This window comes from Pseudomonas sp. NPDC087615, assembly GCF_044743445.1.
Classification (GTDB): domain Bacteria; phylum Pseudomonadota; class Gammaproteobacteria; order Pseudomonadales; family Pseudomonadaceae; genus Aquipseudomonas; species Aquipseudomonas baetica_A.
This window is the reverse complement of sequence record NZ_JBIUWM010000007.1, coordinates 57672-149764: the sequence shown is the minus strand read 5'-3', so window position 1 is coordinate 149764 and position 92093 is coordinate 57672. Positions and strand designations below refer to the sequence as shown.

At 58.9% G+C, this 92093-nt stretch carries 64 protein-coding genes, 2 pseudogenes and 2 riboswitches (1 of these 68 only partly in view); of the genes and pseudogenes, 38 read left to right on the top strand and 28 right to left on the bottom strand.

Features of this window, described 5'->3' with window-relative positions; translation table 11 throughout:
• Positions 1–243: 243 nt before the first annotated feature.
• The gene (locus ACIOU6_RS06180; protein ID WP_401134684.1) at positions 244–1902 is read right to left on the bottom strand and encodes a phosphoethanolamine transferase; all 1659 of its coding nucleotides are present in this window, start codon (positions 1900–1902) and stop codon (positions 244–246) included.
• A gap of 166 nt (positions 1903–2068) precedes the next feature.
• Here ACIOU6_RS06180 and lexA point away from each other — a divergent pair, with 166 nt between their 5' ends.
• The 4 genes from lexA to ACIOU6_RS06160 are packed head-to-tail and all read left to right on the top strand — an operon-like array spanning position 2069 to position 7800.
• Complete coding sequence (gene lexA, locus ACIOU6_RS06175; protein WP_401134681.1) at positions 2069–2686, top strand: transcriptional repressor LexA; 618 nt, start codon at positions 2069–2071, stop codon at positions 2684–2686.
• Positions 2686–3303 (top strand): translesion DNA synthesis-associated protein ImuA, encoded by a 618-nt coding sequence (imuA, locus tag ACIOU6_RS06170; RefSeq protein ID WP_221732761.1) that lies wholly within the window; start codon positions 2686–2688, stop codon positions 3301–3303. Before lexA ends, imuA begins: the two co-directional genes overlap by 1 nt.
• Positions 3304–3310: 7 nt before the next feature.
• Positions 3311–4726 carry a Y-family DNA polymerase gene (locus ACIOU6_RS06165; RefSeq protein WP_401134677.1) on the top strand — a complete coding sequence of 472 codons (1416 nt, stop codon included), beginning with the start codon at positions 3311–3313 and terminating at the stop codon, positions 4724–4726.
• Positions 4723–7800, top strand: coding sequence for an error-prone DNA polymerase (locus ACIOU6_RS06160; RefSeq protein WP_401134674.1), 3078 nt, complete (start codon positions 4723–4725; stop codon positions 7798–7800). The genes ACIOU6_RS06165 and ACIOU6_RS06160 overlap by 4 nt, the downstream gene beginning before the upstream one ends.
• A gap of 125 nt (positions 7801–7925) precedes the next feature.
• On the opposite strand, the gene ACIOU6_RS06155 is transcribed toward ACIOU6_RS06160, so the two are convergent.
• Positions 7926–8405 (bottom strand): hypothetical protein, encoded by a 480-nt coding sequence (locus tag ACIOU6_RS06155; RefSeq protein ID WP_401134671.1) that lies wholly within the window; start codon positions 8403–8405, stop codon positions 7926–7928.
• A gap of 272 nt (positions 8406–8677) precedes the next feature.
• Between ACIOU6_RS06155 and ACIOU6_RS06150 the strand changes: the two genes are divergently transcribed.
• The 6 genes from ACIOU6_RS06150 to ACIOU6_RS06125 all read left to right on the top strand — a co-directional run bounded on the left by ACIOU6_RS06150 (position 8678) and on the right by ACIOU6_RS06125 (position 16231).
• Entirely contained in the window at positions 8678–9364 is a 687-nt protein-coding gene (locus ACIOU6_RS06150; RefSeq protein ID WP_221732772.1) for a CsgG/HfaB family protein, read from the top strand.
• 29 nt (positions 9365–9393) lie between these two features.
• The gene (locus tag ACIOU6_RS06145; RefSeq protein WP_221732758.1) at positions 9394–9762 is read left to right on the top strand and encodes a DUF4810 domain-containing protein; all 369 of its coding nucleotides are present in this window, start codon (positions 9394–9396) and stop codon (positions 9760–9762) included.
• On the top strand, positions 9759–10418 hold the full coding sequence (locus tag ACIOU6_RS06140) for a DUF799 domain-containing protein (RefSeq protein WP_221732757.1): 660 nt from the start codon (positions 9759–9761) through the stop codon (positions 10416–10418). The genes ACIOU6_RS06145 and ACIOU6_RS06140 overlap by 4 nt, the downstream gene beginning before the upstream one ends.
• Positions 10419–10631: 213 nt before the next feature.
• Positions 10632–11321: a GntR family transcriptional regulator gene (locus ACIOU6_RS06135; RefSeq protein ID WP_221732756.1), complete on the top strand. Its 690-nt coding sequence runs from the start codon at positions 10632–10634 to the stop codon at positions 11319–11321.
• 134 nt (positions 11322–11455) lie between these two features.
• Positions 11456–13567 carry a PAS domain-containing sensor histidine kinase gene (locus ACIOU6_RS06130; protein ID WP_221732755.1) on the top strand — a complete coding sequence of 704 codons (2112 nt, stop codon included), beginning with the start codon at positions 11456–11458 and terminating at the stop codon, positions 13565–13567.
• A gap of 30 nt (positions 13568–13597) precedes the next feature.
• On the top strand, positions 13598–16231 hold the full coding sequence (locus tag ACIOU6_RS06125; RefSeq protein WP_401134666.1) for an excinuclease ABC subunit A: 2634 nt from the start codon (positions 13598–13600) through the stop codon (positions 16229–16231).
• Between the two features lie 181 nt (positions 16232–16412).
• Here the strand turns inward: ACIOU6_RS06125 and ACIOU6_RS06120 are convergent, their stop codons facing one another.
• Positions 16413–16934: a DUF4142 domain-containing protein gene (locus ACIOU6_RS06120; protein WP_401134663.1), complete on the bottom strand. Its 522-nt coding sequence runs from the start codon at positions 16932–16934 to the stop codon at positions 16413–16415.
• A gap of 206 nt (positions 16935–17140) precedes the next feature.
• Here ACIOU6_RS06120 and ACIOU6_RS06115 point away from each other — a divergent pair, with 206 nt between their 5' ends.
• A complete protein-coding gene (locus tag ACIOU6_RS06115; protein ID WP_221732752.1) occupies positions 17141–17383 on the top strand; it encodes a DUF465 domain-containing protein in 243 nt (80 codons plus the stop codon).
• 98 nt (positions 17384–17481) lie between these two features.
• Entirely contained in the window at positions 17482–17652 is a 171-nt protein-coding gene (locus ACIOU6_RS06110; RefSeq protein WP_221732751.1) for a hypothetical protein, read from the top strand.
• Positions 17653–17783: 131 nt separating this feature from the next.
• On the opposite strand, the gene ACIOU6_RS06105 is transcribed toward ACIOU6_RS06110, so the two are convergent.
• From ACIOU6_RS06105 to ACIOU6_RS06090, 4 genes are all read right to left on the bottom strand, one after another.
• On the bottom strand, positions 17784–18860 hold the full coding sequence (locus tag ACIOU6_RS06105) for an SMP-30/gluconolactonase/LRE family protein (RefSeq protein ID WP_401134661.1): 1077 nt from the start codon (positions 18858–18860) through the stop codon (positions 17784–17786).
• On the bottom strand, positions 18857–20002 hold the full coding sequence (locus ACIOU6_RS06100) for a sterol desaturase family protein (RefSeq protein WP_401134658.1): 1146 nt from the start codon (positions 20000–20002) through the stop codon (positions 18857–18859). Before ACIOU6_RS06100 ends, ACIOU6_RS06105 begins: the two co-directional genes overlap by 4 nt.
• Positions 20003–20113: 111 nt before the next feature.
• A complete protein-coding gene (locus tag ACIOU6_RS06095; RefSeq protein WP_221732748.1) occupies positions 20114–20977 on the bottom strand; it encodes a LysR family transcriptional regulator in 864 nt (287 codons plus the stop codon).
• 176 nt (positions 20978–21153) lie between these two features.
• Positions 21154–22872, bottom strand: coding sequence for a hydrogenase maturation protein (locus ACIOU6_RS06090; RefSeq protein WP_401134655.1), 1719 nt, complete (start codon positions 22870–22872; stop codon positions 21154–21156).
• A 259-nt stretch (positions 22873–23131) separates the two neighbouring features.
• Between ACIOU6_RS06090 and ACIOU6_RS06085 the strand changes: the two genes are divergently transcribed.
• The 5 genes from ACIOU6_RS06085 (at position 23132) to ACIOU6_RS06065 (ending at position 26236) form a co-directional block, all read left to right on the top strand.
• Positions 23132–23434 carry a hypothetical protein gene (locus ACIOU6_RS06085; protein WP_401134653.1) on the top strand — a complete coding sequence of 101 codons (303 nt, stop codon included), beginning with the start codon at positions 23132–23134 and terminating at the stop codon, positions 23432–23434.
• A gap of 352 nt (positions 23435–23786) precedes the next feature.
• Positions 23787–24086 carry a hypothetical protein gene (locus ACIOU6_RS06080; protein WP_401134650.1) on the top strand — a complete coding sequence of 100 codons (300 nt, stop codon included), beginning with the start codon at positions 23787–23789 and terminating at the stop codon, positions 24084–24086.
• Positions 24087–24154: 68 nt separating this feature from the next.
• Positions 24155–25012: a hypothetical protein gene (locus ACIOU6_RS06075; protein ID WP_401134647.1), complete on the top strand. Its 858-nt coding sequence runs from the start codon at positions 24155–24157 to the stop codon at positions 25010–25012.
• Positions 25013–25167: 155 nt separating this feature from the next.
• Positions 25168–25674 (top strand): hypothetical protein, encoded by a 507-nt coding sequence (locus tag ACIOU6_RS06070; protein WP_401134644.1) that lies wholly within the window; start codon positions 25168–25170, stop codon positions 25672–25674.
• 10 nt (positions 25675–25684) lie between these two features.
• Positions 25685–26236: a hypothetical protein gene (locus tag ACIOU6_RS06065; protein ID WP_401134641.1), complete on the top strand. Its 552-nt coding sequence runs from the start codon at positions 25685–25687 to the stop codon at positions 26234–26236.
• Positions 26237–26293: 57 nt separating this feature from the next.
• Here ACIOU6_RS06065 and ACIOU6_RS06060 read toward each other — a convergent pair whose 3' ends face one another.
• On the bottom strand, positions 26294–26608 hold the full coding sequence (locus tag ACIOU6_RS06060) for an SCP2 sterol-binding domain-containing protein (RefSeq protein WP_103302367.1): 315 nt from the start codon (positions 26606–26608) through the stop codon (positions 26294–26296).
• A gap of 64 nt (positions 26609–26672) precedes the next feature.
• Positions 26673–27383, bottom strand: a complete 711-nt coding sequence (locus ACIOU6_RS06055) for a histidine phosphatase family protein (protein WP_221732743.1) — start codon at positions 27381–27383, stop codon at positions 26673–26675.
• A 204-nt stretch (positions 27384–27587) separates the two neighbouring features.
• Between ACIOU6_RS06055 and sohB the strand changes: the two genes are divergently transcribed.
• On the top strand, positions 27588–28619 hold the full coding sequence (gene sohB, locus ACIOU6_RS06050) for a protease SohB (RefSeq protein ID WP_401134637.1): 1032 nt from the start codon (positions 27588–27590) through the stop codon (positions 28617–28619).
• A gap of 67 nt (positions 28620–28686) precedes the next feature.
• Here the strand turns inward: sohB and ACIOU6_RS06045 are convergent, their stop codons facing one another.
• Complete coding sequence (locus ACIOU6_RS06045; RefSeq protein ID WP_221732741.1) at positions 28687–29181, bottom strand: DUF934 domain-containing protein; 495 nt, start codon at positions 29179–29181, stop codon at positions 28687–28689.
• Positions 29165–30823, bottom strand: a complete 1659-nt coding sequence (locus tag ACIOU6_RS06040) for a nitrite/sulfite reductase (protein ID WP_401134634.1) — start codon at positions 30821–30823, stop codon at positions 29165–29167. Before ACIOU6_RS06040 ends, ACIOU6_RS06045 begins: the two co-directional genes overlap by 17 nt.
• Positions 30824–31344: 521 nt before the next feature.
• Here ACIOU6_RS06040 and ACIOU6_RS06035 point away from each other — a divergent pair.
• On the top strand, positions 31345–32418 hold the full coding sequence (locus ACIOU6_RS06035; RefSeq protein WP_401134631.1) for an ABC transporter substrate-binding protein: 1074 nt from the start codon (positions 31345–31347) through the stop codon (positions 32416–32418).
• A gap of 6 nt (positions 32419–32424) precedes the next feature.
• Here the strand turns inward: ACIOU6_RS06035 and ACIOU6_RS06030 are convergent, their stop codons facing one another.
• Both ACIOU6_RS06030 and metH read right to left on the bottom strand, forming a co-directional pair.
• On the bottom strand, positions 32425–32643 hold the full coding sequence (locus ACIOU6_RS06030) for a DUF2970 domain-containing protein (RefSeq protein ID WP_221732738.1): 219 nt from the start codon (positions 32641–32643) through the stop codon (positions 32425–32427).
• Positions 32644–32821: 178 nt separating this feature from the next.
• Positions 32822–36532, bottom strand: a complete 3711-nt coding sequence (metH, locus tag ACIOU6_RS06025; RefSeq protein WP_401134628.1) for a methionine synthase — start codon at positions 36530–36532, stop codon at positions 32822–32824.
• A 156-nt stretch (positions 36533–36688) separates the two neighbouring features.
• Here metH and ACIOU6_RS06020 point away from each other — a divergent pair.
• Both ACIOU6_RS06020 and nfuA read left to right on the top strand, forming a co-directional pair.
• Positions 36689–38972 (top strand): annotated as a pseudogene (locus ACIOU6_RS06020) (fatty acid cis/trans isomerase).
• Positions 38973–39224: 252 nt separating this feature from the next.
• The gene (gene nfuA / locus ACIOU6_RS06015) at positions 39225–39809 is read left to right on the top strand and encodes a Fe-S biogenesis protein NfuA (RefSeq protein ID WP_003225494.1); all 585 of its coding nucleotides are present in this window, start codon (positions 39225–39227) and stop codon (positions 39807–39809) included.
• Positions 39810–39881: 72 nt separating this feature from the next.
• On the opposite strand, the gene cobM is transcribed toward nfuA, so the two are convergent.
• From cobM to ACIOU6_RS05995, 4 genes are all read right to left on the bottom strand, one after another.
• Positions 39882–40628 carry a precorrin-4 C(11)-methyltransferase gene (cobM, locus tag ACIOU6_RS06010; RefSeq protein ID WP_401134625.1) on the bottom strand — a complete coding sequence of 249 codons (747 nt, stop codon included), beginning with the start codon at positions 40626–40628 and terminating at the stop codon, positions 39882–39884.
• Positions 40629–40709: 81 nt separating this feature from the next.
• Entirely contained in the window at positions 40710–41123 is a 414-nt protein-coding gene (locus ACIOU6_RS06005; RefSeq protein WP_221732734.1) for a cobalamin biosynthesis protein, read from the bottom strand.
• Positions 41120–41821: a CbtA family protein gene (locus ACIOU6_RS06000; protein ID WP_401134622.1), complete on the bottom strand. Its 702-nt coding sequence runs from the start codon at positions 41819–41821 to the stop codon at positions 41120–41122. The genes ACIOU6_RS06005 and ACIOU6_RS06000 overlap by 4 nt, the downstream gene beginning before the upstream one ends.
• A gap of 11 nt (positions 41822–41832) precedes the next feature.
• Positions 41833–42030, bottom strand: a complete 198-nt coding sequence (locus ACIOU6_RS05995) for a CbtB domain-containing protein (RefSeq protein WP_401134619.1) — start codon at positions 42028–42030, stop codon at positions 41833–41835.
• Between the two features lie 123 nt (positions 42031–42153).
• A riboswitch (cobalamin riboswitch) is annotated at positions 42154–42377 on the bottom strand.
• A gap of 359 nt (positions 42378–42736) precedes the next feature.
• Positions 42737–42951, top strand: a riboswitch (cobalamin riboswitch).
• 99 nt (positions 42952–43050) lie between these two features.
• Here ACIOU6_RS05995 and cobW point away from each other — a divergent pair.
• From cobW to ACIOU6_RS05965, 6 genes are all read left to right on the top strand, one after another.
• Positions 43051–44121 carry a cobalamin biosynthesis protein CobW gene (gene cobW, locus ACIOU6_RS05990; protein ID WP_221732731.1) on the top strand — a complete coding sequence of 357 codons (1071 nt, stop codon included), beginning with the start codon at positions 43051–43053 and terminating at the stop codon, positions 44119–44121.
• Between the two features lie 3 nt (positions 44122–44124).
• Positions 44125–47973 (top strand): cobaltochelatase subunit CobN, encoded by a 3849-nt coding sequence (cobN, locus tag ACIOU6_RS05985; RefSeq protein ID WP_401134616.1) that lies wholly within the window; start codon positions 44125–44127, stop codon positions 47971–47973.
• Positions 47974–48118: 145 nt separating this feature from the next.
• Positions 48119–49123 carry an ATP-binding protein gene (locus tag ACIOU6_RS05980; protein WP_401134613.1) on the top strand — a complete coding sequence of 335 codons (1005 nt, stop codon included), beginning with the start codon at positions 48119–48121 and terminating at the stop codon, positions 49121–49123.
• A complete protein-coding gene (locus ACIOU6_RS05975; RefSeq protein WP_401134611.1) occupies positions 49048–49779 on the top strand; it encodes a VWA domain-containing protein in 732 nt (243 codons plus the stop codon). The genes ACIOU6_RS05980 and ACIOU6_RS05975 overlap by 76 nt, the downstream gene beginning before the upstream one ends.
• 182 nt (positions 49780–49961) lie before the next feature.
• Positions 49962–51608: a phospholipase D-like domain-containing protein gene (locus ACIOU6_RS05970; protein WP_401134609.1), complete on the top strand. Its 1647-nt coding sequence runs from the start codon at positions 49962–49964 to the stop codon at positions 51606–51608.
• 341 nt (positions 51609–51949) lie between these two features.
• Positions 51950–53509 carry a TerC family protein gene (locus tag ACIOU6_RS05965; protein ID WP_221732726.1) on the top strand — a complete coding sequence of 520 codons (1560 nt, stop codon included), beginning with the start codon at positions 51950–51952 and terminating at the stop codon, positions 53507–53509.
• Between the two features lie 122 nt (positions 53510–53631).
• Here ACIOU6_RS05965 and ACIOU6_RS05960 read toward each other — a convergent pair whose 3' ends face one another.
• Positions 53632–55023, bottom strand: a complete 1392-nt coding sequence (locus ACIOU6_RS05960; RefSeq protein ID WP_401134606.1) for an aldehyde dehydrogenase family protein — start codon at positions 55021–55023, stop codon at positions 53632–53634.
• Positions 55024–55126: 103 nt separating this feature from the next.
• Between ACIOU6_RS05960 and ACIOU6_RS05955 the strand changes: the two genes are divergently transcribed.
• Positions 55127–56005 (top strand): LysR substrate-binding domain-containing protein, encoded by an 879-nt coding sequence (locus ACIOU6_RS05955; protein ID WP_401134702.1) that lies wholly within the window; start codon positions 55127–55129, stop codon positions 56003–56005.
• A 132-nt stretch (positions 56006–56137) separates the two neighbouring features.
• Here the strand turns inward: ACIOU6_RS05955 and ACIOU6_RS05950 are convergent, their stop codons facing one another.
• From ACIOU6_RS05950 to ACIOU6_RS05940, 3 genes are read right to left on the bottom strand one after another with little or no spacing between them, the layout of a single operon-like run.
• Entirely contained in the window at positions 56138–57472 is a 1335-nt protein-coding gene (locus ACIOU6_RS05950) for a TolC family outer membrane protein (protein ID WP_401134699.1), read from the bottom strand.
• 10 nt (positions 57473–57482) lie between these two features.
• The gene (locus tag ACIOU6_RS05945; protein ID WP_221732724.1) at positions 57483–58829 is read right to left on the bottom strand and encodes an HlyD family type I secretion periplasmic adaptor subunit; all 1347 of its coding nucleotides are present in this window, start codon (positions 58827–58829) and stop codon (positions 57483–57485) included.
• A complete protein-coding gene (locus ACIOU6_RS05940) occupies positions 58830–60566 on the bottom strand; it encodes a type I secretion system permease/ATPase (RefSeq protein ID WP_401134603.1) in 1737 nt (578 codons plus the stop codon).
• 316 nt (positions 60567–60882) lie between these two features.
• Between ACIOU6_RS05940 and ACIOU6_RS05935 the strand changes: the two genes are divergently transcribed.
• Positions 60883–61581, top strand: coding sequence for a response regulator (locus ACIOU6_RS05935; protein ID WP_401134601.1), 699 nt, complete (start codon positions 60883–60885; stop codon positions 61579–61581).
• Here the strand turns inward: ACIOU6_RS05935 and ACIOU6_RS05930 are convergent, their stop codons facing one another.
• Positions 61582–63060, bottom strand: coding sequence for a sensor histidine kinase (locus tag ACIOU6_RS05930; protein ID WP_221732721.1), 1479 nt, complete (start codon positions 63058–63060; stop codon positions 61582–61584). It abuts the gene before it with no gap.
• Positions 63061–63133: 73 nt separating this feature from the next.
• Between ACIOU6_RS05930 and ACIOU6_RS05925 the strand changes: the two genes are divergently transcribed.
• Positions 63134–69076 (top strand): peroxidase family protein, encoded by a 5943-nt coding sequence (locus ACIOU6_RS05925; RefSeq protein ID WP_401134598.1) that lies wholly within the window; start codon positions 63134–63136, stop codon positions 69074–69076.
• A 593-nt stretch (positions 69077–69669) separates the two neighbouring features.
• Positions 69670–70317 carry a hypothetical protein gene (locus tag ACIOU6_RS05920; protein WP_221732769.1) on the top strand — a complete coding sequence of 216 codons (648 nt, stop codon included), beginning with the start codon at positions 69670–69672 and terminating at the stop codon, positions 70315–70317.
• Between the two features lie 73 nt (positions 70318–70390).
• Here ACIOU6_RS05920 and ACIOU6_RS05915 read toward each other — a convergent pair whose 3' ends face one another.
• Positions 70391–71209 (bottom strand): alpha/beta fold hydrolase, encoded by an 819-nt coding sequence (locus ACIOU6_RS05915; RefSeq protein WP_221732720.1) that lies wholly within the window; start codon positions 71207–71209, stop codon positions 70391–70393.
• A gap of 216 nt (positions 71210–71425) precedes the next feature.
• Between ACIOU6_RS05915 and ACIOU6_RS05910 the strand changes: the two genes are divergently transcribed.
• From ACIOU6_RS05910 to ACIOU6_RS05900, 3 genes are read left to right on the top strand one after another with little or no spacing between them, the layout of a single operon-like run.
• A complete protein-coding gene (locus ACIOU6_RS05910; RefSeq protein ID WP_401134596.1) occupies positions 71426–73132 on the top strand; it encodes a ShlB/FhaC/HecB family hemolysin secretion/activation protein in 1707 nt (568 codons plus the stop codon).
• A gap of 25 nt (positions 73133–73157) precedes the next feature.
• Positions 73158–81827 (top strand): DUF637 domain-containing protein, encoded by an 8670-nt coding sequence (locus tag ACIOU6_RS05905; RefSeq protein WP_401134594.1) that lies wholly within the window; start codon positions 73158–73160, stop codon positions 81825–81827.
• Positions 81827–82426 (top strand): hypothetical protein, encoded by a 600-nt coding sequence (locus ACIOU6_RS05900; protein ID WP_221732718.1) that lies wholly within the window; start codon positions 81827–81829, stop codon positions 82424–82426. Before ACIOU6_RS05905 ends, ACIOU6_RS05900 begins: the two co-directional genes overlap by 1 nt.
• Before the next feature lie 314 nt (positions 82427–82740).
• On the opposite strand, the pseudogene ACIOU6_RS05895 reads toward ACIOU6_RS05900, so the two are convergent.
• A pseudogene (locus tag ACIOU6_RS05895) lies at positions 82741–83933 on the bottom strand (IS4 family transposase).
• A gap of 754 nt (positions 83934–84687) precedes the next feature.
• Between ACIOU6_RS05895 and ACIOU6_RS05890 the strand changes: the two are divergent.
• Positions 84688–84942, top strand: coding sequence for a hypothetical protein (locus ACIOU6_RS05890; RefSeq protein WP_401134593.1), 255 nt, complete (start codon positions 84688–84690; stop codon positions 84940–84942).
• A 127-nt stretch (positions 84943–85069) separates the two neighbouring features.
• Here ACIOU6_RS05890 and ACIOU6_RS05885 read toward each other — a convergent pair whose 3' ends face one another.
• Both ACIOU6_RS05885 and ACIOU6_RS05880 read right to left on the bottom strand, forming a co-directional pair.
• Positions 85070–86113: an LLM class flavin-dependent oxidoreductase gene (locus tag ACIOU6_RS05885; RefSeq protein ID WP_401134591.1), complete on the bottom strand. Its 1044-nt coding sequence runs from the start codon at positions 86111–86113 to the stop codon at positions 85070–85072.
• Positions 86114–86266: 153 nt separating this feature from the next.
• Entirely contained in the window at positions 86267–86752 is a 486-nt protein-coding gene (locus ACIOU6_RS05880; protein WP_401134589.1) for a flavin reductase family protein, read from the bottom strand.
• A 324-nt stretch (positions 86753–87076) separates the two neighbouring features.
• On the opposite strand from ACIOU6_RS05880, the gene ACIOU6_RS05875 reads away from it, so the two are divergent.
• Together ACIOU6_RS05875 and ACIOU6_RS05870 are read left to right on the top strand one after the other, a co-directional pair.
• Positions 87077–88489 carry a purine-cytosine permease family protein gene (locus tag ACIOU6_RS05875; RefSeq protein ID WP_401134587.1) on the top strand — a complete coding sequence of 471 codons (1413 nt, stop codon included), beginning with the start codon at positions 87077–87079 and terminating at the stop codon, positions 88487–88489.
• Between the two features lie 250 nt (positions 88490–88739).
• Complete coding sequence (locus ACIOU6_RS05870; RefSeq protein WP_401134584.1) at positions 88740–89840, top strand: polyamine ABC transporter substrate-binding protein; 1101 nt, start codon at positions 88740–88742, stop codon at positions 89838–89840.
• 41 nt (positions 89841–89881) lie between these two features.
• Here ACIOU6_RS05870 and ACIOU6_RS05865 read toward each other — a convergent pair whose 3' ends face one another.
• Entirely contained in the window at positions 89882–90862 is a 981-nt protein-coding gene (locus ACIOU6_RS05865; RefSeq protein ID WP_401134581.1) for a TerC family protein, read from the bottom strand.
• A gap of 172 nt (positions 90863–91034) precedes the next feature.
• A complete protein-coding gene (locus ACIOU6_RS05860) occupies positions 91035–91823 on the bottom strand; it encodes a helix-turn-helix domain-containing protein (RefSeq protein WP_221733453.1) in 789 nt (262 codons plus the stop codon).
• A gap of 84 nt (positions 91824–91907) precedes the next feature.
• Between ACIOU6_RS05860 and ACIOU6_RS05855 the strand changes: the two genes are divergently transcribed.
• Positions 91908–92093 carry the beginning of a bile acid:sodium symporter family protein gene (locus ACIOU6_RS05855; protein WP_401134578.1) on the top strand. The gene runs 813 nt beyond the window's last position, so 186 of the gene's 999 nt are visible here — the first part of the coding sequence; the start codon lies at positions 91908–91910; the stop codon falls past the right edge of the window.

The window sequence follows — 92093 nt, the reverse complement described above, 5'->3', positions numbered from 1 at the left end:
TCCCACAGTTGTTTTGCGTTGCGTCCGTTTTATCGACGCAGGCCGATCCGGCAGCCAGATGAAGCCCGTTAGAAACGAAGATCTAAAGGTGGGAGCGAGCAAGCCCGCTCCCACAGTTGTTTTGCGTTGCGTCCGTTTTATCGACGCAGGCCGATCCGGCAGCCAGATGAAGCCCGTTAGAAACGAAGATCTAAAGGTGGGAGCAGGCTTGCCCGCTCCCACAAGGGTTTTGTGGGGGCTGGGTTATTGTGCGGCTGTCATGGACGGGCGGCAGCCGTGGAAAATATCCAGCCCTGGCTGATACAGCGACGTCTTCACCCCAAACAACCCCAGCACCGAATGAAACAGGTTGTCATGGCTCAGATCCGCCTGGCCGGTCTTGCCTTGCAGGCAGCCCCGGTCGATGCCTTCACTGGCCAAGGTGTTGTCGCCAAACCACATCACCATTGGCACATGGGTCTGTGCCTCGGGTGCCAGCGCATAAGGCGCTGCATGCAGGTACAACCCGTTTTCCCCCAGCGATTCCCCGTGATCAGAGACGTAAACCACCGATGTATCCAGTGAATCCTGATTGCGCTTGAGCAACTCGATTACCTTGGCCAGGAAATGGTCGGTGTAGAGGATGGTGTTGTCATAGACGTTCACCAGCTCATCACGGCTGCAACTGCCCAATTGGTTGGTATGGCAGATCGGTTTGAAACGCTCCATGTCCTTCGGATAGCGCTCGTAGTATTCCGGGCCGTGGCTGCCATCGGCATGCAGAACAATGATCGCGTGGCCCTTGAGGCTGTCGATGTAGCTTTGCAGATCGGCCAGCAAGGCTTCGTCGAGGCAGTTGTTGCCGTCACAGAACGGTCCCGGCTGGTTCTTCGAAATATCGCGATGCGGTACGCGCAGGCAGGTGCCTTTGCAGTCGCTGTTGTTGTCCAGCCACAGCACCTGCACGCCGGCGCGCTGGAGGATGTCCAGCAGGCCTTCGTAGGTTTTGCCTTTCTTGTCGCTGTAATCCTCGCGGGGGAACATCGAGAACATGCACGGCACCGACACCGCTGTCGACGTGCCGCAGGAATGCACCTGGGTGAAGTTGAGGATGTCCAGTTTGCTCAGCTCTGGATTGGTCTCACGCTCGTAGCCGTTCAACGAAAAGTGATCGGCGCGGGCCGTTTCACCGACCACGAACACCATCAGCGATTTCTTCTCGCGGCTGGCAGCCTTGGCGCTCATCACCGCGTCTTCGCCGATAGCCTGCACCACGAAGTGCTTTTTGATGCCCAGGCGTTGCTTGGTGTATTTGCTGATCGCGTAGATGTAGTTGGTCGGGTTGATGAAGTGGGTGAGTTTGTCTTCTTCGCGAAAGATCGGCGCGTAGGTCGAATAGAACGTGCCCACCGAGGCCGCGATCACCAGCACGCAGGCGATGATCACCAGAATCTTGTTCAGCAGGCCGCGAAAGAACGGTCGATAGCTCACCGGCCAACGCCAGATCAGCGCCGCCGGCAGTACGCCGAGCACTAGCACATAGGCCATCAGCTTGCCGCTGAACAGCGCGGTGGCTTCACCGGGGTTGGTTTCGAACACGTTCTGGATCATCACCGTGTCGATGGTGATCCCGTATTCGTTCATGAAATACGCGGCGCAAGCCGAGAGCAGGGCGACCACGGTCAGCACCGGTTTCAGCGTCCAGCGGAACGACACCAGGGTCAGCAGCAGGGTGATAGCGGCCCATAAAAACAGCCCGAAAGAGGCGAAAAATGCCAGTTTGTACGCGCCTTGCAGGGTGATCAGTGTGCCCAGCGCCTTCCAGGTCGCCAGGTTGTACAACGCCACCAGCGCCAGGGAAAACAGCAACACCAGTCGCGTAGGGGTGATGGACGGTAAACGCAGTCCGTTGCCTAAAGCCATGTCAAACCTTCCTCTACATGAATAGAAAACACACGCAGTAACGTGTGTAACTGTAGAAGAACATTAGTAAAAAAATCGTAAACATCCTGTCACATGTTTCACATTTTCCTATAGCGACACCCACCTGACTGATGGTGCTTGTCAGGAAAATCCTACAGGAGTACAAATGTACTCCATGACGAATCTGACTCCCCGCCGCACCGCCATCCTGACCTTTATCCGCGAACGCATCGCCGAACACGGTCAGCCCCCAAGCCTCGCTGAAATCAGCGAGGCTTTTGGTTTTGCCTCCCGTAGCGTGGCGCGCAAGCATGTGCTGGCGCTCACCGAAGCCGGGTTTATCGAGGTCAACCCGCATCAGGCCCGGGGCATTCGCTTGCTCGGTCAACCGGCGCGCCCGGAGTGGCTCGATATCCCTGTGCTCGGCCGTGTGGCCGCCGGTGCGCCGATTGGCGCCGATGCCGACATTCATAGTCGCTTGATGCTCGACCCGGCGCTGTTCTCTCGCACACCGGATTACATGCTGCGGGTGCAGGGCGACTCAATGATCGAAGACGGCATTCTCGACGGTGATCTGGTCGGCGTGCGACGCCATCCCGAGGCGCTGAATGGCCAGATCGTCGTGGCGCGCCTCGACGGTGAAGTCACCATAAAACGCTTCGAACGTGTAGGCGATGGGGTGCGGTTGTTGCCGCGCAACCCGGCGTACCGGCCGATTGTCGTGGGCGATGATCAGGATCTGGCCATCGAAGGGGTGTTCTGTGGTCTGGTGAGGCAAGGCTGATGGGCGCCGTCATTGCGCTGGATACGCTGTTCAATGGCGGCCAGGTCTGGAAGGGCCGGCCTGCGCCACCGGCCGCCAGTCCGCAACCCACCGGGCATGCGGCACTGGATGCGGCGCTGCCCAGCGGTGGCTGGCCGGAAGCCGCGTTGAGCGAAATCCTGTTGGCCGGCCCCGGTGTCGGCGAACTGCAACTGGTCTGGCCGACATTGGCGCGGTTATCGGCGGCAGGTGAACGCATCGTGTTGGTCGCACCACCCTTCGTGCCGTACCCCCAGGCGTGGGAAAACGCCGGGGTCGATCTTCGCCAGTTGTCGGTCATTCAGGCCAGTGAGCGCGATGCCTTGTGGGCGGCGGAGCAATGCCTGCGTTCAGGCAGTTGTGGCGCGGTGCTGTGCTGGCCGCACAAGGCGGATGACCGCGCGTTGCGGCGTTTGCAGGTGGCGGCGGAAACGGGCCAGACCCTGGCATTTGCGTGGCGGCCGCTGAGTGAAGCGATCAACCCTTCGCCCGCTGCCTTACGGATTGCCATCGACGCCAAACCCGCGCAATTACGTATCCTCAAGTGTCGTGGCGGACTGGCGCGCCCGGCACCGATTGCTTTTGCCGTGGGTCACTGAGGTCGTCATGCGCTGGGTGTGTATTGTGTTTCCGCAATTGGCGTTGGACGCGGTGCTGCGTCAGCGCCCTGATCCCGCTGAGCCGTTGGTGCTGCTCAGCGGTCCGGCCCAGCGCCGGGTGCTGCAAGCGGTCAACCCGGCGGCGCGCCAACTCGGGCTGCGGCCCGGTCAGTCAATGACCGCCGCGCAAGCCTTGAGCAAGGGCTTTGCCACGGCGGATTATGATGTTGCCGACGTCGAGCACTGGCAGCAGTTTCTGGCCGCATGGGCCTACCGTTTCAGTGCGCAAGTCAGCGTGCATTACCCGCGTACTGTGGTGTTCGAGATCGAGTCGAGCCTGGGCCTGTTCGGGTCCTGGGCGCAGTTCGAGGCGCGGTTGCGCAAGGAACTGACGGATCTGGGTTTTCGTCACCGTATCGTCGCCGCGCCAAACCCGGTGGCGGCGCGGGTGTTGGCCAATGCTTATGACGGCCTGGTGGTGCCGGATGACGAAGTCTTGCGGCATCACCTCGGGCAATTGCCCGTCGATCGCGTTGGCTTGGAGCCGGCTGTGGCCACGGCGTTGTCGCGCATGGGCCTGCGCAACCTCAGTCAGGTGCAAAGCTTGCCGCGTCAGGCGCTGGCCCGACGCTTCGAGGCGCAGATGTTCAAGCACCTCGACACCTTGTCCGGCGCACGCCCACTCGCGCTGGCGTTCTACCTGCCGCCGGACCGTTTCGATGTGCGCATCGAACTCAATTTCGACGTGCAATCCCATCAGGCGCTGCTGTTCCCGTTACGACGTTTGACCGCTGACCTGTCGGCATTCCTTTGCGGACGCGACAGCGGCGTGCAGCGGTTCGATTTGCATCTTGAACACGCCGGGTTGCCGGACACAGTGATCAAAGTCGGCTTGCTCAGCGCCGAGCGCGATCCGGCGATGCTCTTCGAACTGGCCCGTGGGCGACTGGAACAAGTGCAGGTCGAAGCGCCGGTACGCGGTTTTCGTTTGCGCGCCGAAGATCTGCCGAGTTTTGTGCCGCAGTTTCAGGAGCTGTTCGATGACCGCCCGCAACAAACCTTGCCATGGGAGCAATTGCGCGAGCGTCTGCGCGCACGGCTGGGCGATGAAGCGGTGCAAGGGCTGCGCTTTCAGGCCGATCACCGACCGGAGTGCGCCTGGCAGAACGGCGTCGACAAACAACGCTGTGCAGGTTTGCCCAGCGTCTATCGGCCGGGCTGGTTGTTGGGCGAACCGCAGAGCGTGGCGCAAGGTTCGGCGCGTATTCTCATGGGCCCGGAGCGCATCGAATCAGGCTGGTGGGACGGTGACGATGTGCGCCGCGATTATTACCTGATCCAGAACCGCGCCGGTCAGCAAGGCTGGGCTTATCGAACCGTGGGCGAGGGTGGTCCGTTGTGGCTGCAAGGCTGGTTTGCATGAGCGATGGTTATGCCGAGTTGCACTGCCTGTCGAACTTCAGTTTCCAGCGTGGTGCGTCCAGTGCGCTGGAACTGTTCCAGCGGGCGAAACAACACGGCTATCAGGCACTGGCGATCACCGATGAATGCACGCTGGCCGCAATTGTGCGTGCCTGGCAAGCGGCGAAATCCGTTGAACTGCCGCTGATCATCGGCAGTGAAGTGCGCATCGAAAACGGTCCGAAACTGGTGCTGCTGGTGGAGAACCTCGAGGGTTATCAGGCGTTGTGCGGTTTGATCACCCGTGCCCGGCGGCGCACGCAGAAAGGCCAGTACCAGGTGCTGCGCGAGGATTTCAGCCAAGCGCTGCCCGGGTTGCTGGTGTTGTGGGTGCCGGACTCGGTGGACGACAGGGAAGAGGGCCGCTGGTTGAAGCAAACCTTCGGCGAACGGCTGTGGCTGGCGGTGCAGTTGCACCGTGGGCAGGACGATCAGCGGCGGCTGGCGGCGTTGTCGAGTCTGGCCGCTGAGCTGGGAATCACGCCGGTGGCCAGCGGCGATGTACACATGCACGCCCGTGGCCGCCGGGCCCTGCAGGACACCATGACGGCGATCCGTCATCACGTCCCGGTGGCCGAGGCCGGTCTGCGTCTGCACCCCAATGGCGAGCGGCATTTGCGCAGCGTCGAGGTGCTGCGCGAGGTCTATCCGCCGGCTTTGCTGCAGGCCTCGGTGAACCTGGCCCGACGCTGCACTTTCGACCTGGGGCAGTTGCGTTATCAATACCCCAAGGAGCTGGTGCCTGAGGGGCATAGCGCCAGTACCTGGTTGCGTCACCTGACCGAAGAGGGCATCGCCTGGCGCTGGCCGAAAGGTCCGCAGGCCAAAGTGCTCAAGCAGATCGACGATGAGCTGGAACTGATCGCCGAACTCGGCTACGAAAGCTACTTCCTCACCGTGCACGACGTGGTGCGCTTCGCCCGCGAGCAAAAGATTCTTTGTCAGGGCCGTGGTTCGGCGGCCAATTCGGCGGTGTGCTTTGCCCTGGGCATTACGGAAATCGACCCGGATCGCACCACGCTGCTGTTCGAACGCTTCATGTCCAGGGAACGCAACGAGCCGCCGGACATCGACGTCGACTTCGAGCACGAACGCCGCGAAGAAGTCCTGCAATACGTGTTCCGCCGCTACGGCCGACATCGTGCGGCACTGACGGCGGTGGTCAGCACCTATCACGCCGCCGGCGCGGTGCGCGATGTGGCCAAGGCCTTGGGCCTGCCGCCAGATCAGATAAACGCACTGGCCGATTGCTGCGGCCACTGGAGTGATGAAACGCCGCCGCTGGCGCGCTTGCTGGAAGGCGGGTTCGACCCTGACAGCCCGGTGTTGCGCCGGGTGCTGAGCCTGACCGGGCAACTGATCGGTTTCCCCCGGCATCTGTCGCAGCACCCCGGCGGTTTCGTGATTTCCGAACAGCCCCTGGACAGTCTGGTGCCGGTGGAGAACGCGGCGATGGCCGACCGCACGATCATTCAGTGGGACAAGGACGATCTCGACGCGGTCGGGCTGCTCAAGGTCGATATCCTCGCCCTCGGTATGCTCAGTGCGATCCGCCGCTGTTTCGATTTGCTGCGCCGTCATCGCCATCTGGATCTGAGCCTGGCGACGATTCCGCCCGAGGACAAACCCACCTACGAGATGATCAGCCGCGCCGACACCATCGGCGTGTTCCAGATCGAGTCCCGGGCGCAGATGTCGATGCTGCCACGCCTGAAGCCGGCGAAGTTCTACGATCTGGTGATTGAAGTGGCTATCGTCCGGCCGGGGCCGATTCAGGGTGGAATGGTGCATCCGTACCTGCGCCGCCGAAACAAGGAAGAGGAGGAGACCTACCCGTCGCCGGAACTGGAAGTGGTGCTCAAACGCACCCTTGGCGTACCGCTGTTTCAGGAGCAGGTGATGCAGATCGCCATTGTCGCCGCTGATTACAGCCCCGGCGAAGCCGATCAGTTGCGCCGCTCCATGGCCGCGTGGAAGCGTCATGGTGGGCTGGAGCCACACAAGGAGAGACTCGCCGCCGGCATGAAGAAAAACGGTTACACGCCGGAATTCGCCGCGCAGATTTTCGAGCAGATCAAAGGTTTCGGCAGTTACGGCTTTCCTGAGTCCCACGCTGCCAGTTTCGCCTTGTTGACGTATGCCAGTTGCTGGCTCAAGTGCCACGAACCGGCGGCGTTCGCTTGTGCGCTGATCAACAGTTGGCCGATGGGCTTCTACAGCCCGGACCAGATTCTCCAGGACGCCCGTCGGCATCAGTTGCAGATCCGTGCGGTGGATGTGCGTGCCAGTGACTGGGATTGCAGCCTGGAACCCATCACCGGCGCACAACCGGCGATCCGCATGGGCCTGCGCATGATCAAGGGGTTTCGCGAGGACGATGCCCGTCGCATCGAAGTCGCAAGAGTGCGTGGGGCGTTCGCCGATGTTGCCGATCTGGGTGAACGGGCCGGGCTCGACAGTCGAGCGCAAGCATTGCTGGCCGATTCCGGGGCGTTGCGCGGCCTGGCCGGTCATCGGCATCGGGCGCGCTGGGAAGTGGCCGGGGTGCAGAAGCAACTCGGGCTGTTCGCCGGGCTACCGAGTCAGGAAGAGCCCGACGTGGTGCTGCCCAAACCCAGCGTCGGCGAGGATCTGCACGCCGATTACACGACCGTTGGCACCACATTGGGGCCGCATCCGCTGGCGTTGTTGCGCGACGAGCTGAAGGCGCGGCGTTGCCGCAGTTCGCAGGAGTTGCTCGAAATCGAACACGGGCGCCCGGTCAGCGTCGCTGGGTTGGTGACCGGACGCCAACGGCCAGGCACCGCCAGCGGCGTGACGTTTGTGACCCTGGAAGACGAGTTCGGCAACGTCAACGTGGTGGTTTGGCGCGATCTGGCCGAGCGTCAACGCCAGGTACTGGTCGGCTCGCAATTGCTCAAGGTTGATGGCCGCTGGGAGCGCGAGGGCGAAGTGCGCCACCTGATCGCCGGCCGCCTGAGCGACCTGAGCCCGTTGCTCAACGGCATCCGCGTGCAGAGCCGCGACTTTCATTGATCAACTTTATCCCTGCCGGAACACCAAACCCTGTACAAGCAGCCGCAGGCTGCGATCTTTTGATCTAAAAAAACGATCGAAAGATCTCAGCCTTCAGCAGCTCCACACAAAGCGGCAACCCTTTTTTAGAGCGTGAAGTTATCCCGACCCTGGATCGAGAAACTGCCCGATCTGATGATTGCGCTGGCAGACCCCGGCCCTTTGGACTCAAAGGTAAAACTGCCTTCGTAGAGTTCCTGATCGTGATCAAAAGACAGAGCGACTGATCCGTCGTCCGCGTTATAGGTATGGAACAAGGTGTCGTCTCCTTCGGCCCTCATTGTCCACCACGTTGCAGAAAAATTACCGTCCTTGATGGCGTGGGTCCCACTGACGATGTCGGAATTGAAGACCATTTCTATGCCTCTGATAACCCTGTTTCCCTGATCATCCTCGATCGTCTGAACGGCGCTGAGTGTCAGGCGCAGTTTTTTATCCGTGGTGTAGTAGTCGTAGGCGAAATTGAAGCCATCGGCATTGAACGTCGGCTCACCCTGAACATCGGCAGATACGGTGCCGGAGGAAGGATTGGTTTTTGTTTGGGGCAGAAGGTGTTCCGTCAACATGTGAAGCTCCTGGGCAGCGAGTGCCATCAATATGAAGAGTGTTCAACGACAACCTCAACCTATGCCTGTAATAGCCCCTCGTAAACTGTCATTCCTGACAGTTGACAACCCCCTAAGACCCTGTGGGAGTTGAAATCGGAAAGCCAATTCACTGGCGTCAAAAAAACCTGTCATCAATGATGGCACTTTGTCATAATGCGGCCCCTTTTCCGCGCCCCATCACGTTACCGTGCCGGGACACACCGTTTTTCAAGAAGGAATATTCAGTGAGAATGATCTCTCGGATGCTGGTCTCAGGCGTTGCAATCGCCGTGCTTGGCACCATCGCCGGCACGCTTGCCGGTTGCGCCACCGAAAGCTCCCGCGCGCTGCCGGTGGCCAAGGTAGAAAGCGCCACTCAAGTCTGGACTGGCGTTCGCGTGCCGATGGCGGTGGGCAAGTTTGATAATCGCTCCAGCTACATGCGTGGGATCTTCTCCGACGGTGTCGACCGTCTCGGCGGTCAGGCCAAGACCATCCTGATCACGCATTTGCAGCAGACCAACCGTTTCTCCGTGCTCGATCGCGACAACATGGGCGAAATCCAGCAGGAAGCCGCGATCAAGGGCCAGGCTCAGCGTCTCAAAGGCGCCGATTATGTGGTCACCGGTGACGTCACCGAATTCGGTCGCAAAGAGATTGGCGACCACCAATTGTTCGGCATTCTTGGTCGTGGCAAGACCCAGATCGCTTACGCCAAGGTCAACCTGAATATCGTCAACATCAGCACCTCCGAAGTGGTGTATTCGACCCAGGGCGCCGGCGAGTACGCCTTGTCCAACCGCGAAATCATCGGCTTCGGCGGCACCGCTGCTTACGACTCCACCCTCAACGGCAAAGTCCTGGATCTGGCTATGCGCGAGGCGATCAATCGTCTGGTTGATGGCATGAACGCCGGTGCCTGGAAACCGGGCAACTGATTGACGCCCATTGCAAGGAGCAACATCCAATGAATTCGACTTTGTCGCGGTCGCTGATGGCCCTGACGCTGGCCGCCAGTGCTCTGCTGGCCGGTTGCAGCAGCCCGCAAACCCTGTATCAGTGGGAAGGCTACGAACCCCAGGTCTACGAGTACTTCAAAAGCGAAACACCGAAAGAAGCCCAGGCAGAAGCACTGGAAGCCGATTTGCAGAAGATCCGCTCCACGGGTAAGGCCGTGCCGCCGGGATACCACGCGCACCTCGGTCTGCTGTACCTGAGCATGGGAAAAGACGATCAGATGGTGCAGCAGTTCCGTACCGAAAAGACCCTGTTCCCAGAGTCCGGCACGTACATGGATTTCCTGCTTAAAAACGCCAAGACCGGAGATGCGAAATGATCCCGCGTGCGGTGAAACTGCTGGTGGGCGTGCTGGCGCTGACCATGCTTGGTGGCTGCGTAAAACCCAAGACCGTGGATTACTCGGCGTACAAACAAGCGCGCCCGAAGAGCATTCTGGTGCTCCCGCCGCTGAACACCTCGCCGGACGTCAAGGCGTCGTACAGCCTGTTGTCGCAAGTGACGTTCCCGCTGGCGGAAGCCGGTTACTACGTGCTGCCGATAGCACTGGTTGATGAGACGTTCCGTCAGAACGGCCTGACCACGCCAGACGATATCCATCAGGCACCGCCCAACAAGCTCAAGGAAATCTTCGGCGCGGATGCGGCGCTGTACATCACCGTGACCGAGTACGGTACGCGTTACATGGTGATCAGCAGCGAAACCGCAGTCACTGCGACGGCGAAACTGGTCGACCTGAAATCCGGCACTACCTTGTGGACCGGCTCCGCTCGGGCGTCGAGCGAAGAGGGCAACAATAACGGCGGCGGCGGCCTGATCGGCATGCTGATCACGGCAGCGGTGAAGCAGATCATCAACAGCTCGACCGATGCCGGTTATCCGATTGCCGGTGTGGCGAGCAATCGTCTGTTGTCAGCCGGGCACCCGGCAGGCCTGCTGTACGGACCACGCTCGCCGAAATACGGCACGGATTAACCGCGGACGTCAAAAGATCGCAGCTTGCGGCAGCGCCTTGGGATGACCTTTCCAAGCCACTGCCGCAGGCTGCGATTTTTTTTGCCCGGACATTTCTCGACCCACCCCGGTCACGACTTGCAATCAAGAGCCTGCATCTTGGGGCCGAAGGCGATATTCTGCGCCACGGTTCATGCGCCACGGCAGCGTTGCCAGCAATGAAGGAGCTTTCGAGTGACCGAAAAGAAACTGGAAACCACGGTCGACCGCGTCTACCAAGGGGTTTACGAGGCGATCTGCAAGCGCTCACTGCGTCCGGGAATGAAACTGGGCGAGGCCTCGCTCGCGCAATTATTTAATGTCAGCCGCACCTCAGTGCGGGCCGCGCTCAAGCAGTTGGAAGCCGAGGGCCTGGTGACCACCGAGCCCAACAAAGGGGCATCGGTGTCGTTGCCCAGCAACGAAGAAATTCGTTCGCTGTTCGAAACCCGCCGTCTGATCGAGATCGGTATTGTCACCGAGCTGTGTCGACGCAAGGACGCTGCGGCGATGCAGGTGCTGCGCGATCACCTGTTGCTGGAAGATCAAGCCCATGAAGCCGGCGACCACGAGCGGCTGATTCATCTGCTTGGTGAGTTCCACCTCAAACTTGCACGCAGCCTGAATAACCCGGTACTGCTCGACTGGTTTCAGAAGCTGATTTCCCGTGCCTCCCTGTACATCGCCGCATTGGACGACGACAGTCACGAAGCCTGCCGCGACAACGAACACCTGCGTCTGATCGAGTACATCGAGGCCGGCGATCAGAGCGCCGCGATCGAGTTGACGTGCGTGCACCTGAACGGCATCGAGAAAGCGATTCTCGACGTTGCCGCCAAGATGAAAACGGGCTATCACCCGCTGAAACATCTGATCGGGGTTTGAACCTGAAGCGGATATGAAACCGGCTATACCTCTTATGAAACCAATACGACCTGCGATGCTCGAAACACAAGGACGCCGCGTCGTTTTGGCGTAGTGATTGATCGGGCAACCACCACAGGACACTGAGTCAGGCGATGCAGTTTTTATCCGATAGCCACGGTTGTGAAGGTTGGAAAGGCGAAATGGCCGGACGCATTTGCGCGTTCGACTGGCGTCAAACCGAACTGGGGCCGCTGGAGACATGGCCCGCCAGCCTGTGCAGCACCGTGCAAATGATGCTGGCATCGCCGTTGCCGTTGGTCATGCTCTGGGGCCGTGCTGGCTACATGATCTACAACGACGCCTATTCGACGTTTGCCGGTGGCCGCCATCCATTTTTGTTGGGCTCACCGGTGGAGCTGGGCTGGCCGGAAGTCGCCGAGTTCAACCGCCATGTCGTCGATACCTGTCTTGCCGGTGGCACCTTGTCGTTTCGCAATAAAGACATGGTGCTGCTGCGTGATGGCATTCCCGAAGAAGTCTGCCTGGATTTGTACTACAGCCCTGTCGCCAACGATGAAGGGGTGCCGTCCGGGGTCATGGCGATAGTGGTTGATACCACGGAGTTCATGCGCTCCGAGCGTCTGCGCCAAGCCGCTGAAGATGCGTATCGCGCCGATAATGAGCGGGTGCGTCTGGCGCTGAATGCCGGCGCCTTGCTCGGCTCGTTTGTCTGGGATGTGCGCAATGATGTGTTGTCGGCGGATGAGCGTTTTGCTCGGACGTTCTCGTACCCGGCGGATCAGGATCTGACCGATCTGCCTCAGAAACTCACCGAAGCCAGGATCCACCCTGATGATCTGGCCTGGGTGCAGGAGCGGGTCAATCAGGTATTGCAGACCGGCGAGCCGTACAACGCTGAATACCGGGTTTTGCGCCCGGACGGCAATTATATGTGGGTACAGGCCAGCGGAGCCTGTGAATTCAACGAGCAGGGCGAGCCGTTTCGCTTCCCCGGTGTGTTGATCGATATTCATGAGCGCAAGATTGCCGAAGAATCCCTGCTCAAATTCACGCGCAACCTCGAACAGCGTGTCGCCGATGAAGTCGGTGCGCGACTGGCCGCCGAGGAGCAGTTGCGCCAGTCACAGAAGCTGGAAGCCATCGGCGGGCTGACCGGTGGCGTCGCTCACGACTTCAATAACCTGTTGCAGGTGATCGCCGGCAATCTGCATTTGCTGGCTCGCCATGAGCCCAATAACGCCAACGTGCAGCGTCGGGTCAGCGCTTCGTTGGCGGCGGTTGAGCGGGGGGCCAAGTTGTCTTCGCAATTGCTCGCGTTTGCCCGGCGTCAGCCGTTGTCACCGGCGGTGTGTAATCTGCAGCAGATTTTCGAAGGTGTCGGTGAATTACTGCAACGGGCGCTGGGCGAAACCATTCAGATTGATGTGCAACTGCCGCAAGCACCGTGGCACATCAACGTCGACCGCAATCAGTTGGAAAACGCCATTCTCAATCTGGCCATCAACGCACGGGATGCGATGAAGGGCGAGGGCACCATTGTGCTCAGTGCGTCCAACGTTGCTCTCGATGGCGAGTTCTGTGTCGGTAAGGGCATCACCCCCGGAGAGTTTGTCCGGGTCGCAGTCAGCGACACGGGCCCCGGCATCCCGCCACAGATGCTGGAACAAGTGTTCGAGCCGTTTTTTACCACCAAGGCTGACGGTCAAGGCACGGGGCTGGGCCTGAGCATGGTCTTCGGTTTCGTCAAACAGAGCGGCGGGCACGTCGAGATCGACAGTGCGCCAGGTGAGGGAACACGCGTGCAGTTGTACTTTGCACGCAGCCTGCGACCGATCCGCGAAGAAGCGCCGAACATCGAAAGTCAGTTGGGGGGTGGTCACGAGACAATTTTGGTGGTCGAGGATAACGACGCGGTGCGCGCTTCGGCGGTCGAGTTGCTGCGCGAGGAAGGTTATCGCGTGCTGACCGCCGGCAATGGCGACGTGGCGATGCAGATGTTGCTCGAAGGCTGCGACGTGGACCTGATTTTCACCGACGTGGTCATGCCGGGGCTGATCAAAAGCTCCGATCTGTTTGTCTGGTCCAAAGTGCAGGTACCACCGGTGGCGGTGTTGTTCACCTCCGGGCATACCCGCGACATCATCTCGCGCAATCACCAACTGAGCCCCGACACGCATTTGCTCAGCAAGCCTTACAGCCCGGAAGCGTTGTTGCAGATGATTCGTGACGTGCTCAGTGGCTGAGCTTGAACATTCCATTACCAAGGCAGGCTGATGACTTCCAAGCGTACCTCCAAAGCACTCACTGGCATGGTTCGGGTGCGCGGTGCCCGTGAACACAACCTTAAGAACGTTGACGTCGACATTCCCCGCGATGCGTTGGTGGTGTTCACCGGGGTGTCGGGTTCGGGCAAGTCATCGCTGGCCTTCTCGACGTTGTATGCCGAAGCCCAGCGGCGTTATTTCGAATCAGTGGCGCCGTATGCGCGGCGCCTGATCGATCAGGTGGGCGTGCCGGATGTCGACTCCATCGAAGGCCTGCCGCCTGCCGTGGCTCTGCAACAACAGCGCGGTACACCGAGCACGCGTTCATCGGTGGGCAGCGTCACCACGTTGTCGAGCCTGATCCGTATGCTTTATTCGCGTGCCGGCAGTTATCCGCCGGGGCAGGCGATGCTGTATGCCGAGGATTTTTCGCCCAATACCCCGCAGGGCGCGTGCCCTGAGTGTCATGGGCTTGGCCGGGTGTATGAAGTCACCGAAGCCTTGATGGTGCCTGATCCTGGCCTGACCATTCGCCAACGCGCGGTGGCTTCCTGGCCATTGGCGTGGCAAGGCCAGAACCTGCGCGACATTCTCGTGACCCTGGGCATCGACGTCGATATCCCGTGGCACAAGCTGCCGAAAAAGCAGCGTGACTGGATTCTGTTTACCGAAGAAACCCCAACCGTTCCGGTGTACGCCGGGCTGACCCCGGAAGAAACCCGCGTTGCCCTCAAGCGCAAGATGGAGCCGAGTTACCAAGGCACGTTCACCGGCGCCCGGCGCTACATTCTGCACACCTTCACCCACTCGCAAAGTGCGCTGATGAAGAAGCGTGTTTCGCAGTTCATGCTCGGCAGTCCTTGTCCTCTGTGTGAGGGCAAACGCCTCAAGCGCGAGGCGTTGTCGGTGACGTTCGCCGGGTATGACATCGGCGAGTTGTCGCAGATGCCGTTGCTGCAAGTGGCAGAGGTACTGAAACCCGTGGCGGCCACCAGCTATCTGGACCACGCCGAAGAGAGCGGCGAAACCCTGAGCCATGCGCAGACTCGCGAAGCCCGTCAGCAGCGTGTGGCCCACGGCGCCAGTGGGCACACGAGCGCGCCGGACGTGCGGCACACCCCGAACCTGTCCCTGGAAAAACGCCTGGCAGCACAGCGTATTGCCGAGGACTTGCTCGAGCGGGTCAGTACCCTGACCGATTTGGGCCTCGGTTATCTGGCGCTGGAGCGCAGCACGCCGACCTTGTCGTCCGGGGAGTTGCAGCGCTTGAGACTGGCCACGCAATTGGGCTCGCAATTGTTCGGCGTGATTTACGTGCTCGACGAACCGTCCGCCGGTTTGCACCCGGCGGACGGCGAGGCCTTGTTCGAAGCCTTGCAGCGCTTGAAAGCCGAGGGCAATACGCTGTTTGTGGTCGAGCATGATCTGGAAACCATGCGCCGTGCCGACTGGTTGATCGACGTCGGGCCGGCGGCGGGCGAGCAGGGCGGTCAAGTGTTATACAGCGGCCCACCGGCGGGGTTGGCCGACATTGAGCATTCGCAGACGCGCGCCTATCTGTTTGCCGAAGCGCAACGGCAGACGCGGACGGCGCGCAAGCCGACAGCGTGGCTGAAACTCGACGGTATCACCCGCAACAACCTGACCAATCTCAGCGCGGAGTTTCCCTTGGGTTGCTTCACTTCGGTGACGGGCGTGTCCGGTTCCGGGAAATCGAGTCTGGTCAGTCAGGCGTTGCTGGAACTGGTCGGCGCGCAACTGGGGCGGCCGGCGGTTGATAACGAGCCGGAAGAACTCACCCTCGAAGACGACGCACCGCAGGTCAGCGGCGGGCAAGTCAGCGCCGGACTGGATTCGATCAAGCGACTGGTGCAAGTCGATCAGAAACCCATCGGTCGCACGCCACGTTCCAATCTGGCGACCTACACCGGGTTATTCGACAACGTGCGCAAGCTGTTCGCCGCGACACCCGAGGCGCGGGCGGCGGGTTATGACGCCGGGCAGTTTTCCTTCAACGTCGCCAAGGGGCGTTGCGCGACGTGCGAGGGGGAAGGCTTTGTCAGTGTCGAATTGCTGTTCATGCCCAGCGTGTATGCACCGTGCCCAACCTGTCATGGCGCACGGTACAACCCGCAGACGCTGGCGATAATGTGGCAAGGCTTGAGCATCGCTCAGGTGTTGCAACTGACTGTCGATGAGGCGGTGAGCGTGTTTATCGAGCAACCGGGCATTCGGCGTTCACTGGAGGTGCTGCGCGACATCGGTCTGGGTTATTTGCGCCTGGGGCAGCCAGCCACGGAACTGTCCGGCGGTGAGGCGCAGCGGATCAAACTGGCTACCGAGTTGCAGCGCAATCAGCGCGGCGCCACCTTGTATGTGCTGGATGAGCCGACCACCGGACTGCATCCGCGCGATGTCGATCGGTTGCTGGAGCAGTTGGATGCACTGGTGACGGCGGGACATACGGTGATCGTGGTCGAGCATGAAATGCGCGTGGTCGCGCAGAGCGACTGGGTGATCGACATCGGCCCGGGGGCGGGGGATCAGGGCGGCAAGATAGTTGCGGCGGGTACGCCGCAGAAAGTCGCTACGAGCAGGAAGAGCCGGACTGCGCCATTCCTTGCCCGAGCCTTGAGTCGGTAAATGTGCTGTCTCGAATGGCTTCATCGCTAGCAGGCTGGCTGCCACAGGTTTGGTGTGTACCAATGGGTTTTGTCCCCCTCTCCCCAAAGGGGTAGGGATCAAATGGTGGGCTTTGAAGTGGGTGCTCTCGAAAGAACACCACTCAGTGATCTATATCATCTCCGGGTGCGGGCAAAGGCCTCTATTTGCTGGGATGTTTGGCCTGCAGGTCTTTGGCCGCAGCGAGATGTTTTTCCAGTGCCGGCAGCATTTTCTGTGCAAACGCTTTGAGTTCGGTCGCGCCTTTTGCCTTGTCATCCGTCACGGTGTTGGCTTCTTTCTTGAACAGCTCGATGGTTTCTTCGTGAGCCTTGACCTGGTTGTTGGCGTAGGCCGGGTCGAAGGATTCATCACGCATGTCGAGGATCTTTTCCTTGGCCAGCTTGATCAGGGTTGTGCTGTCCGGCACTTCGATGTCGTTGGCCTTGGCAATTGTGGCCAGCTCATCGTTAGCCTTGCTGTGATCGGTGATCATCATGTTGGCGAAGGCCTTGATGTCGGCCGATTGGCTTTTTTCCAGGGCGAGGCGGCTTGTCTCAATTTCGGCGATGCCGCCGGCGGTGGCGCTATCGACGAAGTTATTGTCGGTGGCGGCGAAGGCGCTGCCCATGCCGGTGCTCAAAGTAACAGCCAGTACCAGGTGACGCAGGTTGAATCCGTCCATGTGTGTCTCTCCACGCAGTTTGTTGTGAGCGTTATGGAGTGGAGGGCGCGTCGGGAGCAAAGGTTTTATCGCATTTGCGACAGGGCGACGAACGGGCGCCGCTGGTCTGACAGGTGGTCGACAGAACCGTTCAACCAAGGCCATTCTGATAACTGGCCAGCGCAATCGGTCGCGTTGGCCTCCCGATCAACTGATGGAGGTGTTCCATGCCGGTTCCCCATGACCTGTTTCAGGACTTGAGCTGCACGAAGGAAGAGATCCAGCAAAAACGCACCCAGGATCCACGACTGGATTCATTGATCAACAAGTACTCCCAGGCTGATGCCGATGTGGTCAAGGCCGAAACGGCCACCTCGGATGCCCCCAGCGACGATGAACTGAAAAAACTTAAAGAAAAGCGTCTGAAGGTCAAAGACGAGATCGTCAGTCATTTGCAGCCCCCGTCCTGATCCGCCGACCTACGGTTGTAGATTGACTGGAACGACAACCACGCCCGGCACCTCGAATGTTCAGAGTCCGAATTCATCGACTCCTTGCGAGGTGCCCCATGACCGATCCCAAATTCCCCAGTGAAGAGCAGGGCGCATTCGACCCCGTTCCGACGCATCCCGAGCCCAATAGCCCGACGCATACCACCTTTCACCCGGACGAAGATGCCGGGCTGGAGGGGTTGCCGAAGGACGAAGATCCCGACAAGTTCGACAAGTCCAGCAACTGACCAACCGCCATCGTTGGCAAGCCAGCTCCCAAAGGTTTGTGGTTATCGAATGATTTTCGATGTTTCACAAACCGCGTGGGAGCAGGCTTGCCAGCGATAGCGTCGGTCAATCCAGTGCTCATACTGCGGGCTCACTTAAGCGCATCTGCCAACGGCAAACGCGCCATATGCGAAGCCTTCAACGACCCGAAATACAACCACGCCCCATACTCACGCGCCGTCGTAATCGGTGAGTAATTACCGCTGCTGGCATCCTGCAAATTGGCAATCACCTTGCCGTCCAGATCCAGCCCCAGCACAAACCCGCGCTTTTCCATCGGTTTGGGCAACACGGTCAGCGCTCGCACGATCATCTTGCGTACGAGCGGATACCCGGCTGTGCCATCGAGCAAGGCATTGCGCGGTGCATACAGCGCCACCCAAAACCGGTCGCTGCCGTTGAAGGCGAGGTTGTCCGGCAGCCCCGGCAAATTGTCGATGAACAGGTCATGGGTGCCGGCCTTGGACCCGGTCAGCCAGTAGCGGCTGATGCGGTAAGCGCCGGTTTCGTTGACCAATACATAGGCGTCATCCGGGCCGAGGGTCACGCCGTTGGCGAACTCCAGTTTGTCCAGCAGCACACTGGTTTTGCCGGTCTGAAAGTCATAGCGCAACAGACGTCCGTCACCGCCATGCTCGATAATCGCCTCGCCGTCATGGCCGTAACCCCAACGGCTGGAGGCATCACTGAAGTAGGCGTAATGCCCGGATTGATCAATGGCCACATCATCGGTGAAACCGAACGCCAGTCCATTGGCGGCTGTAGCCAGGGGAATCAAGCGTCCTTGTGCATCGAGCGAGAGCAAACCTTTGACGCCGTCGGCGATCACCAGCAAACCATTGGGATGTCGGGCCAGACCCAAGGGACGTCCGCCGGTATCTGCGAGCACTTGGCGTTCCTGACCGTCGAGACTGCTGCGAATCAGCCGACCGTCATGCAATCCGGTGATCAGAAAGTCACCTTCCAGCAGCAGCGCCTCCGGCCCTTCGATGTCACTCGGGCCGACCTGCGCAACGCCTTTGAGTTTTTGGTTTTCGGCGTAGATTCCATTGGTCAGCGACGGCGCGGTCTGTGGTTTCCAGGCAACCGGCTCAACCCGGGTGGGCATCAGCAACAAAAACGCGAAAACGAGGATGATCAGCAGCACCAACCCATGTCGCCACTTCATGCGCTTGCCCTCGCCGATGCGATGGATTGCGTGGCCATGTCGCGTAGCGCGAGCATTGACGCCGTCGACTCGCGACCAATACGGCGTTTGAGCAGCAACTGATTGGCGATGCGCATGCCCAGACCCTCGAAGCGATACTCCAGCGTGCGCACAAACCGTGTACCGCTGCCTTCGGTCGAGCATTCGTAACGGAGCAACAATGACAACCCATGATCACCCTGAGCCCGCGCGCACCAGCGCCGACCGGGCAGATACTCAGTGACTTCCCAGCTCAAGTGACCTGGCCGGCCACCCGCATGAATATCCTCCTCGAAGTGTGAACCCGCATGCAGTGGCCCCTGCGGGCCGTTGATTTTCAGCGAAGACGGGTGCCACTCTGGCCAGCGGCTGACGCTGGTGGCGTAAGCAAGCACAGCCATCGGTTCACCGGCGATATCGATCTGGTGCTGCATGCGCGTCATGGGCATTCTCGAATAGCTCAAAGGGGTGGTTTCCGGCTCCCAGTAAAGGGTGCCGAACAGGTAGTCCATCAAGGGCAAGACAATGTTGAAGTTGCATTCCTGCATGCGCTCGCGGCGGTGATGCAATTCGTGCAGGCGACGCATCTGGCGGATCCATGGCAGCCGGGCCAGCGGATTGTTCGGCGGCAGATGCTCGCAGGCGTGAAACACCTCGTAGGTCAGATAGCCCAACACCATGCAGCCGCCGAACAGCCCGGCAACGTTGACATTGGCCTGCGCGAGCAGCCACCACACCGGCAGGGTGATGAACAGTGTGTGGATCACGATCAGCCAGGCCGGGAACAGAATCACCCGCCAGTCGCGGGGACTGTCGTAGGTCATGTGGCCGGGGGTGAAGAAACTGTGATGATCGCCCGCATGTCGGGCGTAGAACATTTTCGCGAAGGCTTTTTTATGATGGCCGAGATGGCGATGCACCCAATACACGCCGAAATTGAAGAACAGCAGGGTCAGCGGCACGGTCAGCCATTGCAGCGGTTGTACCTGCTGCACATTGCTCCAGAACATGCTGATGGCCAGTACGCCGAACAGCAGCACGAAGGCGCCATGCAACCACGGGTTGTAACGCGGATGGATCGCCGCACGGTAGCGGCTGCGAAATGCCTCGGTGGTCTGCCTCACTGCGTCACCTGCGGGGATCGTTGTTATACCCGGCAGATTAGCCGATTCGGTCGTTTATGCAGGCCAGACCTTGAGGTCACATGCGCCATGATCGCCTGTATAGCGGCCGCCTTAACTCAAGGGGTTCCAGCGTTGCGACCAGTCGTCATCGTTGCGAATCACTTCGCGCAGCAGATCGAAGGCTTGTTGCAGCGTCGCCGAGTCGCGATCGCGCGAGTACACCAGATAGGTCGGGTAACCGAATTCAGGGGCTTTGGTCACCGGTTCCAAGGCGCCGCTCTCCAGGTAGGTGCGCACGACGCGAGTGCGGAAGTAGCCGCTACCACCGTGTTCGAGGATGTATTGCAGGGCCAGAGGGCCGAGGTTGAAACTCAGCGCGGCTTTGGCTTTTTCCGGCAGAGCGGCATCGTGCTGGCGGCGAAAATCAGGGCCCCAGTCGATGTAGACGTAGGGATCCGGGCGATCAGGCGCGCGCACCAGGATCAGTTTTTCTTCCAGCACCTGCTCGACCTGCAACCCCGGCCAGTATTCCGGCTGATAGACCAGCGCCGCGTCGAGCACACCGAGTTCGAGTTGGCGCAGCAGGTTTTCGCCGTCGCGGATTTCCATGCGCAAGGCATGCCCAGGAATTTTCTCGCGCAGTTCGGCGGCCCAGCTGAGCATCAGCGGATTGCACAGGCTGACTTCACCGCCGATGTGCAGCACGTTGTGATAACCCTCGGGCAGCGGCAAATCGCGGCGCGCGGCCTCCCAGGTCTGCACCAGTTGATTGGCGTAGACCACGAAGGCCTCGCCGTTGGGCGTCAGTTTCGCCCCGGCCCGATTGCGCACGAACAGGGTGCTCCCCAACTGGCTTTCGAGTTTCTGCACCCGGGCAGTGATTGCCGTTTGTGTGACGAACAGCTTCTGCGCCGCCGCGGCGAGGCTGCCGTGGCGGACGATTTCCAGAAAGGTGCGGGCGAGGTCGATGTCCATGGGCGGGCCGGTGTTTGAGGTGGGCGCATTGTAAGGGCGCTCTGGCTACCGCGTCATCGATCATCGCTGGTAAGCCAGCCCCCAACGGTGTCGTGGTCACACACAGGCATGTGGGCGCCAGTCGATCCTGTGGGAGTCTGGCTTGCCAGCGATTGGGACACCATGAACGGTGAAGATCAGTCGGTTAGCTCAATCTCATGCACCCGTGCCCAATCCGCGATCAGCCGCGCTGGCGTGCCACACGCCTTGCGCTTGTAAACAAAATTGGCGCATTTCTCGGCGAAACCACTGCGGTTGTAGAGCATGTCTTCCTGCATCTCCTGCAGCTCGCTTTCACGGCATTGCTGGATCAGCATCTGATCAACCCGGGCCTTGCGTTCACGCACAGCGGCATAGGTCGGGTCACTCAAAACGCTGTTGGCCCGTTGCAGCAGCCACAGCGAAAACTCATCCGGGCAACGCGGGCCGATCTCCTGAACCATACCCAGTTGCAGGGCCTGGTGGGCACTGACCGGCAGGCAGGCTTGAGTCAGTTGCTCGGCCATCGCCGGGCCAACGGCGCGGGGCAGGCTGTAAGTCCAGTATTCGGAGCCGTACAACCCCATGCTTTTGTAATGCGGATTGAGCACGATATCGGCCCGGGCAAAGACGATATCGGCCGTCAACGCGAGCATCACGCCACCGGCGCCCGCACTGCCCGTTACGCCACTGACCACCAGTTGTCGCGCCGTCAGTAATTGCTCACAGACATCATCGATTGCCTGAATATTCGCCCAGGCTTCAGCCCCCGGATCCTGCGCGGCCTGAATCACGTTCAAATGCACACCGTTGGAAAAACTCCCGCGTCCGCCCTTGATCAATAACACCTGAGTGTCGCGGGACTTGGCCCAGCGCAGCGCGTGGACCAAGCGTTGGCATTGCTCGGTGCTCATGGCACCGTTGTAGAACTCGAAGGTCAGTTCGCCGACATGCCCGGATTCGCGGTAACGAATCGGTTGATAGGCCGCGTCGCTGAACGGCTGGGTAGCAATCGACCTGTCGAGCGTCGGCACATCGGCCAATTGCCCGGCCAGCACATGCCGCGCCGGTTGCTTGAAGGTTTCTTCGCCAGGCTGCGGTTTGCGCCGCAGCGATCCGATCCACAGGCTCTGATCGCCGGTCGCGACCAGCACGGCATCGTCCTGCACGGCGAGAATTACGCCGGGCAGGCCCGTGCGCGAATCCAGGTGCGCGTCGTACACGTAATACTGACCTCCCGCCAGGCTTGCCAGCACGCCGGGCTGGCCGTCCGCCGCGTCGATGCAGCGCTTGATGAAGTGCGCGCTGTCGTGCCAGTTGAAGCTGCGGTCGATCTGTTTCATGTTCGGCTGCAAGCGCCCACGCACTTTCGGGTCGGTGTAGTCCACCGACACGGGTACAAAACCTTCGACGTATTTTTCTACGACCTCGCGGATGCAACGAATCGCCGCGTCGCTGACCCGGCCGTTATATAGCTCGGATTTACGCAGGCCCGTCGGCAGGTTGAGTTCGCAGGTCGCCCAGACCGGGCCGGCGTCCATCTCTTCAACCGCTTGCAACGCGGTCACGCCCCAGCTCGACAGCTCATGGGTGATCGCCCAGTCCAGCGCACTGGCGCCACGATCGCCGACGATGCCCGGATGAATAATCAGCACCGGACGTTCAGTGTTGCGCCATAGCACTTGCGGCACGCGGTCCTTGAGGAACGGACAGATCACCAGATCCGCGCCGCTGCGTTCGATCTGTTCACACACCGACGCTTCGTCGGTAAACACCACGACACTGGGCGAATGCCCAGCCTGACGCAGTTCCAGCCAGGCGCGTTGAGTCAAACCGTTGAATGCCGACGACAGCAGAATGATGTTGAGTGGTCGCATGAGAGTTCTTCCTTGAATGGGATCAGCCGCAGGCTCCCGGTGAGCCTTCCCTGGCCTTCGATGGAGCCGGAAGATTAATCAGTCTCACCCGTGCGCCAGTGATCGAGGTCAACGTTCTGTCAGCCAATGTTTTGCGCGGCGACGAAGCGTCTTCTTTTTACGGGTCTTGGCACTACCGGCCTCCCATTCGTGAGCCTCGCGCGCTGCATTCGATGTCTTGCGTACCGCCGATCCTTAGCATCCGCATGTCATCGAACAAATGGGCGCAAGTCTGGTCCTGCTGTGCGATCCGACTTTGCGTTGGTTGCCGTGCAACCGTCTGCTGCAGAGCCACAATGCGGCGTCGAGCAGTCGTGGATTTATCAGCGGCAGTTTGAGTGTGCTCGGTATTGTGCTGCTGGCCGGGTTGCTCGGGCGGCGTTACGGCGGGTTGCCGGATGCAGGGGAGTTGGCGACCGATACTGCTGAACGACGTGATTTCACTTTGGACGATGGCAGTGCGTTGACCGGGGCGGTGATTGAGCGTAACGAAATCCTCAGCAGCGGCGGCTCGACGATCTAAGGTTCGGACGCGATTGTCGGGCCCATCCCGATACCCGTGAGTTGCTGGCGGCGTCCTTCGCTACGCCAGATTCGGCCTTTATACGCGGCGATAGACTTTTACCCCTGGTATAGATCCGGTACATTCCGCGCCCTAGCCAATACAAGGAAGTAGACGATGGCAAAACCAGCCGCTCGACTCAGCGATCTCAATGCCTGTCCGGTGACCGGTCACGGTACCAACCCAAGCACCAGCGGTTCGCCCAACGTGAATATCAACGGCGTGCGGTGATTCGGTCACCGAAGGAATCGGCAACATCCTGATCAATGGCCAACCCATTGCGTTTCTCGGCAGTGGCACCGCCCATGGCGGTATGATCATCACCGGCTCTGGCGACGTGTTCGTGGGCACTCAAGTCGGCGCCGCACCCTTCACGCCTATCGTGACTGTGCCCAAACACAGCGAACGCTTCCAACTGGTTGATGAAACCACCGGCGAGGCGATTCCCGATATGCTCTATTGCATCGAAACCGGAGACGGCCAACGCCTTGTCGGCCACACTGACAACCACGGCAACGCCGTACGCGTGTTCACTGCCGATCCGACCTCCATTGTCGTGCAATGGGGTAAGGAAGCCGCCGCCCACCTGGATGCTCTGGGTATCGCTTACTAAGGAAGGTTTTACGTGGCAACGCCAAAAAAAATCAGGGCCAGACGAACGATCAGCACGCGACGACGCAAGTGAAGGGGACTCTGGCGCAGGACTATGTGACGGTAGTGGGAGCGTCCTACCTGGGTTTTATCGCGAATATTCGTGGCCAGCGGGGCAACATGATGAACTTCATCAACCAGGGCATACGTCAGCTCAAAAGCTATCCACCGTCTACGCCGAGTTACTCTATTCAACGGGCATTTCTGATCTTCAAGGATGAGTACGACCCGAATCTGTTGGCTGAAGTCAAAAAGATCGTGACCGAGGGTTATGGTGCCGAGTATCGCGAGTACGATTCAATTTCGCAGTTGGTTGATTTTGTCGCGAGTCGAAAACGCAGAAGTCGGGAAATCAAGCAAATGGATTTCTTTTCCCACGGCGTTGTAGGCAGCATAGAACTGGGGTACGAGCTGGACAAACGTGACAGCTACCGTTTACGTGATGCCCAGGCTCGCATGTTTACGCCTGACGCGTTCGCCTATGGCGCGAAGATCTATTCCTACGCATGCCGAACCGGATTAGGGATCAACGCGAGCGTGAAGGTAGCGGAAAATGAAGACCCGCACTTTGAACTCAGTCTGGCGCAAATAATGGCTGATGCCACTGGAACAACCGTGTGGGCATTTCCTCGGCGCAGTCTGTATGACCAGACCTATGGAACCAACGAAGATCCTGCCGCGGTGGAGCAGGCACCGACCAAGCAGGAAGCGGACAAGGCCGCCAGCCGTGCCTACCGCAAGAATCTCAGTGATTACCAGCGTCGGTTGACAGCCCACCGCACCGCCAGCAAAGATCCCGCGCTGTTGAAACAAGCTCAAGGACGGGGACATTACAACGACACACTCGGATATCCCCTAGACGCTGAGGGGGCTGTCCATGGCGTATGATCTGGCAATACACCGGATGGCGTTCCCAAAAAGCTGTGCGAATACAAACCAGCCAAATGACCTCAACTATAAAAAAACCAACGGTTTTTCGTGCGATCGGGCTATTGGCCGTCGCGGTTTTGATGGGTCTATATCTCGTTGGCAAGGAAGACGAAATGTCCTCGAAAGTAATGATGTATTACGGCATCTGGAGTCCAGACGATAATCGTTTCGACGCCACTCGCTGGTTTACAAGCGGAATGTACAGCCGCCGTCTCATGGAAACCCCGGCCGAAGCAAGCGCCGAAAGCATGCTGCGCAATAAACCTCTGCCGGTTACGGCGAACATGAACGATGACCTCGTCGCCATCGCAGGGGTGGCGCTTGAGTATGACTTTCCCCAGGTCAATACCGACTCGCTTATCAACGACCCACCGGATCTGACTGGGCGTGTCAGGTACTGGATCAGCAAGTTCGACAAGCCGGACAAGCCAGTCTATCTCTATAACCTGTTCCTGAATCTGGGAAATCAACGGTTTGTCATCACCTTCAGCCGAGATGCGCAAACGGGAGAGCTGATCGATAAAAACAGTGCAAAACTGGTTTATCCGAACCAGGAATCCGATGCGCATTACGTGCGGATATTCAAGGAACTGGACGAGGCTCAGAGCCTGCGCCGTTAAGGGCTGTTAGTTGAATGTGAACACTGCGTTCATTAAATCGAAAGGCATTGGGCGCTTACGCGCAGTGTCAGCCTTTATTCAATTTGTTCTCTACGGCGATTGGAGCCAGGAAGAAAACCGCTTTGACGCCTCTAAGTGGTTTCACAACGGCATGTACCGTCGTGATGTTGTGAATGGCGAAGTCAGCTCCGTTACCTTGCAACGCGCCCTGACTTTACTTCTGGTATCGGCAAACAACGATGAATTGGTCGCTACGGCGATTGTGGCCTTGGAGTCTGCGGATCCTGACGTGAGTGGCGAGTCGTTGCGAAAGGATCCTCCGATGCCGGTGCCAAGCCCCCGCTATCGTTACAGTGCTTTCGCAGCACCGGATCAGCCGCAGGATTATTACAATATCTACTTGAAGTATCAGGGGGAGCGGTATGTCATCACCTTCGCGCGTGATGCGCAAACCGGTGAAATCCTTCCCGGAGGCGGCGTTCAGTTGATGTACCCCGACAGTGAGCCCCAGGTCGGCGATCGGCAGGTCTTCAAGGCGCTGGACGCCGCCGGCATCCATTGACCCTGAAACGACAAATCCCGCCACCAAGGCGGGATTTGTTTTTTCCGAATCGTAGTCTTACGACGGGAACAGTTCGGACAGTTTCATCGCCAGCATCATGTCGCCTTCAGCGCGCAGTTTGCCGCCCATGAATGCTTGCATGCCGTCGGTCGAACCGTCGACGATGCCTTCCAGGGTTTCGCCGTCCATCACCAGAGTGACCTGGGCGTCCGGGTTCTCGCCTTCTTGCAGTTCGCAGGTGCTGTCCTTGACGATCAGCGAGAAGTTCTTGGTCTCGTCGATGCGGAAACCGAAGACCAGATCCAGACCGGCAGCAGCGGCTGGGTTGAACTTGGCTTTCATTGCTTGTACGGCATCAGCTACGGAGGTCATGGTTCGATCCTTTCTTGGGTAATAAGAGCAGGTTGATTACAGCAAGGTTCACAGTAATCCGGACTCAGCGGAAGGTGATGAGTTCCGGGGCCTTCAACAGTTGCAGGTGTGCATGACTGTTGAAGGAAGCCAAAGCCACCTCGCGACCGCGGAATTTCAGCTGGTTGAGCGAGGTGTTGACGATTTGCCAGTTCAATTCAAAGGCCTGTTTCGCAGGCATTTGCGTAATGAGGTGGAGCAGTGCGGTGATGGTGCCGCCGGAGGTGAACACGGCGATTTTCTGATTCTTTTCAGCTTGTTCGAGGATTCGGTGCAATCCGGCCTGAACCCGTTCGACAAAGCCCAGCCAGCTCTCCAGCCCCGGCGGGTCGTAAGTGCCGGCCAGCCACCGCTCAATGATCAAAGCGAAAATGCGCTGGAACTCGCCGCGGTTTTGCGCGGCATTGCGCAGGATGTCGAGCGCTTCCGGTTCGTCCGGCAACATGGCCGGGAGCAGGGCGCGGATCACGGCGTCGGCGTCGAATTCGTTGAAGGCACAATCGGTTTCCAGCATCGGTACCGACAGGCCTTGCGCGGTGAATTGTTCCAGCGCGCTGGTGGCCGTGTGCTGTTGGCGACGCAGGTCACCCGCGAGGCAGCGGTCAAAGCGGATACCCAGTTCAGCGAGGTGCTGGCCGAGGACTTCTGCCTGGCGCACGCCGGTCGGTGACAGGACGTCATAGTCGTCTGCACCAAAGGAGGCCTGGCCATGTCGAATCAAATAGATGCTGCCCACGTCCGCGTCTTCCCGGTACGTTGAAGGTTTGGCGAGGTTATGAGGATGATGGGGAGCTGTCAATGAAAAAACATACGCTTGTTTGAAATGCCCGTTACAGGCGTGTTGCCAGAGGTTTCACGGCTGGTCGAGGAGCCGGCGCATGGGTATGCTGGCGCCATCCCGCGTGTGTGTTACATCCACGCATCGTTTTAAGGAGTCTCTGTGGAGTTTTTCACCGAATACGCCAGTTTCCTGGCCAAGACCGTCACGCTGGTGATCGCCATTCTGGTAGTGCTCGCCAGTTTTGCCGCGTTGCGCAGCAAGGGGCGGCGCAAGTCGGCAGGTCAGTTGCAGGTCAGCAAGCTCAATGATTTCTATAAAGGCCTGCGTGAGCGCCTTGAGCAAACGCTGCTCGACAAGGATCAACTCAAGGCCTTGCGCAAGGGCGAGGCCAAGTCCGAGAAAAGCGAGAAGAAGCAGAAGAAAAAGCCCGAAGCCAAATCACGGGTGTTCGTGCTGGATTTCGACGGCGATATCAAGGCTTCGGCCACCGAAAGCCTGCGTCATGAAATCACCGCGCTGCTGACACTCGCCACACCCAAGGACGAAGTCGTCCTGCGTTTGGAAAGCGGTGGCGGCATGGTCCACAGCTACGGTCTGGCCTCCTCGCAACTGGCCCGTATTCGTGAAGCCGGCGTGCCGTTGACCGTGTGTATCGACAAGGTCGCGGCCAGCGGCGGCTACATGATGGCGTGCATCGGCGACAAGATCATCAGTGCGCCGTTCGCCATCCTCGGCTCGATTGGCGTGGTCGCGCAGTTGCCCAACGTCAACCGCTTGCTGAAAAAGCATGATATCGACTTTGAAGTGCTGACCGCCGGAGAGTACAAACGCACCCTGACCGTGTTCGGCGAAAACACCGAGAAGGGCCGCGAGAAGTTTCAGGAAGACCTGGACATCACCCATCAGTTGTTCAAGAACTTTGTCGCTCGCTATCGTCCGCAACTGGCGATCGATGAAGTGGCCACAGGTGAAGTCTGGCTTGGTGTTGCAGCGCTGGACAAGCAACTGGTTGATGAACTCAAGACCAGCGACGAATACCTCGCGCAGAAGGCCAAACAGGCCGAGGTCTACCACCTGCACTACGCCGAGCGTAAAAGCCTGCAAGAGCGTATCGGCATGGCGGCTAGCGGTTCGGTGGATCGCGTGCTGTTGAGCTGGTGGAGTCGTCTGACCCAGCAACGTTTCTGGTAAAACAGTCGCGCATAAAAAAACGCCGGTCATTGACCGGCGTTTTTGTGTCTGCGGCAAACCCGCAGGTTTAGCGACGACGGAATAGCGGCAGCGGTTCGTCAGTGGCCGCCTGATAGGTCACCGAAAAATCCTTGAGGCCTTCAAGCGCTTCGTACGGGTCTTTGTCCGGGCGTATGGCAAAGGCGTCGAAACCGCAGCGATGCATGTAGAACAGTTGGTCACGCAATACATCACCGATGGCCCGCAGTTCGCCTTTGAAACCGTAACGGTCACGCAGCAGGCGTGCGTTGGAGTAGTTGCGCCCGTCGGTGAACGCCGGGAAGTTCAGCGCGATTACCTGGAACTGCGCAACGTCTTCACCGATTTCCTCGGCCTCTTCGTCGGCATCAAGCCATACACCCAGGCCGCCGTCGCGGGCCTTGAGCATACGGCTGTGTTCGCGCCACAGTTGCAGTGGCACGATCAGATCGTCGCAGTTGCTGATCTCGTCGATGTTGAAATCCTTCGGCAGCAGGTGCCAGGTTTCGTCGACGACTTCGTTGTTCTTAATTATTCGCTGCATAGACGCGTTCCTTGAAGAGGTCGATGCCAATACGCTGATAGGTGTCGATGAAGCGCTCGTCTTCGGTACGTTGTTCAACGTACACGTCGATCAGCTTCGAGATGACGTCAGGCATGGCTTCCTGAGCGAAGGACGGACCGAGGATCTTGCCCAGGCTCGCATCCCGGCTGGCGCTGCCGCCGAGGGAAACCTGATAGAACTCCTCACCTTTCTTGTCCACTCCGAGGATGCCGATGTGGCCGACGTGGTGGTGACCGCAGGCGTTCATGCAGCCGGAGATGTTCAGGTCCAGTTCACCGATGTCGAACAGGTAATCGAGGTCGTCGAAACGGCGCTGGATCGATTCGGCAATCGGGATCGACTTGGCGTTGGCCAGCGAGCAGAAATCACCGCCAGGGCAGCAAATGATGTCGGTCAGCAGGCCGATGTTCGGCGTGGCGAAACCACCCTCACGCAGCTCGCCCCACAGAGTGAACAACTGGCTCTGCTCGACATCGGCAAGAATGATGTTCTGCTCGTGGGAGGTGCGCAGTTGACCGAAGCTGTAGCGCTCGGCCAGATCGGCAACGGCGTCGAGCTGTTTGTCGGTGATGTCGCCCGGCGCAACGCCGGTCGGTTTCAGCGACAGGGTGACGGCCACATAACCCGGCTTCTTGTGCGCCAGGGTGTTGCGGGTGCGCCAGCGAGCGAACCCGGGGTGTTCTTTGTCCAGCGCGGCCAGTTCGGCAGCCTGGTTGTCCAGCGCCTTGTAGTCCGGGTCAACGAAGTGCTTGGCGACGCGATGAAGTTCGGCCTCGGTCAATGTGGTCTGGCCACCGCGCAGGTGCTCCATCTCGGCATCGACTTTCTGCGCGAATACTTCAGGGGTCAGCGCTTTGACGAGGATCTTGATCCGTGCCTTGTATTTGTTGTCGCGACGGCCGTAACGGTTGTAGACCCGCAGGATGGCGTCGAGGTAGCTCAACAGGTCCTGCCATGGCAGAAACTCATTGATGAACGCGCCGACGACCGGAGTACGACCGAGGCCGCCACCGACCAGCACGCGGAAGCCCAGTTCGCCAGCTTCGTTGTGCACTGGCTCCAGGCCAATATCGTGAACTTCAATGGCTGCGCGGTCAGCGGTCGAACCGTTGACGGCGATCTTGAATTTGCGCGGCAGGTAAGCGAATTCAGGGTGGAACGTGGTCCACTGACGCACGATCTCGCACCATGGGCGCGGGTCGATCACTTCGTCGGCAGCGACACCGGCGAACTGGTCGGTGGTGACGTTGCGCAGGCAGTTGCCGCTGGTCTGGATCGCGTGCATCTGCACCGTGGCCAGTTCCGCCAGGATGTCCGGGATGTCTTCCACCGCCGGCCAGTTGAACTGCACGTTCTGTCGCGTGCTGATGTGGGCGTAGCCCTTGTCGTAGTCGCGGGCAATCTTGGCCATCATGCGGGTCTGACGCGAAGTCAGTTGGCCGTAAGGCACTGCCACTCGCAACATCGGCGCGAAACGCTGGATGTAGAGGCCATTTTGCAGGCGCAGGGGACGGAATTCTTCCTCGCTCAGCTCACCTGCCAGATAGCGTCGGGTCTGATCACGGAACTGCTTGACGCGGTCCTCGATGATCCGCTGATCGTACTCGTCGTATACGTACATATAAGTCCTGTTCTCAGGCTTGGGCTACTCGGAAAACGCTGCGTTTTCGCTTGCTGGAGTCCGAGGTTGCCTCTGCAATTCTGCGCGCACGGCCGCGCACTCTCTAACGGAGCCGGGGCAATATACCCGTTTGCAGTTATGCGCAAAAGTGATGTTTGAGTATATGTAAAGAACCAAATCGCCTAACGAGAATGGCTGTCAACTAACCCACATTTGTCGTGCGGACAATCATCGTCTTAACTGTGGTCGAGTCTTTGTGCAATCACCGATAAAACCGACAAGAGGCGATGCAATGAGCAACCCAACCAAAGCAAGGAAAAGCGACAGCAGTGTCGATGCCTGGGCGATTCTGTTCCTGATCATTCTGGTCGTAGGGACGGCGGTATTCTGGGTCAGTCATCAGTAAGCGACCCCTCTGGGCCCGTGCCCGACGATTGTCGGACAAAAAACGGAATCAGGCGCCAGCAGCCGGTTTTCGAAGGCTATAATCGCGGCTGTTTTTCCTTGGGCCCGGCTGTTTCATGTTCAGGTTTTTTCACATCAGCTTTCTATTGTTTGGCGCGGTTTTCGCGTCCAGCGCGCGGGCGGAGTCCGTGCTTTTTCTCAATCCTGGCTCGACCGAGGAGACGTTCTGGGTCAGTTATTCGCAATTCATGCAGGCAGCCGCCCGGGATCTTGGCATTGATCTGCAAATTCTCTATTCCCTGCGTCGACCCGAACTGACGCTGGCTCAGGCGCGTCTTGCGCTACAGGGGCCGAATCGTCCTGATTACCTGATGTTCGTCAACGAGCAATACGTGGCGCCGCAGATCCTGCGTCTGGCTCAAGACAGTGGTGTGAAGTTGTTCATCGTTAACGCTGCACTGACCCCCGACCAGCAAGCTCTGGTCGGCGAACGTACGGATCGGGTCGGCAGCCTGGTGCCGAACGATGAGGAGGGCGGCTACCTGATGATGAAGGCGTTGATTCGATTGCATAGGCCCGTGAGCACGGGCGAGCAGATCGAGCTGCTGGCGTTCTCCGGTTTGAAGATCACGCCGTCAGCGCAGTTGCGTGAGCACGGCATGCAGCGCGCACTGGCCGAACATCCGCAAGTACGCTTGCGCCAACGTGTCTACAGCGGCTGGACGCAGCAGCGCGCCTATGAACAGGCCAAACAGTTGTTCGCCCGCTATCCGAAGGTGTCACTGGTGTGGTCGGCCAACGATGAAATGGCCTTCGGCGCAATGCGCGCGTTTTCCGAGACCGGCAAAATCCCCGGTCAAGACGCCTTGTTCAGTGCGGTCAATACTTCACCGGCGGCGCTGCAGGCCCTGGTCGATGGGCGCTTGAGCGTGCTGTTGGGCGGACACTTCACTTTGGGTGGCTGGGCGCTGGTGGAGCTGCATGACCATGAGCAGGGTGTGAATCTGGATCAGCATGGCGGCCGCGATCGTCAGGTGTCATTGCTGCAACTGATCGATGAAACTCATGCCCGGCGAATGCTGGCCATGGGACGCTCGCCGGACTACGGCGTGAGTTTTCGCAAGCTCTCGGCCAAGGGGCGGCCAGCCTCGTACCGTTACCCGTTCACTTTTCAGGCCTTGATGCACTGAAGCACGTCAGACACCGGCGAAATGCACGACCAGTTTGACGATGGCAAACAGCGTCAGCGCAAACACCGCGGTGAACACAATCCCCAGTATCACGAAATGACTGGGTTTGCCGTGGGTGAAGTCCCTTGCCCGGTTCTTGCCGCTCTGCACGCCGAACGCCGCTGCCATCACGCTGTGCAGCATCTGCCAGAAACTCGGCGGTTTGTTGTCGACTGGATCGTCCATAAATCCCTCGTCTGCCATGTGTGTCAGATAAGCATAGCCAACCGTTTCAAGGGCACCGCAAAAACCACTGTGGGAGCTAGCCTGCTCGCGAAGGCGTCGTGTCAGTCAACATCAATGTCGAATGATCGACCGCTTTCGCGAGCAGGCTCGCTCCCACAGAGTTTTGCGTCAGGCTGGATTAGTTGTCGTAACCCAGATTCGGCGCCAGCCAGCGCTCCGTCACGCTCAGTTCCTGACCTTTACGCGAGGTGTAGCTCTGCACCTGGTCCTTATCGACCTTGCCAACGGCGAAGTACTGCGCCTGCGGGTGGGCGAAATACCAGCCGCTGACCGCTGCAGCCGGGAACATCGCGTAGTGCTCAGTGAGGAATACTCCGCTGCGCCCGGCGCGCATTTCGGCGGCTTCAGGATCGAGCAGGGCGAACAATGCAGCTTTCTCGGTGTGATCCGGGCACGCGGGATAACCCGGCGCAGGACGAATGCCAGAGTATTGCTCTTTGATCAGCGCTTCGTTGTCGAGCACTTCATCCCGGGCATAGCCCCAGTGTTCTTTACGCACCTGCTGGTGCAGCCATTCGGCGCACGCCTCGGCCAAACGGTCGGCGAGTGCCTTGACCATGATCGAGTTGTAGTCGTCGCCGGCATCCTGATAAGCCTTGGCCACTTCTTCGGCGCCGATACCGGCGGTGGTGATGAAACCGCCGACGTAGTCAGTCACTTCGCTGTCCTTGGGCGCCACGAAGTCGGCCAGCGAGAAGTTGGGTTTGCCGTCTGTTTTGATGATCTGCTGACGCAGATGATGCAGCTTGGCCATTGGCTTGCCGTCATCGCCGTACAGCTCGATGTCGTCGTCATGCACCTGATTGGCTGGCCAGAAGCCGAACACCGCACGGGCACTGATCAGTTTCTCGTCGATCAGTTTGGCGAGCATTTCCTGAGCGTCTTTGTACAACGCTGTGGCGGCTTCACCGACCACTTCGTCTTCGAGGATGCGCGGGAACTTGCCGGCCAGATCCCAGGAGATGAAGAACGGCGTCCAGTCGATGTACTCGGCCAGTACCTTGAGGTCAATGTTCTCCAGCACTTTGCTGCCGGTGAAGGTCGGTTTGACCGGCTGGTAATTGGCCCAGTCGAACTGCGGTTTTTTCGCGATGGCGGCGGCGTAGCTCAGACGTTCGGTGCGGGCACTGCGGTTGGCGGTACGCTCGCGCACTTCGACGTATTCGGCACGGGTTCTTTCAACGAAACCGGCCTTCAATTCCTTGGACAGCAACTGCGTTGCCACGCCGACCGCGCGGGAGGCGTCGGTCACGTAAACCACGGCGTCGTTGCTGTACTTGGGCTCGATCTTGACCGCCGTGTGGGCCTTGGACGTGGTCGCGCCACCGATCATCAACGGCAAGTGGAAGTCCTGACGCTGCATTTCGCGGGCAACGTGAACCATTTCATCCAGCGAAGGCGTGATCAGACCGGACAGCCCGATGATGTCGCACTTCTGCTCTTTGGCCACTTGCAGGATCTTTTCCGCCGGGACCATGACGCCGAGGTCGACGATGTCGTAGCCGTTGCAGCCAAGCACCACGCCCACGATGTTCTTGCCGATGTCGTGTACGTCGCCTTTCACCGTGGCCATGAGGATCTTGCCCTTGGCCTCAGGTTTGTCACCTTTTTCCAGTTCGATGAACGGGATCAGGTGGGCCACGGCCTGTTTCATTACACGGGCGGATTTGACCACCTGCGGCAGGAACATTTTGCCGGCGCCGAACAGGTCGCCGACGATGTTCATGCCCGACATCAGCGGGCCTTCGATCACTTCGATCGGGCGGGCGAATGACTGGCGCGATTGTTCGGTGTCTTCAACGATGTGTGTGGTGATGCCCTTGACCAGTGCGTGCTCCAGACGCTTGTTGACGTCCCAGCTGCGCCACTCTTCGGTCTCGGCTTCCTTGACGCTGCCGTCGCCCTTGTATTTGTCAGCGATGGCGAGGAGGGCGTCGGTGCCTTCCGGTGTGCGGTTGAGCACCACGTCTTCTACCGCATCGCGCAGTTCCTGCGGGATCTGGTCGTAGATTTCCAGCTGACCGGCGTTGACGATGCCCATGGTCAGGCCGGCGCGGATCGCGTACAGCAGGAACGCCGAGTGAATCGCCTCACGCACCGGGTTGTTGCCACGGAACGAGAACGACACGTTGGACACGCCGCCGGAGGTCAGCGCATATGGCAGTTCGTCGCGGATGTAGGCGCAGGCATTAATGAAGTCCACAGCGTAGTTGTTGTGTTCTTCGATGCCGGTGGCCACGGCGAAGATGTTCGGGTCGAAGATGATGTCTTCCGGCGGGAAGCCGACTTCGTTGACCAGAATGTCATAAGAGCGCTTGCAGATTTCTTTCTTGCGCGCTTCGGTGTCGGCCTGGCCGGCTTCGTCGAACGCCATCACCACCACGGCGGCGCCGTAGCGCTTGCACAGTTTGGCGTGATGAATGAACTGCTCGACGCCTTCTTTCATGCTGATCGAGTTGACGATGCCCTTGCCCTGAATGCATTTCAGGCCAGCTTCGATCACTTCCCATTTCGAGGAGTCGATCATGATCGGTACGCGGGAGATGTCCGGTTCGCCGGCAATCAGATTGAGGAAGGTCACCATGGCCTTCTTCGAATCGAGCATCCCTTCGTCCATGTTGATGTCGATCACCTGCGCGCCGGCCTCGACCTGCTGCAGGGCGACTTCCAGGGCTTCGGTGTAGTTGTCTTCGCGGATCAGACGGGCGAACTTGGCCGAACCTGTGATGTTGGTCCGCTCGCCGACGTTGACGAACAGCGAGCTGCGATCGATGGTGAACGGTTCCAGACCCGAGAGGCGGCAGGCCTTGGGAATATCCGGGATCTGCCGCGGTGCGTAACCGGCCACGGCGTTGGCGATGGCCTCGATGTGCCCCGGCGTGGTGCCGCAGCAGCCGCCGACAATATTGAGGAAGCCGCTTTGGGCGAACTCTTCGATGACCTTGGCGGTTTGCGACGGCAGTTCGTCGTACTCACCGAACTCGTTTGGCAGGCCGGCGTTCGGGTGCGCGGAAACGTGCGTGCTGGCCTTGTTCGACAGTTCTTCCAGGTATGGACGTAGTTCACTGGCGCCGAGCGCGCAGTTGAGGCCGACCGAGATGGGCTTGGCGTGCGCCACCGAGTTCCAGAACGCTTCGGTGGTCTGGCCCGACAGGGTGCGGCCGGAGGCGTCGGTGATGGTCCCGGAAATCATGATCGGCAATTCGAGGTGCAGCTCTTCGAACACGCCTTGCACGGCGAAGATCGCCGCTTTGGCGTTGAGGGTATCGAAGATGGTTTCGATCAGAATCAGGTCGGCGCCGCCTTCGATCAGGCCTTTGGTGGCTTCGGTGTAGTTCTCCACCAGTTCATCAAAGGTGACGTTGCGGTAGCCAGGGTTGTTGACGTCGGGCGACAGGGAACAGGTGCGGCTGGTCGGGCCGAGCACGCCAGCGACGAAGCGCGGCTTGTCCGGGTTCTCCAGGGTTTTGGCGTCGGCGATCTTGCGCGCCAGGCGCGCGCCTTCTACGTTTAGTTCGTAAGCCAGTTCTTCCATGCCGTAATCGGCCATGGAAATGCGCGTGGCGTTGAAGGTGTTGGTTTCGAGAATGTCGGCGCCGGCATCCAGATAAGCCTTTTCGATGCCGCCGATCACGTCCGGACGGGTAATCACCAAGAGGTCGTTGTTGCCCTTGACGTCACTCGGCCAATCCGCAAAGCGTTTGCCGCGATAATCCTGCTCTTCGAGCTTGTAGCTCTGGATCATCGTGCCCATACCGCCGTCGAGTATCAGGATGCGCTCTTTGAGGGCGTGCTTGAGAGCTTGAAGGCGGACGCTGCGATCGGACATTTGGACTACTCGGAAAGACCATTACGAAGGAGCGGGATCATAACAAACCTGTGCGCTTTTAGAGCATGTGGCGGTTTTGCATGAATATCGCTCATGTTGGTACGACCGTCATACTGTAGAATCGCGGCGTTTTTCTTCAGGATCGGGATCAGGGACATGTCGTACCGCGTCATCAGCATCGTTTTGCTGTTCTTGAGCTGGGGCGCTGCGGCGCAAGATCCCGTGCTTTCCTATACCCGTGATATCCAACCGATTTTCACCGAGAAGTGCGTGGCCTGCCATGCGTGCTACGACTCCGCTTGTCAGCTCAACCTGGGCAGCGGCGAAGGCGCCGAGCGTGGCGCGAGCAAAATGCCGGTCTACGACGGCGAGCGCACTCAGGCGGCGCCAACTACCCGGTTGTTCTACGACGCTTTCGGCAAGCGCGCCTGGCAGCAAAAGGGTTTCTATTCGGTACTTGATGCACAGGGCAGTCAGGCGGCTTTGATGACGCGCATGTTGGAGTTGGGGCACAAAACCCCGTTGACGCCGAACGCCAAACTGCCAGAAGAAATCGCCCTGGGTCTGAACCGCGAAAACATGTGCGCAATGCCTGCCGAGTTCGAGGGTTACGCCGGTGCCCATCCGAAAGAAGGCATGCCGCTGGCGGTCACCGGTCTGACTGATCAGCAATACCAAACGCTGCAACGCTGGCTGGCGTCCGGCGCGCCGATTGACGAGCAGGGTCTGGCGCCCAGCAGCAAGGAAGCGCTGCAGATCGTTCAGTGGGAAAACCTGCTCAATACGCCCGGTGCCCGCGAGAGCCTGGTCGGGCGCTGGTTGTTCGAACACTGGTTTCTGGCGCACATCTATTTCAAGGACGGTGAGCCAGGGCATTACTTTCAGTGGGTGCGGTCGCGTACACCGACCGGGCAACCGATAGACCTGATTGCCACTCGTCGCCCGAATGACGATCCGGGCACTCAGGTGTATTACCGCTTGTGGCCGGTGCAAGGCGTGATCGTTCACAAAACGCACATCACCTACCCGCTGAGCGCGGCAAAAATGGCGCGGGTCAAAAGCCTGTTCTACAGCGGCAACTGGCAGGTCAACGCCTTGCCGGGTTACGGGCCGCAGAGCCGGGCCAATCCGTTCGCCACGTTCGAGGCCATTCCGGCGCAGGCGCGCTATCAGTTCATGCTCGATAACGCCGAGTATTTCGTCCGTACCTTTATTCGTGGCCCGGTGTGCCGTGGGCAGATCGCGACCGACGTGATTCGCGATAATTTCTGGGCGCTGTTCCAGGCTCCGGAACATGACTTGTACATCACCGACCCCCAACTATCGTGGTCAGGCCACACCGTTGCTGGCTATGCCTGGGCAAAACGACGATGTTGGCAGTGTCCTGAGCCTTTGGCGCAACTACCGCAACAAACGTAACGAATACGAAGCCCTGCGCCGTGACAGTTACGCCGACCAACCGGCGCCGAGCTGGTCGACGCTGTGGGCGGGCAACGACAACGCGTTGCTGAGCATCTTTCGCCATTTCGACAGCGCCTCGGTCACCAAAGGCCTGATCGGCGAGGTGCCGCAGACGATGTGGTTGTTCGACTATCCGTTGCTTGAGCGCACCTATTACCAGTTGGCGGTCAACTTCGATGTGTTCGGCAACGTTTCGCATCAGGCGCAAACCCGCCTGTATTTCGATCTGATCCGTAACGGCGCCGAGCAAAACTTCCTGCGCCTGATGCCCGCTGACTCCCGTGAGGATTACCTCGACGATTGGTATCAGAGCAGTGGCCAGTTCAAGATGTGGCTGGATTACGAGTCCATCGACGACGACAAGCCGACCGCGCTGAAACTCAACAAGAAAGACCCGAAACACGATTTCGCCATGCAGTTGCTGGCGCGTTATGGCGACCTCAACGCCCGACCTGACCCGATCAACCGTTGCGAGGGCGCCTATTGCTCACGCCCGAATATCGATCCGGCGCTGCAAAGCGCCGAACAGGCGCTCAGTCGCCTGACATCGCGTCCCGCCGCCGGGTTGAAGGTGATCGACCAGTTGCCGGAAGCGACGATGTTGCGTATTGAAACGTCCAGCGGCAAACGCGAGGTCTATAGCCTGTTGCGCAATCGCGCGCACAGCAACGTGGCGTTCTTGCTCGGTGAGTCGCTGCGTTATCAGCCGGGCCTCGACACGATCACTCTTTACCCGGGCGTGCTCAGCAGTTATCCGAACTTCATCTTCAATATTCCCGCCGAGCAAGTGCCTGAGTTTGTCGATGCAATGGAAAACGCCAAAGACGCCAACCGCTTCGAAAAAATCGTCGAACGCTGGGGTATTCGCCGCAGTCATCCGCAGTTCTGGTTCTATTTTCACGACTTGAGCCAGTACCTCCACGAAACCAATCCGGTTGAAGAGGGGGTGCTGGACATGAATCGATACGAGAATCTCTGATCGGCCTTTGAGAAGGGCCTGCTGTCACAATCCTCAGCGGCACCACAATGCCTATCGGATGTTTGTCGTCTGTGCTTTGGTAATCGGCGTCGGCTCTTGGTTGAGCTACGAATGGTTGGAAAACGTGGCTGGCGTTGACTCAAGGCATGGACAGAAGGTCAGTCTGTCGAGAATCTTTCCCGACAAAAATACTAGGACTTTGTCCGGCGCAACGATTGGCGTAAACTGCGCCCAAGCCTGCGAGGAGTTTCCATGACCGCTATTACCATTACTGACGCCGCCCACGATTACCTGGCTGATCTGCTCTCCAAGCAGAACACCCCGGGTATTGGCATCCGCGTCTTCATCACCCAGCCTGGCACCCAGTACGCCGAAACCTGCATTGCCTACTGCAAGCCGGGCGAAGAAAAGCCTGAAGACACGGCGCTGGGGCTCAAAAGCTTCACCGCTTATATCGATTCGTTCAGCGAAGCGTTCCTGGACGACGCGGTTGTCGACTACGCCACCGACCGCATGGGTGGTCAACTGACCATCAAGGCGCCAAACGCCAAAGTGCCGATGGTCAACGCCGACAGCCCGGTCAACGAACGTATCAATTACTACCTGCAAACCGAGATCAACCCGGGGCTGGCCAGCCATGGCGGTCAGGTCAGCCTGATCGATGTGGTTGAAGACGGCATCGCCGTGCTGCAGTTCGGTGGTGGTTGTCAGGGTTGTGGTCAAGCGGACGTCACCCTGAAGGAAGGCATTGAGCGCACCTTGCTCGAGCGCATTCCAGAGCTCAAAGGTGTTCGTGATGTGACCGACCATACGCAGAAAGAAAACGCCTATTACTAAGGTGTTCGCTGCGAGCATGAAAAACGGCGCCCCGTGAGCGCCGTTTTTTATGCGTGATATTCAGGAACGTCTTCAGGGTCGATACAAGTGCGCATGCCCGGCGCGATACAGCGATGACTCACTGAATACCTCACTGCCCAGCACCCGCCCAACCAGAATCAACGCCGTGCGCCGAAACCCTTTGGCGACGACCTTCTGGGCAATATCCCCCAGCGTTCCCACCACCCAGTCCTGATCCGGCCATGTCGCCCTGTGAATTACCGCGATCGGGCAGTCTTCGCCGTAATGCGGCAACAGTTCAGTCAGGATTTTCTCCAGATGATTGACCCCCAGATGGATCGCCATGGTCGCGCCATGTTGCGCCAGGCTTCCAAGTTCTTCGCCCGCAGGCATGGCGGTCTTGTCGGCATAACGGGTCAGTATCACGCTCTGCGACACGTCAGGCAGGGTCAGTTCTGAGCCTAACAACGCGGCGCATGCCGCGGTTGCCGTCACGCCGGGGACGATCTCGAAGGGAATATCCAGCTCGCGCAAATAACGAATCTGCTCGCCAATGGCGCCATACAGACTCGGATCTCCCGAATGCACTCGCGCGACATCCTGGCCCTTGGCGTGCGCGGTGTTGATCAGCTCGATGATCTGTTCCAGATGCAGTTCAGCGCTGTTGACCAGCGTTTGCGCCTGATGACCTTCCAGCACCGCTGCCGGTACCAGCGAACCTGCATAGATGATCACCGGGCAATTGCGGATCAGCCGTTGGCCCTTGACGGTGATCAGTTCCGGGTCGCCGGGGCCGGCACCGATGAAGTAGACGGTCATGAAGGAATCCTGTGAAAAGCGGGGCCGGGCAATGCTTCAGATGAAGATTGCTCATGATCAAAGACGGGGATTATCGGGATTTTACGCAGCGCCAGCCAATGCCAATGTTGCCTGAGCGTATTTCTGCCGGGATATCAGCAGTTTTGCCGGTGCCTGAATCAACTGTTCAGCCAGCGCCAAAGCCGCGCTTTCTGCCACGCCATAGCAACCGGTGCGTTCGTAGGCGATCTGTGAATGGTGGCTGAGCCGTTGCTGGTAATTGGCCAATTCTTCGCGGCTGAAGTAGCGCAATGGCAAGGCCAATTGTGCAGCAAGTTCCTGCAGACCGGGTTCATCGCGTTTCAAATCGATACTGGCCAAGGCTTTGACCGCTCCAAGCTCGATGCGATGCGCTTGCAAGGCTTGATCGAGTAACGCGCGCAGCGTGCTGGCAGGGCAGCCGCGCTGGCAGCCCAGGCCGACCACAAAGGTCGGCGCGGCGCTGTCACAGGTCATGCGTGGTATTGGCCATCGCTTTTGCGGCGGAACAACCACGCACTGATCAGGCCAAGGGCCAGCCAGAACGCCACGTTGGTCAGCTGCGAAGCGATTTTGAACTGAGCTTCCAATGCTTCAGGAGCCAGCATCGAATGCACTTGTGGTTGTGGCGCGCCGATCACATGTGGCACCGCGAGGATCGCCACACCGAGGATCTTCATCAGCCAGTGACGGCTGAACGCTATCAGGGCCAGGCCGACCGCAGTAGAGGCGGCTGTGCCGATCCACCACGTCTGCCGTGAGGCCAGATCCGCAGCAGCAGTGCCCGGCAGCTCAGGCGGCAGGCCAAGGATAGGTGCGAGTACGAACGTCGCGTAACCGGCCAGCCCCCAAAGCAGACCTTGCGAGGTTTTGGTCGGCGCACGCAGGGTGTAGAGCCCCGCGAGCATCAGGGCGAAACCCACGGCGACCACCAGATTGCCGCCGGTAGTCGAGATCACGCGCTGCCAGCCATCTTCCGGCTCCCAGGCTTCGGTATCGTGGGTGTGCGCAGCAGAGCCGGCGGCGTGTTCGTGGACTTGTGCTGCAGGTTCGGATTTCTCGAAGGTTTCTGCCTGCAGAATCAGCGGCGAAACCCAGAAGCTTTGCAGCAGAGTGAGAAGCAGGGCGGCCAGCAGACCGCTGAAACCTGCCGTTTGTGCAATTCGCTTGATCATGTCGGCAGGCCTCAGTGGCACGGGAACGCGGCGCTGTGGCGGGTATCGTGGGCGGCGTTGTGCACGGCTTCGATGTGCGAGAAACCGGCGAAGTAGACGAGGCCCGCACCCAGAATCGACGCGAAAAAAGCGGCGGTAAGGCGTTGGCTCAGGGTGGTGGTACTGGAGATCTTGTCCGTGTTGCTGCCGGTGCTGCTGATGATCGACATGGCGCTTCCCTCTGGAATGTCAGCGGGGCAGTCGAGCGCATGAAGCCCCGGCGTGCGAGTGCGCAGAGGTTCGAACAGCGCCCGCCCACCGCGGGTTTGTTATGTTCAGCGACACAAAAGGTATGCGTGCTGTGTGTTGCGGGCCGGTCTCCGGGCTCACGAGGGGTTGGCGCTGGGCCTGACCTGCAAGCATCTCCTTCCCATGCCGTATTGGCACAGTGGATCTGATGCTTCGCTCGCTTACCGTTGCGGGGGCAGCACCGGACTGACATGGGCTTGAGTAAAGCACATGATTCACCGGTTTCCCGTTTCACCCTGTGAAGGGCACCCGTAACAAGTTGTGTAGGAGAGCATGGCTGGGGGATTTGAGTCAATTGGATGGGTTGGAGTTGGAGGCATATCCGTTGCTGCGGGTGTTGCTGATTAGGGTTGCGCCCTGACGTACGGCACTTCGCTGAGGCTCAGTGTTCCCTCGCTACGGTGTCCACCAGGGGGCGATGCCCCCGGATCAATCCCGCAGCGAAGGAGCCCGAGCCACAGCGAGGGCCGAAGGTCAGGCTAAAGCCTTTTTGGTTACTTTTTTCTGGGCCGGCATTCCGGGCGTCTGGAAGAAGTGACCCGCCGTCAGGGCGCGACCCTAATCAGCAACACCCGCAGCAACCCAATCCAACCCCAATCCAAACATTGACCCATCAGCAAGCCATGCGTAGCCTTGCGCTTTCGAGGTTCTTCGGCACTAGCCGAAGCTAAGAAGGGAACGCGGTCAATGCCGCGGCTGCCCCCGCAACTGTGAACGGTGAAGTTCACTGCCACGCCACTGCCAGCCCTTGCACAAGGCGCCAGCGGGAAGGCGCAGTGAATGCCAGGCCCAGCGCCTGAACGCCGTCAGCCAGGAGACCTGCCTCGTCACAGTTTCTCACTACAACCGGGCGGGGTGATCCGGTGGCGAACGCTTCTGGCGCGCACGCGCGTTGCCGGTTCTCGTCCCGTATGCCCGCCACCTTGCCAAAGGGCATATCGATGAAAACACTGGCCAAACTCCCCGTTACCATCGTCACCGGTTTCCTCGGTTCGGGCAAAACCACGTTGTTGCGACACATGCTCGACAACGCTCAGGGCCGTCGCATCGCGGTGATCGTCAATGAGTTCGGCGAGTTGGGCATCGACGGTGAAATCCTCAAACAGTGCACCATCGGCTGCACCGAAGAAGAAGCCACCGGCCGCGTCTATGAACTGGCCAACGGCTGCCTGTGCTGCACGGTGCAGGAAGAGTTTTTCCCGGTGATGCGCGAACTGGTGGCCCGTCGCGGCGACCTCGACCACATCCTCATCGAAACCTCGGGCCTGGCCCTGCCAAAACCGCTGGTACAAGCTTTCCAGTGGCCGGAAATCCGCAGCGCCTGCACCGTCGATGCGGTGATCACCGTGGTCGATAGCCCGGCCGTGGCCGCTGGCACCTTCGCCGCGTTTCCGGATCAGGTCGACGCCCAGCGCAAACTCGACCCGAACCTGGATCACGAGTCGCCCTTGCACGAACTGTTCGCCGACCAACTGGCCAGCGCTGACCTGGTGATCCTCAACAAGGCCGACCAGACCAGCCCGCAAGACCTTGCTCGCGTGCGTCTTGAGGTCGCCGAAGAACTGCCGCCGGCGGTGAAGATCATCGAGGCCAGCAACGGCCGCGTGCCGTTGGACGTGCTGATCGGCCTCGGCGCCGGTTCTGAAGAGCACATCGACAGCCGCCACAGCCACCACGATCATCACCACGACGGTGATGACGACCACGATGACCATGATCACGACGCCTTCGACTCAATCTCCATCGAACTGCCGCAAGCCGATGAAAGCCTGCTGCTCGACGCGCTGACGCAACTGGTGGTCAAGCACGGCATCCTGCGCGTCAAGGGTTTCGCGGCGATACCGAACAAACCGATGCGTTTGCTGATTCAAGGCGTGGGCACGCGTTTCGACAAGCATTTCGACCGCCAGTGGGGCGCCGATGAAGCGCGCGTCACGCGTCTGGTGTTGATCGGTCAGGAACTCGACGCCACTCAACTCGAAGCGCAACTGCGCGCTGCCATCAGCGTTTAAGCCATGCACCTGCTCAGGACCCAGCCCGGCGGTTTCGTGTCGGATGACAACATTGCCGACCTTGGGCAAACCCCCGCCGAACTGGTGATCCTGTGCAGCGGCGATTCCAGCCTGGCGTTGCTCGCCGAAGCGGCGCAGCAATTGCCCGAGGATTATCCGAGCCTGCGCCTGGCCAATCCCATGCAGGTGCAGAATCACGCCTCGGTCGATCTGTACGTCGACGAAGTGCTACGCCATGCCAAGGTGATTCTGATCTCGCTGCACGGCGGCATCGCCTATTGGCGCTACGGTGTCGAGCGTCTGGTCGAGCTGGCCGAGCGCGGTGTGCAGGTGATTATGGTGCCGGGCTGTGATCGCCCCGACCCGGAACTCAGTGATCTGAGCACCGTCGGCGCGATAGATCGCGACCGGCTCTGGCAGTTCTTGCGGCAGGGCGGGATGGGCAATGCCCTGGACTTTTTTCGTTGTCTGGCCAATCGCTGGTTCGCACGCGACTACGCCTGGGCCGAGCCGCAACCCCTGCCGCGCACAGCGATTTACCATCCGCATAAAAACATCGCCGCGCTGGGTGACTGGCAAGCCGATTGGCTGCCCGATCTATCGGTCGCGGCGGTGCTGTTTTACCGCTCGCATTTGCAAGCGGCGAACACCGCGTTCATCGATGTTTTCTGTCAGCGCTTGCAGGCAGCGGGACTCAATCCGCTGCCTATAGCGGTGGCCAGTCTGAAAGAACCCGGCTGCCTGTCGATGGTCGAGGATTGGCTGGATGAAGTTGAGGCGGGGGTGATTCTCAACACCACCGGTTTCGCTCAGTCGAGCCCGGAAATGCCGAATCTGCGGCCGTTTCGTCGAAACATCCCGGTGATCCAGGCGATCTGCGCCCAGGACAACGAACCGGGCTGGCGTGACAGCGCGCAGGGCCTCGGACCAAGGGATCTGGCAATGCACATTGCGTTGCCGGAACTCGACGGACGCATCATCAGCCGCCCGATCAGTTTCAAGGATCTGGCCTGGCGCAGCGAGCGTAGCCAATCCGATGTGGTCTGCTACCGGGCGCAACCCGAGCGCATGGATTTTGTCGCCGAACTGGCGCGACGCTGGATTGATCTCGCGCGGGTGCCGAACGCCGAGAAACGCATTGCGCTGATCCTTGCCAACTACCCAACCCGCGACGGGCGTATCGGTAATGGAGTTGGCCTCGACACGCCGGCAGCCGCGCTGAATATTCTTCGAGCGTTGCAGGCTGAGGGCTATCCGATAACCGCCGAGCTGCCGGACAGCGGCACTGAGTTGATCCAGCAGTTGCTCGGTGGCGTCAGCAATGACCTCGACACGATTGACCAGCGTCCATGCCTGCAAAGTCTGGCGATGGACGATTACATGACGATGTTCAACACGCTGCCCGAAGCCAATCGTGCCGCGGTGGTTGAACGTTGGGGCGCGCCGCAAAAAGACCCGATGTGCCGTGACGGACGAATGATGATCGCCGGTCTGCGCTTTGGCCTGACCTTCATCGGCATCCAGCCGGCGCGGGGGTATCAGGTTGATCCGAGTGCGGTGTACCACGACCCGGATCTGGTGCCGCCACACGGTTATCTGGCCTTCTATTTCTGGCTGCGCACCACCTACAGCGCCCACGGCGTGATTCACGTCGGCAAGCACGGCAACCTCGAATGGTTGCCGGGCAAAGGCGTCGGGCTCTCGGAGAATTGCTGGCCGGACGCGTTGCTCGGGCCGCTACCGAATATCTACCCGTTTATCGTCAATGATCCGGGCGAGGGCGCTCAAGCCAAACGGCGTACGCAAGCGGTGATCATCGATCATCTGATGCCACCGCTGACCCGCGCCGAAACCTATGGCCCGCTGCGTAATCTGGAACTGCTGGCGGACGAATATTACGAGGCACAACTGCTCGATCCGCGTCGCGCCCGTGAATTGCAGCGCGACATTCTGCAATTGGTGCGCGATACGCAAATCGATCGCGAACTGCAACTGGACGCGGCGCTGGACAGTGATGCCGACGCGGCAATCTGGCTGCCGCGTCTGGACACTTATTTGTGCGATCTTAAGGAGTCGCAGATCCGCGATGGGCTGCACATCTTCGGCGAGTCACCGACCGGGCGTTTGCGCATCGATACGTTGTTGGCGCTGCTGCGCATTCCACGCGGTGACGGCAAAGGTGCGCAGTCGAGCCTGCTGCGGGGGTTGGCAAAGGCATTTGAGCTGGGTTTTGATCCGCTGGATTGTGCATTGGCCGATCCGTGGGTTGGCCCGCGTCCAGAGCAACTGCAACAGGTCAGCGATGACGTCTGGCGCACCGCTGGCGATACCCGCGAACGACTCGAACTGTTCGCCACTGAACTGATCTCCCAAACACTGCAAATCTCCTGTGGGAGCGGGCTTGCTCGCGAAGGCGTCGTGTCAGCCAGCACTGCTTGCAGTGACACACCGCTTTCGCGAGCAAGCTCGCTCCCACAGGGATCGGGTTGGTCTGACGTGAATGCGATTATCCAAGCGCTGCACGAAGTGGTCGCCCCGCGCCTGGACGCCTGCGGCCCGGCGGAAATGCGCGGCCTGCTCGATGCCTTGAACGGGCGCTTCGTCCCCGCCGGCCCGAGCGGCGCGCCAAGTCGAGGCCGGCTCGACGTGCTGCCGACCGGGCGCAACTTTTACTCGGTCGATGTGCGCAACCTGCCGACCACCACCGCATGGCGCATCGGGTTCCAGTCCGCGACACTGATTCTCGAACGACATTTGCAGGATCACGGTGACCACCTGCGTCAGCTCGGCCTGTCGGTGTGGGGCACCGCGACCATGCGTACCGGTGGCGACGACATCGCCCAGGCCATGGCGCTGATGGGGGTGCGGCCGGTATGGGCCACGGGCAGTCAGCGGGTCGATGATTTCGAGATCCTGCCGCTGAGTCTGCTGGATCGCCCTCGGGTTGACGTGACGCTGCGGGTGTCCGGGTTTTTCCGCGATGCGTTTGCGAACCTGATCCGCTTGTTCGACGCGGCGGTGCAAGCGGTGGCCGCGCTGGATGAACCGGACGATCTCAATCCTTTGGCGGCCAAAGTGCGCGCCGAACGCGAAGCCTTGTTGCAATCAGGCCTCGATGAAGACGCTGCACGGCGCCAGGCCGGTTGGCGGATTTTCGGGGCCAAGCCCGGCGCTTATGGCGCGGGCGTGCAGGGCGCCATCGACGGTCGTCTGTGGCAGACCCGCGAGGATCTGGCCGAGGTTTATGTTAACTGGGGCGCCTACGCCTACGGTGGCTCCGACGAAGGCACCGCAGCCCGTGAACAATTCGTTCAGCGTTTGAGTCAGGTGCAAGCGGTGCTACAGAATCAGGACAACCGCGAGCACGATTTGCTCGATTCCAACGATTATTACCAGTTCCAGGGCGGCATGCTCGCCGCCGTGGAGACCCTGCGCGGCGAAGCAGCGGCGAGTTATCACGGCGATCATAGTCAGCCGGATCTGCCGAAGATTCGCACCTTGAAGGAGGAGCTCAACCGGGTGATTCGCTCGCGGGCTGCGAATCCGAAATGGATCGACGGGGTCAAACGCCACGGCTATAAAGGCGCGTTTGAAATGGCGGCGACCGTGGATAACCTGTTTGCCTTCGACGCGACGACGCAGTTGATCGACGATCATCAATACGCATTGCTGGCCGATGCTTATCTGCTTGATCCGGCCACCCGGGATTTTGTTCGCGAGCATAATCCCCACGCACTGCGCGACATGACCGAGCGCATGCTTGAAGCGCAACAGCGGGGGATGTGGCAGGAGCCGGGGGCTTATAAAGAGGCTCTCGAAAATCTGCTGCTGGACATAGAAGAAGACACCTGATGCAGCTCATTTCAAATGTGGGAGCGGGCTTGCTCGCGAAAGCGTTGTATCAGACACCCAATGCGTTGAATGACACACCGCCTTCGCAAGCAAGCCTGCTCCCACAGTTTGAAAGCATTTCACCGACCATGACCGAGTACTGATAATGATCGACACCCCACATTTCCCACTCTCCGCCGTGGTCGGCGCCGATGACTTGAAACTCGCCCTGTGCCTCACCGCCATCGACCCGAAAATCGGTGGTGTGCTGATCGAAGGCCCACGCGGCATGGCCAAGTCCACCCTGGCCCGTGGCCTTGCGGATCTGCTCGCCAGCGGCCAGTTCGTCACGCTTCCGCTGGGCGCCACCGAAGAACGTCTGGTCGGTACCCTTGATCTCGACGCGGCCCTGAGCGATGGCCGCGCACAGTTTTCCCCCGGGGTGCTGGCCAAGGCTGACGGTGGCGTGCTGTACGTCGATGAAGTGAACCTTTTGCCCGATCATTTGGTGGATCTGCTGCTCGACGTAGCTGCCAGTGGCACCAACCTGATCGAGCGCGACGGCATCTCCCATCGGCATTCGGCGAAGTTCGTCCTGATAGGCACCATGAACCCGGAGGAGGGCGAGTTGCGCCCGCAACTGCTCGACCGCTTCGGCTTGAACGTTGCCCTCAGCGGCCACACCGCACCGACCGAGCGCGGTCAGATCATCCGTCGACGACTGGATTTCGACAGCGACCCACACGCGTTCTGCGCGCTGTGGGAAACCGCGCAGCAAACCCTTCGCGATCGCTGTGAAACTGCCCGCAGTACCTTGGCCGGCATTCCTCTGGATGATGCGGCACTGGCGCAAATCACCGAGCGCTGCTTTGCCGCTGGCGTCGATGGTCTGCGTGCCGACCTTGTGTGGTTGCGCGCGGCCCGGGCCCATGCCGCATGGCGCGGCGCCACGGCCATCGCCGAGGAGGACATCGACGCGGTGGCGGAATTTGCCTTGCGCCACCGTCGTCGTGAACAAGCCCCGTCGAGTCCTCAGCAACAACCCGCGCAATCGCCGTCAAACGCGCAGGCCAAACCGGACGAAGGGCAGGGCCAGTGGGGCGACATGCCGGCTCCAGCGCTCGCCACCGGCAGCCGTCGCGAAGTGCCGAGCTGGCCAAAAAAGATGTAGGCATTCGCCCCCGATCCGACGCGGGGGCGAATGCCAGACCCCGCGCCGGACAGCTCGACAACGGACGCCAGGGTAAACGTCATGCGGCTCGCAGTGGCTCGGTCAACTGGCCGGGCACGTTGCTCAATGGTCGTCCGCAACGGCATGAAGATCTGCTGTTTCAACTGCGCACCCGCTCGCCCCAAGAATTGTGGCTAGTGATCGTCGACGCCTCGGCCTCGACGCGCCGTCATAACGCACTGAGCGATGCCAAGGGCCTGCTCGCGCAACTGTTTGACGACGCCTATCGCCAGCGCACGCGGCTGGCGTTGCTGACCGCCAGTGGTGCGGTGCCGAAATGGCAGGTACAAGGGCTGAAGGCCTCAAGCGGTTTGCGTGTCTGGCTGGATGGGTTGGGCGCGGGGGGCGGGACGCCGTTGCTCGCGGCGTTGACGCAGGCGCAGCAGTGGCTGACGGTGCGGCGCAAGCGCTTTCCTGTCGAGCAACAGCATTTGCTGGTGGTGACGGATGGGCGTTTGAAGGCGTGGTCGGGGTTGTCGGCGCTCGGGTGCCCGGGGCTGTTGATTGATATCGAGCGTGGGCCGATTCGGTTGGGCCGGGCGAAGGATCTGGCGGGGGCGCTGGGGGCGGAGTATCGGCACATCGATGACCTCTGAAACCTGCAGCGGCTGACAGGGCCATGTCGCGGGCAATTCCGGCTCCCACAGGTTTTGTGACCGCCGCGGGACCTTTGGGAGCCGGGCTTGCCCGCGATGGTATCCACTCGGTTTCGGATCTGCCGACACGATTCGAACCACTGCTCTATGCTCCACCCCAGCCCAATCACAAGGAGTGAGCGATGCGAATGCTGGTCAAGAACCCTGAGGACGATTTTCGCGTCAAGGCTTACGCCGGCACCAACGGCGTGCTGCTGGCAATGGACCTCGCCGAGTCACGTCGCCAAGGCCTGCTCGGGTTTTCCATCGAAAAGCAGCAGGGCGACAAGCCTTGGCTGTTTCTCTTCAACAGCCTGACCTTCCCCGGCAAAGCCCACACGTTCCCGCAGTTTCACGCCACCCCCAGCGATAAGGCTCCGCTGCAAAAATTCCGCTGGGCCGATTACGCGGTCAATCCGGGGATGACGATTCACTATCGCGTTCACTTGGCCTACGGCACGCCGGATGCGCCGCAACTGGGCGAATCGCTGGAGTTGACCATCACTTCAGACGACGGTCATCCGGCCAACCAGCGTGTGATCTTCAACCGCGCCGTGGCCGCCAGTCAGGCCTTCCAGCGCAAGTTTCCCGACCTCGACGCGCAACTCAGCGCCAACAAGAACATGCCCATCGAAGCCTGGCCCGATGCGGCACGCCAATGGCTGGAAAACGGCTTGCTCGGGCGCTTGCTGGGGTTTATCGCGCGCGCCACCGATGGTGAGTGGGCGTTGGACATCGCGATTTACGAATACCAACTGCAAGCCATCGTCGACGCCGTGAACGCTGCGTTCGAACGGGGCGTGCGGGTGCGAGTGCTGTATCACGCCCGCCCCGATGACGACGACACCACGCTCAACGAAGCGAGCCTGGCGAAGCTGCCAGCGACCAGTAAACGTGGGAGGGTCACTCACAACATCTTTCACAATAAATTCATCGTCCTCAGCCATGTGGATGCCACGGGCCAACGCCAGCCGCAGGCAGTGCTGTGCGGCAGCACCAATTTCACGGCTAACGGTATTTATCGTCAGGCCAACGTTGTGCATGTGCTCGATGAGGTGGCGGTCAGCACCCGCTATCTGCAAACCTTCGAGGAAGTCTGGGCGACACCGGCAGATGTCGGCGCGACCCGAGCGTGGATCACCGAACACAACCCGATGGACGCCGCGCAGCCGCTGTTCACCGGTTTCTCGCCGCGCACGGGCGGTGCGGATTTGCGCGAGTTCGTCCAGATCATCGAAGCGGCGAAGAAGGACGTGTTGTTCGTCACCGCATTCGCTTTGCCTGACGCGATCCTCAATGCGTTGCTTGGCCAACCCCATGACGACATCCTGCGCTTCGGCCTGCAAAACACTACCAGCCGGATCACCGGGTTCCATGCCGATCGTAGCGCCGAATTCGCTGCCACGGCGTTACTCAACACCGGTCTGGAGGGCTGGCTACGCGAAAACATGAAAGGCCAGAAGGGTAATCTGTTGGTGCACACCAAAGTGGTGGTGACTGACTTCACCACTGACACGCCGACCCTCATCAGCGGCAGCCACAACCTCAGCGCTTCGGCCAGCAACGGCAATGACGAAAACTATCTGATCATTCGCGGCGATACCGATCTGGCGGATCGGTACGGACTTGAGTTGCTGCGATTCTACGAACATTACCGGTTTCGTTATTTCGCGAAGAAACTGGCATTGAAGCAGGTGCGGCCGTTGGCGGTGGATGACCGCTGGACTAACGATTATTACGTCGAAGGGGATTTGCGTGAGTTGTCGCGCCTGCGGTTTGCGGGGCGCTAACTCGTTGTTATTGAGGCCCTCATCGCTAGCCTGCTAGCGATGAGGGCGTTCGAAACGACGTATTTTTCAAGAAATACAGATTTTGAAATGATTTCAGGCTGTAAGAAAAGTGACTCCAGGCTGTACGCTCCAAATCCTTTTTTCATGCAGGATTTACATGAACACCCTCGCGGAACCTCCCAGTTACAGCTTCCCCTCGCGCCACGGTGCGGTCTTGACGCACTCGCAGTATCCGGTTTTCCGACTCCCGACTATCGTTGATAACGCAGCCACTGAGCTTTCGCGTTGCGCTTTGCCGTGTCCGGCAGCCTGAATTCACTGAAGAGAGATAGAGACGTTTTATGGAATGGTTAGCGGATCCCACGGCCTGGTTAGGCTTGTTGACTTTGATCGTGCTGGAACTGGTGCTGGGTATCGACAACCTGGTGTTCATCGCAATCCTTGCGGACAAACTGCCGCCGCATCAGCGTGATCGTGCACGCATTATTGGCCTGTCGTTGGCGCTGATCATGCGCCTGGGCTTGCTGGCGAGTATTTCCTGGCTGGTCACGCTCACACAGCCGTTGTTCGAGGTGTTTGACAAGAGCTTCTCCGGCCGCGACTTGATCATGCTGTTCGGTGGCGTGTTCCTGTTGTTCAAAGCAACGATGGAATTGCACGAGCGTCTTGAAGGCCATGTCGGCGAACGTTCGACGAATACTGCTTATGCGCTGTTCTGGCCGATCGTTGCGCAGATCGTCGTACTCGACGCCGTGTTCTCTCTTGATGCGGTGATTACCGCTGTGGGCATGGTCGATGAACTGGCGGTGATGATGATCGCGGTGATCATTTCCATCGGCCTGATGATTGTTGCGAGCAAGCCGCTGACGCGCTTCGTCAACGCACATCCGACGGTGATCATGCTGTGTCTGGGCTTCTTGATGATGATCGGTTTTGCCTTGACCGCCGAAGGTCTGGGCTTCCACATCCCGAAAGGCTATCTGTACGCCGCCATCGGTTTCTCGATCCTGATCGAGGTGTTCAACCAGATCGCACGGGCTCGCCGCAAGCGTTCGATGCAGGGGCTGCGTCCGATGCGTGAGCGTACCGCACATGCAGTGTTGCGTTTGCTGGGTGGACGCAAATTGGCGGTGGAGGAGGTCGGTGAGGAAATTTCTGACCTGCTGGACGATGGCGACGCGCCAGGCACCGAGTTGTTCGACCGACGTGAACGGGTGATGATCAGCGGCGTGCTGCAATTGGCCGAACGGCCGATCCGTGGCCTGATGACCGTGCGCGCCGACGTTGACACCATTGATTTGGCCGACGATGCCGATGCGATTCGCACGAAGTTGATGCACTCGTCCTACTCGCGCCTGCCGCTGATCCGCGACGGCGTGGTGGATGAGCCGCTGGGCTTCGTGCACAAGAAGGAACTGCTCAAGGAGTACCTGGCCGGCACTGAGCCGAACCTGGAACACCTGGCGCGCAAGACCATCAACTTGCTCGACAGCTATTCGATCCTCAATGCGCTGGAACAGATGCGCGCCGCTTCGACCCACATTGCCTTTGTGGTCAACGAATTCGGCGATTTTGTGGGGGTGTTGACCATGACTGACATTCTCGAGTCGATTGCCGGCGAGCTGCCTGATGCCAGCGAAATCGAAGGGCCAGATGTGGTGGAAGAGCAGGGTGGCTTCATCGTCAGTGGTGCGTTGAACCTGGCGCGCGTGCGCCAGCGCACTGGTTTCGGTGCCGAACCGACCGAGGATTATCAGACGGTTGCCGGTTTGGTGATGAGTTTGCTGGATCGGCTGCCGATGATTGGTGATCGTTTGGAATATGAAGGCTGGCAGATGACCGTCAAGGCTGTTGAGGAACGGCGAGTGACGCGGGTGTTGCTGGTGCGCGAGTCGGCGTAATAGCAGCGTATTACGCTAGCTTTACCGGCCTCTTCGCGAGCAAGCCCGCTCCCACAGGTTTGATCTGTAATGGACGATTTTCTGGTTGCGCCACACGTCCAGTTTGGGAGCGGGTGTGCGGGTTATTTGCGATCCAGCCACACGGTCTGCGCATTGCAGAACTCGCGCACGCCAAAGTGCGACAGTTCGCGACCGAAACCACTCTTCTTCACGCCGCCGAAGGTCACGCGTGGATCGCTGGCGGAGTAACCGTTGATGAACACGCCGCCGGTGTCCAGTTCGCTGGTCAGTTGCTGGGCCAGTTGCACGTTGGCGGTGTAGATCGTTGCGGTCAGGCCGAACTCGCTGTCGTTCGCCAGCGCCACGGCATGGGCACAATCGCGGGCGGTGATGATCGAGGCGACCGGGCCGAACAGTTCCTGTTTGAACGAGGTCATGCGGTCGGTGACATCCGCCAGCACGGTGGGCTGGTAATAATTGCCCACACCTTCAGACTTGCCGCCGCCGAGCAGCAACGTCGCGCCTTCTTCGAGAGTGTCGCGTACTTGTTGATCCAGTTCGTCGCGCAGATCGAAACGCGCCATCGGGCCGATGTACGTGTCAGCCGCCAACGGATCGCCCACCTTCAACGCGCGTGTGGCTTCGACGAATTTGCGGGTGAATTCTTCAACTACGCCTTCTTCGATGATCAGCCGTTTGGCGGCGGCGCAGACTTGGCCGGAGTTCTGGTAGCGACCGATGACGGCGGCTTGTACGGCTTCGTCCAGATCCGCATCGTTGAGCACGATGAACGGGTCGGAGCCGCCCAGTTCCAGTACGCATTTTTTCAATGCGGCCCCGGCCTGAGCACCGATGGCCATACCGGCGCGGACGCTGCCGGTCAGGGTCACGGCGGCAATGCGTGGATCGGCGATGGCGGTGGAAACGCCTTCGGGGGTGACGTTGATCACTTCAAACACGCCGTCGGCAAATCCGGCGCGGGTGAAAGCGTCGCGCAGCAGATAGGCGCTGCCCATTACGTTCGGCGCATGCTTGAGCACATAAGTGTTGCCGGCGATCAGCGCCGGTACTGCGCCGCGCAGCACTTGCCAGATCGGGAAGTTCCATGGCATCACCGCCAGGATCGGGCCGAGCGGGCGGTATTCGATACGCGCTTTGCCACCTTCCACCTGGGTCGGTTCAGCGTCGAGCATGGCCGGGCCGTGTTCGGCGTACCACTCGCAGAGCTTGGCGCATTTTTCAATTTCACCGCGGGCCTGGGCGATAGGCTTGCCCATTTCCAGGGTGATCATGGTCGCCATGGCTTCGGCGCCTTCACGCAGCGCAGCGGCCAGGGCGGTCAGGGCGCGAGAGCGATCTTGCAGCGGCTTGCGTTTCCACTTGCCGAAGCCGTAAGCGGCGCGGGTCAGTGCGGCGTCGAGGGCTTCTGCGGATTCAAAGGCGTAATGGCCGATCTGCTCGCCGGTGGCGGGGTTGATCGAGATGGCGTGGGTCTGGCTGGAAATCTGGCTCATGGCGTTGTCCTGCGTGTTCAGTGGATGGGCCTAGAGTAGGGTGGTGTTTGTTTTCTGGAAACTGAATAATAAAGATCGTTTCTTTCACGATTGGAGAATGACTGTGGATCTGGTGCAGCTGGAAATCTTCAAAGCCGTTGCCGAACACGGCAGCATCAGCGCCGCCGCTGCGCAGATTCATCGCGTGCCGTCGAACCTGACCACGCGGATCAAGCAGCTTGAGCAGGATTTGGGCGTCGATCTGTTCATTCGCGAGAAAAGCCGCTTGCGCCTGTCACCGGCCGGGTGGAGTTTTCTCGAATATGCGCGGCGCATTCTTGATTTGGTTCAAGAGGCACGGGCCACCGTCGCCGGTGAGGAACCGCAGGGCGCTTTCCCCTTGGGCTCACTGGAAAGCACCGCCGCCGTACGAATCCCCGAACTGCTTGCGGCCTACAACCAGCTTCATCCGAAAGTCGATCTGGACCTGTCCACCGGCCCGTCCGGGACGATGATTGAAGGCGTGCTGTCCGGTCGACTCGCCGCCGCTTTTGTCGACGGCCCTGTGCTGCATCCCGCGCTGGAAGGTGTGCCCGCGTTTGAGGAAGAAATGGTCATCATCGCGCCGCTCAACCACCCTCCGGTCGAGCACGCGGCGGATGTGAATGGCGAGAACATCTATGCCTTCCGATCCAACTGCTCCTATCGCCATCACTTCGAAAAATGGTTCAGCACCGACGCGGCGGTGCCCGGCAAGATCTTCGAGATGGAGTCCTATCACGGCATGCTCGCCTGCGTCAGCGCCGGCGCCGGCCTGGCCCTGATGCCGCGCAAAATGCTGCAAAGCATGCCCGGTAGCGCGACGGTCAGTGTCTGGCCGCTGGCGACGGATTTTCGCTACCTGACCACTTGGCTGGTGTGGCGACGGGGCACGGTGTCGCGCAGTTTGAGTATGTTTGTACGCTTGTTGGAGGAGCGCGGTGTGGTACGTGCGGGGGAGTGATTGACACCTTTTCGTCACGGCGTACCGTTTCGGCCATGCAGTCGATAGCCGAGGTGTTGGCTCAAACAGTGGTGCCACGCCTAATCGTTGGCCAGCCGAAAACAAAGGCCGGCGGGGGCTGGCGTGGGTTGTTCAGAACGACAGCCGAGGCCCCAGGTAGGCGTTGGCGCTTTCGATGTCGTCGTCGCCCAATGCGCCGACGTCAGCCGCCAGACGCAGTTTGGCCAGCAGGTAGCGCAACTTGGCTTCGAACAGGTCGCGACGAGCGGTGAATATCTGTTCCTGGGCGTTGAGAATGTCGATGTTGGTGCTGCTGCCCGCCAGGAAGCCTTTCTTTGACGACAGTAGCGAGCGCTCGCTGGAGCTGACGGCTTTTTCCAATGCATGGATGCGCGCTTCACCGCTTTGCACACCCCGAAATTCCCGGGTTGTGCCGGAGATGATTTCTTCGCGGGTCGCATTCAGATCCTCTTCAGCCTGGTCTCGCGTGGCGACGCTTTGTCGGGCCCGGGCACTGACGTAGCCACCGCTGTACAGCGGAATGTTGAGTTCTACCCCGGCCGAGGTGTAGCGGTTGCGCTGATTCTGGGTGGACAGGGTTTCGCTGTCGGCGGCGGTGTAGCCCAGCACCAGGTCGAGGGTTGGCCAGTGACCGGCCTTGGCTTTGGCCACTTCTTCATCGGCGGTGTTGACGTTCAAGCGCCGGGCGCGGATCGACGGGTTGTCGGTGCCGGCGCGGATGATCCACTCCTGCAGATTGTTCGGCTGCAGTGGCGGGGTGGGAAAGGTCTCCTGCAACGTGGCGATCTGGTCGGGTGCCTCACCGACGTACTCTTGCAACTGGCGTCTGGCGACGACCAGGCTGTCCTCGGCCTCGATCAGTTCGGCCTGAGCGAGATCGCGTCTGGCCACCGCGTCATCGACATCGGTCACGGTGCCATCCCCCAACTGCCGTCTGCGCTGAGTCGAAGCCACTTGCTCATTCAGTGCGCTGAGTTTGGCGTTGGCCAGTTTGGCGGTTTCATGGGCCAGCAGCACGTCAAAGTAGCGCCCGGCCAAGCGCACCGCCGAATCCTGTGCCTTGCTGTCGAACACCGCGTTGCCATAGTCGGCCTGATACTGGCCCTGGCGGTACTCGGCCATTTTCTGTTTGTTGAACAGTGGCTGGCGCAGTTGCAGGGTGGCACCGCGCGAGGCGTAGTTGAGATCGTTGGTGTGGCTGTTGCCGTAAAAGTCCGGCTGTTTTTGCGTGCCGTTGATGTGGTTGTCGAACGCGGTGATGCCGATTTTCGGCAGCAGGCCGGATTTGCCGATGGCACGGTTTTCCTGGGCAGCGTCCCTTTCGTGACCGGCAGACAGGAAGGTCGGGCCCTGAAACTGCATCAGATTCCACGACTCGCGCAGGTCCAGTGCCGTTGCCGATTGCGCCAGTCCTAGCAGCGCAGTCAAGCCAATCACCCGCCGAATGCTGTTCACTTCATTGCTCCTTGAACGCGCTGTTGACGCGGTCGAGCAGAGGTTTCAACAGGTAGCTGAGCATATTGCGCTCGCCGGTCTTGATGGTCACCGAGGCGGGCATGCCCGCACGAATGTGATTGCTGCCCAGCATGGCCATCCCGGCCTCAGTCACTTCGATCTGCGCCAGGTAATAGGGTTGTTTGTTGTCTTCACTCATCAAGCGGTCGGCAGAAATGGTCAGCACCTTCCCCGGTATGTTGGGCGTCTGCACATGGTTGAACGCGGGAAAGGAAATCATCACAGGCAGCCCCGAGTTCATGCGGTCGATGGCTTGCACCGGAATCATCGCGTCGATTTGCAACGGCTCATGGGCGGGGACGATTTCCATGATCTTGAAGCCTGACGCAATCACCCCGCCGACCGTCGACACGTTCAGGCCCTGAACCACGCCGTCGATGGGCGAGCGGATAACCGTGTGTCGCACTTGATAATCCAAGGCTTGCAAGCGATCGGTGAGGGCGCTGTTCTCCTTCTGCACATCGGCCAGCAGCGACTGCACTTCTTTGCGGTAGTCGTACTCGCGCTGAATGATGCGCAACTTGATGTCGGCGGCCTGGCCCCGAGCGCGGGCGATGTTGTTCAGGTTATCGGCCTGGGAGGCGTTCAGGTCGGAACCGGTGCGCTCCAGTTCCAGCATGCGATTGCGCGGCACATAGCCTTCGGCGGCGAGTTGGCGCACGCCCACCAGTTCCTGATTGAGGAAACCGATTTGTGATGAGCGGGCGTTGTAGACGCGTTGCAATCCTTTGACCTGCGCGTCGGCGGAATTGAGTGACTCACGCAGGATGTCCATTTCACCGGCCAGACTGGCGCGGCGTGTGGCGAACAGGTGGCGTTGCAGGCGAATTGCGTCGGCCAGATGATCGTTGTCGGCGTAGCGTTTGAGCATCAGCGGGTCGAACACCACATCCGGCAAACCGTCGCGCTCAGCTTGCAGACGGTTTTCCATGGTCTTGGTGGCGATGAACTGTGCGTTGACCACGCCTTGTTCCGAAAGCGCCTGAGTGGCGTCCAGCCGTACCAGTTCCTGGTCCTTGCTGACGTTGTCGCCTTCGCGCACCAGAATCGCGTCGATGGTGCCGCCGGTCTGATGCTGGATGGCCTTGCGGTTGCTGGTGACCTTGACCGTGGCGGTGGCGACAATCCCGGCATCCAGCGGCGCCAGCCACGACCAGAGTAAAAAACTGCCAAAGCCGACGATCACCAACAGCACGCCCCAGCGCGCCGGGCGCCGGTCGTCGACGTCAATCTCGGCCATTGCACGCACCAGTTCCTGGCCATGCGGGTCAACGCTCAAGGCACCCATTTACTCTCTCCCGCGCACGGCTGACAGGGTTGGCGCACCGACGGTCGGCAGCACGCTGGTTTGCCGTAGTGCGGCGAACACTTCTTCGCGGGGGCCGAACAATTGGGTGCTGCCTTCACGCAGCATCAGAACTTTGTCGACGGTGCCGAGGATGCTCGGCCGGTGGCTGATCAACACCGTGGTGCAGCGCCGCTGTTTCAGATCTTCCAGTACCTCGATCAGGGCTTTTTCCCCGGCGTCATCGAGGTTGGCGTTTGGCTCGTCGAGCACGATCAGCGAGGGCTCGCCATACAGTGCGCGGGCCAGGCCGATGCGCTGGCGCTGGCCCCCGGACAACGGGTTGCCGTCGACGTCCAGCGTGGTGTCATAACCGTGAGCAAAGCGCAGGATCATGTCGTGGACGCCGGCGCGCCGGGCCGCGACGATCACCGCCTCACTGTCGACTTCGCCGAAGCGCGCGATGTTGTCGGCGATGCTGCCTTCGAACAGTTCCACATCCTGGGGCAGGTAGCCGATCCACGGGCCGAGTTCCTGCTTGTTCCACAGATACACGTCGGCGCCGTCCAGACGCACTTTGCCGCTGAGCGCCGGCCAGATGCCCACCAGCAAACGAGCCAGTGTCGATTTGCCCGACGCGGAAGGGCCGATGATGCCGAGTGACTCACCGGGCGACAGGTTGAAATTGGGCCCGCGAATGATCGCTTGAGTCATGCCCGGTGCGCCGGCATGCAAGTGCTCGACCGAGATCATGCCCAGCGGTTTTTGCAACTTCATCGCATCGGCGCGGGCTGGAAATTCCTGCAGCAGATTCTTGAGCCGCGACCAGGCACGACGGCTGGTCAGCAGTTGCTTCCAGGCGCCGATCAGTTGCTCCACTGGCGCCAGCGCCCGGCCGCTGAGTATCGAACAGGCAATCATCATGCCCGGCGTAATCGAGCCTTCGATGGCCAACAACGCGCCGGTGCCCAGGATCAGCGACTGCAAGGTGATCCGCACGAAACGCCCAATGCCACTGATGTAGGCCGCCCGATCTGAGGCCAGGGTCTGCATTTCCAGAATCCGCAGATGGCTGCCGAACCAGCGACCGGTGATCGCCGGCAACATGCCCATCGCCTCAATGACTTCAGCGTTGCGCAGGTTGTTGTTGGCGAATGTGCCTGAGACCTGCGCCGCCATGTTGGCCTCGGCCAAGGGCTTCTTTGTGGCGATTTCGGTGAGCCAGGTCAGCGCTACCAGAATCAGCGAACCGCACAGGGTGACGATGCCCAGCAAGGGGTGAATCAGGTAGGCGACGAACAGATAGATCGGTGTCCACGGTGCGTCGAAAAAGGCGAACAGGCCGTTGCCGGTCAGAAACTGGCGAACCTGTGCCAAGTCCTGAAGTGCCTGAGCGGGGTTGCCCCCGGCGCGCTGCAAGTTGCGCTCGAACGCGGCGGTAAATACCCGGCGGTTGAGGGCCATGTCGAGGCGGTTGCCGACCCGGATCATCACGCGGGTACGCACCACTTCGAGCATCGCCAACAGGGTGTAGAGGCCGATCATCAGAATCGTCAGCATCAGCAGTGTGGTGACGTTGCTGCTGACCAGTGCCCGGTCATACACCTGCAGGATGTAGATGGCGGGCGAGAGCATCAGGACGTTGATCACGCCGCTGAACCCGGCCAACGAAAAAAAGGTGCGGCGCAGCCGGAAAAACACGTCGGCAAACTCGGATCGCGGGTGGTTTTTCTTGTCCATCGGGAAAGTTCCAATGCCGTGGCGTCATGTACCTCAGCGTAGGAGAACGACTGTTGGTCGGATTGCCTTCAGGTCCGGTTTTTCATTGGCGGTATATTTTTGACTGTTTGGAGTGCATTACAAAACAACGAGTTGCTCGCGTATTTTTCAGTCGCTTGTAATGAAGATTGCTTGTTGACGGTAAAAAAACGTTCGACTTAAGTCTGATTTTCGCGCTGGCGACACGCTCCGCCTCTGTCCACAGCCCGGCGTCCGAGCGGGTTAGCTGCTATTAATCAATGGGTGTCCGGCTGCTTGGTCCTTTCAGGAGCGCGTCATGAGTCCTTTCATCCGCATCGGCATTGCCGATGATCATCCCCTGCTGCGTGAGGGCGTCGCCAATACCCTGCGAAAGCGGACAGATCTGCAAGTCGTGGAGCAGGGCGGCAGCGCCGAGGAGGCGCGCGATATCGCTCAGCGGATGAGGCCTGACGTGATGTTGATGGACGTCAACATGCCGGGCGACGTGTTTGCGGCGGTGAAATTTATTTCCACGCAACTGCCGGAAGTGAAAGTGCTGATGCTGACAGTTTCCGAATCGGAAGATGACGCCTATTCGGCGTTGGAGGCAGGCGCGCGCGGTTACGTGTTGAAGGGCGTCAGCGGACCGGATCTGGTGCTGGCAATACGTTCGATTGCCAGGGGCGACACCTTTATCACCCCAGAATTTGCCAACAAGCTGCTGAGCAATTTCAAGAAGCATGAAGTTGAAGTGCGCAAGATCGACCTCACCCATCGGGAAGAGCAGATCATCCGCGAGGTTTCCAAAGGCCTGACCAATAAAGAGGTAGCGTCAAAGCTGTTCATCAGCGAAAAAACCGTCAAGTACTACATGACCTGCGTGATGCAGAAGTTGCACGCGCGCAATCGGGTGGAAGCGGTCACGGCGCTCAGGCGCCACTGGGAGCGCGAGGCTGTCGGCCGGTTGCACATGGGCTCGGCGCCAGCGCACCTGGATGCCCGCGGAGGCTCCTGATCACAGTTTGAGTTGTGCGCTGACCGATGTCCCTTCATCGGGGGCGGACTTGATGCTGAACACGCCACCCAGCGATTCCACGCGATAACGCAAACCGGCCAGTCCCAGCCGGTTTCTGTCGTGGGCGTCGACGACCAGCGCGTCTGCGGCCATGCCTGGCCCAGCGTCTTTGACGGTGATCAGCAGTGTCTCGTGTTGAAGGCTAGCGGTGATCGTCTGACCCTTGCCCTGAGCATGACGATAGGCATTGTTCAGGGTTTCCTGGACAAACCGGTAGACGCACAGCTTTACCGGAAGCGGCGCCGAGTCGGGTAGTGGCGCGATGTTCAACTGCACCTTGCTGCCGGTGCGCTGCTCATGTCGCTGGGCCACCAGTTGTAGCTCTTGCGTCAGAGTCAAATCGTTGATTTCCGGCAGGGCCAGGCCCCGGGAGAGATCGCGCACCTCACGCAGGGCATCGGTGGCGGCGCCGCGAATGGTTTCCAGTGACTCCTGATCAAGCGTGGTGCAGTGTTCGGCCAGGTCATCCAGGCGGATCAGAATCAGGGTCAGCAACTGCGCCGGGCCGTCGTGCAGATCAGCGCCAATACGGCGCAGGGTCAATTCGTTGATGCGGGAGAACTCTTGGGTCGCGGTGTTGATTTTGCGATGCAGTGCCGCATTGCTGACGCGCAGGCGGGTTTGTTCCAGCAGACGCATGCGCAGCGCCACCTGTTGGCGCTGGATGATCTGGTCGCCACGCCGGACGATGAAAAACAACAGCGTCAGCATGGCCAGGGTCGCAGTGCCGACGACCAGCCATACTTGTTGACGTATGCGGTTGATTTCCTGCTCCAGGCTTTCGGCTTTTTCGTAGAACTCGCCCACTGCGATGATTTTGCGTGTGTTGAACTCGCGCAGTGGTGCATAGATTTCGTAGAGCGGTACGTTGAGCTTGCGTTCGAATTCGTTCTCTTCCTGAGACAGATCCTCAAGGTCGGTGACCACGTTGCCCTTGAGCGCTTCGGCAATTTCATCCATGGGGAACTTGCGGTTAGTGATCGATTTGTCGGTGCTGTAAACCACCGTGCCATCCGCGCGCCAGATCTTTATCGAGACGATGTGTCGTTTCAGCGAGCGACTCTCCATCAGGCGATCCAGGGACTTGACGCTGGCGGGCGAGAGGTTGTTATCGCGACTCATCTCCTGCACGTAAGGCTCCAGAAACGCTTCCATGTAATGCGCGCCGGCCTCGGCCGCGCTTTGTACGGCGGCGCGTTCTATGCGCTCACTCACCAGTTTGCCGACGAAAAACATTGTCAGCCCGAGGATCAGTGCGGCGGCCAGCACAAACTGGGTGGAGCGGCTCAGATGGCGGGCGCGCAGCTTGATACGCCAGCGCCAGAGCCTTCTGTACACAGGTCTGGGTTCGACCAAAGTCTCAGACTCATCGGCGACAAAAGTCTCGGTTTTTGATTGGACTTTTGCATCTTTTGCCATCGCGTCGATTTCCTGATGATCGTGGTAAGTCGGTTGAAAAACTTTGCGAGCCAACGGATATCCGGAGTTTGCCATGTACCAGCTAAAGCGCTTTACCCTCAATGCCAACGATATTTCGTTCCTTGAACAGCAGGTGTCCTTTCCGACCATTCATATCGTCGGCTACAACGCCTCTGGCCAGCCGCTGTACGGCTATGACGGTTCGGACGGCAACGTCCATGTGCTTGGCCTGCTGGGCAGCTTCAATCCGCTGGACACTCCGCCCGGTGAAACGGCCTGGTACAACGGCGCCCGCGATCCGATCGGTCTGCGCGACGTCTCCGGCCACTTCAACAACTTGACCCAGGACGGCCAGAGTTGGGGGAGCTTCGAACAGAACTTCATCCGCCTGACCCATTCGGACTACACGCACTACGTCCATCAGAATCTGAGTAACGCCGCATTGACTGGCGCAGGCGTTCCGGCAGGCGCCACGCCCATGTCTGACAGTAGTTCACTGTATAGCGATCCGACAGCTTCAGTGGTGGACTACACGCCACGGATGATCAGCCAGACCATTGTCAGCGGCGGCGTCACATTCGCCACTGATGGCGCAGGCCATATTCAACACACCGCCGGTGGCGTGGCGATCGTCACCGATCCCGGGATTATCGGCACCCTCGGTGAGGTCGATACCAGCGCTCCGGATTCCGGCCAGTACTTCATTCGCAACCAGAACACCGTGTCGGGCGACCCGTCGACCACCGGCTGGTTCACTTTGTTCGGGCAGTTCTTCGACCATGGGCTGGACTTCATCAACAAGCCCAACCAGAACGCGACCATCACCATTCCGCTGGCGCCGGATGATCCGCTCTACGGCACCATCGGCCCGGATGGACAACCGGTTTACTCGATCAAGGTCCACCGCGCCTCGGTGGCGGAAGTGGACGGGCAGGGGGAGGCGCAATACATCAACCTCGACTCGCCTTACATCGATCAGAACCAGACGTATGGTTCTGCTGATTCGGTGACCCAGTTGCTGCGCCAGTGGGTAGCAGACCCCAACCACCCAGGCCAATACATCGCCGGTGCGGCATTGTTCGATGGCAATACGTTGAGTGATGAGGCCGCCTGGACGCTCAATGGCGTGCTCACCCATCAGACACTGCCGACGCTCACCGAACTGCGTGCTCACATAGCCGAAACCGGTCGTGATGACCTGACCTGGGATGACATCGCCAACTTCCGCGTGCGCGATGCCCAAGGCCATGTGCTTGATGCCGACCCCAACACGGCCGGCGTGCAGGCGGTTTATACCCGCGAAGCCATCCTGCTGGACATGAACCCGCACTTCGATGATGTGCATATCGACCAAGCCAAGTTGATGTCGCTGGATGCGCACATCACCAGCATCACTTTCGATGCGAACAACCCCTACGGCATGGTCTTCAACTACGACAATTCCGGGCCGAAGAATCTGTTCAGCTTCGTCAACTTTGCCGATTTCACCATCAGTGCCGCGCCGGGCAGCGCCGATTACGCGGTGGCCAACGAACTGCTGCTGGAGTCGGTGGGCGACCACTACATTGCCGGTGACGGCCGAGTGAACGAAAACTTCGGCCTGACCGCGATTCACCACGTCTTCCACGAAGACCACAATGTGCAACTGATCAACCTGCAGAACGAAGTGCTGGCGCAGACGGACGTCAATGTGCGGCACAACTGGCAGGTACAGGTCAGCAATGGCAGCGGCGGTTTCTTCAGCGACGCCAGCGGCAATTACACGTTGGCCGATGGCGTTACCGTGTCGTGGGATCAGGACAAACTGTTCTACGCGGCCAAATTGACGGTGGAGATGGAATATCAGCATGTGGCGATCGACCAGTACGCCCGACTGATCACACCCGATCTGCCGGAGTTCGTCAGCTATGACTCGGGTATTAACGCCAATATTTCACTCGAGTACGGCCAGGCTGCTTTCCGTTTCGGTCACTCGCAATTGCGCGAAACCATCGATGCCCTGGAAAAGAACGCCAGTGGTGGCTACGACCTGACCGGCGCGATCACTCACTATGCGCTGGAGCAGGCGTTCCTCAATCCCGGTGGTTTTGCCGAAGTGGGCCCGACCGCCATCGCGCTGGGCATGACCCGGCAAATCAGCAACGAGATCGATGAGTTCGTTACGCCGGCCCTGCAACAAGGCTTGCTCGGCCAGCCGCTGGATCTGGCGACCATCAACCTGGCACGCGGACGCGACCTTGGGTTACCGACCCTGAACCAGGCACGTCAGCAAATCCATGACGCTTTGATAGCCGAGCGTGCCTCGCCCGCCGGCACTCAACATCACACCAACCTGATCGTTGACAGCCTGACGCCCTATACCAGTTGGAGCGATTTCGCCAACAACATGATTCACCCCGAATCGCTGGTGAACTTCATTGCGGCGTACTCCTTCGACGGTGACGTGGCCCATGCCCAAGCCATCATCGACGCCGACCAGACCGGCGAAACGGTCAACTATGCCGGTGGCAGTGTCACCGCCGAGCAGGCGGCGTACTTCCTCTCCGGTGCGGCGGATCCCAACGGCAATCATGTCGAGGGTTACGACGGCTATAACTCGATTGACCTGTGGATTGGCGGGTTGGCGGAAAAACATGTGTACCTCGGACAATTGGGCACCACCTTCAATGCCATCTTCGAGGATCAGATGGAGCGGTTGATGGACGGTGACCGGTTCTACTACCTGTACCGCCTCGACCTCGGCTTGCCGGCCATGACCAACTTGAACGAGCAGGTGGTGACCGAGCAGTTCAAGGACATCATTGAGCGCACCACCGATGCTAGGCACTTGGCCGGGGACGTGTTCGGCTATGCCGACAGCTATATCGAGTTGAGCTACACCGACTCTGGCACCACGACAACGTCGTACAAGAGCGAGCACAAGTACGGCACCCTGATCGCAGCCAACCAGGTCGGTATCTACTCCACCGGCGGTGGTGGCGGGATCGGCGGTAACGGTTTGCTGGTGAGCCTGGTCAATCCGGAAACCCACACCGCTCAAACCTACATCCGTGACTACCGTCCCGATCAGGGCGAAAACCCCGATGGCACGGCGGCAGTGGGCTACAACTCCCACGAAGTGCTGGTCGGCACTGACTTCAACGACTGGATCGATGCCGGTGACGGCGACGATACGATCTACGGCGAGGGCGGTGACGACATCCTTGATGGCAAGGCCGGTGCCGACCACATCTATGGTGGTGACGGTAACGACATCATCTACGGCGGCGATATCGAAGACTTCCTTGATGGCGGGGAAGGGGATGACATCATTTACGCCGGGACCAGCGCCGGCGGGATTGACATAGTGATTGGCGGAGGCGGTAACGATCACCTGTATGGCGAGGCCGGGATCGACGAGATTTACGGCGGCGACGGCGATGACTACATCGATGCCGGTGGTGATACCGATCTGGTGCATGGTGGCGACGGTAACGATGAAATCTATGGCGGTGACGGTCCGGACATTTTGTTCGGCGATGACGGTGACGACATCATTTCCGGCGGTTCCACCGGTGACCAGGAATTCGGCGGGGCCGGCGATGACATTCTGCTGCCGGGCCTTGGTGGTGCACCCGGTCAGGGGGATGGCGACGAAGCCATTGGCGATATCGGGTTCGACATCGTCGCCTTCAGCGATGTGAACATCGCTCTGGATGCGGCCGCTGATCTTAACAATCAGAACATCGTGGCGGCGCCGGGCACAGGTGTGCTGTTCCAGCCATTCAACGCTTTGCTGACCGACATTGAAGGGCTGATCGGCTCACGTTTCAGCGACAGTCGTCCGAATACCGGCAACCCGGGCGCGCCTTTGGCGGGCCTGATCGGCGATGGCGCCGAGAACTGGCTGATCGGCGGTAGCGGTGATGATGTCATCCAGGGCAATGCTGGCAATGATGTGATCGTGGGCGACTCGATCAAGCTTGCGGACTTGAATCACTTGCTCGCCAGTCAGGGTTTCGACCAGCACTTCACCAGTCTGCAGGCGAGTCGTCCTGGCTTCATTCTGGGTGACAACCATGATGCGCCCGGTACGGCGGACGGCACAGCGGACACGGCGCTGTTCAGCGGCAATTTTGCCGACTACAGCATCAGCAAATTCACCGATACCCGGCCCGGTGGTGAGCTGATCACGGCGTTCAAAGTGGTGGACTTGCGCATCGGTGCCGCTAATGTCGATGGCACCGACATCGTGATCGGTGTGGAAAAACTGCGTTTCGCCGACCGTACGGTCAACCTCAACGTTAACAACCAGTTGCCGACCGGTAATGTGACGCTGTCCGGTTTCGCGACAGCGCCGACCACGCCGAGCCGTCCAGTGCCGGCTCAATACCGGCTGACCGCCAACACCTCGGCGATCCAGGATGCCGATGGCTTACCCGGGCCAAGCGGTTTCTCCTATCAATGGCAAGCGCTGGTGGGCGCGGCGTGGCTCAACATCTCCGGCGCCAATGCGTCGACGTTTGCGCCAACTTCCGCGCAGTTTGGTCAGCAGCTGCGCGTGGTCACCACCTACACCGACAACAACGGCACGGTGGAACAACTGACCTCGGATCCCTCTGAGGCGGTCGGGAGGTTTATTGAAGGTAACAACGGCTTCAACGTCCTGAACGGCACCAATTATCAGGACATCCTGCTGGGTTACTCGGGTACCGATGTGCTCAACGGGGGGCTCGGTGCGGATCTGCTGGACGGCGGTAGCGGCAGCGACATCATGCGTGGCAATGCCGGCAATGACACTTACATGGTCGACTCCAATGGTGACTTGGTGCAGGAGAGCCTCAATGAGGGCAACGACACAGTCATGTCTTCTGTCAGCTACACCTTGGGTGCGAACGTTGAAAACCTGACGCTGTTGGGCTCCGGCAATATCAACGGTACCGGTAACGAACTGGACAACATCATTACCGGCAACAGTGGCAATAACCGTCTCAGCGGGCTGGCAGGCGCTGACACGATCTTCGGCGGCGCCGGCAACGACACGATCCTGGCGTCGGTCAACGACGGCAACGACCACTATGACGGCGGCACGGGCACTGACACCTATGATCTGTCGGCCACTTCGGCGGCGGCCACGGTGGATTTGCAGGCTGGCACGTCAACCAGTACCCAGACCGGCAGCGACACCCTCACGGGTATCGAAAACGTCATCGGCAGTTCCGGCAACGATCACATTCAGGGTGATGGCGCCGCCAACCTGTTGCAAGGTCAGGGCGGTAACGACTGGATCGACGGTGGCAGCGCAAACGACATCCTGGTCGGCGGGCAAGGGCAGGACACGCTGTACGGTGGCCTTGGCAACGACACCTTCCAGGCCTCGGTCAACGACGGCAACGACAGCTATGACGGTGGTGACGGCGTCGACACCTATGACTTGTCGGCAACCTCGGCCGCAGCCACGGTTAATCTGGCCAGCGGTACGGCCAGCAGTTCGCAAACCGGCAATGACACCCTGACCGGCATTGAAAACGTGATCGGCAGCAGCGGCTCCAACAGCCTGATCGGTGATAACGCAAACAACGTGCTGATGGGGCTTGGAGGTAACGACACGCTCGTTGGCGGTGGTGGTAACGACACCCTGGTGGGCGGCGCGAACCGTGACACGTTGACCGGCGGGACCGGTAACGACATGTTTGTGTTCACCTCTACGGGCGATTCAGGGACGTCCACCTTGAGTCGAGACGTCATTACCGACTTTACCCAGGGAGAGGATCACATCGACCTGTCACAAATAGATGCACGTACCTCCGGCGGCGGATCTGGCGGAAACCAGGGCTTCACGTTCCTCGGTGAGTGGAATGGCGCGGGCAGTGAGTTCAACAACCAGGCGCAATTGAAATACCACTACGTCAGTGTCAGCGGTGTTGATCACACTTATGTGGAGGGCAATGTCAACAATGGCAATGGTGCTGACTTCCAGATCGATCTGGTCGGGCATGTTGCGCTGACAGCGAGTGACTTTATCGGCGTGGTTTGATTCATTAATATCAAAAGAGCGCCCCGCCAGGAACGGGGCGTTTTTATACCTGTAAATTGCTCATTTGCGCGCTTGAAAAGTATGACCAATTTCATTGGGTTAGTGTTGTAAATGGGAATGTCTCGCTATTGCTGTTGTCTCAGTAAGTTAACAGTTGGTGGATCCAATAAGTGCTGAGACATTATGTGTGGATAAAGCAGGCTAGCTATCATGGGCGTGACAGGGAGGTGACTGATTAGTTGTCGATTAATGAGTCGTTAAGAGAAACTGCCGTTTGTCGGTAGTTTGCCCGAAGATGGAACATTCAAGCATTATGAACCTCAGATTGTTCAGGACGTCACCCTTGGCGGCCGCGGCAATCGCAGAAAAGAAGTGGACTCCGAACCTCATGTGCATTCAGTGCAAATGAGGATTTTTTTATCTGAAATTCAGGGCGTAATAGTTGGTGTTTTGTGGGTGTGTCAGTTGAATCAACAGGTAATTAATACCGGCGATTCGATGGGTCTGTTGTGAGCGAAGTTAGAAAACTATTGGCAGAATTTAGTCTGTTTTGTGGCTGATCTGAGCAGTTGATTAAGTTGGAGAGCATGAGCGTGACAATAAATACAATGATGAGCCTGTTTGAGCAAAAAGAATTTATGGAGTTTCTGCGCCTGGGTGTCATATATGTTCATTTGGTGGCGTGTTGTGTGGCAATGGGTCTTGTGTTGACCAGTGATGTTGCGATGGTGAGTGACCTGTTAAAACAAAAAATATCCTCTGAACATGACAATGCTCATATGGAGAAACTGCAGAAGTCGGTGGTGGTTGCCCTCATAGGCTTGTGGCTGACCGGTACGGCGGTCGTCGGTATCGATTATCTGGATAAAGGCATGGATTACTTTATGAATCCAAAGCTGCAAGCCAAAGTGATCATCGTTGTGATGTTGAGCTACAACGGCGTCTTGTTGCATCGCCTGGTGCTGCCAGCGTTACAGAAGGCTGGGTCGCTGCTCCATCTCGGGTTCAGCGCAAGAATGCTCGCACTGTTCTGCGGCTCGCTCTCGGCAGTGTCCTGGATGTATGCCGCCATGCTGGGGGTCGGACGTCCGCTGGCGTGGAAGTACTCTCTTTCTGAATTGTTGATGGCGTATCCGGTCCTGATACTGCTTGGTTTCATAGTGATGTCGGCGTTGACGTACCGCGCTAAACGCCAGATGGAAGCGACTGAGCCGCAGTGGATCGAACTCAGCGCTCGCTGATCAACTGAAAGCCCGCTAGGCAAAAGTCTGGCGGGCTTTTTTACGCCTCGGCGAAAAGCAGGCGGTCCGGCACTCAGCGGCCCAGGAACGCCAACAGATCCTCGTTCAACGCTTGCGCATGAGTCACCGCAAATCCATGCGGCGCACCCTTGTAGACCTTCAGTTCGGCACCCTTGATTTGCGCGGCAGACTGTTTACCGGTGATGTCGAATGGCACGATCTGATCACCGTCGCCATGGATCACCAAGGTCGGTACATCGATCTTGGCCATGTCTGGGCGGAAGTCGGTTTCCGAGAACGCTGTGACGCAATCCAAGGTGCCTTTGAGCGAGGCCAGCAGGGCGACATTCAGGGTTTGCGTGAGCACGCCGTCAGAGACGTTCTGACCTTGATTGGTGCCATAGAACGGTGCGGCGAAATCGGCGATGAACTGCGCGCGGTCATGCAGCAGGCCCGCCTTGATACCGTCAAATACCGACTTGTCGACGCCTTGCGGGAAATCGGCTTTCTGGCCGAACAGCGGCGTCACCGCGCCCAGCAGCACCAGGCCGGCAACACGCTCGCTACCGTGACGGGCGATGTAGCGGCTGACATCGCCACCGCCCATGGAGAAGCCCACCAGCGTGACTTCACGCAGATCGAGGTGATTGATCAATTGCGCGATGTCATCGGCGAAGGTGTCGTAGTCGTAACCGGTCCATGGCTGATCCGAGCGGCCAAAACCGCGGCGGTCGAAGGCGATGGTGCGGTAGCCGCGGCTGCTCAGGTATTCCATCTGGTATTCCCACATGTCGGCATCCAGCGGCCAGCCGTGGCTGAACAGCACGGGCTTGCCGCTGCCCCAGTCCTTGTAATAGATCGCGGTGCCGTCTTGCGTGGTGAATGTGCTCATGGGAACTCCTTACGTGGCGAATGGATGCCGTGATGGCAGCGTTCACTATCGGCGTAAAGCTCAAGGGGGACTTGTACGCAAGTGCTCGATTATCGAATCCGACAGATCGGCGACAAGCTCCGAAAAATTGTTTCGACTTATGTTTGACGTCAAAATGATGGCGATATAACATCGCGCCATTATTTTGATATCACTCTCCGTTTCGAGGGATCGAACATGTACCCACCCGCCCTCGCGGCGAGGTTGTGCGTAGCTTTGCTGTGCCTGTCCGCGCTCCAAACCGCTTTTGCTGCCCCCACACCCGGTGAAACCGACCTGATCCGCGACCGCCAGAACCGTCTGCTCGAAGAGCAGCAGCGGCGTCTCGAAGAACTCAAGGATCTGCCCGGCAAGGACGCCAAACCTGCCCAACCCGCAGCGCCCACCGACACCCGTTGTTTCCCGATCAAGGATGTCGAACTCAAGGGCGCCGACAGCCTGTCCGAGCGCGACAAGGCACGCCTACTCAACCCCTACATCGGCGAATGCCTCGGTGTGCCACAGCTCAACGAGCTGCTCAAAGTCATCACCGACCACTACATTGAGAAAGGTCTGGTCACCAGCCGCGCGTACCTGCCGCAGCAGGATCTGTCCGGCGGCCATCTGAAGGTGCTGGTGGTCGAAGGCAAGCTCGAAGGCATGAAGGGCGCCGAGAACAGCAAGCTGTCGGAGCGCGAACTGGCCATGGCATTCCCCGGCAAGTCGGGCGAACTGGTCAACCTGCGCGAGATCGAGCAGATGGTCGATCAGCTCAATCGCCTGCCGTCCAATCAGGCAAAAATGGAACTGGCGCCAGGCAAGAACGTGGGTGGCAGCACGGTGCTGGTGACCAACACCCCGCAGAAACCCTGGCGTGTCGGGCTGTCGCGCAATAACGACGGCCAGCGCAGCACCGGCGAACAGCAGTGGGGCACGACGTTCGACTGGGACAGCCCGTTGGGCCTGGCCGATCAGTTGAGCCTGCGCGGCGGTCACGATGCGATGACCGATCACCAGCACACCTCCAGAAACGCCGTGCTCAATTACAACCTGCCATGGGGCTGGTGGAACTTCAGTTACACCTACAGCCAGAGCGAATACCGCTCGCAGATCGCCGCCAACGGCTACAACTTCAAACAGACCGGTGACAGCGAGAACCATCAGATCCGCGCCGAGCGAGTGATCCACCGCGACGCCGTCAGCAAGACCTCGCTCAACGCCGGTTTGTCCTACCTGCGCACCAACGCCTACATCGAAGACAGCAAGCTCAAGCTGAGCAGCAACCGCATCAGCGAAGCGCAGTTCGGCTTCAACCACGGCCGCCGTGTCGGCAGTGCGTTCGTCAACTTCGACGCCGGCATGCAGGAAGGCATCGGCGCGTTCGATGCGCAGGGCAGCCACGATCCAGGCCCCGGCGAACCGAATGCACGTTACCGCAAATACACCGCCACCCTGAGCTACTTGCAACCCTTCAAAGTGTGGGGCGAGTCCTTAACCTTCAGCAGCCTGATGACCGGCCAGCGCAGCGAAGACGTGCTGTTCAGCTCCCAGCGCACTAGCCTTGGCGGCTCGTCGTCGATCCGTGGTTACAAGGATCAATCCTTGTCGGGCGACAGCGGCGGTTACTGGCGTAACGATTTGCGCTGGGCACGTCCGGTGACCGCCGAATGGTTGCGCCCGGTGTTCGCTGAATACGGCACCAGTCTGGGTTATGACCAGGGCGTGATCCGCGGCGATCGCTACAACGGTAATCAGCACGGGCGCATGTCGAGCAACTCGCTGGAACTGTTCGCCCGTGGCGAGCACGTCGCCGCCAGCGTGACGTTTGCGCACTCGCTGGAACGCCCCGATGTGCTGACCGAGCGTGAAGCACCGATCTATTTCCGCCTGGATTTTTTCCTTTAATTTTCGCCCGCCCCGAGATTCTGACATGGACATCCGTCAATTGGCCTACCTGGCCGGTCAGCCTTCTGCTGCCGTAAAACACCACGAACGCTTTCTGGGCATGCCCAAGCGCGGCCTCGCGTTCCTGTTGGCAAACGTCATGTTCTGGCAACCGATCTGGGCGCAGGCGGATGGGATCGTAGTCAACGCGCCTGGCACAACCCTTGATCGTGCCGGCAACGGCGTGCCCATCGTCAATATCGCCGCGCCCAATGCGACGGGGCTGTCGCACAACCAGTTTCATGATTACAACGTCGGTGCTGAAGGCGTCATCCTCAACAACGCCACGGCGCGCACACAACTGACGCAAATGGGCGGCATCATTCTAGGCAACCCGAATTTGCGTGGGGCTGCCGCACAAACCATCCTCAACGAAGTCAACGGTGGCAGCCCGAGTCAACTGCGCGGTTACACCGAAGTGGCAGGGCAGTCGGCGCGTGTCATCGTCGCCAACCCTTACGGCATCAGCTGCAACGGCTGTGGGTTCATCAACACGCCGCGGGTGACCCTGACCACCGGCAAACCGGTGCTTGATAACGGTCGACTGGATCGTTTTCAGGTGGATCAGGGCAGTGTGTCCATCGACGGCACCGGTCTGGATGCGAGCAACGTCGACAGCTTTGAAATCATCACCCGCAGTGCGCGGATCAATGCGCAGATTCATGCCAAACGCCTGAACATCACCACCGGCCGCAATGACGTCAATGCCGACACTCTCAACGCCACCGCGCGGGCTGACGATGGCAGCGCCAAGCCGCAACTGGCCATCGACTCTTCTGCGCTCGGTGGCATGTATGCCGGAGCGATCAAACTGGTGGGCACGGAGCAGGGTGTAGGTGTGAAGCTGGCGGGCGATCTTGCCGCCAGCGCCGGTGACATCCAGATCGATGCCAACGGTCAGTTGAGCATGGCCAAAGTCACTGCCAGCAGTGCCATTGATATCAAGTCCAAAGGTCTTGATGCCCAAGGGCCGGTTTATGCTGGAACGCAACTGGCGGTGCAGACCGCTGAACAACTGGTCAACCGCCAAAGCCTTGTCGCCCGCGATTCTGTGCGCCTGAGCAGCGGCGGCAAACTGACCAACAGTGGTGTGATCGAAGCCGGGGTGAACGCCGACAACACTCGCAATACCACAGGTGATCTGACCGTCAATGGTGCTGCGGTGACCAACACTGGCAGCCTGTTGGCCAGTCGTTCCCTGAGCGCTGCGGCCACCGGTGTATTGGATAACCAGAATGGCATCGTCCAGGCGAAAAACGTCACGGTGAGCGCTGCCCGGCTGGTCAATCAGGGCGTCAACGCGCGTATTTATGGTGAAACCCGTCTGGCACTCAGCGCGCCGGCCATCGTCAATCTCAAGGGCCTGATCCGCTTTGCCGATGGTCAGGCTGCGACGCTGTCGGTCGACAGCCTCGACAACCGTCTGGGCCGTATCGAAATCGCTGGCGGCAGTCTCAAGCTCAATGCCTGGGATGTGCAGAACGCTGACGGCAAAATCGTTGCCGGACGCCTGGATATCGATGCCCGGCAAGTTGACAACACCCGTGGCCTGATCGGCGCCAGTCAGAGTGATGCCAAGGTTGTCGGCCGAGAGCGGCTGGACAACGCACAAGGCAAAATCCAGGCGAAAACCACGCTGGCGGTGTCCGGCGGCGAATTGCTCAACCACGGCGGAACGCTCGCGGCTGACCGGATTCTGGTCACTGCCGCACGACTGGATAACAGCGAAAAAGGTGTCGTCAGTGCTGAAAACGGTGCTGCCGAGCTGACACTGGAGCAGGATCTGGATAACCACGACGGCAAAATTCAGGCATCGGGTCGCCTGACCGTCGCGGCTCAGAGCATCAATAATCGTAATGCCAGCCTGATCGGCCAAACCCTCGAAGTGAACAGTCGCGGCACACTCGACAATACCCAAGGCACCCTTTCGTCCGATGACAGCGTGGTCACCAGCGAAGACCTGGACAACAGTCAGGGGCTGATTCAGGGCAATGATCGCCTGAACGTTACCGCTCGCGATTTGCAGAACTCGGCCGGCAAATTGCTGGGCGGCGTAGTTGACGCGCAACTGGCCAACCTCACCGGCAACAACGACGGCACCCTCAGCGCGCAAAGCGGCAAGCTTACGCTGATGGTCCAGCAGCACCTGAACAACGCGTTGGGTCGGTTGCAAGCCAGCCAGGGTGATGTGGCTATTCATGCCGCTTCGCTCGATAACCGTGGCGGTGTCGTCGCCGCACAGCAATTGCTGGTGATGGCTGAAAACGGCCACGTCGACAACCGTGGCGGGCGCATGATCAGTGATGGTCTGGACCTGCACGCGGCCAGCCTCGATAACAGCGATAACGGTCTGTTGGCAGCAGGTGTTGACGGTGCGCGGTTGATCCTCAAACGAGCTGCTCCTGGCCAGTCGCAACTGCTCAACGTCAAAGGCCGGATCCAGAGCGATGCCGACCTGCACATCGAAAGTGATGCCGTCGACAACAGCGCCGGCGTCCTGCTTGGCCAAGCCATCGACGTGACTGCCACGCAACTGAACAACAATGACAAGGGTGGCATTGTCGGCAACGGCGGTGATGTCGCACTGAAAATCAGTGGTGTCTTCAGCAACGTCACTGGCGTGGTCGATGCCGCTGAACAGCGTCTGCTGCTCGATCAGCTCACCGAGCTGGATAACCGTGGCGGCACCCTGCGCGGCAAGCGACTGGACATCACCAGCATCTCGGTCAACAACAACGCTGCCGGCCAGATCATCGCGGGCAGTGATGGCCTGAAAATTACCGGCAAAACCCTGCTGAACCAGCAAGGCGTGATCTTCGCCAATGGCAGTCATGCCGAACTGACTCTGGGTAGCGGAACCCTTCAGAACCAGGGCGGCACGCTGCAAGCCTCCACATTGGAGATCACCAGCGCCGACCTCGATAACAGCGCGGTTAACGGCAAGGCCGGATTGATCTCCAGCCTGTTGGGTGATCTGAAATTGACCGTCACTCGCCTGACCAACCGGGCCGGCAAGATGTTCGCCAAGGATCAGTTGGTATTCGTTGGCGACAGTCTGGACAACACCGGCGGCGAGATCAGCGGCAATCGATTGGCGCTCGAAGCGGTCAGCCAGATTCTCAACCAGGGTGGCCTGATCGAATCGGCGACCCATCTGCAACTCGCCAGCGGCCAGTTGAACAACAGTGCCGGCGGCCAGATTCGCGCACTCGGCGGCGCCTCCAGTCAGATCAAACTGACCGGCAACCTGAACAACCAGAGCGGCGTTATAGAGATCGGCAGCCAGGATCTGACACTCGCCGGCGGCCAACTCAATAACCTCAGCGGCAGCGTGCGTCACGCCGCGCAGGGTGTCTTCGATCTGGATCTGAGCAATCTGACCGGCACCCAGGGCAGCCTCACCGGACTGGGCAAAGGCGTGTGGGATGTCGGTTCGGTCAATGGTGTCGGCACCTGGCAACTCAACGGCGGCCTGACCTACACCAGCGCTCAGGATCTGAACCTCAATGCCAGTGACCGCATCGCCAGTGCTTCGGCAATGAGCCTTCAAGTCGCCAACCTGACCAACGCCGGACAACTGCTCAGCGACGGCGATCTGACGCTGACCCTGACGGGCAATCTGCTCAACAGTGGTCGGGTATCGGCGCAAAAGAAGCTCACCATCAGCGCCAACGACTTGATTCAACAGGACGGGCGACTGGTCAGCGGGGGCGATACCGCACTGACCCTGCGCGGCACGCTCGACAACCTCGGTCGTCTGATCGCCAACCAGAACCTCACGGTGACGGCAGCACGCATCAACAACAAAGGCACCCTCGGTGCTCAAGGCAATCTTGAGTTCACCGCTGCCAACGGCATCTACAACGACGCCGACACCCTGCTGTTCAGCGGCGGCACGATGAAGCTGCACGGCAACAGCCTCAACAATTTCTACGGTGACATCTACAGCCGCGGCAACCTGAGCTTCGACGCTGTGGGCGGCGGTCGTGCCGCGTTGTTCAGCAACCTGTCGGGCACCGTCGAAGGTGAGGGTGATATCGACATCAATGCTGTCTCGGTGGAAAACGCCAAGGCAGAATTCGAGATGACCTCGGGGCAATCATCTGGCAGCTTGAGCTGGGTGTGCGGCCAGCATTGCGGTGGCCATGACGGCTGGAAACGCGGCTATATCACCATTACCACTGACTTCAACGATCAAGTCCTCAAGGACTCGCGCGCGGCACGATTCGTCGCCGGAAAAAACTTCAACATCCACGCCAATCAAGTGGAAAACCGCTATAGCCTGCTGGCGGCCAACGGCGACCTGACGGTGACTGCCGACAGCCTGTTGAATCAGGGCGCGGTCTCGCGCTCGGGCCATCGGGTGGTGCAGATCGGCACGCCGGGACACATCGATAACAGCCTCTGGGATCAGATGGAGTTCATGGACATCCCGGCGTTCAATGCCGCCACAGCGGCAGGCAATTTCGACGAGGCACGTTTCGAAGAATTGGTCAGTCGCTCCAGCGACTCCCGATTCGCTCAGACCAGCGACGTCACCACCTGGAATGAAAACGGCAACAACGTCTACTCGGCGGTGCTTCAGGCTGGTGGCAAAGTCAAACTGGATGTCACCAACAGCATTCAGAACGGTACGCTGTACGAAAACACCTATGGGCAACTGACCGGGTCATTGTCCAGCGATCAGACCTCCATGGTCGGTGGTATCAACATCAATCTGGGTAAGCACAGCACTGACGCCAGCACCCAGGCAGCGAAAAATGTAACCCGCATCGAACGTGTCGATGCCGACGGCGTGAAGCAGATCAGCTTCGTCCCGGTCGACTTTAAGGGTGTACCTTTTGCGGCGGTCGATCCGACGGCTTCCTCGACGTTCCGTCTGCCGAAAGGCCCATATGGCATGTTCGTGCAGAGCACGAATCCGCAGAGCCGTTACCTGATCGAAACCAACCCGGAGCTCACCCAGACCGCGGCGTTCATGAGTTCCGACTACCTGCTCGGCAAACTCAACTTCAGCACAGATGAAGCAGCTCGTCGCCTCGGCGACGGTCGCTACGAATCGCGCTTGATCAGCGACGCGGTCATGGCCCAGACCGGCCAGCGTTTCCTCGCTGGCGGCCTGGAAAACGACTACGAGCAATTCCGTTATCTGATGGATAACGCGCTCGCCAGCAAGAACGAACTGAACCTGTCGGTCGGCGTCAGCCTGACCTCCGCGCAGGTTGCCGCACTGACCCACGACATCGTCTGGATGGAAGAACGCATCGTCGACGGCCAGAAAGTGCTGGTGCCGGTGCTCTATCTTGCACAGGCCGAATCGCGCAACGTGCGCGGCGGCAGCCTGATTCAGGGCCGCGATCTGGAACTGCTCGCCGGCAATGACCTGGTCAACGTCGGAACCTTGAGCGCCAGCAAAGACGTCTCCGTCGACGTCAAGGGCAGCCTCTATCAGGGCGGTCTGGTCGAAGCCAATGAGCGCATCACGCTCATGGCCACCGACAGCATTCGCAATGCCTTGGCCGGCGAGATTCGCGGCAATCAGGTCAGCCTCACCAGCCTCATGGGCGACATCGTCAACGATCGAACCGCTGTCGCTGTGCGTGACGGCAACGGGATGCGCACGCTGGTCGATGACGGCGGCAACATCACCGCGCGCGACAGTCTGACCATCAAGTCCGGCCAGGATCTGGTCAACTCGTCATCCATCAGCAGCGGCGGCGACGCCAGCCTGAGCGCAGCCCGCGACATCAACCTGCTGGCGACGCGCAACGAAAACGAACTGCACGAAGTGTTCAATGGCGGCCATCGGTCGGTCGTCACCACCACCGTGGAAAACCTTGCGTCGACGGTGAAAAGCGGCGGCAATCTGAAGCTCGATGCCGGCCGCGACATCAACGTCGTCGCCAGCACCGCCGAAGCCAAAGGTAACCTCAACGTTGACGCCAAGCGCGACATTTACATGTCCTCGGCCGGCGACGAAAACAATGTCGAAACCCATAGCAAGGATGGCAAGAAACGCGTCCACGAAGAAGACAACCACACCGTCCAGAAAGCCGCCGAGTTCATCGCGGGCGGCGACGTGAAAACCAGTTCCGGACGCGACACCACGCTGGTCGCAAGCAAGATCAGCGCAGGCAATGAAGCCTACGTCTACGCCGGCAATGATTTGAACCTGCTGGCCGCGCAGAACAAGGACTACACCCTCTATGACATGAAAGAGAAGGGCGGCTTCGGCAGCCTGAAACTCAAGCGCGACGAAGTCACCCAGGTCACCCACGTGGGTAGCGAGATCAAGACCGGTGGCAACCTTTCGCTCGTCAGCAAGGGTGACCAGCTCTATCAAGTGGCCAAGCTCGACAGCGGCAAGGACATCGTTCTCGACAGCGGCGGCTCCATCACCTTTGAAGGGGTGAAGGATCTGCATGATGAGAGCCATACCAAGACCAACAACAGTGCCGCGTGGGTCTCCTCTAAAGGCCGTGGTAATACCGACGAAACCTTGCGCCAGACCCAAATGATTGCCAAGGGCAACATCGTGATCAAGGCCGTAGATGGCCTGAAAATCGACATCAAGGATGTAAACCAGCAATCCGTCAGCCAGACCATCGACACCATGGTCAAGGCCGATCCGCAGTTGGCGTGGTTGAAAGACGCCGAGGCGCGGGGGGATGTTGATTGGCAGCTCGTTAAAGAGATTCACGAATCCTTCAAGTACGAGAATTCGGGTCTTGGTCCGGCATCGCAGATGATCATCGCGATCGCATTGGCAGCTGTAATGGGGCCAATGATGGCTGGGATGAACACTATGTTGCAGGCGGTCGCTGTGACTGGTGCAACGAAGTTAACAGTCAGCACCATTGATAACCGAGGTAGTTTGGGAGCAGTACTCAAAGATGTGACCTCGAAAGATGCCATCAAGAGTTATCTCGTAGCCGCTGTGACAGCGGGTGTTACTCAAGGGCTGAAGTTCGATGCAGGTGCAGTGGGCCTAGACCCGAAAAGTCTGCAAACCATCGCAATCAAAATCAGCGCCGATGCAGTGATCAAAACCGCAGTCTACGGCGGAAGTTTCCAGGACAATCTGTTGAACTCAGCGGCGGGAACAGCTGCGAGTATTGGTGGGGCAATCGGTGCTGGAAAAATTGGCGATCTGGATCTTGCTGATGGCAGTCTTGCGAAGATCGCGCTTCACGCAGGTTTGGGTGGCTTGCTGGCCGAAGCCATGGGTGGCGACTTCCGTACCGGGGCAATAGCAGGGGGCGCTAACGAGGTGTTGATTGGCCTGTTGGGTGAGCAACTTCTACCGTCCAATTATGCAAAGGGGTCTGCAGAATATATTCAGGCTCAAGCCAATATTCTAGCAATCTCACAAATCGTAGGTGTCTTGGGGGCCACCTTATCAGGGGGGGATATCGGTACTGCCGCGACAGTCGCAGCAAACGCTACACAGTACAATTTTCTTGGTGAACATGCCGAAGCCAAGCGCGACCGTGCACGGGAAATTTTCAAAGAAACAGGGAGTCTTGATTCAGCCAGACAATTAGTAACGCTCGAAGGTGCTGATCAGCGCGCTGACAATTTACTTGCGAAATATCGACTGGATAAAACGTCACTGACAACCTCGGAACTGTCCGAGCTAAATGCATACCTTAATGTTTACGCAGCTGACATGGCGATTCGGCATGGCAAGGATTTCGCTGACAAATTGGTTTTGAAACTGCTTGCCAATGGCCCGGACAATGGTGGGATTTATCCGTTTGCAGGTACGAGCGACGCCAAAAATGCTTATGCGGATGCGCTACGCAGCCAGCTTGGGGGATGGTTCGAGCAACTGTATTGGACAAGACCTCAGAGTGAGAACGAACTGGTTTACAAGGATGCACAAGGATTCTTGCGTATCAACAATGAGCAACAGGGGCTATCCAATTTAGGCAATCCGGCGATTTACGGGTTGACTGGCTCACTGGGAGCGGGCATTCGTCTGGCCGCTGCGGCGGACGGCGTATTGCAGATCGGGTTTGGCACGAATCAGGCACTCAACGGCGATCTCTGGAATGCGGCTGGAAATATTGTTACGGGCGCCTTGGGGGTTGCTGGGGCGGGGCTACCAGGTACAAAGCTGCCTGGTACACCTACAGCAGGGTTGATTTCCGAAACCGGTCAATACTCAAGACTTACAGATGAAACGGTCGGTCTATTTGATCGAACGGTGCTTCATGTTCCTGCGAATGACAAATTTTATGAGCGTGCAACGCAGGAATTATTGGATGCTATCAATGCAATCCCTAGTAACACCCAAGCTTCAAAAGTGGCAACTATGATCAGTGCTTATGATCCTGTGTCTGGAAAAATAGCGGTAGGGAGCAGTAACGGTAATATTAGTGCGGACATGCTGGATGCGCGTACCGTTAAATATATAGAGACCCAGCTAGGTGTTAAGGTTGGGGAGATTACAAGCCTATGCCGAAACGCGGCTGGTGCATGTGCTGAAGTCTCTGCGGTTGACAAATTAGTGAGGTTGGGTGTTAATCCGGCTGGCGTGAAGTTTACGAATGCGTTGCGCCCACGTACCGTTAGAGATGAAGGTGGGATCACTAAGAATGCGATTATTGATACCTGCGCAAACTGCAGTGCCACTTGGCCGGAGAAAAAGTGATGTCGCTAAGTAAAAATTGGCAACCTGGTTTCGGAGAGATAATTACGTGGTTCGCCATGGATAAAAATGGAAGGATAGCGGTTATGGTGAATAATTGTTTCGGTAGTCTTCCTTCGGCATTGTTGGCTATTTCGGATCTAGAAGCGAAACTTGATGCGTTAAATGAATTTATGTGGGAGGAGTCTTCAAGTTTTTTGAGTTATCCCGAGAATAAAAAAGGCCAAACGGTATTGGATTTATATTCGTGCCGTCGATACCGGTCTACTCAATCGCGTCAGGAAGTAGAATTTTCAATATCAGAAAGATCGCAGTTTGATAAAAAACTATCTGAATATTCAATTCCGTCAATAAAAGGATTCTACGTTTTTCATGCAGTGGAAGGTGCTACCCCAAGTGAAGATTATCCGATTGGGTATACCGGAAATACTGTGATGGGGGACTATTTTCGTTTTTTAATGCCAACTTTGCATGGGGGAGTTGAGGATTTTCCAGAGGAGCTAAGAGCGATAGTGGCTGTTTCGGATACGTTGGATTTTACCACTGATCAAATTATCGTAAGCGCTTCAATAGATCTGTTTTTTGGGCGGACGTTTAATTGACAGGGCCGGTATCGCTCATGCCTTGTTGAGAGTGAACGATATTTGTAGTGTTGTTATCGATACATTGAAATGAATCCAGTCATAGCGAAAATGGTAATTCATCCGGCACAATATGGCTGGTCAAGTTACCGTGTTAACGCACAATCAGAGCGATCGCACATTGTTACGCCTCATGCTCAGTATTTGGCGCTTGGAGGGCAGGGCGGGTAGCCAGCAGATGCTTACCGCGAACTGTTCAAAAATGACTTAGAATCAGAATTAATTGACCAGATTCGAAGGTAAAGGGGGACAGACCCTGAGGGATCCCCACAAATCTACTCCAGGCTCTGCGCCTGATGATGCACCTCATCGCGCAGAGCTTTCTCCAATTTTTCCCAGTCTCCGCTGCCTCCGAACGCTATGCACCTTCGCCAGTATTCCAGGCCAAGCCGCCACAATGAAAGCACTCGTCGTTCTCTGAGACTGTTGCTTTGATATCGCCGCTCCAAGTTACTTTGGCGAGCCTGAAGCCCCGTTAAAAAGAGCAGGTAATTGGCGAGAGCGGCAATCAACAGCAGTATTTCAATACGATGCAGGCAATGCTGCGATGTAGATTCAGACCCAATCCCAAGTGCTCACTTTTCACATCTCTGAAACCTTCCTCAATTTGCATGCGTCGTTTGTAAACCGCCACGATCTTTGCCGGATTCCACTCGCTCTGAACTAAATTGCTGGCCAGCAACCATGGTTCACGCTCACGTCTTGCGGACTGTCGACTGAGCTTACTCTTGGCAATTGACCCCGTGACGCGTTGGTGTTTGCGGCCCTTGGCACAGTGCCGTACGCAATACAAATCGATGAAGTGTGGGGCGCTTCGTGTCATCTCGACACGGCCAAGTGCCTTGGGTGAGGCGGCGGCCAATGCATACAAATTCTTCACCGGTTGCCAGTCAGTTTGATCGCGACGATAAAGTTCGCGATTCCTTATCCGCGCGACGTAATACCAGCCCTGCGCGGCGACAGCCTTCATCCACGGTCGCCGAAAACCTGCATCGGTGACCAGAATCGGGATGCAGTCAACAGGTAGCAATTCGGCCAGCGTTTTGAGTAGGCGATTTTGATACTTGGGACAGCTCTCGCGCTCATGAACGCTTTCATAAACCGGAAATGAGCGTCCCGCCAGAGGGATCGATGCTCTTAGCAAAAAGGCTGTGCCTGAAGCGTCAATTCGAGACCAGTCGACCAGGATCAAAGGATGCTTCAACGAACCCAGCAATGCCCGAAGCATTACCCAATAGAACAATGGACGCTCTGATCTCAAGTGTTGATTGCCCAGCAACCGATCCACACGCTTGATCGAATGCTTGGGATAAGCACGCCCCGTCATGAAGCGACCAAGAGCGGTCAGTGTCAGTCGACGTCCTTGCAGTAACGAACTGACACAACTCATCAGTGATGTCAGGCGTCGAGAATGGATAGAGGGCAGTGCTTGAGCGAGCGCTCTGTGCAAAAATCGGATGGCTTGCATGGGTTCGGTTTCTTGTATTTGTGTGGTGCAAACCAAGTTGCCGACTCATGCAGTCCTCTTCAATATTCCAACTTCTTGATTTTCTGTAAGAAAAATCGGGGATCCCTCAGGGTCTGTCCCCGTTTTATTTCGAAAAGTGTTTGACTTTTATAAGGAAGCTAGCGGTGCGAAATAAAAATATTATTCTAAGGGGGATTATTTTCTTTAGCGTGATCGGATTTGTTTGGTCCGCGTTTCTTCTGGTATCGTTGGTTGTGGTTTTTTTGCTTATGGCAGTTTTGTATCTGTTTTTTGAACCGGATTTCAACGTGGTATTCAAGTGGCTCGGGCTGCCTCTATCAGTTCTTCTGTCAGTGCGTTGGATCTACAAGAACTTTTATAAAGTAAAAGGCTATGTGGAGGGGTGAGTGTTTGTTTTTCTCTTCTATCAGGGAAAACGAAAGGGGGCATGATCAAGTGATCCATGCTCCGCGTGTCCATAGAACCACAGAAGTATGGGGTTAGCATGAGTCAGCTATCAAAGCTGAACCAAGTTTCCGACACATGCAGATCTCTTCACTAATCCAATATCTTGATTTTCTGTAAGAAAAATCGGGGCCCCCTCAGGGACAGGCCACGTTTAGAAAGCAATCCGAAAACGTGGCCTGTCCCAGTTTTACCGCGGCGGAGATACGCAAGGAAGCTAAAAAGAAAATGACCACACTTAACAAAGGTGTGATCATCTGTGTTCGTGACATTTGTAAGTAGGATACGTATGGATCTCGATGATCAAGTTGAAGAAATTGAAACCAAAGAGGACTTCGCGAATTTCCTTCATGCGTTTCGTGAAACTCTGTTGCGACAACCGGATGAGTGGGAAAATTCGACACTTGAAAGGTTTTTAGACGCGATGGAGGCTTGGGTCAATTCAATGGAAGGTTATGCTCTTAACTCTGGCGACGCTGACGTTCTGCGGCCAAGCTGGAAAACCTTTGCCAAGATCCTATCAGCGGCTAGCGTTTATGAGTGAAGCCAAGAGAGCGACAATGCTTTCGTTCAGATAGCAACTGGTCGACGTGTCGCCAGGAGCCATGGTGAAAAATAAAAACGCCCGAAGAGATTCGGGCGTTTTCATGAATGAGACGTTAGAAGAAATCTCAACGAAACGCCGGCACCACATGCTTGATAAACAACTCCAACGATTTCTTCTTCTCTTCATGCGGCAGGCTGTTATCACACCAGAAACTAAACTCATCCACCCCCAGCTCCTGGTAATACTTGATGCGCGGAATAATCTCTTCCGGCGTACCAATCATCGCCGTCTTGTGCAGACTCTCCAACTCAAACTCCGGACGCCCGGCGAACTTCTCTTCCGGGCTCGGGGCGAGGAAGCCATTGACCGGGGTCTCCTTGTTGCCAAACCACGCATCGAACGTGCGATAGAAACGTGAGATCGCTTTCGCGCCGATTTTCCAGCCGTCCGGATTGTCAGCGGTGTGTACGTGGGTATGGCGCAGCACCATCAATTGCGGGCGCGGTACGTCCGGGTTGTTGTCCAGCGCGGTCTGGAATTTGTTCTTAAGGTCGAGGACTTCTTCGTCGCCCTTCATCAGCGGCGTGACCATGACGTTGCAGCCGTTGGCCACGGCGAAGTTGTGCGAGTCCGGGTCGCGGGCGGCGATCCACATCGGCGGGTTGGGCTTCTGGATTGGTTTCGGCACGCTGGTGGAGGTGGGGAATCTCCAAATGTCGCCGTCGTGGGCGTAGTCGCCTTGCCATAGGGCGCGGACCACCGGGACCATTTCCCGCAGGGCCTGGCCGCCGCTTGATGCGGGCATGCCGCCGGCCATGCGATCGAATTCGACCTGGTAGGCGCCACGGGCCAGGCCGACTTCCATGCGACCGTTGCTGATGACGTCGAGCAACGCGCATTCACCGGCGACGCGCAGCGGGTGCCAGAACGGCGCGATGATGGTGCCGGCGCCGAGGTGGATGGTGGTGGTTTTGGCCGCGAGGTAGGCCAGCAGCGGCATCGGGCTTGGCGAGATGGTGTATTCCATGGCGTGGTGTTCGCCGATCCACACGGTGCTGAAACCGCCGGCCTCGGCCATCAGGGTCAGTTCGGTCAGGTCTTCGAACAGTTGGCGGTGGCTGACGCTTTCGTCCCAGCGTTCCATGTGGATGAACAGGGAAAATTTCATGACGCTTCCTCGGATCTTTTGTTGTTGAGGCTACGTGTGGGAGCGGGCTTGCTCGCGAATGCGGTGGATCAATCGAGATCTCTGGTGGCTGACACATCGCTTTCGGGAGCAAGCCCCCTCCCACAGTGGGTCTGTGTGGGGCTGAAACTTTGCTCAGGCCAGGACGGGCAGGGCACCCATCTTGCCGTGGCAATACACCAGCGGCCCGGTGTGCTGTTCGGGGACGATCAGATTCTTCACCGCGCCGACCATGATGGCGTGGTCGCCGCCTTCGTATTCGCGCCACAGCTCACACTCGATGATAGCTGTCGCGTTGGCCAGGATCGGGTTGCCCAGTTCGCTCAACGTCCATTCGATGCCTTGTGCCTTGTCCTTGCCTTTACGGGCGAACGCGTAGGCTTCGTTTTGCTGACCGCCGGACAGAACGTGAATCGCAAAGCGTTTGTTCTTGATCAGCACGGGATAGGAATCAGAACTGTAATTGGGGCAGAACAGCACCAGCGCCGGGTCCATCGACAGCGAGCTGAAGGCGCTGGCGGTCAGGCCGACAATCTGGCCGTCATCGTCCAGGGTGGTGATAACGGTTACGCCGGACGGGAACGAGCCCATGACTTGTTTGTAGATGGCGGCATCGATCATTGGACAGTCCTCGGGTGGTGTGACGCTGTTTTTATGTATTTGTTGGTCTGATGGTATACCACAAATTAATCTTTGCAAGGGCTTTTAAGCTGAACCGATAAACGTGCCGCGTTCGTCGGAAACTCAACGTTTACGGGCTTCTTAGCTATTTGATCGGCCGCTGTTTCAGCGAGGATGGCGGATCAGATAGCGCCGTAAACTACGGATCAGTCTTGTGAAATAGTTGGAATACCATAATATGGTTTGCATCTGAGGGGCGACCAAAGAGTCCTCCCGGTTTGGCTTCATACAACGATAAGAACAGACAAACTCGAGTTCATGCATATGTCCCAGATGTCCCGGCAAGATCCGTTGATAGAGAATCACACGGTCGACTACGTCCCACTCGCGGAACGCCACGGGAAGGCCCGCGACCTTTTCACCCTTTGGTTCAGCACCAACATTGCGCCACTGCCCATCGTCACCGGCGCCATGGTGGTTCAGGTGTTCCATCTCGATCTGCTCTGGGGGCTGCTGGCGATTGCGCTGGGGCACATGATCGGTGGCGTGGTGATTGCGCTGGCGTCGGCGCAAGGCCCGCGCATGGGCATTCCGCAAATGGTCCAGAGCCGTGGCCAGTTCGGGCGTTACGGTGCGCTGTTGATCGTGTTCTTTGCAGCGATCATCTATATCGGCTTCTTCATTTCCAACATCGTGCTGGCGGGCAAATCCATTGTCGGCATTGCACCATCGGTGCCGGCACCGTTAAGCATTTTGATCGGTGCGCTGGCCGCCACGGCGATTGGCGTGATCGGCTACAACTTCATCCATACGCTCAACCGCATCGGCACCTGGGTGATGGGCAGCGCTTTGCTGGCGGGCTTCATTTACATCTTTGCCCATGACTTACCGGCGGACTTTTTGACTCGCGGCAGTTTCAATCTGTCCGGCTGGCTGGCGACGGTGTCGCTGGGGATTATCTGGCAGATCAGTTTCTCGCCTTACGTGTCCGACTATTCACGTTATCTGCCGGCGGACATCGGCATCGCCAAGCCGTTTTGGGCGACGTATCTGGGCGCAACCCTGGGCACGATTCTGTCGTTCAGCTTCGGCGCGGTGGCGGTGCTGGCAACGCCGGAAGGCACTGAAGCGATGGTCGCGGTGAAGCAGTCCACCGGGTGGCTGGGGCCGATTCTGATGGTGTTGTTCCTGCTCAACATCATCAGCCACAACGCCCTCAATCTGTATGGTGCGGTGCTGTCGATCATCACCTCGATCCAGACCTTCGCCAGCCAATGGACACCGAGCATCAAGGTGCGCGTGGTGCTGTCGAGCGTGATCCTGGCGGGATGCTGCGTGGTCGCACTCGGCGCGTCGGCGGATTTCATTTCCGAGTTCATCGGTTTGATTCTGGCGCTGTTGCTGGTGCTGGTGCCGTGGGCGTCGATCAACCTGATCGACTTTTACCTGATCAAACGCGGTTGCTACGACATCACCTCGATTTTCCGTGCTGACGGTGGCATTTACGGACGCTTCAATCTGCACGCGATCATTGCCTATTTCATCGGCATCGTCGTGCAGTTGCCGTTCGCCAATACTTCACTGTACGTCGGGCCTTACGCCAATCTGGTCGACGGTGCGGATCTGTCGTGGCTGGTTGGTCTGGTGGTGACGATTCCTCTTTATTACTGCCTGGCGACGCGTGGCCAGAGCCAGACCGAACAGAGCAGGGCGGTCAAGTTGGGTTACACCGACTGAGTTGATCCTCGACCTGACGATGCCCGGCAAAACTGCCGGGCATTGTTGTTTCCGCATCCCGGTGGTCATTCAAATTGGCCATATCGATCCCCTTTTGGCCCATCCCCCACTGTGCTCAGGCGCCGCTGTCAGCAAGAATCAATGCCACAACGAGACGCTGAACCTTTATTACCCTTGGCTACCTTTAAAGCCGCTGCCGTGTACAGAACATAAAAACCATCGACTCACGCCGCATTTTGGGGAAACAACCATGGTCACGATGAAACGCATTCTGGGCGCCACCGTGTGTGGGCTGACGCTGTTGGCCAGCACCGTTCAGGCCGAGCAGCGCGAGCTGCGCGTCTATAACTGGGCGGACTACATCCTGCCGTCGGTGCCCAAGGATTTCGCCGCGAAGAGCGGCATCAAAGTGATCTGGGACACCTTCGACACTAACGAATCCCTGGAAGCCAAACTGCTGACCGGCAACTCCGGTTACGACCTGGTGGTGCCGTCGAACCAGTTCCTCGAAACGCAGATCAAGGCTGGGGTGTTTCAGAAACTGGATAAATCGAAACTGCCGAACTGGAGCCACCAGGATCCGGAACTGTTGAAACTGCTGGGCAAGAACGATCCGGGCAACCAGTACGGCGTGCCTTACATGGTCGGCACCGTGCTGATCGGCTTCAACCCGGCCAAGGTCAAGGCTGCATTGGGCGACAACGCGCCGGTGGACAGTTGGGATCTGGTGTTCAAACCGCAGAACATGGAAAAGCTCAAATCCTGCGGCGTGGCGATGCTTGATTCGCCGACGGAAATCCTGCCGCTGGCCCTGCATTACCTGGGCCTCGACCCGAACAGCCAGAACCCCGCCGACTATGAAAAAGCCAAGGAGCTGATGCTCAAGGTTCGCCCTTACGTGACCTACTTCAACTCGGCCAAGTACATGACCGACATCGCCAACGGTGACATCTGCGTGGCCATCGGTTACTCCGGCAGCTTCTACCAGTTCGGCAATCGCGCCAAAGAGGCGAAAAACGGCGTAGTGGTTGACTGGCGCTTGCCAAAGGAAGGCGCGCCGATCTGGTTCGACACCTTCGCCATTCCCAAGAGCGCGAAGAACGTCGCCGAGGCCCACGAATTCCTCAACACTTTGCTGGATCCGAAGGTGATTGCACCGATCAGTGACTTCCTTGGTTACCCGAACGCGAACAAGGATTCGATGGCGCTGATCAACAAGGACATCACCGGCAACCCGAACCTGACGCCGACCAGCGAAGCGCTGAAAACGCTCTACGTGGTTCAGCCATTGCCGCAAAAGCTTGAGCGCGTCCGCACCCGCGTCTGGACCAGTATCAAGTCCGATAAATAACAGCACACAACCCTGTGGGAGCAGCTTGCTCCCACAGGGATTTATAGGGATTGTTTTTCCGGCGTTTTTTCTCTGGTCAGTATCAGGCTCAACAACACTGAGCCCAGAATCACCACACCCACCACCGCCAGCGACCACTCCACCGGCATGTGGAGCCACGGCATCAACGTCATCTTGGCGCCAATGAACACCAGCACAATCGCCAGCCCGTACTTGAGCAGATGAAAGCGCTCAGCCATGTCCGCCAGCAGGAAGTACAGCGCCCGCAGGCCCATGATCGCGAAGATGTTCGAGGTGAACACGATGAACGGGTCGGTGGTGACGGCGAAGATCGCCGGAATGCTGTCGACCGCAAACATCAGGTCGCTCGCTTCGATCAAGACCAGCACCAGAAACATCGGTGTCGCCCAGCGCACGCCGTTTTGCAGCACGAAAAAGCGCTCGCCATGAAAGTCCTTGGTGATCCGCATGTGCCCGCGGACCCAGCGCAGCAAAGGGTTTTTTTCCAGATCCGGTTGTTGCTCGGCGAACACCAGCATCTTGACCCCGGTGATGATCAAAAACACGCCGAAGGCATACAGCAGCCACTCGAACTGCGACACCAGCCACACGCCGGCAAAAATCATCACCGCACGCATCACGATCGCCCCGAGTACGCCGTACAGCAGCACCCGGCGCTGCAACTCCGGCGGCACGGCGAAGTAGCTGAAGATCATCACGAAGATGAACATGTTGTCGATCGACAGCGACTGCTCGATCAGGTAACCGGTGAGGAATTCGAGGGTTTTCTGCCGGGCGATTTCGCCGCCGAACGTGCCGTTCAGGTACCACCAGAGCAACCCCGCGAAACTCAATGCCAACAAGCACCAGGCAATGACCCAGGACAAGGCTTCGCGCACCGAGACGCGATGCGCCTTGCGCCCCCCGAACACAAACAAATCCAGTGCCAGCATGGCAAGTACGAAGACGATGAAGGCGCCCCACATCCAGGGTTCGCCGATATTGATGTTCGTGGCTGGCATGTCGCGCTCCCTGTCTTTGTTGTATGAGCTTTGTTTGAATGAGGGTCAGACGAGGCCATGCTAGCGACGAGTTTGCGCCAAAGAAAAATCGTTTATTTCTGGGGGAGAGTTCGTAAATAACGAAGTGTCGGGTCGCAGCGGCGATCTTCTGGAGTCGCTGGCGGTTCGCTGATTAACGAAAAAACTCCCCTGGCGTTTCGCCGAACTGTTGGCGAAACGCCGCGATAAACGCCGAGGTCGAATCGTAGCCACAGGCCAGCGCGACGTCGGTAACGCGTTCACCTTTCTCCAATGGCGTCAGGGCGCCGAGCAGGCGTAAGCGCTGGCGCCAGGCCCGAAAGGTCAGGCCGGTATCGCGCAGGAACAGGCGTGTCAGGGTCTTTTCGGTGACGCCGAATTTCACGCTCCAGTGGCTTAGTGTGGTTTGCTGTTCCGGATGCTGCTCCAGGCTCTGGTAGATCTGCCGCAAACGGGCGTCCTGAGGCAGCGGCAGCATCAGATCAATCTGGGGTGCCTCGGCCAATTGATCGAGGATCACTTGCGCCAAGCGTCCATGGGCGCCGTTCTGGTCGTATTCCACGGGCACCCGGCTGAACGCGCGGATCAGCTCCCTGAGCAAATCGCTGACGCCCAGCACATGGCAATGCCCAACCGCCCAACCGGCGACACTGCAATCGATGTACAGGCTGCGCATCTCGGTGTGCGGTGAGCTGAATACCCGGTGCGGCACGCCGGCCGGAATCCACACGGCGCGCTCCGGCGGCGCAACGAAACGTCCGGCGCTGGTCTGTACTTCGAGCACGCCCTGAATGGCGTAAGACAGTTGCACCCAAGGGTGGCTGTGGCGCCGGGTCAGCGCACGATTGGGCAGCGATTCGGTGCGCCCGTACAGCGGGCGCGGTAGGCTGGGCAGCCCGGGAATGCTGCGTCGGATGCTCTTTTCGTGTCCTTTAGGCGGCATCTGTGGGCTCTTCGGCGTTAGTCGGTAATTGAGCATCACGTTAGAGTCGTCGGCACGCACTGGCAACCCCCGGATGAATACACCATGACACGCCCACGATTTTTGCCCGACAACTTCACCCTGACGCTGATTGGCGTTGTGCTGCTGGCCAGTTTTCTGCCCGCCAGTGGACAGGTTGCGGTCGGTTTCGGCTGGCTGACCAACATTGCCATCGCGCTGCTGTTTTTCCTCCACGGCGCCAAACTTTCCCGCGAGTCGATCATTGCCGGT

Coding starts and splice junctions, on each gene's coding strand:
- ACIOU6_RS06180 (WP_401134684.1), bottom strand. CDS start 1,902: ATGGCTTTAGGCAACGGACTGCGTTTACCGTCCATCACCCCTACGCGA.
- lexA (WP_401134681.1), top strand. CDS start 2,069: ATGTACTCCATGACGAATCTGACTCCCCGCCGCACCGCCATCCTGACC.
- imuA (WP_221732761.1), top strand. CDS start 2,686: ATGGGCGCCGTCATTGCGCTGGATACGCTGTTCAATGGCGGCCAGGTC.
- ACIOU6_RS06165 (WP_401134677.1), top strand. CDS start 3,311: ATGCGCTGGGTGTGTATTGTGTTTCCGCAATTGGCGTTGGACGCGGTG.
- ACIOU6_RS06160 (WP_401134674.1), top strand. CDS start 4,723: ATGAGCGATGGTTATGCCGAGTTGCACTGCCTGTCGAACTTCAGTTTC.
- ACIOU6_RS06155 (WP_401134671.1), bottom strand. CDS start 8,405: ATGTTGACGGAACACCTTCTGCCCCAAACAAAAACCAATCCTTCCTCC.
- ACIOU6_RS06150 (WP_221732772.1), top strand. CDS start 8,678: ATGATCTCTCGGATGCTGGTCTCAGGCGTTGCAATCGCCGTGCTTGGC.
- ACIOU6_RS06145 (WP_221732758.1), top strand. CDS start 9,394: ATGAATTCGACTTTGTCGCGGTCGCTGATGGCCCTGACGCTGGCCGCC.
- ACIOU6_RS06140 (WP_221732757.1), top strand. CDS start 9,759: ATGATCCCGCGTGCGGTGAAACTGCTGGTGGGCGTGCTGGCGCTGACC.
- ACIOU6_RS06130 (WP_221732755.1), top strand. CDS start 11,456: ATGCAGTTTTTATCCGATAGCCACGGTTGTGAAGGTTGGAAAGGCGAA.
- ACIOU6_RS06125 (WP_401134666.1), top strand. CDS start 13,598: ATGACTTCCAAGCGTACCTCCAAAGCACTCACTGGCATGGTTCGGGTG.
- ACIOU6_RS06120 (WP_401134663.1), bottom strand. CDS start 16,934: ATGGACGGATTCAACCTGCGTCACCTGGTACTGGCTGTTACTTTGAGC.
- ACIOU6_RS06115 (WP_221732752.1), top strand. CDS start 17,141: ATGCCGGTTCCCCATGACCTGTTTCAGGACTTGAGCTGCACGAAGGAA.
- ACIOU6_RS06110 (WP_221732751.1), top strand. CDS start 17,482: ATGACCGATCCCAAATTCCCCAGTGAAGAGCAGGGCGCATTCGACCCC.
- ACIOU6_RS06105 (WP_401134661.1), bottom strand. CDS start 18,860: ATGAAGTGGCGACATGGGTTGGTGCTGCTGATCATCCTCGTTTTCGCG.
- ACIOU6_RS06095 (WP_221732748.1), bottom strand. CDS start 20,977: ATGGACATCGACCTCGCCCGCACCTTTCTGGAAATCGTCCGCCACGGC.
- ACIOU6_RS06090 (WP_401134655.1), bottom strand. CDS start 22,872: ATGCGACCACTCAACATCATTCTGCTGTCGTCGGCATTCAACGGTTTG.
- ACIOU6_RS06085 (WP_401134653.1), top strand. CDS start 23,132: ATGGGCGCAAGTCTGGTCCTGCTGTGCGATCCGACTTTGCGTTGGTTG.
- ACIOU6_RS06080 (WP_401134650.1), top strand. CDS start 23,787: ATGATCATCACCGGCTCTGGCGACGTGTTCGTGGGCACTCAAGTCGGC.
- ACIOU6_RS06070 (WP_401134644.1), top strand. CDS start 25,168: ATGTCCTCGAAAGTAATGATGTATTACGGCATCTGGAGTCCAGACGAT.
- ACIOU6_RS06060 (WP_103302367.1), bottom strand. CDS start 26,608: ATGACCTCCGTAGCTGATGCCGTACAAGCAATGAAAGCCAAGTTCAAC.
- ACIOU6_RS06045 (WP_221732741.1), bottom strand. CDS start 29,181: ATGCAGCGAATAATTAAGAACAACGAAGTCGTCGACGAAACCTGGCAC.
- ACIOU6_RS06040 (WP_401134634.1), bottom strand. CDS start 30,823: ATGTACGTATACGACGAGTACGATCAGCGGATCATCGAGGACCGCGTC.
- ACIOU6_RS06035 (WP_401134631.1), top strand. CDS start 31,345: ATGTTCAGGTTTTTTCACATCAGCTTTCTATTGTTTGGCGCGGTTTTC.
- ACIOU6_RS06030 (WP_221732738.1), bottom strand. CDS start 32,643: ATGGACGATCCAGTCGACAACAAACCGCCGAGTTTCTGGCAGATGCTG.
- metH (WP_401134628.1), bottom strand. CDS start 36,532: ATGTCCGATCGCAGCGTCCGCCTTCAAGCTCTCAAGCACGCCCTCAAA.
- nfuA (WP_003225494.1), top strand. CDS start 39,225: ATGACCGCTATTACCATTACTGACGCCGCCCACGATTACCTGGCTGAT.
- cobM (WP_401134625.1), bottom strand. CDS start 40,628: ATGACCGTCTACTTCATCGGTGCCGGCCCCGGCGACCCGGAACTGATC.
- ACIOU6_RS06005 (WP_221732734.1), bottom strand. CDS start 41,123: ATGACCTGTGACAGCGCCGCGCCGACCTTTGTGGTCGGCCTGGGCTGC.
- ACIOU6_RS06000 (WP_401134622.1), bottom strand. CDS start 41,821: ATGATCAAGCGAATTGCACAAACGGCAGGTTTCAGCGGTCTGCTGGCC.
- ACIOU6_RS05995 (WP_401134619.1), bottom strand. CDS start 42,030: ATGTCGATCATCAGCAGCACCGGCAGCAACACGGACAAGATCTCCAGT.
- cobW (WP_221732731.1), top strand. CDS start 43,051: ATGAAAACACTGGCCAAACTCCCCGTTACCATCGTCACCGGTTTCCTC.
- cobN (WP_401134616.1), top strand. CDS start 44,125: ATGCACCTGCTCAGGACCCAGCCCGGCGGTTTCGTGTCGGATGACAAC.
- ACIOU6_RS05980 (WP_401134613.1), top strand. CDS start 48,119: ATGATCGACACCCCACATTTCCCACTCTCCGCCGTGGTCGGCGCCGAT.
- ACIOU6_RS05970 (WP_401134609.1), top strand. CDS start 49,962: ATGCGAATGCTGGTCAAGAACCCTGAGGACGATTTTCGCGTCAAGGCT.
- ACIOU6_RS05965 (WP_221732726.1), top strand. CDS start 51,950: ATGGAATGGTTAGCGGATCCCACGGCCTGGTTAGGCTTGTTGACTTTG.
- ACIOU6_RS05960 (WP_401134606.1), bottom strand. CDS start 55,023: ATGAGCCAGATTTCCAGCCAGACCCACGCCATCTCGATCAACCCCGCC.
- ACIOU6_RS05945 (WP_221732724.1), bottom strand. CDS start 58,829: ATGGGTGCCTTGAGCGTTGACCCGCATGGCCAGGAACTGGTGCGTGCA.
- ACIOU6_RS05940 (WP_401134603.1), bottom strand. CDS start 60,566: ATGGACAAGAAAAACCACCCGCGATCCGAGTTTGCCGACGTGTTTTTC.
- ACIOU6_RS05935 (WP_401134601.1), top strand. CDS start 60,883: ATGAGTCCTTTCATCCGCATCGGCATTGCCGATGATCATCCCCTGCTG.
- ACIOU6_RS05930 (WP_221732721.1), bottom strand. CDS start 63,060: ATGGCAAAAGATGCAAAAGTCCAATCAAAAACCGAGACTTTTGTCGCC.
- ACIOU6_RS05925 (WP_401134598.1), top strand. CDS start 63,134: ATGTACCAGCTAAAGCGCTTTACCCTCAATGCCAACGATATTTCGTTC.
- ACIOU6_RS05915 (WP_221732720.1), bottom strand. CDS start 71,209: ATGAGCACATTCACCACGCAAGACGGCACCGCGATCTATTACAAGGAC.
- ACIOU6_RS05910 (WP_401134596.1), top strand. CDS start 71,426: ATGTACCCACCCGCCCTCGCGGCGAGGTTGTGCGTAGCTTTGCTGTGC.
- ACIOU6_RS05905 (WP_401134594.1), top strand. CDS start 73,158: ATGGACATCCGTCAATTGGCCTACCTGGCCGGTCAGCCTTCTGCTGCC.
- ACIOU6_RS05900 (WP_221732718.1), top strand. CDS start 81,827: ATGTCGCTAAGTAAAAATTGGCAACCTGGTTTCGGAGAGATAATTACG.
- ACIOU6_RS05890 (WP_401134593.1), top strand. CDS start 84,688: ATGGATCTCGATGATCAAGTTGAAGAAATTGAAACCAAAGAGGACTTC.
- ACIOU6_RS05885 (WP_401134591.1), bottom strand. CDS start 86,113: ATGAAATTTTCCCTGTTCATCCACATGGAACGCTGGGACGAAAGCGTC.
- ACIOU6_RS05880 (WP_401134589.1), bottom strand. CDS start 86,752: ATGATCGATGCCGCCATCTACAAACAAGTCATGGGCTCGTTCCCGTCC.
- ACIOU6_RS05875 (WP_401134587.1), top strand. CDS start 87,077: ATGTCCCAGATGTCCCGGCAAGATCCGTTGATAGAGAATCACACGGTC.
- ACIOU6_RS05870 (WP_401134584.1), top strand. CDS start 88,740: ATGGTCACGATGAAACGCATTCTGGGCGCCACCGTGTGTGGGCTGACG.
- ACIOU6_RS05865 (WP_401134581.1), bottom strand. CDS start 90,862: ATGCCAGCCACGAACATCAATATCGGCGAACCCTGGATGTGGGGCGCC.
- ACIOU6_RS05860 (WP_221733453.1), bottom strand. CDS start 91,823: ATGCCGCCTAAAGGACACGAAAAGAGCATCCGACGCAGCATTCCCGGG.